The organism is Lacihabitans sp. LS3-19, from assembly GCF_024343575.1.
In the GTDB taxonomy this organism is placed as follows: Bacteria; Bacteroidota; Bacteroidia; order Cytophagales; family Spirosomataceae; genus Leadbetterella.
On the sequence record NZ_RJUA01000112.1, the window covers coordinates 115343 to 200712 of the forward strand.

Genomic DNA, 85370 nt, shown 5'->3' on the forward strand with positions numbered 1-85370 from the left:
AACTTTTATTAGAAATACTTGAAAAAGTATTGTCTAAAAACGTGCCAAATTTAAAATTCAAAGACAATGAACAATCGTAAATTACTGATTTACTTGTTATTATTATTGCTATTCCATTCATGCAAAAAAACAGAAATCGAGAAGTCACTAGGCGATATGGTAGCCGGTGAATACAAAGGAACCTCGATAATATTGGGAGGTACAGAAATCCCACTTCCGCTTGAAAGTGGAACAAATTATCTCAATCTTGATTTTACAGTTACAAAATCCACTGAGTTAACAGCCAATCTTCAATTGATATTTACAGAAAAGTCAAACGGGGTTTTGTCTACCGAAACCGAGGATCATCCAAACTTAAAATTGATCAGAAAAGAAGATTCTGGCATTGGTCTAATGGAAAACGGGGAAGAACTTGCAGTAGTGTTTGGACAAAATATTGAAATGACTGTAGTGATAGAAGAACTCACTACTACATTTAAAGGGCTAAAAAAATAGCTCAGCTTTGTACCAAAATGTTTGAAGTCACCATTTGACTCAGTACTATTTCAAAAGTATCATTTACTGAAACTTTCATGGACTTGTCATATTCTTGAATATCCAAAACTTGAATATTGTCGCCCAATTTGAGGTTGAGTTTATCTATAAGTTTCAAAAAACTATCTTGAGAAGAATCAACGGCCTTAAAAACCACTTTCTGATTGAGTATACATTGTTCTAGTTTCACATAGTTTTGGTGTAAAACGGCCCCAAACTTATCTGGAATTGGCGAGCCGTGCGGGTCGACTTTTGGAAAATCCAAAAGTTCATCAATTCTATCAAAAAAGATTTGAGATTTTATGTGCTCTACTTGCTCGGCTATTTCGTGCACTTGATCCCAAGCAAAACCCATCTTTTGTACCAAAAACATTTCTACGAGTCTATGTTTTCGGATGATTAAACCAGCAGCTTTTTTTCCTTCTTTTGTAAGCGTTAGCGGTTTATATTTTTCATAAATCACCAAACCTTTTGCTGCAAGCTTTTTAGCCATACTGTTTACAGTCGGCATTTTTATGGATAAATTTTTACTTAAATCTAGTACCGAAACCTCTACACTTTCAGCACTTAAGTGAAACATAGCTTTTAGGTAATTTTCCTCGGTAAGTGTCATCATTTACAAATTTATCTCATTTTTATTTGAGAATATAAAATAGAATCTATTATTTTTGTTAGACTAATCTAACTTTTTAGTTTTATCCATAAAATAATTGACATGAAAAAATATATATTTGCCTTTTTGATGCCATTGAGCTGCATTGCCCAATTTGAATTAAGCGGAAAAATCAAAAACAAAAATCAAGTTTTACCTGGTGCGATTATAAAAATAGAAAAATCAGATTTCTTAAAAATGTCAGATGAAGAAGGCTATTTTAGTTTTAAAACAGTACCCAAAGGAAAAATTGAACTGACAGTGTCTTATATTTCAATGAAAACAAAGAAACTTAAATTAGAAATTATAGGAAACAAGTACATAGAAATAGATTTAGAAGAAGACAATCAAACGCTAGACGAAGTTGTAATCAGTGGAAACTTGAAAGAAATGAGCAAATCAGAGAGTCCGATTGCGATAGAAATTTACAAACCTGCCTTTTTTGCAAAAAATCCGAGTGCCAATATTTTCGAAGCCCTTCAAGGCGTAAATGGTCTCCGCCCACAAGTAAACTGTAATATTTGTAATACGGGCGATATCCATATCAACGGAATGGAAGGGCCTTACACTTTGATATTGATAGATGGCATGCCGATAGTGTCGTCTTTGAGCTCAGTGTATGGCCTGATGGGCATCCCAAATAGCCTCATAGAAAGAGTTGAAGTTGTAAAAGGCCCTGCCTCTACACTTTATGGCTCAGAGGCCGTAGGTGGACTCATTAATATTATCACAAAAACCCCATTAAAAAGTCCAAAACTGAGTTTTGATGCTTTCACAACGTCTTGGGGTGAGATAAACAATGATTGGGGATTTCGATACAAAATAGGAAAATTTTCAGCTTTGGTAGGGATAAATATGTTTAATTACCAAAACATTAAAGACAAAAACACAGATGGTTTTACGGATTTGAGTTTACAGAAAAGGCTTTCCGTTTTTAATAAATTCCAATATTCTTCAGGATCTGTATTTCTAAGATTTTCGGGTGAAAACAGATGGGGAGGTGAAACCAATTGGGACAAAAAATACAGAGGAACAGACCAAGTTTATGGCGAAAGTATCATAACAAAAAGAGCAGAATTGATTGGAAATCAAAAACTAGCTGAACATCTTTCAATCGGATACTCATTGGTTTACCATTTACAAGATTCTTACTATGGAGAAACGCCACTTTTGGGAAAACAAACCACAGCTTTCTCACAGTTAATTTATTCGAAAAAGAAAAACAAGCAGGATTGGTTAGTGGGCTTACCATTTAAGTACAATTATTATGACGACAATACGATTTTAACCAAAACGGCACCAATCTCTCAGTTTACGCCAGGTTTGTTTGTGCAAAATGAGGCGGCAATTACCACAAAACTAAAAACTTCTATGGGTGCTCGTTTGGATATTCAAAAAAACCATGGTATGATTTTCACGCCAAGACTGGCTATAAAATGGGATAATTCTTTACGGCTCAACATTGGCAAAGGATATAGAATAGTAAACGTTTTTGCGGAAGAACATGCCGCCATGACAGGGGCTAAAGAAATAATAATAGAGGAAAATCTAAAACCCGAAGAAAGCTGGAATGCGAACTTAAATTGGAATGAAAAAATTGCTTTAAAAAATGGATTTATTGGTATAGAAGTATCTGGTTTCTATACGTATTTTTCTAACAAAATACTCCCAAACTATGACCGGCATCCCGACAAAATATATTATAATAATCTAGATGGCTATTTAACCTCAAAAGGCTTAAGTCTAAGTCTGGATTTAAATTTGGAAAATAGCCTAAAAGTTCAGGTTTCGGGGACCTTACTGGATGTAAAAAAATATGAAAATAAGCAGACCGCCAGACCTTATTTTACCGAGAAATATTCGGCAAAAATCTCTGCTAGTTATGATATTCCAGAATTAAATACCACGATAGACTTTACAAGCAATATAACTGGCCCATTGCTTTTGCCATTGCAAAATGAACTAGACCCGAGGCCGGGCAGTTCGCCTTGGACTTTGATTCACAATGTGCAGTTTTCGAAGAAAATACTAAAAAACGCTAAACTATACGGAGGAGTAAAAAATCTCGGTAATTTCTTGCCGTACAAAAACTTGCCTTTCATAATAGCAGGAGCCAAAGACCCATTTGACAAAAATGTAACTTACGACAATTCAGGGCTACCTATCAGCACCGAAAGCAACCCTTATGCCTTAAATTTTGACCCCACTTATGTTTATACTTCATTGCAAGGCCGAAGGGCATATTTAGGCTTAAAGTTTGAGATAAAATAGCATTTTTAACCTAATAATGTATCTAGAATTTATAATTGGCATATTTTATGAAAGACTATTTTCTGTAAATTTACAATTTAACCCTAATTTAGATGTTCAACAACAAGAAGGTAGTAGTTGTTTTTCCGGCATATAATGCTTCGGCCACCATCAAAAAAACATACGATGAGATTCCGTTTGACATTGTAGACGAGGTGGTGTTAGTAGATGATGCTTCAGTAGATAGCACGATAGAAACTGCCAAAAAAATAGGCATTAAACACATAGTAGCTCATCAAAGCAACAAAGGTTATGGCGGAAATCAGAAAAGCTGTTATAACAAAGCTTTAGATTTAAATGCCGACATAATTATCATGCTACACCCTGATTACCAATACACTCCACTTCTTATTAGGTCTATGGTGAGCATAATATCTGAAGGACTTTATCCTGTGGTGATAGCTTCGAGAATATTAGGAAAAGGTGCCTTGAAAGGCGGAATGCCTATGTATAAATATATTTCAAACCGTTTTTTGACTTTCGCTCAAAATCTTATTATTGGCCAAAAACTTTCTGAATACCATACTGGCTACAGGGCTTTTTCGGCAGATGTAGTGAAAGACATCAACTTTATGGCCAACTCTGACGACTTCGTGTTTGACAACCAAATGCTCTGCCAGATATTTAACAAGAACTACGAAATAGCCGAAATAACTTGCCCAACAAAATACTTTGAGGAAGCTTCTTCCATAAATTTTTCGAGAAGTTTGAAATACGGCATAGGTTGCTTACAAACTTCTATGCAATATTGGTTGCACAGAAAAGGTATTGTAAAAAATGTAATTTTTGAATAAAAAAACTCCCTAAAATTTCTATTAGGGAGCTAAATATCAATCTTTTATTGGTGGCGGTGGTGGCGAAACACTTTTCACTTTAACTTTTGGTGCTTTGGGTACCTTCGGTGCTTTTGGGGGCGGCGGAGGCATATTTCCATTTCTATATACTTTTACTGGCTTTGGGGGTTTCGGTGGCTTTGGTGCTTTAGGTCTATCAATTATGATTTTAGACTTAATATCACCAGGGAGCATTTCGATAATTTCATTTATATTTTTATCTAAGTCCTCCGACATGGCGTCCATCGGTGCTGAGAGTTCATCCATTTTTGCCGACAATGCTTCCATAGGTGCCGAATGTTCTTCTAAATGAGCTGAAAGTTCATCCATTTGCTTACCATATTGGTCCATTTCAGCATCGTATTCAGCCATTTGTTTTTCAAACTTCTTTTCGATAGCTTCAATTTGTTTTTCTGTCAAATCCTTTCCTTTGTAGGCTTCTTCGTACTTTTTGGCAGCCATTTCCATTTTCTTACCTACTTCCTCCATCTTTTTGCCAACTTCCTCCATAGGTTTTGAATTCATCCCCATACGCTTACCAATTTCTTCCATTTTCTTGCCTTCAGCTTCCATCAGCTTACTTTGGCTTTCAAGTTTCTGCTGGTTTATTTCTATGGCCTTAAGTCTTTGATCAACTTTCACTTTTACTTCAGGACTAAGCTGAACTTCTTCGCCATCAAAAAGGATTTTGTTGTCCGTAATTCTGAAATCGTGCTTGTTATTTTGAATAGTGATATTGTTGCTATTTTTTGACTTTGGAGCTATCGTCGTGTCTGTTTTAACTACTCCAACAGCCTCTGTTTTTTCTATTTTTACATTCGTAGCTTTATCTTCTGTCTTTTGAGCAAAAGCAAAAAATGTCACAAAAAGTCCAAATACAATCCAGATACTTTCTTTGCTGAAATTCTGATTTTGTTTAATGCCAACTATCCTTTGCACCCGCTCAAGCAAAGTATAGCGTTTTTTTCCAAAAGCCATCGCAAGACTAGGAGCGTAAGCTTTCTCCTGAAGTTGCACCAAAGTCTTAGCCAAAAGCAGCTTATCGCCACTTATTTTTAGGGCCATATCATCACAGCAGTTTTCTCTTTCTTTTCTGATAAGGGCAGAAATAAGCCACATGGCCGGATGAAAAAAGTAGATTACATCCAAGACCGACTGCAAAGCATTAAAAAGGAAATCTTGGCGTTGAAGATGGGCAAGTTCGTGTGCCAGAATCGTCTCCAATTGTTCCTTCGAAAATCCGGTAACTACCTGCATGGGAAGCAAAATAACAGGTTTGAAAAAACCCATAATCATAGGCAGTGAAACCATTTCTGAGGTTTTTATTACCACCGTTTTATTGATGCCCATCTTGTGCTGCATCTTTAGCAAAACCGCCGTAAGTTTTTCGTCAAAATGGTTTTGAGGATGGTTTTTTAATTTATTTACCCATACATAGCCTAAAACCAATTTTGCAAACAAAATCACACAGCCAAGCATCCAAACACCTACCAAAAGCGAGAGGTTATTTTGCAGAAAAACCAATAAAGTTTGGAAACTACTCAAAGCTTTCGGCATCATATTCAGACTTTCAAAGGTCTTTTGTGTAGAATTTTGAAACTGAATATAAAAGAAAGTAAAAACACTCGCGGCAAATTGTATCGTCAACAAACCCATACCTGACCAATATCTAATACTTGCTTTTTTGGTAGACAGTACCACTACAAAATACACCAAAGTAATGACCAAAATCTGCCAAAGAGCGTGCACCAATGTCCAGCCAAGCGACTTGGCGAGCGGACTGGCAAAAAATTCTGTTACGTTTTCCATAAGATCTTTTTTTAATTTTTTAAAATAGCTTTTTCATAAATTGTTTTCGATTCTTTTCCCAATTGAAATGAATCATTTTTTTAGTTTCCCAAATCATCCCCTTTTGTGGGAGCTTGGTTCTCTAAAGTTGCAATCAGTTGCTTGAGTTGACTCAACTCCTCCTCAGATGTGTGATGATTGCCGAGAGCCTGCATCACCAAGCTCATGGCATTGCCCTGAAAAGTAGAATCAATAAAACGATTCAATAACGATTTCTGTGTATCTTCCTCCCCTACTTTTGCCTCAAAAATATGCTGTTTGCCTTCGGCGTTTCTAGCCACCAAACCTTTTTCAAACATTATCTGCATGATTTTCAGCGTGGTAGTATACCCAGCTTCTTTGGTTTTGTTGATTTCCTCATTTACCTGTTTCACTGTGGCACGGCCCATTTGCCACAATATTTTGAGGATTTCAAGTTCTGACTCTGTTGGTTTTTGGAAGGTCTCCATCTATCTACGAATTGTTTCGTACAAATGTAATACGAAAAGATTCGTACTTCCAAATTTTATTTACGAATTTTTTCGTAGATGGGAGAAATTAAGATATCTTAAGACTTTGTTTTGGATGACATTTCCAGAAAGAAGATAAAATAAACTAGGAAAACATTCATAAAAAATCGCCTACAAACCTAGTGAGGCTCTGATTTCCAAGAGTTTACTTTCATAAGATGAACCAACGGGGATTTCAATTCCCAAAAGCCAAACAGAATTTCTACTTATTTTTTCGATTTTACTCTTTGAAATAATATAAGAACGATGAATCCGAATAAAAGCGTCGGTAGGTAATACTCCTAATACGTCAGAGATACTTTGGCGGGAAAGCAGTTTTTTATTGCTTAGGTAAAAAGTCATGTAATTTCCATCGGCTTCTATATAATGGATGTCGTTTAAGTCTACCTTTTCTTCTTCATATCCAGTTTTAATAAATACATGACTAGGAGCTTCTTCCGCTTGATTTTTTTTGATTTCCAAGGCTTTTTGACAAGCTTTCGTAAACCTCGCCAAAGAAAAAGGCTTCAATAAATAATCTACCGCATCCAACTCAAATCCCTTCACGGCATATTCAGAATAGGCTGTAGTAAATACAATCGGAATATTTTTTGGCAAAATATTCACCAACTCTATCCCCGAAATATCCGGCATGTTGATATCCAAAAACAAAAGATCGATTTTATGATTTTGCAAATAAGCCAATGCCTCAAGCGAATTGGTAAACATAGCATCTAAGCTCAAAAAAGGGACTTTTTCAGCAAGCATTTTTACTACTTCCAGAGCATGTGGCTCGTCGTCTATCGCTATGGCTTTTAAGTTCATTGGTGTATTTTTTGAGAAAGAGTTGGTTCAGGAGTATTACCCATATCTAAAATGACATCAAACTAGGTATTGAATAGGCATAGAAACAAGGCAATTTACCTTAAAAGACATTTCAAGAAAGCAATACCTCTGCTGGAATACCCAATCTTTTATGAAACATCTTAGCTATTTTTAATGTCAGAGGTTTTTTATTATTCAATATAGCAGAAACATACGCCTTACTTCCAATGGCCTCCACAAAGTCTTTATGCTTCAATCCTTCATCTTTCATTTTATTTTTGATGGCTTCTATCGGATCTGGAAAGGGAACACTGTAATTTTTATCTTCGTAGTCTTTTATCAGTAAAAGAGCCATTTCTAAAGTATCGCCTTCAGCTGTATTAGGTAATACAGCAGCATCAAACTGACTATCTACCCAGTCGAGCATCTCTTCATACTCACTTTCAGTTTTTATTGGCTTTAAGTTTTTCATTTCTTCTTCATTTTTACAGTACTTACATCTATTTTATCATATTCGGCATGCGTACCAAACCATTTGATTTGTATGGTTTTATATAAAAAAACAACCCGAACCACCAATCTATACTTGTTGCCAAAAACATTAAATACCACACGGTCATCACCTACTAAACTTACATTTCCGTAGGTATTTTTCAAATCTTGAAAGGAAGAAAAATCACTTTTCAAAAGTTCATGATACCATTCTAATAGGGCGTTTTTTGCCCTAGGATATTCATCACAATAAGCCAAAAGCGTTTTTCTATTTATAATATTAAACATTTTGTTTACTCATAGTGAACAAAAATAAAAACTAATTGATTCTTTTCCAAAGCAAATACTCTTTTTTTTAAGATTTTATGATAAGCAAATCACCCAAGATACACTAATATTTTCTTAATATCCATCGACTCTCCCCCTCCATCAATACACCCCCAAAACCAGGCTAACAAAAAAATCATGCTCGGTTTCTTGTATCTCCAGCTTGTGGCGATTGGGATAGATCATTTCTAAGCGTTTTTTTACGTTTTCAAGGCCTATGCCGTGGCTTGGCTGGCCAAGTTCTTGCTTGGTATGAATGCTATTGTGCACCTTAAAATACAGATGTTGAGCGTCGTGCGTAAGCGTAATAAAAATCCAAGACGGCGACCTAAAACTTATGCCGTGTTTGAAGGCATTCTCCACAAAAGGCACCAACAACATGGGAGCTACAAAAACCTCCTTATCTGTCTTTTGGATATTAATCTCCAGCTTAATGTCTTGGTTTTCGTCAACCCGCATTCGCTGAATAGCAATGAAATTCTCCAAATATTCAATCTCCTTCGACAGCAAAATCCTATCCTGATGATTCTCCTCCAGCATAAACCGCATCATATCCCCCAGTTTTTGAATTCCCTCGCTCGTCATATTGGCGTTTTCTTTCAGCGACACCGAGTAGAGCGTATTCAGAGCATTAAACAAAAAGTGCGGGTTTATTTGCGACCGCAAATTGCCCAACTCCGCCGTTTTGTTAGATATTTCAGTCCTTAGTGCCCTCTTTTCTTTCGAAAAAACCCTCCTCAGAAAGGCCATCGCCAACGACATCACCAACAACACCGTAAAAATCATCAGCAAATAAGGTGGCGAAATCCTAAAATACGACCTGCTGTAAATAGCCCATATAGTAACCTGAAACAAATGAATCAAAAAGCTGCCGGCCAACAGAATAAACAAATATCCCTTAAAACCCACCGAAAAGGCTTTGGATTTAATATCAGAAACATAGGGCATACATTTCCGATAAAAATAGTCCTGAGCCAAAAAACCGACTATGCCACTGAGTCCCAAAAGAGCCAATTCTCTGATAGGTCCTATCCAATAGTCTTTCTGCGGAAGATGCCCAACAAATGCCAAAACCAAGAGAAAAACACAAACGCCACCTTCCAAAACATACCCAATAAAAACGTTGTTATCCTCTTCTCTCAGCTTCGCCTGAACATAATAAAACGCCTGAGCAGCAGCCTCATACAAAACCAAAATCAGCAGTACTGCCACAGCATCATTAAGCCAAAAAATCTTCCGGAATTTAGAATAAACCACCGCACCGTTTATTTTATCAAATGCCTCGCCCGAATTCCCCACCGCATGTACCAATACTTCGCGGTAATACAGCTTAAAGTAATTGTGCACAAAGACACTCGAAAACACCAAAACCAAGGTAAACACACCTAAAACCAAGGTACTGGCAGTAAACTCCTTGGCCTTAAGTTTTGGAAAAAGCCAAATATGAAAAACATACCAAGCTGCAAAAAACAAGGCACCACCAGCCACTATTGGCAGCATGGTATTCGCAAAATGGGAGTAATCAACCAAGCCCCGCCACACCGCAGCCATATCTCTTTGCTCAGGCGGCAAATTGTACATATCGAAAATAAATCTATCAAACGCTCGAGCCTCCTCAAACAACCGCTTGACCACATAAATGGCCACACAGACCAAAACAAAAACCACCTCAAACTTCCGACCTTTCATCATATTCTGCATAGCTTTTTCATAATTATGCCCCAAAACTAACCGCCGCCACCAAGCCAAATGAAAAAATGTTTTGAAAGCACCCAAAAAAGTGACCAATTTCCTGAAACCTCAATATCAGGGCAGCCACGCCGCCTACGTCAGGCGTGCCGGGCTATCTACTACTACTCCTCGCGGCTACGCCAGCTGTGGGGTATCCGTTACTATCCCTGCTGCGGGAAAACCCAAAATGTCATTTAAGAATATCGAAAATAATTAATGAGTGATTTTATGATTATTTTTTATCTCAATTTTTGAGATGTATTTACATTATTTTTTTACTTTTGAAGACCAATATTATTTTGGCTATGAATAGAATTAAAGAAGTGCTAGACAAAAAAGGAATTAAGCAAACATGGTTAGCTGAACAATTAGGAAAAAGCTATAACATGGTAAATAGTTATGTGCAAAACAGACAACAACCAAGGCTTGAGGTATTGAATGATATAGCAAAAATTCTAGATGTAGATATTATTGAATTAATTACTTCAAATAAGAAAAAATGAGAAAAGAAAATACCTAAAATAAATTCATTGACCATTCTACTGGTATCTAAGGGATTTCATTAAGCAAAGTATTCGGCAATTGGAAAATGTGTATTTGCTAATAAATTGGATAAATATACAAGAATTTCACGAGAAGCAACTTTATGAAAATAAGTTTACAATTTAAAATAAATTTAAACAATGATTAACAATATAAATGATCTGATTAAAGCTTCTGAAAGATTTTCAATGCCAGATGATAAAATTGAATTGAAAGAAAAAGGAAGACTTGAATTTATTTCTAAATTTCCGTTGGCTTCAATTCAGAACTTTAAAATTAATGACTATTGTCTTGGCACCTCAGAAAAAAGCTTCTCGTACTGGCTAGAATTTAAAGGTATTCTATTCGGGATTGGTGGTGGTAATGCATCTAAGTTTGGAATCTATAAATCAAAAGATGGAAATTATTATGAAGGTTATGGCACAAAAAAAACATCGTTACAAGCAAATATTCTTGATGCAAAGTTCTTAGAGCTTAAAAAAGCTATTATTAAAGGACTAGATTTCGTTAGAAAAAATGAAATTGAAAAAATTACCACTATCCAAACATCCATTTGGAATATAGTATTGCTAAAAATATTTTGTCTCTATTATCCAGAAAAATTTTTAACAATAGGTGATCCCGATGTAATAATAGAATGTGCTAAAAATATAGGCATTAAAGGAGTTGAATTAAAAAATGAAAATTCAATTTTTATTAATTACTTGTGTAGAAAAAAACTTAACGAAACAAAGGAGTTTTCAAATTGGCATTATGAAAAGGTTGGCACTTTAATATGGCAAACTTTTAAAGAAACTGCGAAAAGAGACTATTATTTAATTGGGTCCAAATATGGTAAAAATGCGGATAAAGATGTATTCCCGGAAATGTTAAAAAAATCAGTTGTTGCGACTGGATTTGCTTCAAAAATTGATTTAACAGAACTCTATAATGAAAGCCATTCTGAGATTAAAGAATTTTTACAATTACATAACGAAGAAAGTAATTCTATAAATGCCATTAAACATTTTCTTACATTAAGGCCTGGAGATTTAGTTGCTATCAAAGGAGATGGCAGTCCCAAAGGTACCGAAGGCTATCTTTCAATAGTAGGTATAGCAGAGGTGATTGAAAAGAACGGAAAAGTATATGAATATGATCCAAAAGGACTAGGACATATTATTAATGTTAAATTCATCAATGCACCAATATTTAAAGAATTATCACTTGGTGGCTATGGCAGAACTATTCACAAGCTTTCCAATGAAGAACACATCAAATTAATATTTAAATCTAATAATGAAATGAGATATTTTGAAGAATTAAACAAATTTCTCGGCCAAGCAAAAACAGATGACCTTGGAACAATTAGAAATAATTACCTACAAAAATATCGTGGCTTAGAAATTAAAATCAGCTTTGGACAAGGTGGAGCTGCAAAAATACCTTGGATTTCCTTTCTTTGTAAAGGTCAGACTACTAGTAATGGAATTTATCCTGTATATCTTTACTTCAAAGCTGAAAATCTTTTAATACTAGCATATGGAGTGAGTGTTACAAACATCCCAAATAAAAAATGGGAATTAAAAGATCCAAAAACGATTTCTGAATATTTCATAGAGAATAATCTAGGCTCTCCTTTTAACTATGGCAATTCCTTCATTTTTAAAACATATAGCATTAATGACCTGCCTACTTCATCAACGATTGATAACGATCTTAATGAAATATTAAATTATTATATTTCACTTAATTTAATGGAAGATGCTATTCCAAAAATTAGCAAAATGAATCTTGATTATAGAACTTTCCTAGAAAAATCAAAAGAAGCGGGCTTGATCTTCTCTCCTCAACTTATTCAACGCTTAATAGCTTCTTTGTGCACCAAACCATTTGTAATTTGCAGTGGTCTTTCAGGTTCTGGTAAAACAAAATTAGCACAAGCTTTTGCTCAATGGATTACATCTGATGAATCTCAATATGTAATTGTTCCTGTTGGTGCAGATTGGACTAACCGTGAACCTCTTTTAGGTTATCCAAATGCATTAAATAAAGAAGAATATGTAAGCCCTGAAAATGGCGTTTTAGATTTAATGATTAGAGCAAAGCTAAATATTGAAAATACCGAAGAGCCGACAAAACCTTATTTCTTGATTTTAGATGAAATGAATTTGAGTCATGTAGAACGTTATTTTGCTGATTTTTTAAGTACAATGGAATCTGGTGATAAAATTCCGCTACATAGAATTATACCTGAACAAGGTAAAGACCCAATATATATTCCACAATCAATAAATCTTCCTAAAAATTTATTCATAATTGGAACTGTAAATATTGATGAAACTACTTACATGTTTAGTCCTAAGGTTTTAGATAGAGCTAATACCATAGAATTTAGATTGACTGAAAATGATTTAGCAGACTTTATAAAGAGTGATGTCAAACTCGACATGAATTTATTAAAGACTCAGGGTTCTAATATGTCGGAAAGCTTTATACAAATGGTTATTCCTAAAAAAGAGGAAGATGATGTAAAATTGAAAGAAGAAAAAGACATCTTAAAGTCTTCCGAAGCAGATTTGATACTATTCTTTTTAGAATTAAAAAAATCGGGTGCCGAGTTTGGTTTTAGAACTGTAAGTGAAATTGGAAGGTTATTGTATATGCTAAAAGAACTTGGCGAATCGGGTGACAACTTACTAGATATAGCCATAATGCAGAAATTACTACCAAAATTACATGGTTCACGAAACAAGTTGTCTAAGGTACTTCCCATTTTAGGTGGTTTTTGTTTGACAGACAATTCAAAAATTAAAGAAGATTATTTGGATAAATTCTTAAGCAATAGTTTAACCGAAGTTGAACTTAAAGATGACACAAATATCAAATACAAAATATCATTCGAAAAAATTTGCAGAATGTATAAAAATGCAGTTGAAAACGGTTTTGCAAGTTATGCTGAAGCCTAAAATAACATGAATAACGAAATTCAACATAAGACGAGTTCGTTTATAGAACACATAAAGAGGATCATAAAAGAAGCACAGATAGGTGTGGTTCGTTCTGTGAATTCAATTATGGTGCAAACCTATTTTGAATTGGGTAAAAGAATTGTAGAACATGAACAAGAGGGCAGCGATTATTCTAACTATGGAGACTATATATTAGAAAGACTTTCAAGTGAATTATCAAATGAATTTGGCAAAGGGTATTCTAAACGAAATCTTGAGCTTATTCGTAAATTTTATATAACCTATAAGATTGCGAAATCACCGATTTCGCAAAGTATAAGTTGGACCCACTACCTTCATTTAATGCGAATTGAAAATGAAGACGAACGTAGTTTTTATGAAATAGAAACAGAAAAAAACAATTGGAGTGTAAGGGAGCTTGATAGGCAAATTAATACATCATTGTATCAAAGATTATCACTTAGTAAAGATAAAAAAGGTATACTTAAACTTGCAGAAAAAGGTCAAATAATTGAAAAAGCATCCGATTTAATTAAAGATCCTTACATATTGGATTTTTTAAATTTGGAAGAAAGTAGTACCTACAGCGAAACCGAATTAGAACAAGAATTAATCAATAAATTAGAACATTTCTTATTAGAATTGGGTAAGGGTTTCACATTTGTGGGTCGTCAAGTTCGCTTCACTTTTGACGAAGAACATTTTAGAGTTGATTTGGTATTTTACAATAGACTTCTCAAATGTTTCGTGCTAATTGATTTAAAGATTGGTAAGCTCAAGCATCAAGACCTTGGACAAATGCAGATGTATGTGAACTATTACGATAGATATGTAAAACTTGAAGAGGAGAATAAAACTATCGGCATTATACTTTGTAAAGACAAAAAAGACACGTTAGTTGAAATAACCTTACCTGAAAACAACAATCAAATATTTGCAAGCAAATATGAATTAATCCTCCCGAGCAAAAATGAATTGAAGCAACTAATTGAAAATAAAACCATTTAGAAGCATATGAATTCATTACCTACTGTAACCATTCATTTAGATTTTATTGAGAAAGACTTAACATTAATAATAGATGCTAAGAAACCCGATTCTTTGTTTGATTTTAATAATGCAGAAGAAGAAGGTGAATGTCGTTATCAATTAAAAGAAGGCTATTTTTATGATTATGAATTTTCGAAACCAAATTATGTATTTAAAAATACTGATTACATTCAGCCACATAGCAGAAATAAGCACATCGGTGTCATATCGCCCAATATTTATGTAGGAGCTTTAAGCTTTGAAATTTTCCATGCTGATAAACCAGAGCAATTTTATAAAATTAAATTAGAAGTACAATCGGTTAAGAGTGATTACAGAACAGATTATCGTTATATGCTGGAGAGCATTACCGAAAAATGTACGGATTTAATCATGCAGATCGACTCTCCTATTTCACAGCACTTTGAAACAAACTTTGATACCGATAGTCAAACATTATATCAACGCTTTTCATTTGTAAAATCATTAATTGATTCACTAGAATTTGAAGAAGCCATTCAAAAGATTTTTTCCAACCCTACTACCAAATGGGAAGAGGAACATGAGGAAAAAGACATTCGAAGCATACGAAGATTTAATCAAAAAAATATAAAACAGCTAGTTACCAAAAGTAACCGCATTGAACTAAATTGTGATCATTTTTTGAATAAGTCTTATGGGCTAAGCTCGATTCCAACAAAAATTGATAGTACTAGGAAAGCAGAATCAATAGACACAGCCGAAAATCGATTTATTAAACATGCCTTAGAAGAATTTCTTTTTTTCTGTGAAAATTGCGAATTAAAATTTGAAAAATATTCGACCGCAAAATTTGAATCAGGATTGCTAGCAACAAAAATATCTACTTTATTAAATCAATCATTTTTCAAGCAAATATCACGTCCTGTCTCTCTAAAACTAAACAGCCCTGTACTTCAAAGGAAAAGCGGGTATAGAGAAGTTTTAAATGCTTGGCTAAAATTTGACTTAGCAGCCAAATTGATTTGGCACGGTGGCGACAAAGTTTATGATGCTGGCAAAAAAGATATTGCTACGCTGTACGAGTATTGGTTATTTTTTACACTACTCGACTTGTTAAAAGAAGTATTTGAGATTGAGCCTAAGAGTATCGCAGAATTAATTCAATATGATAAAGGGCAATTGTCGCTTAACTTGAAGCAAGGAAAGGCCATTGCTATGAAAGGAGTATATAAATCTCCTTCAAGGAATTTGAATATTCAATTCTCCTATAATCGTTCTTTTGGTGGCGGCAAAACCTTCCCGAATTCAGGCAGTTACACAACCACACTTCGTCCTGATTACACTTTATCTATTTGGCCTGAAGAAATTAAAGAACCAAAGGATGCAGAAAGAACAGAATTGATTACTCACATTCACTTTGATGCTAAATACAAAGTTAACAACTTCTATGAATTAGTTTCGAAATCGAAAAACGAAGAATTATCTGAAGAAGAAAATAACAAGTTAATAGAAGAAGAATTAGACGAAAGTAAGAAAGGAACTTTCAAAAATCAGGACTTACTTAAAATGCATGCTTATAAAGACGCAATTAGAAGAACTGGAGGTGCTTATGTTTTATATCCAGGAAAAGGCCAAAATGAGCCATTTAGAGGCTTTCACGAATTAATCCCAGGTCTTGGTGCCTTTGTAATCAAACCCAATGAAGACGATAAAGATAAAGAGCATTTAAAGAACTTCATTAAAAAGGTTATTGCTAATTTCATTGATAGAGCATCTCAAAGAGAACATACAGCTGTTAAAATTTACGATATTCACAAAGACGAAAAAGACGATACAAATGTTCTAAATGAGCCAATGCCTGAATATTTGGACATAGCTAAAAAAGAAAAATTAATTCCTGATGAAACTTATATATTAGTTGGGTATTGTAAAAACAAACAAAACATTGAAGATTTTTACAAAAAACATGGTTTGTACAATTTCAGAATGGATGATGACAAGGGTTCTTTAAGTTTAGAAAACGAAGTAGTTAATGCGAAATACTTACTTTTAAGAGAATCTGGAAAAGAAACTGCAAAGAAAATTTTCAAAATAAAAAGCAAAGGCCCTAAAGTTTACAAGGGAACGAGCTTGGTTGGCTACAAAACTAGTCATCTTAAAGACTATTATTTAGTAATTGAAATAGAAAAAGAAGAGAGTTCGGACTTTAACGGGGCAAGTTTTAACTTCAAAGATTTAGAAAAATACAAAGAAATCAAATCGAATAATAATCCTAGAAAGGCTGCAGGGATTCCCTTTGCAGTATCCTTAAAAGAATTAATGAAAGAAAAAACCAAGTAATAATTGATTAAGGTAGGTATAAACAGTAAACACTCAATAAACCATTAAATTTCATAAATCAAAAATATAAAAACACCCCCCCACCCACCCAAAATCTCCCTTATAATAAAAATCAAAAAATTAATATAGAAAAATAATTATTTAGTAGTAATTTGGTTTTCAATCTATTATGAATATGAAAACTACTATTAAACTACTCTTAACCTTAGGCTTACTGTCTCTCGGCCAAGCATTTGCTCAAAACTATGTGTCTGTTCAAACCCAAACAGTTGTTCCTGCCGTTGCGGATTTTAAAGAGCAGGTGAGCAAAGAAATACTTTCGCCGCCCGAGTTAAAAATTCACAATAAACGGCCAAAAGATAAAATGATATTGCCCGAGTATGATGCCCCAAAAGACAATGTGAGGCTGTTTCAAGGCCAGCCCAAGGTGTCACTTCCACAAATAGCCGTGGCTCCTCCAGCTCCATCGGTGGGTTTTGTGGGTTTGATTGACAACAACACAAGCATACCACCAGACGTAAACGGTGCAGTTGGGCCAAATCATGTGATGACCACCCTCAACACCGAAATAAAAATTCAAAACAAAACTGGAGGTGCTGTGAGTAGTCTTTCGAATGAAGGTTTTTGGACAGTAGAAGAAACTTTCGATATATATGACCCAAAAATACTTTTTGACCCATTTACACAAAGATATTATTTTGTAGACCTAGATGGTGCCTATTCAGCCACTTCGAACATTCTGTTGGCAGTGTCGGCCACAAGCGATCCCACTGGGGCATGGCACCAATACAAAATAAAAACCAACACTGGTGAATTAGGTATTTGGTTTGATTTTCCGAGCATGGGCTACAACAAAGACTGGTTAGTGGTTTCAGGAAATATGTTTACCATGGCTGGGAGTTTTAGTAAAGTAAAGCTTTTCGTTATAAAAAAGAGCGATATTTTAGCGGGATTAAGCACCACTCCCACTGAGATTTCAGTAACTTCTGGTTTTACGATATCGCCGGCTGTAGTTGCAGACAATACAACCAATACCGTTCCTTTAATTTGTACTTGGAGTAGCTCTTCTGGTCTATATAAAGTTTTTAAAATATCCGGCGTGCCACCTGCAGTACCAACGCTTTCTGATGTGGGACTGCCAAGTGTTGGCTCTGGCAATAGTTGGTCAGGATATACGCCTAATTATAATCAAGCACCACAATTAGGCATGACATCCGCAACCAATGGTATGGATGATGGTGACCATAGAATGTCAAACGCAGTGCTGAAAGGAGGGAAATTATGGGCTGTACATAATACTTGGAGTATTAGTTCAGGTGTATATAGAGGAGTTGTGCGTTGGTTATCAATAAACCCCACCACAGCAGCCATAAATGAATGGGGAAAAATAGAAGACACTGGCATAACAAATATGGGCTCTTACAGTGTTCCTACTAATAGCTACTCTTACCCGAGCATTGCGGTAAATAATAATCAAGATGTAATGATAGGCTTCGGGCACCATTCGCCTACTATTTATGGTACGGCTTCTTATGTTTTACGTAAAAATGGAGATGCCAATTTTAGCTCAGTTTATCAGTACAAAAACGGAACTAATAAATATTTTAAAACCTATAGTGGCTCGGCAAATAGATGGGGAGACTACACCATGACCATGGTAGACCCCAGCAATGGCACGGATTTTTGGGTGATTGGCGAATACGCCGATGCTCCTGGCGGAGGATATGACAAATGGGGTACTTATTGGGCGAAAATCCAGCCTAATCCTGTGGTTGCCTCGATAGTTTTAGGCACTTTGCCGTCTTCTACGCTATGTGCAAACAAAGGCTATGCTGTGCCGTTTTCAATAACAGGCACTTTTAATGCTGGAAACCAGTTTAAAACCCAAATCTCTAACGCGAGCGGTTCATTTAGTAGTCCGCTTCAAATAGGTAGTTTGACATCTGTAAGTGCAGGTAATATTGCTAGTACGGTACCCAATTCGGTCACTCCTGGAGGTACCGGGTACAAATTAAGAATAGTTTCTACAAATCCGGTTGTTACGAGTACAAGTACTGCCAATGTAACGATAATACCGCAAAACAGGGCAATAGGCAGTGGCACTACTACGCCTTATGAAGCCACCGAAAAAATCACCAATAGCGGTACATTAAACCTAACTGGCACGAGGGAATTTAAAGCAGGTAAGTCTATTACACTTACACCAACACCTGGGGCGGCTATTACCATACCAAATACCTCGGTATTCACTGCGAGGATAGTCGGCTGCGTATATTAAAATTAATGGATTGCAACCATTTTGTGAAATTTAGGGTCTTAAATATATAAATGGAGAACATCATGAAAAACATAATTGGTTTATTGTTGGTAATGGGTTTTATTTCGTGTGGTACTGTAGAACCTGAAGTATTGAAAGGATCTCTAATCGTAAATGTGACCATCGGTCCTTTGTGCCCAGTTGAGCCGTGCAAAAAAACAGATGCTGAGTTAAAGCAAATATATGAAGCCTATAGTTTGGTGTTCACAAACGTCTCTACAGGCACAATTGCTTTAGAAAAAGCTTTATCGTATAATGGCACCTTGGGGATTTTAAACCAAACGGAGTTACCTGTAGGCGATTATAAAATAGATGTAAAACCTGCCAATATGTTCAGTGGTTTGCCTAAAGACGTAAAAATCGAAAATGGGAAAACCACAACGATGGATTTGAAAATAGACACTGGTATTAGATAAATTGGTTTTGTTTTAATTTTAAAAAATATCCTTGGGGCTACTTCAAGGATATTTTTTTGTGGGCTATGTTAGGCGTATGCCCAAGAATGATATTATTTTCACTTAGAGATTGAATAGTTTTTAAGTTTAGTCTTTAAAAACGTATCGTCAGAAAATTGAAAAATTACAATATTTAATGCTTATCCCAGAAAAATACTTGCAGAAAAACATAAAAAACTTGAATGCTGCAATCATAAAATCGATATGCATTTTGTTTTAAATTGCAACACAAAACAAATCTTATTTCTAAAAAAATGAACCATCTCAAAAATTCAGTATACAATAAAGTTTAGTCAACAGAAAAAAATCAAAATTTTCAGTGGTACGAATAAATCGTACATCTACAAAACCACAAAATTTCAGTTGCTTACAAACTGTAACCAACAAAAAAACCAATAAATTGCAACAAATTCAATAAGCAAAAATGCCCAACCTAGAAAAATACCTCCAAAACATCCTTGACAATATCATAGCCTATACGCCAAAGCTGGCTGGTGCTATTGCTATTTTACTTATTGGTTTTTGGGTAGCCAATAAACTCGAGCGTGTGGTGGTCGAGAGGCTGAAAAGGTCTCAGCTGTCACCCGAGATTACGTCTTTTATAGGCTCTATGTTTGGCATTACGCTCAAAATCGCCGTTTTGTTGGTGGCGGCGGGCATTGCGGGTTTTGATACTTCGGCTTTGGTGGGCATGTTGGCCGCGGCAGGTTTTGCTGTTGGATTGGCTCTACAAGGTGGCTTGGCAAACTTCGCATCGGGTATTTTGATATTGATTTTTAAGCCATACAAAGTATCAGACTGGATTGACTTAGACGGCAAGTTTGGCAAAGTGGAGGAAATCCAGATTTTCAATACCATACTGACTACTCCCGGCCTGAAAACGCTGATAATCCCCAACGGTCAAGTGACATCAAACATCGTAACCAATTACTCCAAAAAAGGAATTCTACGTCTAGAACTAATGATAAACATGCCTTATGAGGAGAGTTTTCCTAAAGTAAAAGCCATTATAGAAAAAGCCATAGAGCAGTCGGTTTATATTAAAAAACAATATGAACCTTTGGTCGGCATCGAAGTTTTTGATGCCCATTATATTCAAATAGGCGTGAAACCTTACGTAAATCCGGACGAATATTGGGAGGCTTTCTACGAAATAAACGCCCTACTCAAAAAAGCTTTCAGCGAAAACAATATCCAAGTAGCCTACCCAGATACGGTGATGATTGGCAAAATTGGAGATTAATAATGTATCCAAAAATTCAGCTACACGCTAACAAATTAAAACTTGAATTAACGAAGTTTGGTTTTTTCTACTTCGTATGGGGTATGAAAGTCAAGATTACTTTAGGGATACTTTTAAGTTATAATTGAGAATTCCTAAATTATTTAGCAAGCAGAATACTAATCTGATTATATATTCACATTAAAATCACACCAAAAAACAATAAATGAAAGACTTAAAACTATTCGAAAGCAAAAAAATACGCTCTAGCTGGGATGCTGAGCAAGAAAAATGGTATTTTTCTATTGTAGATGTTGTAGATACTTTAACGGATTCTCCCAATCCTAGAAATTATTGGAAAGTATTGAAGCACAGACTTCTCAAAGAAGGAAGTCAGTTGGTTACAGATTGTAACCAACTGAAAATGCAATCGGCAGATGGAAAGTATTATCTTACCGACGTAGCCGATACGGAGCAGCTTTTACGTTTGATTCAGTCCATCCCTTCACCCAAAGCGGAGCCTTTTAAGCAATGGCTGGCCAAAGTGGGCTATGAAAGAATTGAAGAAAGCCAAGATCCTGAAAAAAGTATAGATAGAGCTATGGAGAATTATCAAAAGCTAGGTTATAGCACTGCTTTGATAAACCAAAGGCTAAAAAGTATTGAAGTCAGAAAAGACCTTACTGACGAATGGGAGAACCGAGGTGTAAAACAAGGGCAAGAATTTGCTACTTTGACTGACATCATTACCCAAGCTTGGAGTGGAAAGACGGTTAAACAATACAAGGATTTTAAAAACCTTAAAAAAGAGAACCTGAGAGACAACATGACTAATCTGGAATTAGTTTTGAATATGTTAGCAGAAGCAACAACTACCGAAATAAGTAAAGAAACCAACCCTGAAACTTTTTCTGACAATATGAAAATTGCCAAAAAAGGTGGCCAGATAGCAGGAAACACTAGAAAAGAAATTGAAGAACAAACTGGTAAAAAAATAGTGAGCAAAGTCAATGCGAAAATATTGAAGGAAACCAAAAAAATAACTTAAACCTTAATTCCCATTTGTCATTAATACTTTTGTTTGCCAAAAGTAAAACCAATTAAAAAAAAGGTTTGTAAATTTATATTAACAAGCTAAGCAATTCCTCAAAAAAACTTTCAGCGAAAACAATATCCATTTGCTTACCCAGATACGGTGATGATTGGCAAAACTGGAGATTAAGCTTTTGCGAAGCGGCTTTTGAGGTTTTTATAAGTTATGAGGTTTCGAAACCTGAAATAGAGAAACAATGCCGAAACCGTCAAACCACATAAAAGTCCGAGCCAAATGCCGATGGATTTTAGGCCAAAAACAAAACCTAAAACATAGCCCAGCGGCAAGGCCACTACCCAATACGCCACAAAAGTGATGATGGTAGGAATTTTGATATCAGCCAGTCCACGCAATACACCCAAACCAACCACCTGTATACCGTCAGACAACTGAAAAATGGCCGCAATGCCCAATAGCGGAAGAGCGAGGTTGATCACTTCTGCATCGTTGATATAGAGTTCTAGAAGGAATCTATCAAAAAGGACAATTACGAAACTACAGATACTCATAAAACCGAAGACCAAAAAATAAGCAGCAAAACCCGCAACTCTTATGCCTTTCGGGCTGCGGTTGCCCCAAGCTTCGCCCACTCTTATACCTCCCGCAAACGAAAACCCCGTGGCCATCATAAACGTAAGCGAGGCTATATTGATAGCGATTTGGTGAGCTGCTAAAGCAGTTTCTGATATCCAACCCATCATGATGATGGCCATAGAGAAAGCGGCTATTTCAAAAAACACCTGAAAACCACCCGGAATGCTCCTTTCTAATATCAAAAGAATGAGCTTTTTGTTGGGTTTATAGCTAAGGTTTTTGAAGTATTCGGTAAACTGACGATTGTATATCAAATAAAAATAAAGCATCATAAGCATCAAAACACGGGTAATAAATGTGGCAATGGCTGCTCCTTGAAGACCCATTTCTGGCACAAAACCTAGGCCGTTTATCAAAGTATAATTCCCGATGATGTTGGCAAAAAGACCAATTACTGTGATGGTCATCACTACCTGGGGCTTGGAGAGGCCGTCGGCAAACTGTTTCAAAGCAAAAAACAAAAACAGGGGAATGTTAGATGCCAAAATAATCAAAAGAAATGCAGGTGCTTTTTGGTTAATGATAGCACTTTGCTGGAAAAGCTCAAAGTTTATATACGTAAAATACCCGATTGCACTTAAAACCACACAAAAAAGAATGGATACAATGACCGTATTTACAAACAACTCTTGTAGACCCAGCCAGTTTTTCTCCGCTGCACGTTTAGACACCATAGGTGCCACCACCGACATACCTCCTACCGCCAATGAGGCTATCAAAAAAGCGATAGAATTGGCTATACCAGATGCCCCGAGGTCTATTTTTCCGAGAAATCTACCCACCATAATATTATCTGTAACAGCCATCATGACCACGCCCAACTGTCCGATTATGATAGGAACTGCCAGATTAAAAGATAGTTTGAGTTCTTTCTTGAATTTTTCTTGTAACATTCTTTTGAATTATGCCGTAATTTAGGATTTTTACTTTTACTTTAATTCCCTAATAAAAAAATTATGTTGCCTAGGATTCTAATACTATTTGCGGTTTTGCTGATTAGTTGCAACAAACAACCCAAACTCGCCGACTACGAAGGCACATGGGTAGCTGCAAGCGATATTTCTGAAAACAAAATCGATATTCAGAAAGACAAAAACTATTCTCCCGAAATCACGGCCTTTGTTTTTGAAACCAATATTGTAGATAGCGTAAAGTTATATTTTAATGATGGACGGAATATGACGGCAGTCGTGGCATTTAGGTATGATGCCTACTATCTCAACCTAAAAGAGAAAGAATACCTGATGGTTTATGATTACAAAAACGAGGATATTATACTTTCGAAAGTAAAAGAAAATGTGAGCCAAAGATTTAAGAAAATAAACGAAAACCCTCAGATGATGAAGGTTTTAGATGATATTTATAAATAAATCAGGCTCTTTGTAGTTCGAAAATAGTGATTTCTGGCAAAATACCTACTCTACCAGGATATCCCAAAAATCCATAGCCGCGGTTTACGTAGAGTTGTTGCTCATTTTCTTTGTATAATCCCGCCCATTCTTTGTATCTGTATTGCACCGGACTCCATTTGAAGTCTCCTATTTCTACCCCAAACTGCATACCATGGGTATGTCCTGCAAAGGCGGCGTCAATATTAGTTTTGCCCAAAACCTGCTCTCTCCAATGGCTAGGGTCATGCGATAGCAGAAGTTTATTGGTAAAGTGATCCGTATTTTCTAAAGCTTTTTTGAGGTCTCCATTTTTCTTAAACCCACCCAATCCCCAGTTTTCTATGCCAATTATGCCCAGTTCTTCGCCACCAAGTTTGATGCTGCGGTTTTCGTTCATCAATATATCCCAACCCATCATTTTGTGGCCTTGGATTAGTGTCTCCAAGTTCTTTTGTTTCAACTCAGGCGAATCCCATTGGATATAATCGCCGTAATCGTGGTTTCCTAGTGTGGAAAATACACCCAAAGGAGCCTTAACTTTTTTGAATATATCGAAATAATCGTTCAATTCTTTGGACTCATTGTTTACCAAGTCACCCGTAAAAAACACCACGTCGGGTTTTTGGGCCAATAGCATATCTACGCCTCCTTGTACAGCAGTTTTGTTATAAAAACTCCCTGAGTGTATGTCAGACAATTGGGCAATGGTCATGCCTTCAAACTGTTTCGGCAGGTTTTTTAGGAGCAATTTTACTTTTCTTACACGATAATCATAGGCCCCTGATATAATTCCATAAGCCAAAAGTCCCAATTGTGTACCACCAACTGCCAATGCTGTTTTAGCAATAAAATCAGATCTCGTGATAGTCACGTTTTTAGTTCCTTCTGGGTCCATTGCTTTTTTGCCTGCCCAACGGATACCATTTACGATATCGCCAACCAACAAAAATATAGAACCGATGACTTTGGAGATATAAACCAAGAAAACAGCAGTGCCAACAAATGTTCTAGCTTTAGCACTCAAATAACCGGGAAAAAACACAAAAGTACCTAAAATGGCCACAAGAGAAACCACAGGAACTACCCAGTAGATGATTTTTATCCAGCGTTGATTATCTACCGAAAATGAGCGAATTGCTCCTTTAAGTGCTTGAAAGAAATATAAATCTATTAGAAGAAAAAATACTATCGTTATACCTAAGCCAATACTCCTGTTCATTTAATGCAATTGATTTTAATTAAAACTTGAATATGGATTAAATGGTTCGAATACAAAAAAACGAGGCTTAATAAGGCTCGTTTTTTTGGAAAATATGTAAAATACGCTTACGCTAATGCTGCTTTTACGTTGTCGAAGTTTGGAATATCTCCTGCACTTTCTAATACTTCTGCATAGGCTATTTTACCTTCTTCGTCTATTACAAATGCTGACCTTTTCGCAACTCCTTTCATACCTAAAACAAACTCATCGTATTGTGCACCATAAGCACCACAAACCTCTTTGTTGAAATCTGAAAGCAAAGGAAAAGGTAGCTTTTGCTCTTCTTTGAATTTTCCTAAAGCAAAAGGAGAATCTACAGAAATGGCCAAAATTTGTGCATCGATAGAACTATAAGAAGCGATATCATCTCTTAAAGCACACAATTCTGTTGTACAAACGCCTGTAAAAGCCAAAGGAAAAAACAAAACGACAACTTTTTTGCCTTTATAGTTTGATAGTATATATTCCTCTTTTTCAGAAGAAAAAAGTTTGAAATCTGGTGCTACGTCTCCAATCTTTAGTGTCATAAATGTATTTGTTTATATTGTTTTTAAAACTTAAAATTTATTAGAAAGGTTTGGTTTGGTAGTGTTTTTTTTGAAAAAAAAGAATTAGGTCAGCATCAAATTACAACCTCTAATATCTGAATTATCGAATCTGCCAACAACCTTAAAGCCCTCGTAATCATCAGTAAACATTCCTAAGTCTTTGGTTTCTATGAAAGAGCAGGAGTCTATATTGGCCAAATCTATCACGTTAATTCCGCCCGTTCTTCCTCTGTATTTTACTTTTTGATCGGGCTCACCTAAGGCAAAACTTGGCAAATAAGTAAATGGATCGTTTATCTCTCTTAGAAGAATCTTCATGCTGTTGGGCAAATTAAAAACGCCCTCTCCTGAAGAATATCCTTGCGACAACAATTCGGTCATACCATACTCAGAATGAATGGATTCTACACCAAAAGCTTTGCATAAAACACTGTGCAATTCTTCGCGTACCATTTCTTTTCTTCGGCCTTTCATGCCGCCTGTTTCCATTATTATTAGTTTGTCAGAAATGCCTTTTAGTTTCTCAGCAAAAGGCTTGTTTTCTGCCAAATCGAGCAAACCAAAAGTTACGCCAATCAACAATATTTTTCTATTGTCTTGAGTCGCTTCCTTCATATTTTGAAGCATTTCGGTGTAATTATCGAGATAAAAACCGCCAAATTGGCTAAACGAATGAAATATAAAATTCTGCACCATATACACCAGCGAGGAATTATTACGTTCGATATAAGAAGGTAAAAGTGCAAAAACGTGGTAGTCTGTCAGCGGACCATAAAACTGCTCGAAAGTCTTGCGGCTGAGGAGTTCATAATAGGGTAAGTCAGAAACAAAATGTCGGCTAGTGTTTAATGATGTAGTTCCGCTGCTTTCGAACACCATTTGTGGTTCTACCTCGCCAGAAACGATCTGATGATTTTTAAAAAACTCGATAGGCAAAAAAGGAATTTTCTCTATTCGGTCGATTTTTTTTATATCTTTATACAGAAAGTTTACGTATGTTCTATAAAGCGGATTTTGGGCATATTGGAATCGGAAAACTTCCAGTGCAAGCTTTTCGAAATTATAAGGATTGTGGTCAAGCGTGACCAGTGCCGCTTTTAGTTCGTCTCTGATGGTCATTTTTTAGAAATGTCCTTTGTTTTTATTAATTTTACAAAAATAAGTTTTCTCAAATGAGTAAGCACCATTTTAAAGTTTTATTATTTTTTGTTCTGTTAGCTTTTGTGTCAACTTCATGCTACAAAGAGCCAAATTTTTCTCTCACTCCCGAGATAGAATTCAACACTATCACGAAAGATATTCGCTTGGATCAGTTCACTGGAGCCAAGAAAGACTCCATAATAGTAACGGTGGATTTTAAAGATGGAGATGGAGATTTAGGTTTTAACTCGGAAGAAATTGGTGGAGTTGTTGACCAAACCGATTATAACTATGTAGTAAAACCAATGAGGAAAATCAAAGGCGTTTTCACACCTTTTGAAACCTTCGAAACTTATTCAGGTTTCTATCCACGCCTCAAAACTGAGGATAAAATTGGTCCAATTCAAGGAAAACTCAGCTACAGAATAGAGGTTTTGACGGCTTTTTGGCCAGTAAAAAAAGACACTGTCAAGTTTGAGATCTATATCAAAGACCGAGCTGGAAACAAAAGCAACACTATTGAAACGGATCCTATTATTTTGAATCAATTGTAGGATTTCAGATCAAAACCTCTGTTTTTGTTACAAATAGGAACACGTTTTTGGTAAAACAAATCCACATTTTCTGTTTTCGAATTTCTTTTAAAAATATATCAAATTCTATTTTCGGCGAGATTTTACTTTATATTTGGATTCAAATATACAAGCGAATTTCATGAAGATAGTTTTCCTCGACGCCTACACCCTACATCCTGAGCAGATAGATTTGAGTATTTTTGAAAGTCTTGGCGAGTTCATCACTTACGACCGCACAAAGCCTGAAGAACTTATTGAAAGAGCAAAAGATGCTGAGATAATCCTGACCAACAAGACGGTTTTGAACAAAACTACGATTGATAGTTTACCCAATCTAAAATATATAGGCGTAACCGCTACTGGATATAATGTTGTAGATGTAGAAGCTGCACGAAGCAAAGGAATAGTGGTTACCAACGCCCGAAACTACAGTTCCAATTCGGTGGCACAGCAGGTATTTGCCATGATTCTAGCTTTTGCAAATCGCCTTTCAGAACACGCTGATTTTAATCGTTGGGCATCGCAGCCAGATTTTTGCTATTTTGACAATAACCTTACGGAACTTTCAGGTAAAACAATCGGCTTGATTGGTTTTGGAAATATTGCCCAAAAAGTAGCTCAGATAGCTCTGGCATTCGACATGAAAGTATTGGTAAACAAAGTGAGTCCATTGGCGGAACCTATAAAAGGAATAGAAATAGCGGATTTGGATAAAGTTTTGAGCAATTCAGATTACTTAAGCCTCCACTGCCCACTGACGACTGAAAATGAGCAATTTATGAATACTGAAGCCTTTTCAAAAATGAAACCTTCAGCTATACTCATTAATACTGCCAGAGGTGGTTTGATAAATGAAAGTGATCTGAAAGTTGCATTGGAAACCGATAAAATAGCTGGAGCTTATCTTGATGTACTGGCTGTAGAACCACCGAGCGAAAACCATATTTTAAGAAATGTAAAAAACCTAAAAATAAGTCCACATATAGCTTGGGCGAGTTTTGAGGCCAGACAAAAACTCGTGGAGATTGTTTTTCAAAATCTAAAGGCGTTTTTGGAAGGTAGGGCTGAGAATGTTTTATAAAAAAAGGCTTTCCGTTTGGAAAGCCTTAATATCGAAAAATGTTTTTTCTTACCAAGTCAAAGGGATTCTTACAACTGTATTGTCCCATTCTATGCTTATTTGAGCATCCGTGGCAGTTATGATCAATTTTTCCATTGTTCCTTCACCATTCATTGGCCTCACTTTAATAGTAGCAATGTTTTTATCTTTAATTTTATCATACCCATAAGCTCCCCATTGTTTCAGCTCAGAGTTTAAGATAACTGACCATTCGTTTTGGTTAGGTATTGTAAACAAAGTGTAAGTTCCTGCTTTTACTTTAGCTCCTCCAAAATTCACGTCTTTCTTGAAAGTCACTTCAGTTGCAGCATTTGCACCTGTTCTCCAAATCTCATTATAAGGCACCAATTTGCCAAATATTTCTCTATCTCTTTTAGAAGGTTGACCATAAGTTACTTTAACATTATCGCTTTCAGTCGTCATTGCTGGACTTTGTGCAGGTTTTTGAGCGAAAGCAAATGTGCTAATTAAAGTAAATAATAGGAATAGGTTTTTTTTCATTTCGTATAAAAATTATTGTTTGTAAAAATCATTTCAAAACTATAAACGAAGTAAAGCATTAATTAGTTTTCTCAGCTAATTTTTTTGCCATTTCCAAAGGATTCGTTGGGTTTGGATTGTGTAAATCTGACTCAATCAAACCATCTCGCAACCTGATGACTCTGTGGGCATAGTTGGCGATGTCTTCTTCGTGCGTTACCATTATTATGGTATTGCCTTTTTCATGTATTTCATGGAAAAGTTGCATAATCTCGTAGGAAGTTTTGGTATCTAAGTTCCCTGTAGGTTCGTCAGCGAGCAATATCGATGGATCATTCACCAACGCTCTTGCCACGGCCACTCTTTGCCTCTGCCCACCCGAAAGCTCATTGGGTTTGTGCATAGATCTTTCTCCTAGACCCACACTTGCCAACACCGCCTTAGCTTTTTCTGTTCTGGCAGTTTTGCCATAGCCAGCATATATTAGAGGTAAAGCAACATTCTCTAGTGAAGACTGACGAGGCAATAAGTTGAAAGTTTGGAATACAAAGCCAATCTCCTTGTTTCTTACTTCTGCCAATTCATTCTCCGACATGCCACTTACGTCTTTGTTGTTCAGGATATAGGTACCCGAAGTTGGGGAGTCTAAACAACCTATGATATTCATCAACGTAGATTTACCAGAGCCAGAGGGTCCCATAAATGCCACATATTCGCCTTTTTTAATTGTAATAGTTACGTCCTTAAGAGCGTCTATTATTTCTGATCCCATCACATAGCGTTTGGCTATGTTTTTAGTTTCGATAATAACCATACTATCGGTTTTAGTTTTAGTATTGAAAGCAACAAAGTTAAATTTTATTTTCTGCTAACATCTAATTTTTCTATCAGCGTAATATTTGGAGGATGGGTGGTAAGGAAAGCAGAAAGCAAAAAAAAATTATTATTTCCTCTGAGTCAAAATACTTTTTTTAAATCTACTTCCTCTTTTAAAATGCAATACTGCAATTATTTTTAATTCCAATTCTTTTTTGTTTACTAAATAATATACCCCAAAAGGATATTTAGACATTAAACATCTCCTGATTTTATTTTTAAATTTTGGTTTTGAAAAAGGAAAATTACAAATAGAAGAAATTGTTGAATTGAAAGCCATAATAAATTCCATTCCTAATTCCTTTTTTTGACTTTCGTACCAACTCCAAACATTGTCCAAATCTTGTTCGGCTTCAGAAGAAATTAAAACAGTATACATCTATGAAACATATTTGTTTTTTAAATCTTCCCAATTTTTAAAAGTAGTTTTATCTAATGCGATTCGTTCTAAACGTTCATTTAAAATCAATTCATGATCTACTGGCATTTTAATCAAATTTTGATTTTCTGCAACGTCCTCCCATAAGAATTGGGCCATCTCAAGCTTTTCCTCTAACGTTAATTCTTTTAAAGAATTAATCAAATCGTTCCTCATAAAATTATATACTTTGAAAATTAGAAGTATTCTTTACAAATATAAAATATCTATTTGAACTAAATACTGTTTATTTGAAATTTTCAGCCTAATCAAATCCCATATAAATTCACCAAAGTGGCATTCTCTCCAAAAGCTATTTGTTTTTCAAGTACAAAACCCAATTTTACCAAAAGGCTATTAGATGCTTCATTTTCAGGATTTACTATGGCAGCAATCTTTTCAAAACCCAAGACATCTTTACCAAATTTTATGCAGGCATTTGCGGCTTCATAACCGTAGCCTTTTCCGATATATTCTGGCAAAAAAGCAAAGCCAAGGTCTAGGTTTTCGAGCTCATCTCGCTTTATAAAACCACACATGCCAATAGGTGATTTAGTAGTCTTTTCTTCGACCAAATATAACCCAAAGCCTTTTTCTTCATAGCTTTTAAGTGAGCCGTTTTTTAGATAATTTTCGGCCTCCTGAATAGTTTTCACGCCCTTGTCTCCAATAAACTTTAGCCAAAGAGGTGTATTGAGCAGTTCCAAAATAAAAACGGCATCGTTTAGATTGAATTTTCTGAGGGTTAGCCTATCGGTTTCTATTATGGTCATTATTGGTTAAATGATAATTTTAGATTTCCAAAAATACCTATTTTTTCAAATCAAAACTTCGAGGACTCCGTTTTTCAAGGCCTTTTTGTGTATTTTTGTGATATGGAAAAGTTCGACGTAGTAATAATAGGAGGAGGCCCGATTGGCTTGGCTTGTGCCATTGAATGCCAAAATGCAGGTTTAGATTATGTGATTCTTGAAAAAGGTTGCTTGGTAAATTCGCTCTATAATTATCCTACTACAATGACTTTTTTTAGCACTTCAGAAAGACTCGAGATAGGCGGTGTGCCTTTTGTGTCAATTTCTGCAAAACCTACCCGTTCGGAGGCTTTGGAGTATTACAGAAGAGTAGTACAATCTAAAAAACTCAATATCAGGCTATTTGAAGAAGTTTTGAGTGTTGAAAATAAAGATGGTGTTTACCTAACGAATTCATCCAAAACCGTTTATACGTCTAAATATCTAATACTTTCCACTGGTTTTTACGATTTACCTAATAAATTGAGGGTTGAAGGTGAAGAATTACAAAAGGTGACACATTATTACAAAGACCCACATTTTTATGCTTTTCAGAAAGTTTTGGTTGTAGGCTCTAACAATTCGGCTGTTGATGTGGCCTTAGAAACATGGCGAAAAGGTGCAGAAGTAACGATGGTAATCCGAGAGCCAGAAATTGGCAAAAGTGTTAAATATTGGGTAAGACCTGACATAGAAAATAGGATTATAGAAGGCTCGATAAAGGCGTATTTTAAATCAGAAATTTCGAAAATTACCGAAAAAAGTGTTTTTGTAAACACCCCAAACGGTGAAGTAGAAATAGAAAACGATTGGGTTTTGGCCATGACGGGCTACCAGCCAAATTTACCTTTTTTACAGAAACTGGGTATACAACTTTCTGATGATGCACAAAAAAAGCCAGAATTTGATGAAGAAACGATGGAAACAAACCTTCCGAATGTGTTTATAGCTGGAGTAATATGTGGTGGAATGGATACACGAAGTCTATTTATTGAAAACTCTCGCGTCCATGCAGAAAAAATTGTTAAACGAATTTTGATGAATGAAATTTGAAATTTAGATTTTCCTTAAAATTTATCTTTTCTTTTCTTTAATATCGAAATTGTACTCTTCCAATTAATTATTTGACAATCAATAGTTTACTTTAAATTAATATTTGATATAATATTAATTTGAAATAATCTTCGTACCTTTGCGGACTTTTTAGGGTTTATAGCTCTAATAAAATCAATCTAAAAATCCTTTTTGAAAGGGAATCAAAATGCAAGAAATAAGAAATATCGCCATCATTGCTCACGTTGACCACGGTAAAACTACCCTTGTTGACAAAATCATCCATGCCTCTAAAATCTTTAGAGAAAACCAAGAGTTTGGAGATTTGATACTTGACAACAACGACTTAGAGCGTGAGAGAGGTATCACCATCGTTTCGAAAAACGTATCTGTAAGATATAAAGGTGTTAAAATAAATATCATTGACACGCCAGGTCACGCCGACTTTGGTGGTGAGGTGGAGCGTGTATTGAAGCTTGCCGACGGCGTTTTACTTTTAGTAGATGCTTTTGAAGGTCCAATGCCACAAACAAGATTTGTATTGGGCAAAGCGATTGATTTAGGTTTGAAGCCTATTGTGATAGTAAATAAAGTTGATAAAGAAAACTGTCGTCCTGATGAGGTGCACGAGCATGTATTTGATTTGATGTTTAACTTGAACGCTACTGAAGATCAGTTAGACTTCCCTTGTCTATACGGTTCTTCAAAACAAGGCTGGATGTCAACAGACTGGAAAGTTCCAACTGACAATATCACTCCTTTGTTGGATTCGATTATCGAAAACATTCCAGCTTCACCAGTGAACGAAGGAACAATCCAAATGCAAATTACTTCATTGGACTACAATTCTTTCGTAGGTAGAATTGCCATTGGAAGAGTAGCAAGAGGAACTTTGAAAGAAGGCATGGCGGTTTCGCTTTGTAAGGCAGATGGTTCGATAAAGAAGATGAGAATCAAAGAATTGCAGGTTTTTGAAGGACTTGGGCGAGTGAAAGTAGAAACGGTAGGTTGTGGAGAAATATGTGCCATTACTGGTCTTGAAAACTTCGAAATTGGCGATACTGTAGCAGATGCTGAAAATCCAGAGCCATTGACAAGGATTTCGATTGATGAGCCTACTATGAACATGTTGTTTACCATCAACAACTCTCCGTTCTTTGGTAAAGAAGGAAAATTTGTTACTTCTCGTCACGTACGTGATCGTTTGATGAAAGAGACAGAAAAAAACCTCGCATTGAGAGTAAAACAAGGTGAGTCTGAAGATAAATTTATAGTTTTTGGTAGAGGTATACTTCACTTATCGGTTTTGATAGAAACTATGCGTCGTGAAGGATATGAATTCCAGGTAGGTCAACCACAAGTATTATATATGGATGGGCCAAATGGAGAGAGAATGGAGCCAATAGAGACTTTGGTAGTAGATGTACCTGAGGAAACTGCTGGTAAAGTGATAGAATTAGCCACTCAAAGAAAAGGAGAACTTTTGATCATGGAACCAAAAGGTGATTTGCAACACTTAGAGTTCAATATTCCTTCGAGAGGTTTGATAGGTTTACGTTCAAATGTACTTACAGCCACCCAAGGTGAGGCAATCATGAACCACAGATTCAAGTCTTATGAGCCCTACAAAGGAGTTATACCTGGTCGTACAAATGGATCGATGATTTCAATGGCTAATGGCCCTGCTGTGCCTTATGCTATTGACAAATTACAAGACAGAGGCGTGTTCTTTATCGATCCAGGTGAGGATATCTACATGGGTATGGTTGTAGGTGAGCATAACCGTCAGAATGACATTGTGGTTAACCTTCAAACATCTAAAAAATTGACTAACATGCGTGCATCAGGATCTGATGACAACGTAAAAATAGCTCCAAAATTGAATTTCTCTTTGGAAGAATGTATGGAATACATACAAAAAGATGAGTACTTGGAAGTAACACCTAAGTCATTGAGAATGAGAAAAATATACTTAGACGAAAACGAGCGTAAACGTTCGGAGCGTATGTCTGAAACAAATGCTGCATTGGTATAAAAATCAGCGTTTTTAAATCTTTTTAAAAGCCCAAATGGATATCTGTTTGGGCTTTTTTATTCACATCCGTTTATCTGGGCTGTAAATACTCCAGGATTTTCATTTCCAGGATTGAATTCAAAATTGGGCTCTAATAAAATTGATTTTAATGCCTTGAAATCAATTTTACTATTTTCAATTAATGCTGATGATTTTAAGAAAAACGAATTAAAAGTAGCATTCATTTTAGTTAATATTCCTTTGATTAACAATTCTGGACAATCAATCTTTGTGGCTTTAAATGTATGGGCTTTCACAATTTGTGAGAAAGCTGAACATCCATTCTCATTGCATGCTTTAATCCTATAAAAATATTTTTTATTTGAAAGTTTATTAATATCCTGCTCAGAAAACTGATAGCTGGGAATTTGGGTAAAAAGTGAAAAATTCAAACTATCTTCTGATATTTCTATTAAATAATTTTCATCATCTGAGGAGTTTGAATTCCAAGAAATATTTATTTGATTTTGAGAAATACCATTAGCCGCAAAATTCAAAGGAGTATTAGGTATTAAATTCTCCATAGGTTTCGCATTAAGAATTGGCATGCAGTAAAATGACAAAGCCCTTTGGCCCTTACCATTTGATATATGAGGCCCATTATAGGTAACACTATGAAAATCTGAAAAGCTAGCTGGCAAATATGTAATATAAAGGTCAGTTTGAGGTTGAGCAAAATTTAAAGTAACAGTGTTTTCAAATGCCGTACCATTTATTACTGGTGTATTATATTGGTTATAATTGACATTTGTATTGTCAGAAGTTAGGTAAATAAAATCTCGCATACTTCTAGTATAGTCTCCATAATTTATATCGGCAGGGTAAATAACATTTTGATTTTCTTGAAAAACCAATGTTATCTGGGTTTTGGTTTGATTATAGTACGCATATTTGACTTTCGGATTTTCAATTTCATTTATGTTTAAAGAACCATAAAGATCCCTCAAAATAAGCCTTGAAAGATCTAAAGCTAATTTTTGATATGCAACATCCGAAAAATGGACACCATCATAAGGAATAGTGCCAACTGTAGCTAAAGTGGTGATTTTGTCAGGGTAAATCTCTTCCGTCTTTCTCTGAAAATCTCTTAAATAACCCGCTCTTTCTACATAATTGCTGCCATCGCCTACCTTCATTATATTAATCTGAAATTCATAAAACTTTTTTAAAGAGGGAATGTCGTCAAATACATTTGCTATGAAATTATTAAAATATCCAGGATATTCATTACAGCTTAAATACCAATTGCCTGCCTCTGCTTCACCCTGCAGAAAAGCCATATATTTCACTTTATCTAACAAACCACTTAGATATAATCTATTGAGTAATTTGCCATAATAAAAAGTGGGATCCTTTGGGTTGCTATCATTTCTCTGAGATAGTATGTCAATTCCAGTACCACCAACAGAACCATTAATTACACAAAATGGAATTTTAAGTGAATCGATAAAATTAAGCATAAGGTAATTGCCAATAGTTCCTACCCCCCAGTATGGAGATTTGGCTGGATACCAATTTTCGGCAATTATCTGATTATTAGACCCGTAAACAATGTCAAAGTTTCGCATAAATTTATCCGATTTTGTGGCATTAAATTCATCAACTCCATTTCCAGCAACCATATTAGATTGTCCATATAACACTATCACATCACCACATAAAATTTTATTCGCTTGTTTTAAAAGAGTCAAATTATTGCCCTTTGAATAATAAAGTTTAAAAGAATACTCCGAAAGCTCTGCATTAATAAAAATATTGAAATCAAAATTCTCATTTGGCCCATCGATAGTGTATTTTAATGAATCATTTCTAAAAATTTGTAGTACTACTTTTTCAGCTTCTGAATTTATATAACTCCCAAGTATTGAAACCTTTGCTGTATTATTTTCCTCTCTTGGATAAAGTTGATTGTCTTTTGGAAATGAAATGAGACTTAACTGCGATTTTGTTGTAATAGAAATTAAGGCAAATATTATTATAAGATAATATTTCATGATATATATTTTTAAATACAAAGTAGCCTTTAAAACCTAAACGCAGGCAAAAAATCACTTTAATTTATTATCTGGCAAATAATCTTAGTGTTCTTTTTTAAGAATCATAAATTTCTATTCCTAACTTTGATTCAAAAATGAATAAGAATCATGCACCAATATCTCTTAGTTGCTCATGATGGCGACGCCCCAAATGCACTCGAAAAAAGAATGGAAGTTCGACCTAGACATTTTGAATATGCCCGAAAAATGTTCGCAGAAGGTAAAATACTTGTAGGTGGAGCTCAACTTACAGATAAGGGAAAAATGAAAGGTTCCGCGGTAATTTTACAGTTTGATGACGAATCAGGATTGGAAGAATATCTTAAGAATGAACCTTATATTTTGGAAAATGTTTGGGAAAGTTATACGATCACACCTATTAGAGTAGCAGATCTGTCTTAATGGAATTTACAGAAAAGGATAATATATATATGGAGCGAGCCTTGCAATTGGCTGCTTTAGGCTGCGAATGGGTAAGTCCAAACCCCATGGTTGGTTGCGTAATTGTCCACGATGGCTTGATAATAGGGGAAGGTTTTCATCAAAAATATGGCGAAGCACACGCTGAAGTTAATGCCATAAATTCTGTTTCAGACAAATCTCTTTTGCGAAATGCTACTGTGTATGTCACACTTGAGCCGTGCTCTCACTTTGGTAAGACGCCTCCTTGTGCCGATTTATTGATTCAACATCAGGTCAATGAAGTAATTATTTGCAACAAAGATCCGTTTCCAGAAGTAGCAGGAAAAGGTATAGAAAAACTAAAAGCCGCGGGAATTAAAGTAAAACAGGGCTTATTAGAATCGGAAGGATTGTTTCTAAACCGAAGGTTTTTCAAAGCTCATACCGTGGGTTTGCCTTACATTACCATAAAATGGGCGGAAACTGCAGATGGCTTTGTGGCTTTGCCAGAAGGAAAACCTTTGGCTATCTCAAATTCCACAACCAATATAAACGTACATAGATGGCGAGCAGAGGAAGACGGAATAATGGTGGGAACAAAAACTGTAAAGACAGACAACCCAAAATTAAACGTTCGTCTTTGGCCAGAGGGCAGAAATCCTGTTAGAATAATCATTGACAAAGATTTAAAATTAGACAGAAACGTTAACGTATTCGACCAATCTCAGAAAACGTTGGTTTATAATTTCCACAAAAACGAAAAACTAGAAAATCTAGAATTTATTAAAATATCACCGGAAGATTTTCTGATAAATATTTTGAAAGACTTAAAGTCAAAAGGTGTAAATAGCATTTTGGTAGAAGGTGGCCCACAACTAATCCAATCTTTTTTTGAAGAAAATCTCTTTGACGAAATTCGAAAAATTAAAAGTGACTTGGTGTTAAAAGATGGAATTAATGCTCCAAAAGTCTCAAGTGGAATACCGCTCACTGAAACCAAAAGAATATTAAACGACCAGATATTTATTTTTAGGAGATAATTCCAACCATTTTTTCGTTATTTGAGTCTATGTCTTACCCTTTGAATACTTTTATGGGTATTCTGCCTTTTTTACAATATGTCAAAAGATAAACAATTAGTAGAAGCTTGTATCCGAGAGGAGCGAGTTGCTCAGCGAGAGCTGTATGAGCAGTTCGCAGCTAGGCTATTTGCTATTGCTTGTCGATATATGAAAGACAAAGATGAGGCCCAGGATGTTTTGCAAGATTCTTTTGTGAAAATATTCAAAAACCTCGAATCTTTTAGGTTTGATTGTCCACTTGAAGCTTGGATGAAACGAATTGTGATAAATACTGCATTGAAAGCTATTCAGAAAAAAGGCCAAATGCCAAGCATTGATATCGACGAATACCATGGAGAATTTGAACATAATTCTGGTAATATGGGCCTTGAAAACCTTAAAATGGAAACTTTGATGGGCATGGTACAAGAATTGCCAGAAGGGTGTAGAATGGTGTTTAATTTGTATGCTTTAGAAGGTTATAAACACCATGAAATTGCCGATATGTTGAATATTACTGACGGAACATCAAAATCGCAGTTTTCAAGGGCTAAGTCATTATTAGTTGAAAAAATAGAAAAAGAAAATATAAGGCTGGCAAAAGCCAATTAAGATATATGGAATCAGAATTTAAATCATTCGAACAACAGTGGGAGGCTGCCTTACAGAAGGCCGCCATACCTCCTCCTGATATAGTTTGGGACAATATTGAAAAAGAACTCGACAAAGAGAAAAAGAAAAGAGGAGTTTTCTTTTGGTGGAAAAACCCAGCCGTTCTTTCGGGAATTGCAGCGGCTTTGGTATTGGGTCTAACTTATATTTTTGTTTCAAAAACCGAAAAAACAAACTCAATTTCTGAAAATAAAGAAATTGAAAAGCCTGTTTTAAAAACAGACAAATCGATTATAAAAGGTGAAACTTCTCAGAAAACAAATTCATCCGAAATCGAAGAAAAAAATGACAATTCTACCTTGGGAAATATGGAAATCTCAAAGACCATTTCTCCTAAATTAAATAATCCATCTTTGGCTTTTTCTGGTAATAAAACAATTAGAAATATTGGAATTAAAAACACAAATCAATACCTAGCACAAGAATTAAAAAGCACCAACGAATATATAAGTAACTTATATACAGAACCTTCAGAAACACATGTCGTTAAAGTTGAAAAAGTTGATTTAGAACCGAGCCTAATATCGATAGATTTATTAGAAGGTAAAAAAGCTAAATATTATGCCAATAGATTCAAACCGTTAAAACCTTACATAGTGGTCGACATTGAAGATATTGTTGCCGAAACGAAATCATCAAAAAACAAGTTGTGGTTTGGGTTAAATTCAGGCTTGGCACCTTTCGACCCTAACTATAACAATTCAGGTTTTACAGGCGATGCTTTAGCTTCTGCCAGAAACGATGCGGCGTTTTCTTCGAAAAATTCTCAAACAGATATGTTTTTCCCAACAAACGAAGTAGCTAAATCACCTGCTGGTTTGACCACTAGTATACCCGAAAGCAGCTTTAAAAATGGCCGTGCTTTAAATTTTGGGTTTTCATTTGGAAAGAAATTTAAAAAACGATTAGGAATAGAAAGCGGTTTCAGATTTACTCAGGCAAGTTCGTCTTTCAACTCAAATGTATATAGTATCAATGAATCATCGGGAAAAGTGAATTCTTTCTTTCAGGCAAATTATCTAAACACAAATGCAGATAATGCAAAAACACAAACGGTGATTTCGGTGAATGCGATAAATAAGCAGCTCTATAATTATCTAAACATTCCGCTCTTGCTAAACTATAGTATTCCGGTTTACAAGAACCTTGGAGTAGAGGCGATAAGCGGGGTAAGTGGCGATATGTTTGTGTTTGGAAATTTTGATTCGGCAAATGCTGAAAGCTCAAATTTAAACGCAGGGAATTCAAGTTTCAACTTGTTTAATATCAGCGGAATGGGTGGACTGAGGGTAAGTTATAATTTCAATCAAACATGGGAAGCAAATATAGGTTCCACCTATCAGCAAGCTTTGCTTTCAGGGATTTCTAGCGAGCAAAACCTTAGTTTTAAACCTAAGACTTTTGGGGTAAACTACGGTATCAAATATAAAATGAGATAACAAAAGTTTAAAATCATTAAACAAAAAGAGAAGGCCGAAGCCTTCTCTTTTTTTGTAAAATTATATTTGCAAATAGATCAATCTATATAAATAGTACCCGAAACTGCTGTGATTTTCACTTCAGTGCCTCCTCCATTTACTTGACCTTTAACAACTCCAGAGTTTAGATTTCTAGATACTTTCGAAAGTTTGTCACTTTTGATTTTATTCCCTCTGATATCCAAATCCATACCTTCAGAAAAAGGAAGATTTGCATGAATATTGCCAGCACTTGTACTCAAGGTCAACACTTCGCCCAATTTAACAATATCAGCATTTATGCCACCTCCTGATGTTTTTGCCGTAAGATTTCCACTGATATTATCAAGATTGATACTTCCGCCAGAGGTAGCAGCATCCAAGCTTCCTTTAATATTAGAAGAGTTAATACTTCCGCCACTTGTGTGGGCCTTTATTGTGCCTTTTAGTTGATCTATGTCTATTCCACCACCTGATGTAGCTAAATAAATATTTCCTTTAGCATTGTTGGCCTTAATACCTCCACCACTGGTTTTCATGGTTATCATTCCATCACAGTCTGTCAGTTTTATTCCGCCGCCCGAGGTTTTACCATTTACTTTACCTTTAAGATTAGAAACTGTCAAACCACCACCACTTGTTTTAAAATCCAAATTACCCTCCAAGTTTTGAAGATTTATTCCCCCGCCAGAAGTGACCAGATTTACATCAACATTTTTAGGACAATCCACTTCAAAGCTTATGGACAATTTATTGTTTTTGCCATTCGGATCTTTCGGTTTAGCTAAACATACTATACTTCCATTCTCATAATTCATCTCCAAAACATACTTTTCCAATTCTTTCTCTAATTCTGCCTTTGAAGCATCACCTTTCCAATTGTTCATTTTTACGTACACTCTGACTTCTGCGTTGCTTTGGCTATTTCCAGCCACTTTTATTCCCCCACCAGAGGTATTTACTTTAACATTCTTGATGCTAACTCCAGAGAATTTTTTTGTCTGAAACGGCTCTTTTGTTTGTGCCATACAAAAACTTATGGCCAAACTCAATAAAATAATAATGTGATACTTTTTCATATAATTTTAGTTTTTAGTTTATAGATGCTTTTTATGGCTTTTAGTTGCATAAAGCTGATTCATTTTAGATTTTTCGTACTTCAATAAACACAAAATTTTGTACGTTTGCTAAATATTTCATCATCAAAACTTACCCAAACCATGAACAATGGTATCGAACTTGAAAATATTTATTCGGCTGCTTCAAGACTTAAAAATGTAGCCTTAAAAACGCCTTTGATGTTAAACCAGAACTTATCAGAGAAGTTTCAGGCTAATATTTATTTAAAAAGAGAGGACCTTCAAGTGGTAAGATCTTATAAAATCAGAGGTGCGTATAATAAAATGGCGTCTTTGTCACCTGAGGAATTACAAAACGGGGTAGTTTGTGCAAGTGCGGGAAATCACGCCCAAGGTGTAGCTTATGCTTGCCGAAAAATGGGTGTAAAAGGGATAATATTTATGCCAACTACCACGCCGGCCCAAAAAATTAAACAAGTCAAAATGTTTGGAAAAGAGTGGATTGAAGTTCGTTTGACAGGCGATACTTACGACGATTCGTTTGATGCAGCACAGATATATGTAAAGGAAAATGCTGGGGTATTTGTACATCCATTTGATGATATTCAAGTGATGGAAGGGCAAGGAACTGTGGGTTTAGAAATTTTCAAAGATGCCGATTTTAAAATAGATTACCTTTTATTTGCAATTGGAGGCGGAGGTCTGGCGGCTGGCGTAAGCACAGTTTTTAAAAATCTTAGTCCAAAGTCCAAATTAATTGGCGTAGAACCATTGGGTTCTCCAACCATGAAAGTGTCTATTGAAAACAAAAAAGTGACGCCTCTTGAGCACATAGATAAGTTTGTAGATGGAGCCGCCGTAAAAAAAGCTGGAACTCTTACGTATGAAATAGTGAAGGATAAATTAGACGATATATTGCTTGTTCCCGAAGGGAAAGTTTGCACAACAATCCTTCAATTATACAACGAAGAAGCCATAGTAGCCGAACCCGCAGGAGCCTTAAGTGTTGCTGCTTTGGATGCTATTAAAGACAAAATTAAAGGCAAAAATGTGGTTTGTATCATTGGAGGAGGCAACAATGATATCACACGGACAGAAGAGATAAAAGAACGTTCTATGCTTTTCGAAGGTCTCAAACATTATTTTATTATACGATTTTTACAACGTTCGGGAGCATTCAAAGAGTTTTTGGAGGAAGTTTTAGGACCAACTGTTGATATCGTGTTTTTCGAATATTCGAAGAAAACTTCACGTGAGCGTGGCCCTGCTTTGGTAGGAATCGAGCTTTCGAAAAAAGAAGAATTCCCGGAATTAATAAAGCGAATGGAAAAAGCCAATGTTCAGTTTACCTATATCAATGACAAACCAGATTTGTTTGAGTTTTTGATTTGAACTTGATTTTTCATTAAATTTGTTTCGATAACATTTAGAATTATGGTAATTACAAGTTTCGACCAACTAGATTTAGCCAAAAAATATTCTTATTCAGATTACCTACTTTGGAAATTTGAGGAGCAAGTTGAGCTAATAAAAGGGAAAATATTTAAAATGTCTCCTGCTCCAGCGAGGAAGCATCAAAATATTTCTTGGAATCTAACTTTGATTCTGGGTAATTTTTTTCAAAACTACCCTTGTAAGGCTTTTCATGGACCATTTGATGTAAGATTACCCTCAAAATCCGAAAACAAAATATATACTGTAGTCCAACCGGATATTTGTGTGATTTGTGATTTAAATAAACTCGATGACAAGGGTTGTTTAGGTGCACCAGATTTAGTTATTGAAATCCTATCGCCAGGTAATAGTGATAGAGAAATGAAAGATAAGTTTGACCTATATGAAGAGTCTGGCGTAAAGGAATATTGGATAGTACAGCCTGAAGGGAAATGGGTGAATATTTATGTTTTAGAAAATGGCAGATTTATTACGCATAGGCCATTTATAGCATCCGATACTATTAAAAGCCAAGTTTTCAAAGATTTGGAATTTCCTGCCGAAAAAATATTCGCTGATTGATTACTCCAAAAGCGATAGAATATCCTTTTCTGAGAGAGATTTCATAAATCCTTCCTCTGCTGTTATGAGGTCATTAAACAATTGTTTCTTTTTGTTTTGTAGGTCAAGGATTTTTTCCTCCACCGTGTTTTTTGTAATGAACTTATAACTAAAAACCGTATTGGTTTGGCCGATTCTGTGTGCACGGTCCACAGCTTGAGCTTCTATTGCTGGATTCCACCATGGGTCGAGCATAAAAACATATTCGGCAGCTGTAAGGTTGAGTCCTACGCCACCTGCTTTTAGCGATATTAAAAACACCTTTTCAGTGTCTTCGTTTTGGAACTTATCCACCAATTCCATCCTGTTTTTAGTAGAACCATCGAGATATAAATACGGAATCCCAGCAGCATCCAGCTTTTTAGCAATCAAACCCAAATGTTTTACAAACTGACTAAATACCAGTGTTTTATAGCCTTCATTCACAACGTCTATTAGTTTATGCATTACGTCGCGGTCTTTGCCAGAATCGCCAATATAGTCTTCATTGACCATCAAAGGATTATTGGCCAATTGACGAAGTTTTGTTAAACCTTGTAAAACCAAAATACTTGAGCGTTTTAGTCCTCCCGATCCTACTTCAGACATGAGCTGGTTTCTTACAAAGGCCTTGGTTTCTTCGTAAAGCTTTTCCTGTTCTTCGGTCATATTGCAGTATTGAACAGACTCAATTTTCTCAGGTAAATCTTTGGCCACCTGCTTCTTATGTCTTCGCAACATAAAAGGTTTTATCTTTGAAAATAATCTTTGAAGAGCGGTTTCATCTTTTTGTTTTTCTATTAAATTCTGAAAATTTTCTTTGAAATAAGACATTGAACCCAATAAGCCTGGGTTTATAAAACTCATTTGAGCCCAGAGATCCATTGTGCTGTTTTCCAGAGGCGTACCAGTTAGTATCAGCCTATTTTCAGTATTAAGTTGTACTACAGATTTGAAAATCAAAGAACCTGGGTTTTTAATAGCCTGAGATTCGTCTAAAATAGCGTAATAGAATCTAAAGTTTTTAATAAAATCTAGATCAAGTCTGAGTACCCCATAAGAGCAAATCACTAAATCGTAAAATTTAAATGCTGAGGCATCTTTGTGTCTATGTGAGCCAAAATGAATCAAAATCTTCATCTTTGGCGTAAACTTATGGGCTTCTTTTTGCCAGTTATAAATCAATGAAGTCGGCATAACCAACAAACTTGGATGGTCAGGATTTTCTTCTTTTATTTTTTGCAAAAAAGCCAAAGTGATTACCGTTTTACCCAATCCCATATCATCAGCTAGACAACCGCCGAAGTTAAAACTCCTCAAAAAATTCAGCCAATCGTAGCCTGCCTTTTGGTAGGGACGAAGCTGCCCTTTGAAGTTTTTGGGCATTTCTATTTCTTCAATCTCTTCAAAATTCCTTAAGCCTTCCAGTTTTCGGCTCATTACGGTTACTGCCAAGCCATCTTGCTCCAAATAATTAATTATACCAATATGGTGTTTTTTTATTTTGCCAGCCTCTTCATCATCAATCTCCACATTTTCAAATAGTTCTGAGTATTTATTGAACCATGCTGGAGGAATCAAAGCCATCTGACCGTTGGGCAGCTCAAACTCTTTGATGTTGTTTAAGATATAATTTCGCAGCCTAACGAAGGGTATTTTGTATTCGCCAAACTGCACCAAAGCTTTTATGTCAAACCAATCTCTGTTCTCTTCTATTTGAATTTCGAGATTAGAATATCCTATGAAATATTTAACAGAATTCTCCTTATTTTGGATTATTTCTATCTCTTTTTCTGCTAGTATCTCTGATTTTTCTTGTAACCAATGTATGGCCTCGCTTTTTGGTTTCGCTATTCTTCCACTTTTTAGATCGAGGCCATTTTCTCTTATATAAAGCAAAACATCTCTTTCCTTTTCAAGATTTTTTTTGATCTTATGAAAAACCCAAGAATCATCTTTTTTTTCTAAAAAGACATAAGATGGAGCACTAAAATTATCATATTTAAAATTATACTTTCCATACTGAAACGATAGCTCAAGGAACAATTTACTTTCCTCTTCACTCAGATTATTCACAGTTTTATCAAACAAACTCAGGCCAGTTTTTTGAGCTTTTACTTCTGTTATAAGTAGCTGAGGAAGAACATTTTGTTTTTCTTGTATAATCTCAAATCCATTAGCAAAAACATTAAAATTGGCGACCAAAGGCACAATAAAGTTCTGATAATAGGTTTCTTCCAGCTTTTTAGGGATAATTATGTTTGGCTTATTTAGAAAAGGCTTAATTTTTCTGCCATCAGCAAACTTGTCAAAAAGATACAATTTAGTATCTACCAACAGACTTGCAGGAATATCATTAATAATAAAAGTATTCTTCTTAAACTGGAACTTTACCTTCTCGTCTCCACATTTGATAATCGGATAATACACTGTTTGGTCTTCTTGACGGTCGAAATGAAAATAGGCTTTAGCTGGCTCTTTCATCACCTCGATTTCCTTCCAAGTAGCCACACCATCTGTACCCATTATAAAAAGATGCTTGTTTTTTATACGGCTGAAAATCTCCTTTTTATAATTTTCTAAGTATGATAAAATGCTTTCTTTCAAAAGCTTATCACCTTTTTCAGCATCAAATACTTTTCTGAAAAATTCCTCTGCCGATAATTTTTTCGTGTTGAATTTTTTTAAAATAACATCCTGCTGGATACTATCTGTGAGTTTTACAATCTCAAAATCATCTGGCTCAAGCCCTGTTGCAAAATCAGAGATGTTTTTAGAAGAAATATTCTGGGTCTGAAAAGTCACCTCTCCACGGGCATTAAGTTGCACCACATAAGATTCCAACAGAAATCCGAGGAACTCGTGCTGGTAAAGGCTGTAAATTATTTTAAATGGCTCTGATGGCGATACAATCATTAATCTTTTTGAAAAAAGGGAATCAAATGTAATTGATTGACCTAGGAAGACAAAAAAAAAGAGCATAAACATATCCACAATAAAGCTTATTTGGCCTTAGAATGAAAATTAGTAAGCAAATCAAAAAAATATCTTAATTTTGTAGCTTAATATATTTAAATAAATCGAAATAGCATTATGGCATACGGATTACTAAAAGGTAAGAAAGGTATCATATCAGGAGCTTTAGATGAGAACTCTATAGCTTGGAAAGTTGCGTTGAAAGCGAAAGAAGAAGGGGCAATATTTACATTGACCAATGCTCCAATAGCCATGAGAATGGGCGAAATAAACAAATTGGCTGATGCATGTGAAGCCGAGATTATTCCTGCCGATGCTACTAGCATAACAGACATCGAAAACCTTTACAGCAAATCTATGGACGTGCTTGGTGGCAAGGTTGATTTTGTGCTCCACTCTATCGGTATGTCACCAAATGTAAGAAAAGGTAAAGCTTATGGTGATTTGAACTATGATTTTTACAAACAAAGTATTGATATTTCGGCGATGTCTTTTCATAGATTTTTACAAACTGCCGAAAAAATGGACGCCATAAACGAATGGGGATCTGTGGTAGCTCTGACTTATATGGCTGCACAGAGAACTTTCTCTTTCTACAGCGACATGGCTGATGCCAAAGCTATGTTGGAGTCTATCGCTAGAAGTTACGGTTTCCGTTATGGAAAACTAAAAAATGTGAGAGTAAATACTGTTTCGCAGTCGCCAACCAAAACACGTGCGGGTGGTGGTATAGCAGGGTTTGAATCATTTTTCGAATTTGCAGAAAAAATGGCTCCATTGGGCAATGCATCCGCAGAACAATGTGCAGACTATGTGTTGACATTATTCTCAGACCTTACAAAAATGGTGACTATGCAAAACCTTTTCCATGATGGTGGTTACTCAATGACGGGTGTATCACAGGAGTTGTTGGAAATGATTAAGCCTGCTGAGTAAGATTAATTTAAATTTAAGATTTATAAAAAAACACCTAGAAACGCTAGGTGTTTTTTGTTTGGTATCATCGAAATATTGAATTTCTCATTTTCCTGCATAAGCCAAAACTTTCTCCCAAACTCTAAAAATATTACCCGAACATAATTTTTCAATGTCGGATTCAGAATAGCCTCTTTTTAGCAATTCCGTGATTAAGTTTGGATAATCTGCCACGTCTTTAAGGCCAGTAGGAAGGCTATTACCAACACCGTCAAAGTCTGAACCTAGGCCAACATGATCTATTCCTGCTAACTTTACGATATTATCCACATGGTCAGCTACTTTTTTAACATCTGCAAATGCCAGAGGGTGATTGGCGAAAAAATCATCCATTACTGCTTCGGCAGAAGGGTCTTTACGATCAATTCCTTTTTTCTCAAATAATGCTTTTATTTCATTTTGAAGGCTTTTTCTATATTCTACTACCTCGTTTGAAAGAAAAGTCGAACCGAAATTCACCATAATTACTCCGCCATTTTTGCCTAATTTGGTAATCATATCGTCAGACATATTTCTCTGAAAATCAGGGGTAAACTTGCGAGAAGAAGAATGGGAGGCAATTATTGGCACTGGAGCAATGTCTATTACCTGATAAAAAGTATCGTCAGACACATGTGAAATATCAATCAAAACACCTTCATTTGCCATAACCTTCACAACATCTTTGCCAAACGGACTCAAGCCTTTCCATGTTTTTGTGGTATCGTAGCTAGAGTCGCATATCCGGTTGTCTTTGGCATGTGTAAGCGTGATATAACTGATGCCTTTTGCTCTATATTTGGCTACATCAGACAACTCACCTATGGGCGAACCGTTCTCCATTCCCATTGGCAGGGCTATTTTTCCTTTGGCAAATATGGCTTTAATTTCGGCTGGAGATTTCGCCGTTTCAAAATAATCACTTTTTTCTTTGGCTATGAAATTCACCATATTTATCAATGAATCCGCCAACAATTGAGCACCTTTGGTGTCATAAGTTGAAGGTATATAAATAGACATAAAAGGGGCGTCTAATCCACCTTTTCGGGCACGTTTAAAGTCAAAATCGCCTTCTTTAGTTTCTAATGGTATGCCCGTAAATTCCTTTGACATTTGGAAGTTTTTGACTTTTAGTCGATATGGCAAATCTACATGACCGTCAACCATAATATACTTATGAGCATATTCGTCAGCTTTTTTTGCGTAATCATCGGTCGTTTTTTGGCTTACTTTACAAGAAGCCATTGAAAGAATAATTAGAAATAAGGATAGTTTTTTCATGAAGTTTTTTTAGGTAATGTTAAATAAATATAGGTAAGAAAAAACCAAAATCAAAAGAATTACAAAAATGAAAGATACACTACTCGAGAATTATTCAGTTTTTCAAAATTTTGTAATATTTCAAAATGATTTTATCCAAAAAAATAAATTCAAAAATAATCCCTTGAATATTCTAAGTATAAAAAGACAGCTTTTTTAACTATTTTTGAAAATAATTCAACCTTACATTATTGAAATTCAAATTCTTCTTATTCTATAAAAAATAACGTCCAAATGACCATATCAAGCTTGAAGAGAATTAAGAATCTTCAAATATTTACCATTTTTTTGAGATATTTGATAGGAGCGGCTTTCGTGTTTGCGAGTATTGTAAAAATTCATGGCATGAGATTTACTTCAGACTCAGGTGCAGATAGTCCAATAAACTCTGCTTGGCATTTTTTCGAAACTATGTACGCCTCTGGACTATATTGGAAATTCTTAGGTTGGGGGCAATTAATTGCTGGTTTTGTTCTAATGACCCAAAGATGGAGTACAATCGGAGCGATCCTTTTCTTGCCAATCATAGCCAATGTTTTTGTGATTACCATTTCCTACGAATTTGCTGGAACGCCAGTAATTACATTTTTGATGCTCTTAGCTAATATTTATTTGTTAATATGGGATTGGAACAAGCTCAAATTATTATTTTCAAACCATAACTTCGATTATAGAGATGACAACCCACCATTTTCAAAATTAAACACTTGGGCATTTCTGGGTCTATTCTATTTTCTTTTGATTTTATTTATGCGTATCGGATTTGAATATTTAGGAAAAACTGGCGGATTCAATCCGTTTTATTTTTTGCTAATTTCTTTTGGTCTGGCTGTTCTAATTGGTTTAATACTTATCGTTTTTGAGTTAAGAAGAACTAAAACCTACCAATAAAACCGAAGTATTTACTTTTTTAATTTGTGTTATCTGAGCCATTTAAATTACTTTTGAAAAATATTCAACGCATAAAAAATGAAAACAAAATTCTTGCTATTAGTATTAATTTCTCAAAACCTTTTTGCACAACAAGCCCCTCTAAAACTTTGGTACAAGCAACCTGCAGAGCATTTTGAAGAAGCCATGGTGGTAGGAAATGGCAGCCAAGGTGCAACAATTTTCGGAGGGCCAAAATCTGACAAAATCTATCTCAACGATATTACGCTATGGTCTGGTGAACCAGTTGACCCTAACATGAATCCTGATGCCCATAAATATTTGCCTTTGGTAAGAGAGGCATTGAAAAACGAGGACTACAAAAAAGCGGACTCTTTAATGCATTTTATGCAAGGCAAATTTTCAGAATCTTATGCTCCCCTCGGCACTATGTATATAGACTTTGGAGACGAGAAATACTCAAAATATTATAGAGATTTGTCATTAAATGATGCAACCGCAAAGGTTTCTTATCAAAATCAAAATACTACTATCTCGAAAGAATATTTTTATTCATTTCCTGACAAAGCCTTTATAATAAAACTTACAAGTTCTGCGTCTGGCAAGCTAAATTTTACAATTAGGTTTGATTCTCAGCTTAAACATTCCGTAAATATTGCTTCAAACCAAGTTCAGTTTTCAGGTAGGGCACCAATAAAAGCTGACCCAAGCTATGTAAGAAACGACATTGACCCAGTGGTTTATTTAGATGAAAAAGGAACGAGATTCTATGGAACCATTTTTATAAAAAAAATGAGCGGAAAACTCTCTAAAACTGACTCCACAATTAGTGTAAAAGGAGGAACTGAGGTGGTTTTGGCTGTTTGTATGGCTACGAGTTTTAATGGTTTCGATAAAGACCCAGAAAGAGAGAGTAAAAATGAAAAAGCCATCGTAAATGAAAGAATTCCCCTTTTGATGCAAAAAACATATAACAATCTCAAAAATAGACACATAGAAGACTATCAAAAGTATTTTAATAGAGTTACATTAGACTTAAAATCAGACATGTCTGCCAACATCCCGACTGACGAAAGACTTAGAAAATACGCAACTGGAACAGACGACAAATACTTAGAAACGCTTTATTTCCAATACGGTAGATATTTGTTGGTAAGTAGCTCAAGAACTGAAGGCGTACCAGCAAATTTGCAAGGTCTTTGGAATCCGCACATTAGGCCGCCTTGGAGCAGCAACTATACCATGAACATCAATGCAGAAGAGAATTATTGGCTAGCCGAAAACACCAATTTATCAGAAATGCACCAGCCTTTTTTGGGTTTTATAGAAAATCTAGAAAAGACAGGAAGAATAACAGCAAAAACTTTTTACAATGCCCACGGCTGGGTTTGTCATCACAATTCTGATATCTGGGCCATGACCAATCCAGTGGGAAATTTCGGTAAGGGCGATCCCGTTTGGGCAAACTGGGCCATGGGAGCTACTTGGTCTTCAACGCATCTCTGGGAGCATTATCTCTATACCAAAGACAAAGAGTTTTTAAAAAATAAGGCTTATCCACTCATGCGTGGAGCGGCTGAGTTTTGTTTAGATATGTTGGTAAAAGATAAAAACGACCAATACGTTACTTCGCCTGGCACTTCGCCAGAGAATATTTTTATAACAGACAAAGGCTACAAAGGAGCCACTTTATATGGTGCAACGGCTGATTTAGCAATGATTAGGGAGCTTTTCATAGATTTGATAGAGGCTACAAATATTTTGGAAGGCGACTATGACTTCAAAATCAAATTGGAAGAGGTATTGGCCAATATGCATCCTTATCAAATTGGCAAAAAAGGAAACCTGCAAGAGTGGTATTACGACTGGGAAGATGCCGAGCCTCAACATCGCCATCAGTCGCATCTATATGGATTGTATCCAGGTACGCATATCAATATGACGGAAACACCAGGTTTGGCCAATGCAGCCAAAACCACATTGGAAATAAAGGGCGACGAAACAACAGGTTGGTCTAAAGGCTGGAGAATAAACCTTTGGGCGAGACTTTGGGATGGTAATCGTGCTTACAAAATGTACCGAGAATTACTCAGATATGTTGAGCCAGATGGTATCCGTCCTAACTATCAAAATGGTGGCGGTACTTATCCAAATCTTTTTGATGCTCATCCGCCTTTCCAAATCGATGGAAACTTTGGTGGGGCAGCCGCAGTGGCAGAAATGCTAATGCAAAGCACGCCAGACAAAATCTATTTATTACCGGCTTTACCTGATGCTTGGGGAAGTGGATCAATAAAAGGTCTAAAAGCCCGAGGTGGATTTGAAATGGACATAGAATGGGAAAATGGCAAACTAAAATCAGCAAAAATTCAAGGCAAACCTGGAGGTGAAACCGAGCTAATCTACAAAGGCGATTCGAAAAAAGTGAGGGTGGAGAATGGAGAAATTTTTGAATGGAAACTTTGAGATAGGGATTAAAGTTTTGATAAAAAGCAAGCAAAAGAGGCGATTTTCATAAAAATCGCCTCTTTTGTGCATATCAGGTTAATAACAAAACTTACTTTTTTCAAATATCTTCCAAAGCCCTTGAAGATAATAATACCGAATGCATTTGTAAAGCCCCTTGATTTTTCATGGAACATACAGACCTCCAAATGGTGCTGTAGTTTTGGGTTTCTACCAATTGTATTAGCATCGAGTTTCTAAGCGTTCTTACAGTAAATATTTTATTTTTAGTATCCGAACTTAGCATATTCATTTTGACAGGCTTTTCAAAAAGTTGAACCAATACCACGTATTCGGCATTTTGAGGATCATAAAAATAATGATGCTTTTTCATTTCGGCATGAATTTGTGTCTTCGTTTTTTCAGCATCTTTTATGTTCTTATCTATTATTAAATTATACCCTTTCCATTCAGTTGAAATGGTCAAAGCATCAGATTTTACCATTTGATATGGACGCATTTGGCATGAAGCTAGAATGAAAGTTGTGGCAATTAATATTAATATATTTTTCATTAGTACTATTTTTTATTTGAATAGTACAAATTTAATCTAATATTATCAAAATGTTATTATTTTATTATTTTTTTGTAAAAATTTAATATTAGATTTTTTTATTGATTAAGGAATGAATACTAAAATCTCTTTAAAACAATAGTAGATATAGATTTTTCTGAAAGAACAATGCGTTTATTATCAATATTTTGCAGAGTCAAATTATAATTTTTTGAAGTTAAATACATTTCTGTTTTTTGATTTTTCCAAATTACTGGTAAGTCTAAAGTTTGGGTTTTATCTTCGTTAATAATTACAACAACGACCTCTTTTTTTGATTTATAAGCTGAAATCAAACAATTATCTAAATTCAAAGACACCTCAGTTCTTTGCATTCCAGGTCTCACAAAACGAGAAAAATTACCTAAAGTCCACAGAAGTTTTGAGTCTAAAACCTCGCCATCATATTTATTTTGGTCGTTTTCTCCCATTTGCCCATTGTTCGAAATGTAAATCAAACCATCTTTATAGTCGTTGGCACTTACCGAAAGCCACCAATACCAGGCTGAGGCATTGGCCAAAGTCAAATCCGCATGAATAACTTTAGCAACATAAAGGGCAGTTTCCATACCCAAGTCCATTTTGCTACCGTTTATTTCACCACTATTATCTCCCAAAACACAATATTCAGATTGCCAATAATCGATATTGTTTTGCATTACTTTTTCGCCTAATTCTCTCCTTTTATTATCCAATTGGCTTTTTGGAGATGTCGTAAAATAGCTATGACCTGAAATTGCCTTTTGCAATGTCTTTAAATCTCCCAAATAGTCTTTGCTATTTTTATCAAAAAAAGCTTCAATTTGATTGTCTTGATGAGTTTCAGAACGGTTGGTTTTTGAGCTATACAAATAGTCAATTTGGGCAGTCTCAGCTATGTTAATTTTAGTTTTAAGATTCATTTGAGAAAACTTCTCGTCTATTTTTCTTGTAGCCCAAGCCAAATCGGCATTGTCAATTGGCGTACCTTCTTGAGACCCAAACCCAGTTTTGCTTTTTGGTCCCCAGTCCCATTGTGGTTCGTTGAAAGGACTTAGATAATCGAGTTCTAATTTTGAAGAAACTGCCGCAAGAAAATCTGTAAAAGCATTTATTTTTGATTTATCAAAATTCCAGTCCCCAAGTTTTCCGCTGGCTATGGATAAGCCATTTTTGGTCATTGAAACTGGGGCAGAATTTAAAAAACCTAGCTTATAATCAACACCATAACGTTTGGCGGCATCCAAAAACCATTGTTGGCCCGCTTGCTTTTTCCAATCATATTTTCCATTTTCAAGAAAACATTCTGCCCTCCGCCATTCATTGCTAATCATGCTTTTCTCCCCTTGTTCAGTACTCCCTGCTCCGATATTAAATCGCCACATTGACAGCCCAATTCCTTTTGGATTCCCAGACTTGTCGACTTCTTTACTAAACAAAAGTTCTGCTATTTTTTCTCTTTTATTTTCTGGATAAAACTTACCCACCATCTGCATAGACCAACAGTCAGAAGCACCAAAACTGTGGATAGTTTGGTAAGAAATACTTGTGTCAATTTTTAGTGTTTGGGCAAAAGTGAGATTTGTTAAAAATAAAATAAGAGCTAAACTTTTTTTCATTTTTTTACAGTTTAAAAAACGCAAGATTATTTTGATCTAATATGTCAAATTTTCTAAATTGATATTGAAACAATCAAATCAATTTATACTTCGAAAATACAAATTTCATGGCGATGGTCAACACAATATCTACCAAAATACCTATAACGAAAGCCATGGCGATGCCGTAAATGGGCATAAGAACAGCCTGCAAAAATAAGAAAAATGCAAAACCCAAAGAACCCGTAAAGAGCCCCATGTAGATTTTCCGAACTTGGTATATGCCTTGGGTATAATGGGTGAAAATAGCCAAAACGGTGGTCATAACAGGAAAAGGTGTTAGGATTCCGCTCCAAGTAGGCCCCAAGCGTTCGGCAAGAAAGGTGATGGTAATTACAAAAAGTGTAATAATAATCATCCTTAGTGGAATCTCGAATCGAAGAATTCTAATAGAAAAGGCTTTGTGTTCCTGAACTTTAGGAAAAAACACCAAACCCAAGAAAAGCACAAGCAAACTTAAAGCAAACCATATATAAACATTCAAATACGCTACAAAAGGATTTAATGCGAAACCCACAGTTGCATAAGCCACATACCCAGCCAACACACTTATAAGAGCATTGTTTTTGCGACCCACAAGCACGTAGGCAATACAAAAAAATGACCAGCCAATAATACCGACCATTACTCCAGGTATAGAATTGACGGCAAAATCAACACCTTGTTCGATCGCTATAAACAATATTATTGGCCCAGCTACCCAAGGCAAACCCGCCAAAATTCCGCCAATGCTATTTCCCCATTTTTTGCTAACCATTGTAACAAATGCCACAACGGTGGGCATAATGAGAAGTTTTATGTAAAATGAATTCATGGGTAGTGCGATTTTTCAAATCGCTCGAAGAAATATATGTAATTTTAATGACTGCGATTTGAAAAATCGAAGTACGCTTGACTTAATGAATTGAAAATTCTAGCTTCCTATTGAAACCTTGTTCGATAATTCTATAGAGCGTAGATAACTGAATATCAGCACGTCCATTCTCAATTCGGGAGATATAACTTTTCTTCGTTCCTGTTCTTTCAGCTAACTGAGCTTGCGTCATTTTGGCCTTTGCACGTTCATCCTTGAGCAATTCGGCCAAAACGAAAGTATGAGCCTTAACCTCAAACTCAGTCCTACTTGGAGTTCCTACTTCACCATACTTTTGATCTAAATGAGCATCCCAAGATTTTATTTCATTGTTAGACCTTACCTCTTTTTCCATTTTCAATATCAATTTTTTTATCAATAAAGTACTGTCTTTTTAGTTTTTCAGCTAATTCAATTTCTTGTTTTGGTGTTTTCTGACTTTTCTTCTGAAATCCATTCATCAAAATCACCAAATAACCTTCATCAAAAAAACAAAATATCCTATAAATATTACTTTCAAACTCGATCCGTATTTCAAAAATTCCATCCGTACCTTCTAAATACTTAAAAAACCTTTTGGGAATTAAATCTAAGCTTTTTACCAACTCAAAAACGTAATCAATCTTAGTCTGAACTTTCTTATCCAATCCAGAATAGAATTCAATAAAATAGTTACCATAAGTTGTGAGTTTCCTATTCATTTATCAAAGGTAACGAATTCGTTAACAACATCAAATAAACAAAACGATTTTTCAAATCGCTCAAAGAAATATTTGTAATTTTTATAACCACGATTTGAAAAATCGTGTTAAGTTTTAATATCCAAAAAATGATCCAATAATTCTGTGCAAATCAGTTGAATCCGTGCCATCAGTGTTCCAATAAACCCCTACCTCCGCTTAGTCCTCTTCCCATCAGCTCTACCACCCGAAGATCGATTGGATTTTCTGGATTTTGGAAAAGGAATAGTATTTGAAGAATCTTTAATTTTAAAACTGCTGCCCTCTACCGAAATTAACTCTAAATCCATTGAGCGTTTTTCGAGGTCTGTGGCTTTTATTTTTACTCTTACGGTATTTCCAAAACCTATAATTTTGCCTTTTCGGCGGCCTACCACTCTGAAATTATCCGCATCGTATTCGTAGAAATCGTCTGTAAGGTCAGCCAAACGCACCATGCCTTCGCATCCTGTGTTTTCTATTACCACAAATATGCCAAAATCAGCCACGCCTGTCACCACGCCATTGAAAATATCAGAGCGAGATTGGTAGCTCATATACTCTACCTGTTTGTATTTGATAGAAGCACGTTCGGCCTCTGCTGCCAATTTTTCTTGATCTGACGAATGCTTACATTTTACTTCATAATCATCAGCGGGCAGAGATTTGCCGCCGTCAAGATAGTGCTGCAACATACGGTGGGCCATCACGTCTGGATATCTCCGAATAGGCGACGTAAAGTGACTGTAATGGTCAAACGCCAAACCAAAGTGTCCCAGATTTTGGGTAGAATAGCGTGCCTTGCTCATGGTCCTCACAGCCAACGATTCTAACACATTTTGTACTGGGGAGCCTTCTATTTCAGACATTAAGCCATTTAGCGATTTTGAAAGTTGAGCTGTCGAACCTGTCTTTACAGTAAAACCTAGCTTCCCCGCAAACTTGGCAAATGTCTCCATTTTAGTTGGATTAGGTGGCTCGTGCACACGGTAAACCATTGTATAAGCCTCGGCGTCTTTATCAATTTTCTTAGCAATATTATATACAAACTGAGCCACGTGTTTGTTGGCCAAAAGCATAAATTCCTCAATCAGTTTGTGTGCGTCTTTTCTTACTTTTTGGTAAACACTTACGGGTCTTCCTTTTTCGTCCAAATTAAACTTGGTCTCGTTGGTTTCGAAATTAAAAGCTCCTTTGTTAAAGCGTTCTTTCCTCAAAATCAAAGCCATACGGTTCAGGTTTTTCAGAATCGGATCATAAACAGGTTCTTTGCCTTCGGTGTCTTCTATTATGTCTTGGGCGTCTTCATAAGCAAATCTTCGGTCAGAATGTATCACTGCTCTGCCAAACCATTCACCCACCACCTGTGCGGCATGATTCATCTCAAAAACAGCCGAAAACACCAATTTATCCTCATTTGGTCGGAGAGAACAAAGGTTGTTTGAAAGTTTTTCGGGCAACATTGGGATGGTTCTATCCACCAAATACACAGAAGTTGCTCTTCTAAACGCCTCTTCTTCGAGTTTGGTATTGGGTTGCAGATAGTGCGAAACATCGGCTATGTGCACGCCTATTTCGTAGTTGCCGTTTTCTAAAACTTTATAACTGATGGCGTCGTCAAAATCTTTGGCGTCAGCAGGGTCTATCGTGAAAGTCAGCGTTTGGCGAAAATCCCTACGTTTTTTGATTTCAGCTTCGGTAATTACCTCAGATATTTTTTCTGATTCGTCATGTACATCATCTGGGAATTTTATAGGCAAACCAAACTCCGCCATTATAGCGTGCATTTCGGCATCATTATCGCCGGCTTGACCTAAAATATCAATGACTTTTCCTGCGGCTTGAATATAGTTCTCAGGAAATTTCAAGATTTTTACAATTACCAAATCATTCGTTTCGGCACCATTTATATTTTCTTTGGAAACAAATACATTTTCATGAAACCCTTTGTTGTCTGGACTTACCAAGGCGTAGTTTGGAAAAACCTTTATTTTCCCAACCACTTCGTCTCTTCCTCTTGACAAGACTTCTATTACTCTTCCTTCGGGATTTTTTCCGTTTTTTCTTTGACCTATTATTTTTACCGAAACTGTATCTCCATCCAAAGCTCCATTGAGATCTTCGGCATTTACAAAAATATCAGACTCGTTTTCGTCAAAACGGATAAAGGCAAATTTCGGATTTACGAAATCTACTTTTCCTGTTATATGTTTTTTTGCAGGACCTTCATTTATCACATATCTGCTACCACCAACTTTGCTAATTTTGCCTTCGTCTAGCAGGTCTTCCAACATTAGTTTTACAAACACTTTTTCGTCGCTATCGTACACGTCGAGATAATTATACAAGTCGTTCTTTGTATAATTTCTGTCCGTATTTTCTTTAAAAAACGTGTGAATCTGCTCTTTTTGGGCTAAAATCGTCGACTTTTTCTTTCTTTTTGCCATTTATCATTAATCTATTTCTCATAAAAACATAAATCTACCATATTTGTAATAATATTCATTGTTCAAACCCATAAATTGTGCTGCATGTATAAACGTTTATTTTTATTTTTCAGCCTTATACTTTTCTTAAGTCCATTGGCATCTGCACAAAATCCGGAGAAAGAAATCCACATCAAAAAAGCAAAAACACCCATAAATTTAGATGGTAAATTGGATGAGGAAGCATGGCAATTGGCGGATGTTTCCGGAGATTTTTTCTTAAATACACCTTTCGATACCGCATTTGCAAAAGAACAAACTGAGGTAAGATTGACCTTTGACGATAAGTTTTTATATGTGGCCATGAAGGCCTATCAACCTAAAAGTTCTTATACCGTTAGCTCTTATAAAAGAGATTTTGCCAGTGGTTCGAGCGACGTTTTTTCTGTCTATATAGATACTTTCAAAGACAAACTCAATGGCATGCAGTTTTCCATTTCGCCTCTTAATGTCCAGCGAGAAGGTTTGATATCTTTGGGTGCTACAGCAGATTTTTCTTGGGACAATAAATGGTACTCACAAGTAAAAAACTATGACGAATATTGGACAGTAGAATACGCAATTCCTTTTACAACTTTGAGGTATAAGGTTTCGGCAGATCAAAATTCGTGGAGGATAAACTTCGGTAGGTTTTGTATGAAAACCAACGAATCGGCCACTTGGTCGCCTGTTCCAAGAAACTTTAAACCATCAAATCTCGCTTTTACTGGCGTGTTAATTTGGGACGATGCACCACCAAAGCCAGGTGCTAATATCTCATTGATTCCCTATTTGTCAACCAATTACACCAAAGATTTTCTTCGAAATGAAAACCTTGAAGCCTTAAAACCAGATGCAAATACAAAATTGGGAGCTGGTATGGATGCAAAAATAGCCATTACCCCTTCTCTAAATCTAGACCTGACGATAAACCCAGACTTCTCTCAGGTAGAAGTTGACGCTCAGCAGACTAACTTGAGCAGGTTTGAGTTGTTTTTTCCAGAAAAACGCCAATTTTTTATAGAAAACTCAGACCTCTTTGGGACTTTTGGATTTCCCGGCTCCAGGCCGTTTTTTTCGAGAAGAATAGGGCTTACCAAAAACAATTTCACGGGATTGGTGGAGCAAGTGCCAATATTGGGTGGAGCCAGACTCAGTGGCAAACTCAACGAAAACTGGCGAATTGGCTTGATGAATTTGCAAACTGGCAAAGTAAATCATGCTGATAATCAATTCCTTCCGGCAACAAATTTCTCTGTTGGGGTGGTTCAGCGGAAAGTATTTGAGAGGTCATACATAGGAGCAATTTTTGTAAACAAAGAAAATAGTTTCAAAAATTTACCAGAAGCAAGCACGGCTGGAATTGATAAATATAATCGAATGGCGGGTCTGGAGTTTAATTATTATTCGCCCGACAATAGACTTGAAACCGAAACTTATTATCACCAATCCTTTAGCCCAGGAGCTGGAAAAGATGCCAGCTGTGTAAACCAATACATTGGTTATCATCATCCTCACATTGACGTAAACTTGGGCGTAGCAAGAATTGGGAAAGATTATAATACCGAAGTGGGTTATACACCACGAACAGGCATTTACACTGTTTACAGACCTATCAATTTGATTTTTAACCCAAAAAATGAAAAGATAGCTAAAAAAATAAACAGGTACGGAATTGGAATGGATGGTAGCGATGTATTTGATTTGCAAGGTAAAAGATTAGATACTGAGTCGCCAGTTTTTTTCTTCATAAATACGCCTGCAGATGGTGAATTTTCGACGGGGTATTATATGGCTTACACCAGATTGCAGTATCCATTTGACATTACAAACGCCTCCGTAAATCCCAATCCTGATTTTTATAAAGACGTGGTGGAGTTACCAGTTGATATTTATAAAACTAGAAACTTTTTTGTAAACGTTAAAACCACGCGTAGAAAGAGTTTTTATGGAGAAATGCTGGTTTATGGAGGCAATAATTTTAGAAGTAAAACGATAGACCAAGGTAAAACACTGGGAATAGAATCAAGTTTTACCTACAGAATTCAACCTATTGGTACTGTAGCCGTAGATGTTTATTATACAGACATTAGAATGCAAAAACCTTATAATTCTGTTAAATATTGGCTTATTGGGCCAAAAGCGGAACTTTCATTTTCTAAATCGGTGTATTTAAGTACCTATTTTCAATACAATACACAGTCTAACAACACCAATATTAACAGTCGATTGCAGTGGAGATTCAAACCAGTTAGTGATCTGTTTTTGGTATATACAGATAATTATTTTGCCCAACAAATACCGAGATTTGGGATAAATCCTTGGGCTCCTAAAAACCGAGCTTTAGTATTGAAAATGACGTATTGGCTGAATGTTTAAAATCCTAAATATATAATATGAAAACCTTAAAGTTTTATTTGTTCTTAATCCTTTTTTCGGGAAGTTTATTCGCCCAAGAAATACCTTCTGATGTTCTCAAATTATCAGAAAACATAGATACAAACCGAATAAAAGCACACGTAACTTATTTGGCGAGCGATGCACTCTTAGGTAGAAAACCAGGAAAGCCCGGCTACCAAATGGCCGTGGATTATGTGGTGAAAGAATACAAAAGCATGGGGATTTTACCAGCAGGAGAAAACCGCGAATATACTCAAAAAGTAGTTTTAAGAAATTCCAAATTGATAAAAGAAAATACCAGTCTTAGTTTTGTTGAAGCTGATGGCAGTAAAAAGGCCTTGGTACTAGGCGAAGATTATTTAATAGCCCCAAATCCTGAAAATCCTTCAGTTATTTTTAAGTCACCTTTGGTTTTTGTTGGTTCAGGTATCGATGCTCCCGAATTGGGTTTTAATGACTACAAAGGCATAGATGTAAAAGGCAAAATATGCGTGGTTTTGCAAAAATCCCCTGACAATGTACCAGCAAACGTAAAATTACACCTTAGATATCCAAGCACTTATCAAGACTATGCCATGAAACATGGAGCGATTGGCGTTTTGCTATGTAATTATGAAAACAACACAGCTAGATTTAAAGTAGGGGCAAACCTTTCAATACAAGGAGGAAACAATGTATCTATAAAACCAAATGGCAAAATAGTGCCTTCGGCCTCGCTTCAAGGAGGCAAAATACAGGTAGCTGGCAATATAACTGTTGATGTTTTGAAAGACCTTATGATAGCCAATAACTTAAATTTGGAGGAAATCTGGAAAAGCCTTGAAAAAGGAAGTTTTGTAAGCCAAAATCTAAAAACAATGGCTGTTGGAGCTTATGAGTCTACATATAAAGATATTGAAAGTTATAACGTAATCGGTAAAATTGAAGGTTCAGACAAAAAATTAAAAAAAGAATACGTCATTCATTCTGCACATCTTGACCACTTAGGTGTAGGAAAACCAATAGATGGAGACTCAATATATAATGGTGCTCACGACAATGCCTCTGGCGTGGCAGCGGCACTTGAAATTGCCAGAACGTACAGCCAATTGCCCGTAAAACCAAAAAGAAGTATGTTGTTTTTAATGTGCACAGCTGAAGAAATGGGCCTTTTGGGTTCAGCTTATTTTGCAAATAATCCTACTGTTCATAAAAAGGATATTGTAGTGGATGTAAACACAGATATGCCAACATTTTTGGCACAGTTAGAATCAATTGCACCTCTTGGAGCCGAGCATAGCACTTTAATGAATATTGCCGAAAAAGCAGCAAAAACTTTAAACCTAAGTGTTGAATCCGACCCAGAACCTACAGAAGGCCGATTTGTGAGAAGCGACCAATATAGTTTTGTAAAGGCTGGGATTCCGGCTTTGCACGTAAAGTTTGGACATATAAACTCCAACAAAAACTTGGCTGAAGATGTGAAAAAATGGCGAGCAACACATTACCACAAACCTTCAGACCAAATCGAAAATGGGTTTGTGTGGTCAGCTAGCAGAAAATATGCTCAGGTGAATTTCCTCATCAGTTACATGGCTGCTCAAGACAAAAACCGTGTGGCTTGGAAAAAAGACGATTTCTTTTATTTGAGATTGAAGAAGTGAGTTTGGCTGTGTTGAAATAGAACACTGATGACACTGATAAGACAGATATTCACTGATTAATAAATATACATTGGTTTCCATATTTTTAAAAACGGGAATTATTAAAGAATAATCCGCCGTAATGAGGTCGTATTGTGCTTAAAATCATTTTGATTCATATATTTCGACAGCTCAGGGTCGTTCTTTTATCTTCTAATTTAATCTGACCCCGACGGGGTCATTTTTCCCTTTTTCTGAATATTCTTTGCTAATATAATCTGACCCCGATGGGGTCATTTTTCCCTTTTTCTGAATTTTCCTTGCTAATATACTTTGACCCCGATTGGGTCATTTTCCCCTTTTTTAATGTCCATTTCTTAAAAAAATTTGACCCCGCTGAAGTCATTTTAAAGGACACCACAATCACTTAAACATTATTTTAATACTGGCAAGGCTACATTCTTAATTTTGACCTCTGAGAGGTCAGATTATGTTAACCAAAGAAAAAATATCTGCTTTTTGACCTCAGAGAGGTCAGATTATGTCAACAGATATCTTCAAAAAAAGAAAATGATTGCAGAGTTGTTTAATTATTAAGTGTTGGTTTAATGTTGCTAATCCTAGTTTAAAACTAGAATTCCAAAAGCACCCAACTTCACTTTTTGCCCATCTAATTTTGAATCATTATTAGAGAAAATAACACCTCCAACCTTTTCCTTCACCAAAACCTCCACATTTTCATTCGTAATATTCTGAATTACAAGTACATTGCCGTCTTGATGCGGACGAATAAAAGAAACAATTTTCTTGTTAGAAATGCCAGATTTTTGAAGGTTTGGTGGACTTATTTGGGCCAGAGCTGGAATGGATTTCCTCAATGCTATCAATTTTTTATAATGATTAAAAAGCGAGTTTTCGTCTTCTCTTTGTTGTCTTAAAGGCGTAGTTTTGGAGTCGGAATTGAAATGTGGTTTTCGCCAGTTTGTTCGCTCTTTGTCCTCATGTCTTTTGTCCCATTGAAACGCTTCCCTTATGTTTTCGTCGGGTTTTGTTCCTTTCATGCCCAACTCTTCCCCATAATATATAAAAGGATTACCAGGAAATGTAAAAAGTAGATTTGCAGCCATTTTGAGTTTCTGCAAATCGCCCTCGGCTATACTTCCAATACGGTTTTGGTCGTGGTTAGTGAGCATGGTAGCATCTATAAAGTTGGGATTTTCTTTCGAAAAAAGCTTATAGTTATTTATCAATTTAGAAACAATATCTACGGAATCCTTTCCTGATTTCACAATATCTTGAATTGCAAAACTCAAATCAAAATCAAAGTTGGCTTTCAAACCTCTAAAAAAAGGTGCGACTTTTTCGGCGGACGTCCACACTTCTCCCACTATGTAGACATCGGATTTGATTGCTTCCATTTTTTGGCGAAACTCTAGCCAAAAATCATGACATTTGTTGGCTTCCCAATCGGGATAAATATGCTTGGCAGCATCCATTCTGAAGCCATCGATGCCTTTTTCTAACCAAAAACGGCCAATTTTATATATTTCCTCCCTGACTTTGGGGTTGTCCATATTTAAATCTGGCATACCACTCCAAAACATCCCGTAGTATTTTTCCTCTTCTCCTTTTGCTGCCCAATGCCATGGCTGAGTCTCAGTGCTATCGGCTGTTTTTTCTCTTTCAGCTATTCCTTTGGCCTTGATTTGGGCGGGAGTTAACCAATTATAATAGTTTCTATACGGGTTTTCCTTGCCTTTTTTAGCCTCTTTAAACCAATGATGTTCGCTGCTGGTGTGGTTTATTACAAAGTCAAAAAGCACTTGAATGTTTCGCTTATGTGCCTCCGCTATTAGTCGCTCCAAATCCTCCATAGTGCCATACTCAGGATCAACGCATTTATAATCAACCACATCGTATTTGTGATAAGAGCTTGATTTACAAAAAGGTGTAAGCCAAATACCTTCCACACCGAGGTCTTGCAGGTAATCTAGTTTGGAAGTTATTCCATTTATATCTCCCTTGCCATCTCTATTAGAATCACAAAAAGAGCGAACAAAAATTTCGTAAAAAACAGCAGGTATTTTTGCTTTATTAATATTATCCAAAAAGTAGAAATGTTTAAGTTTTATATCATAGGTGCCGTAAAATTACCATTTATTTAAATAGCCTAGGTTATATTTTTCAGAAAGAAGAAAATCACCAAAATTCAAAAAAAAAAGCTGGCTCAGAAAGCCAGCTTTTTAAACATCTATTAAACTCTAAAACTATTTCTTTTTTATAAAAAACACATTGACAGCCGTATATATCAACCACAACCAAGGTGCACCATGCATAAGCAGGTCACCCCAATCCATCAAAGCCATGCCATTTGCTCCTCCCATCACCCATTTTATTTTACCCCAAACGTGTGGCTCTGGAAAAAACGGTGCCAAGCCAAGTGTTAATGAGGCCATCAAAGGGGTTAGCAGCGATTTATATTTTTCTTCCATTATTTCATGCCTTTTTGAGCTAAACCACTATATCCAGCTCCAGTTAGATTATAAACTTGTTTAAAACCAGCCTGTTGCAACATACTTGAAGCTCTTGCACTTCTTCCGCCAACTGCACAATACACAAACACAGGCTTGTTTTTGTCTAATTTAGAAGCTTGTTGAATAAAATTTGGGTCAGCTATACTAATCAGATTAGAGGAGCCAATTTTACCTTGTGCCCATTCGCCAGGGGTCCTCACATCAATTAACTGAGCTTTTGGAGTGGAATTAATTTTTGAAACAAATCCATCCAAATTAAGATTATTTACCTGCGAATTGGCATCAGAACAACTAATAATTGCCAAACCGAAAAACAATCCAAAAACTACTTGCTTTAATTTATTCATCTTTTTTTTATTAAATTATGTACCAAATCGAAAATCAAATATCCCATTACTGCACCATATATAGTGGAATTAACTGGTTTTGAGGTAATCATGCATGTGCCTGAGCTACAGCCCACTTCCTGCCAATATAAATACCCCGCCACGCTGCCAAAAATTACACCCAAAACTGGTACTAAATACTTTTGCATTATTTTTCAGATTTGATTTCTTCAAACTCAATGTTTTCAGTATCTGTTTGCGTAATGTTTTTGTTAGGAACGTTTGCACATGCCGCACAGCCTGTATTTGTAATTGCCTGAAAAATAAACAAACCTCCAATGACCGCAAACATATAGTTTTTGTCGGAAAAACTATTGAAAACGATATATGTTCCCATAATCAACCTCAACCACCTCATAAACGTCCAACCATTCATTATTGTCTCCTTCATCTTTAGAAAGTATTATAAAATTGATATCCAAATATATGAACATATAATCATATAATCAATTTCGAAGCTCAAAAAGTTCAATTCTCTAGAAATATTTTAGGTATTCCAACCAAATTCTTTCGAATGGAGTCTATTTTGTTGTAAAGGGTTTAAGGGTAATAATTGTTTTGAAGGCGGGCTTTGATGAGTCCGCCATTCAATTTAAAATCAAAATGAAATATTTAATAATCATACTTTTCGCAGTTTCTACCATTTCATGCAAAAAAGATGCTGATATGGCACCCAATGGGGCTACACCAAGTTTTACCTACCAAAGTCCCTTGTTTAGCAAATGGATTTTGAATAGCAATGAAAGTAAAGCCAAGATAAATTATGAAATAGTTTTGGATTTGAAAAACGAAAAAAACGAAAAGGGAAATTTTATTCTGAATGGTAAAAGTTCCATAAATTTTTATTCGGCTGAATTTGTGGTGAATGATAAAAAAATTACGATTTCTAATATCCTATCTACCGAAATAGCAGGCGACTCAAAGGCCACAAGTTTTGAAAACGATTATATAAAAAGGCTCTCCGAAGTCGAATCCTTTAGCATTGACCAAGGAATGCTCACACTAAATGGAAAAAATCAAAAAATGATATTCAAAGTCTCTAATTAATTATGAAAAAGCTAATATTAAGTTTCACTTTAGTATTTATAACATTGACAATGAGCAACTGTGACAAAACGGTTCCAGAAGTACAATCAGTTAATATTTCCTCCAATTTTGCAGCTAAAACCTCCAACTTTGCTTTTGATTTTTGGAAAAAACTCGAAGCAAACGAATCGCCAGAAAAAAACTATTTTGTGTCGCCGCTAAGTCTCCACATTGCACTGGGCATGCTTTTAAATGGTGCAGATACAGAAACTAAGACCGAGATACAGAAAGTTTTGGGGTTAGAAAACCAAAGCATGGTAGAAATAAATGCCACATATAAAGAACTTATTGATAACCTACCACTGGTTGACGCCAAAGTTGTAAATAAAATAGCAAATTCGGTCTGGCAGGAAAAAACCTTCATCAGTGAAAAAGAATTCACGGATAATCTAACCAAAAATTTTAATGCTCGATTATACAGTGAAGACTTCGCAGACCCAAATACAGTGAATAAAATAAACCAATGGGCAAGTGATAATACCAATGCAAAAATCAAGCAAATATTGGATCAAATCGAGCCGAGTCAGGTTATGTTTTTGATAAATGCTTTGTATTTTAAAGGCGATTGGACCAAACAATTTAAAAAAGAAAATACACAAAAAGAAGAATTTATTGGCTCAAAAACTACAAAAACTGTAGACATGATGAACCAAACAGAGACTTTTGAATATGCCGACTTGGAAAACTACAAAATACTAAAACTTCCGTATGGCAACGAGAAATACAGTATGAGCGTGCTATTGCCCAAAGACCAATCTATAGAAAGTGTCATTAAAAATATAAATACAGATACATGGCAAACTGCTCAAAATGCTCTTAATAAAACAAAAGTGGTTGTAGGATTGCCGAAATTTGAGATGGAATATTCGAAAAAACTAAATACGATACTCAATCAAATGGGTATGGTGAGAGCTTTTGAAGACAATGCGGACCTTTCAAAAATAGCCAAACCAGCGGACAAACTAAAAGTAGGTTTTGTAAAACAAGATACTTTTATATCGGTTGACGAAAAAGGCACCGAGGCTGCCGCAGTGACTTCTATTGGTATAGAAGTAACATCTGTACCAATTTATCCTGAAGTCATTTGCAACAAACCATTTGCTTTTGTGATTTCTGAAAAAACCTCAAATACGATATTATTTATTGGAAAAATATCTAATCTATGAAAAAGCTTTTAATATTATTTTCAACTGTATTTTTAAACTGGAGCTGCACAGATGACTGCACCCAAACCAGAACTTACAGAACCACAATTCCTATATCGATAGGTCAAGAGCAATTGAAAAACAGCATAACAACCAAAGAGCCACAAGACTTGGTAAATCCTTCGAAAATATATGCTTATGAAAACTACTTGATCATTTGTGAAACTAAAAAAGGATTGCACATTATCGATAATTCGAATCCTTCGAGTCCGCTTAAACTCTCGTTTCTAAATATTCCCGGTGTAATAGATATGGCTGTAAAAGACAACATTCTATATGTTGATAATTATACAGATTTGGTAGCCTTAGACATTAGCAATCCAAAAAGTATAACTGAGGTAGGAAGGCTAAAAAACATGTTTAACAATGGCATGGTTGATGGCATAAGCTGGTATTTTGACCCTTATTCTAAAATTATCACTGATTATGAGTTAAAAACAGTAACTGAAACTGTAAAAACCAATTGTGGACAAAATGGAACTGTTTGGCCAGTATTCAGAGGTGGGATGCTTGAAGACAGAGCATATAATTCATCTTCAGGCCCAACAGGAACAACAGGAACTAGTGGCAAAGGAGGTTCTATGGCGAGATTTACCATACATGAAGATTACTTATATGCTGTGACTCAGAGTGATTTAATGGTTTTTAATATTAAAGTTGGTCAAAAACCAGATTCGGTAAATACAGTAAAAATGGGTTGGGGAATCGAAACTATTTTCCCTTACAAAGACAAACTTTTTGTAGGCTCTAATACTGGTATGTATATTTTTGATAATAGCAATCCTGCCTCACCCGAAAGGTTGTCGATTTTTCAACATGCAAGAGCGTGTGACCCAGTGGTGGTAGAAAATGACAAGGCCTATGTTACGCTCAGATCGGGTTGGTGTGGTGCTTCTCCAAATCAAATGGATATCATAGATGTAAATAACCTCTCCTCCCCTTTTCTCATAAAATCTTACCAAATGCAAAACCCTCACGGTTTGTCGGTTTTGAATAGCAAACTAACCCTTTGCGAAGGTGAGTTTGGCCTGAAGACCTATGATGTAAAAGACGCCATGGATATAAAGCTACAACAACATATAAAAGACATCAATGCCTTCGATGTAATACAGCTTGATGCTAGCCATTTGCTAATGATTGGCAAAGATGGACTATATCAATACGATAATTCAGACCCTAAAAATTTGAAACTTTTAAGCAAAATCGAAGTAAAAAGATGAAAAAGATTATACCAATATTACTAATTTTGAGCATTTTTTCATTTCAAAAAACTGAGGCTCAGACCAAAAAATTATTTAAGTATCCTTTTGTAAATCAGACAGAATTTGGGGTATTATTTGGCCGAAATAAGGAGACCTATTATTACTATCCATATTATTCTAGCGTATACTATCCGCCTAGTTCAAACGGTTTTAATATCCAAAACGTGGCAAGTTTGAGTTTGCAGACTTTCAATGGTTTTCAAGTTAGAAAAAAAACGAGTATTGGAATTACAACAGGATTAGATGCCTATAATTCAGTATTAATTGTTCCGATTGCAGCAGGGTTTAGACATGTTTTATTTGAAAAAAACGAGAAAGGAGCCAAACTACAAACTGGGCTAGACGCAGGCTTTGGAATAGCAAATAATGCAAACAGCAATGAAAATGCTAAAGGCGGAATATTGCTCAACCCTGCCGTCGGGTTTAAGTTTCCAACAAAAAACGGTTCTTCATGGCTGGTTAACTTTGGATACAAATATCAGTTTATTGAAATTACTCAAAACTATTCGGATGACTACAATATTTCAACTGTAGAAACTCGTAATCTTAAGCGTTTTTCGGTAAAAGTTGGGTTTGAGTTTTAATATTAACATATAAAAATATTTATACAAAATTTGACTTTTTGAAGATATTTTCCTCGAAAAACACAATTTGATTTTCTTGTCATTATTTTTGTGAAGGCACAATTTAAAACACAATTTGATGCCACTAAAAATAAATTTTTAAAATAAAAAACACAAGAAAATGTTCAAAAAAATCTCAATTGCTTTTTTAGCACTTCCACTTATTTTCACATCATGTTCAAAAGACGATTCAGTTAATCCAGACAGTTTTGTAGGTACTTATGAATTCCAAAAAGTTGAGTTAAATGTAGATGGTAACAAAATTGAATTACCAGCTGACCTTAGCACCAAAGACCTAGTTTTCAACGAAGACGGTTCTTTCTCTACACCTGATGATTTAGACTTTTTTGCTGGAGCTTACACTTACGATGGAGCAGCTAAAACTATCACATTTAAGGATACTTATGACGGTGTTGAATACACAGATGTTTTGAATGTAGAATCAAGTAACGGAGTATTTACATTAAAAACAAAATCTTCTACATTCGATGACAATTTTGATTTTGAAAATGCAACGATTGCCGAAGAATTAATTTTCTTCTCACTTTTCGCACTTGATGAAGAATCCGCTGCAGTTAAAGCATTTTCAGAGAAAATAGGTGAAAACCCGAAAGATTTTAGCTTAGAATTTACGATTAAAAAGAAATAAACTTTCTTCTTAATAATTAAAAAAAAGAGTCAGAAATGGCTCTTTTTTTTGTCAAAGAAAAGGAATATTAAGGATTGAGAGGCTCACTCTACACTAAAAAACCATAAAAGCAGCTTCAAAAGACTCCTTAAATCAGTCTTAAGATAAGCTTACCTTCTCAACTATCTCCTTTGTCTCTTTATTTTTCAGGATTACTTTTTTATCACCATTGGGCAAAATTTCATCTTTGATAAACCAATGTTCAGCATCGTATTCGGTATAAACGGAAGGTTTGGTCAAGCCAGTTTGTCCACGCCATTCAGGCAATTCAACAGGTTCCCAAAGTTTTGTTTTAGCTGATTTGTAGGCTGCATCTATAATGGCATTAACTACATATCCATCATAAAATGTCTCCAAAGGCTCACGTTTTTGCTCTATGGCATCAAACATATCGTTGAACATTGTAGGATAGCCAAGTTCATGTGCTTCGTCGCCCACAGGAAACTGCCAACCGCTTGAAGACTCTGCTTTTTCGGCAACATATCCACCTTCACCGGCACCCGTTGTGAACATCTCAAAGCCAGTTCTTAGAAAAGAATTCACCCAAATTGTGCCTTCAGTTCCCATCACTTCATCTCGTAAATCCATACCTCCTCTGAATGTCCAAGAAACTTCAAATTGACCAATGGCTCCATTCTCATATTTTACCAATCCAATAGCGTGATCCTCAGCGTCGATGGGTTTTACCTGCGTATCTGCCCAGCACATAACCTCCACCGGCTTTATGTCTTTTCCAATAAAATTCCTTGCGATTTCGATACAATGGCAGCCCAAATCTAGGACAGCACCACCGCCTGCTTTTTCTATATCCCAAAACCAATCTGAATGTGGACCAGGGTGTGTCTCACGAGATTTTGCCCAAAGTATACGTCCTATTGCACCACTTTTTACGCTTTTTAAAGATTTCAAAAACTTTGGGGTATAGCATAAATCCTCCAAATATCCTGCAAAAACGCCAGCTTCTTCACAAGCTTTCGTCATTCTGAGAGCCTCTTCTGCGTTTCTTCCCAAAGGCTTGGTACATAATACTGATTTTTTATGTTTTACACAGAGATTTACCGCCTCTTCATGGATATTGTTGGGTAAACCAATCACCACCACTTCCGTTTCAGGATGTGCAATAGCGGCTTCCATATCTGTAAAATAATAGGGAACATTATAATCTTTCGAAAACCTAAGAGCGGTTTCTTCTCTTCTTGCATACACCACCTTCACTTCGTCTTTACCACGACGGCCAATAAGCGATTCGGCATAAAAACGACCAATAAATCCGCCTCCTAAAATGCAAACTTTTAACATAATCTAAGGTTGTAATAATAGTTTAAATGTATTTTGTACTTCTTTTAAATCCATTTTATGAGCTGCCACTGCATTCATAGTATTGGGTGACCCTTTTTCTAAACATTGCTCTATTACCAAATGTGGCTTCACTTTTTTATTTAGCAATTCTCTCACCACTTGGTTATAATTAATATCAGCATCTGGACTAAATATTTCCTGCCAAACGTAACCTCTTGATTGACGTATGTGAAGTTCAACTATTCTATTACCATACATTTTTATTACATCAAACACGGCCAATTGTGAATTTTGCGAACCTCGATAAATCCAATGAACATCCATACAGAAAAACAGATTTTCGGGAGAAGTATTCTGTAACATATGATGAAATTCTCTCGCACCAGCTTTGAGTTCGACATCGTGGGTGTGGTAAGCAAGTTTGATTCCGTCAAGTTTTAGCGATTTTCCTATTTTATCCAGTGTTTTAGCTTGGAGGATAAGTTGCTCATCTGATTTTAACTTGTCGCTACCCCAGTTTATGGGATTAGGATTTGTTACAATTATTTTAGTTCCGTATCTTTTTACTACTTCAGCTATTTCTTGAATGTTTTTAACAGATTTTTGAATCTCTTTTTCTTCATGCAGCACACTCCCTATATACACAGAAGGCATTTTGATTTTAAACTTTTTCAAAACTTCAATAAGCTTTCTGGCTTCATTTGCATTGCTTAGACTAGGTTCATAAGCCTGAAGACCTGTTTTGGCATATTCAGCCATATCTGCTTCCAAGTTAGCTCCCCAGTTTTTGCCTTCTCTATCATAAAAAGTTCCCCAATTGTAGGAATTGCTACTAATAGGAAATGGGATTTTAGAGCCTTCAAATTTTTGTAATAAAGAAAAGGCCGGAAGCCCAGCAAGGAAATTTCTTCTTTTCATTTTTAAAAACCCTTTAGATTTAATTCTTGATTGGATTTACTTCAAATCCTTGACCAAGTTCCAAAATTTTGTGAGGAGTTCCTATTTTTTTACAAGCATTTTCAAAGTTTTTAGGGTCTTCGGTATTAAACTCAAACAAATGATAGTGATGAGGAACCACACATTTTATTTGGGCTATTTTTCCCAATTCGGCTGCTTCCTGAAAACTTAAATTTCCTGCAACTTTTCGTTCTGGTCTATTTCCATTTATAGGCAAAAAAGCTAAATCTAGATTGAAGCTTTTAAGTCTTTCTTCCAAACCATCATACCAAAGTGTATCACCAGAATGATAAACCACAAAATCTCCGAATTTCACAACAAAACTCATGAATTTGCATTGACCTGATACGTCTTTATCTAAACTATTATGAGCAGCTGGAAGGCCAATTATTTCAAAATTTCCAATTTTAATATTTTTCCCATCATCCATTCCGATAGGATAGTCTACGGCACATTTTAATCGATCAACTACAAAAGCACGATTGGCCTCAGGAATAATAAATTTTATATCAGAATTATTTTCAAAAATAGGATTTAAAGTGTCTGCGTCTAAATGGTCAGTATGGTTATGGCTGGAGGTTACAATATTTATGTTTTCCAAAAAAATCGGCCCAATAACTAACTCACTCATTCTTACATGTGGCTTATCTGTATTTTGATATTTTACTGATAATGAATCCGATAAATAAGGATCAAACAAAATAGTTTCACCTTTAAATTTCAGCAAAAATCCACTTTGACCCAACCACCAAACTTTAAAACCTTCGCTTGATTCAAAGTTTTTAATATCTTCTATTAAAGCCCGTCCTTTTTGAAATGCCTTTATCATTTTAATAATTCTTCTATAATGCCTATAAAACCTCTTAAATTATTTCAATCTTTTTCTCATCTCATCTGCTGCTTGGCACATGCTAGCAATCTTCAATTTTGAAGCCCATCTGGCTGTTTGAGATAATCCACAATCAGGTGCAATGGCGAGTTTTTCGGCAGATACATGTTTCAAACATTTTTGAATCCGTTCCTTTACGTCCTCCACCGTTTCGATATAATAGCTTTTCACATCAATTACACCCACAGCCACATCCATTTTCTCTGCAAAACGTTCTAAAAGATGGACTTCGGCAAAATTCAAAACGCACATTTCTGTGTGTAATTCGTCTACAGTCATATCCAGAAAATCTGGCAACATAGGTGCTATGGATTTCTTTCCTATCGAACGACCTTTGAAATTCCCAAAACACAAATGGGTACCAATTCTGGTTTTGCCAACGATTCCTTTAACTGTTCGATTAAAAATATCTACAAAGCGTTTGGTGTCTTCTTTGTAAGCATAACATGACATCGATGGCTCGTCAATACAAATTTCTTGTACCCCAGCTTCTACCAATTTTTCCAGTTCCAAGGCCACCAAAGGCATCAAAGCCTCCGTAATTTCCCAACGGTCTTTGTAAATTTCACCTGGCAACATTCTTCCTGATAATGTATATGGGCCAGGAATAGAAGCTTTTAAAATTTTACTTTCGGGAGCCAAACGTTTCAAACGATTGTACTCTTCCACCACACCAAGCCCTTTTGGAGCAGTAAGTTTTTCGACTACCGTATGTTTACCCCTTTGGTCATGTGCAGGTGGACCATATTTACGCGTTTCTTCGTGATTGGCCTGTAAGCCTTTTATGAAACCATAAAACGAAAGATTAAAGTCTAATCGGGTTTGTTCACCGTCTGTGATTACGTCTAATCCGCCAGTCACTTGGTCATGAATGGCGTTTACCACTGCATCCTCAATCATTTCATTGACATCTGCCGGGCCAAATTTATCAAGACTTTGAGAGGCAAATTCTAGCCAACTTGGGAATGGCCAAGAGCCTACAACAGTGGTTTTTATTGGAATTTGTTGCATATTATTTTATTGATTTTCAGACACATAAGATTCGACGCCAACTGATTTGTACATTTTTGAAATCCGGTGAGCATGCTCATCATAAGCACTTTGGAACAATCCTGCGGCTTTTTCAGCACCCACCACTGCTCCTGCTGTCAATACTTTTGGTGGTCGGCCAGCCTGAGTTAACAGATTAGCTACTTCGGCTTTGACGGAATTGATCAACATACAAGAACCAACAGTAGAACCGGGTGCCACTGGCGTTTCTAAGTTCTCGATTTTTATCATGGCATCACCGAGAGGTGCTCCTGAATCCAATACTATATCACAAAAATCTTGCAGCTTTTTACCATCTTTTCGTTTTGAAGTACTTGCCTCGGAGTGTAACTTGGTGTTTAATCCAACCACTTTTAAGCCTTTGGATTTGAAAATCTCTGCCATTTCTATAGGTACCACATTACACCCAGATGACGAAATAATCAAAGCACTATCTTTTTCTGAAACATCAAAATTCCTAATTATTTGCTCCGCCAATCCGGAAACATTTTCAAGAAACATGGCCTGACGTTGGCCGTTGGCACCTACAACCAAATTATGAAAAGTTAGCGAAAGTTCGACTATTGGATTGAATCCTGGAAAAGAACCGTACCTCGGCCACATTTCTTCCACCATAATGCGGCTATGCCCACTTCCAAACACATGCACCATTCTACCCGCCAATATAGATTCAGCAAAGATTTTCGCTACTGCCAAAATTTGGTTTTCTTGAGCCGCAACTGTGTCTATCATTTGCTGGCATTTTTCTAAATACTGTTTTGTATAAGTCATTGTTAATTAGATTAAATATTTAAGCTTTGCTTAAGGCAAAAGCCGCGGCACCTATCGCTCCTGAAAGATCATCAAAATGTGCCTTTTCTATTTTAGTTTTTTTGCCTTTAGGTCGAAATTCGTATAGGTCAATAAAAGTTTGTAAAGGCTCAAAAAGCAAATTACCAGCTAAAGTAATTCCTCCACTCAAAACGATGATTTCAGGCGAAAAAACATTGATTAAGGAAGCCATCGTAATGGCCAATTTACGGACAGCATCCAGCCAAAGCCATCTTGCAAAACTGTCGTTTTCACCATAGGCTTTTAACAATTCATGGGTAGATTTAAATTTCCCCATGGAACGTTTTTCAATAGAATAATTACCCAGAGCATATTCTAAACTACCAGGAATACCCAAAATACTTCGCTCATCATCTAAGGTATTGATAGATATATGTCCCAAATGCCCCGCCATCTGACTTAAGCCTTGGTACAATTCTCCATTTATCAAAATTCCACCACCAACACCAGTGCCCAAAGTAAGCAAAATCGCATTTTTATATTCCTTTACAGCACCAAATTTTGCTTCGGCCATCAATGCGGCATGAGCGTCGTTTAATACCAAAGTTTGGGTTCCGAAATAATCTGCCCACACAAAATTCTCTAATCCAGACAGGCGATTGGGCAAATGAGCGATGCACGAATTCTCAGCATCTGCCAAGCCCGGAGCTGACAGACCAATGATCTCGATTGGATTTTGGCTTTTCTCTTTAAGGTATTTTACCATTTCCAATACATTCACTTTCCACTTTTCGTCACCCTCGTCACTGGTAGGGATATAATGTTTCTGAAGTATTTCGCCATTTTCATCTAGCAAAACCCCTTTCACATTTGTCCCGCCTAAGTCTACACCAATTGCTGCTTTCATTTTTTACCTCCTCGAAACGTCGGGCTCACCTTACCCTTCTCCATAGAAGATGGGAAAATTATTTATAATATTATTTACAACACAAAATTCATTAACAAATTATTAATTAGCCAATTAACAAATTAATACTGTCCTTCCGAAACCTCCCAACCGCCGTCAACGTACAAGGTTTGTCCTGTTGAAAACTTGGATGCATCAGACATAAAATATACCGCTGCACCATCCAAGTCTTCTGGCTTTCCATTTCTTCCGCCATCCAATGGTTGTTTCGTTTTTATGAAATTCATGATTTTTTCATTCGTGCTGGCTCTGGCTGACATAGGTGTTTCTACCAAGGCTGGAGCTAAAATATTGATTCGGATATTGTTTTTTGCATAATATGCTGCCAATGATTTCGTAAAACCTATAACCGCCGACTTCGCCGCAGCATAGGCATGTGTCACGAAATACTCAGGCGAAGGTGAAAAACCTAAAACCGAACTCATGTTGAGAATTGTGCCTGGCGTTTCCAATTCTAAAAACTTTCTAACTGCAGCTTGGTTTGAAAGCATCAAACTGGTTAGATTAAGATCGAAAGTCTTTTGCCATCCTTCTAAAGTGAGTTCGTGTAAAGGACCATCACCATATTTCCTTCCGCTACCACCAGCCACATGGTAAAGACCATCGAATCCCCCAAACTCTGTCAAGCACGTTTCAATTGCATCGGAAGCAGTTTTCGGATCAGTTGCATCTCCATTTATGGCTCTAACTGACTCACCTAAAGCCAATTCTGCCGAAAGGCAACTTTCTGGGTTTCTACCAACTACAATTACCTTGGCACCGTTTTTCACAAATGCTTTAGCAGCAGAAAAGCCCAAGCCAGTAGTTCCGCCTATTATTACTATCTTTTTATCATTCAGCATTAGCAAAAAAATATTACTTTTATTGAAAAAGTATTTATTTGTATTAAAATTATTCAAAACTATTAAGCTTTTTTACCAAAAACCACCATTATTTTAAATCAGTACGATACTATATTGACTATTTAATGAAACCTTTACTCCAAAGACTTCCCAATAGTAAAGATTCGTCGTTTGTTTACGAGCGATACGTTTCTCCATATTTCGAAACCCCGTGGCACTATCATGAAGAATACGAAATAGTGCTTTGCGATGGGGGATTTGGCAAAAAAGTAGTGGGAAACCATACCTCAGAATATCAAGAAAATGACCTTATGCTGTTAGGAAGCAATCTTCCGCATTGGTTTAGAGCCGATGATATTCATTACTCAATAGATTCAAATCCTAAACCAGCCTCTATAGTTTTACAATTCCGCTTAGATAGTTTTGGTGAACTTTTTTTTGAATTAACAGAATTTGCAAGCATCAAAAAGGTTTTAGAAAAAGCTAGATTTGGTTTGGCATTTTATGGAAAAACAAGAGACATTCTCAATGAACGCATAAGAAAGAACCTTGAAAAAAGTGCATTAGAAAAATTTTTAGGCTTATTTGAGATTCTTAGGATAATGGCCGATGCAGATGAGATAAAAACACTTTCAGACATCGGAATGGAGGGAATAAGCTCAAAAGACTCCGAGCGAATGAGCATAGTTTTTGATCAGATTATTCAAAATTTCAAAGAAGACATATCTATTGAAAAAATAGCAGACGAAGTCAATTTATCCAAAGCTGCATTTTGCAGGTATTTTAAGGCTCGAACTCAAAAGACTTTTGTAGAATACCTTATTGGCGTTCGGCTAAATCATGCCTGTAAACTCTTGCGAGAGACCGACAAAAGTGTGATTGAAATATGCTATGAATCAGGCTATAAAAACCTTTCAAATTTCAACCGGCAGTTTAGAATACACTTTAATATTAGTCCAAAACAATATAGAAAGCTGAAATAGACACGGATAATTAGTTCAAATTTTAAAGAATTTAATGCAATCCCTTATCTTTGAGAAAGTTTTACAAAAAATAAAAAAATGCCCAAGATTCCTTTAAGCGTAATCGTATTAACCTACAACGAAGAAAAAAACATTGAGACTTGCTTAGGAAGCTTAAAAGATTGGGCATCAGAAATAATCGTTGTAGATTCAGGGTCGACAGATAACACTGTAAATCTTGCTAAAAAATTTACTGAAAACATTTACAATCATCCTTTCGAAAACTACTCTGCTCAACGCAACTGGGCTTTGCAAAACATAGCCATCAGCAATGATTGGATCATGAACATCGACGCTGATCATGAGGTTAGTCAGACCTTGAAAGATGAAGTTGTGGCACATTTTGCAAAAGGATTTTCTGACAATATCAAAGGTTTTATGGCCTCAAGAAAAACTATGTTTTTGGGGAAATGGGTTAAACGTGGTGGCCATTACCCAATTTACCATGGCGTGATTTTCAAAAAAGGCTTTGGGTATTGCGAAGACAAACTCTATGACCAACATTTTGTAATAGAAGGCGAAAGCATCATCCTAAAAGGCGACATAATAGACACAATAACAGATACTCTAACGAATTTTACAGAAAGGCACAACAAATGGTCAACTTTGGAAGCCATAGATGCCATCAATCTAACAGCACAGCAAGATGGCACAAATACCATAAAGCCTGACAAAAACGGCAATCCCATGGAGCAACGCCGCTACATGCGTTTGAAATATTATAGCATGCCTATCTTCTGGCGTTCAATTTCTTACTTTTTATACCGTTATTTCTTCAAACTAGGTTTTTTAGATGGAAAACAAGGCCTCATATTTCATTTCTTGCAAGGTTTTTGGTTTAGATTTTTGGTTGATGCTAAGATTTTTGAGGAGAATTTAAAAAAGGGCAAGAAAGATTGAATTAATTTTTAGTAGTTTTCATTTTAAAATTGAATTTTAAAAAAGCTTGTTTGATCTCCTTCAAATTTCAATCTTGCTTAAATCTAACTTATCATCGTATTCCCTTTGTAATTTCTGTAAGTCTATAAACAAACTTTTAACCTTTTCTTTATACTTAAGGTTTTCTGCTAAATTTCTCATTTCATTAGGGTCATTTTTCATATCAAACAACAAAATCTTGTTAGCCCTTGGATAAAGAATAAGTTTGTAACCATCTTTTCTAATCATCCTTTGCAAGTTTAAATATGCACCGTAAACACCTTTTTCTAAATTCCCCCTTTTAGATTTTTGATTTATCAAAGGCAGCAAACTATTAAATTCCACGAAATTCGGTTTTTTCACACCAGCCAAATCCAATGCTGTTGCCATAATATCTTGCATAAAAACATCTTCCTCAACTTTTTGCCCTTTAGTAATCCCAGGGCCTGAAAGTATTAATGGAACTCGCATACTATGATCATACATATTTTGTTTTCCCATCAATCCATGGCTACCTATTGCCAAACCATGGTCTGAAGTTAGAATAATCATTGTATTTTCTCGAAGACCTTTCTTTTCTAATTCTTTCAAAATCAATCCAATTTGTTCATCCATGTGTGAAATTATGGCATAATATTCCTGCAAATGGGTCTTAATGGCTAATTCAGTTCTTGGAAAAGGTGCCAAAGCTTCGTCTCTAAGGGTTGGACCTAAGCCAATTTCAGAATGGAGGGTATAATCTTCTTGAAAATTTTCAGGCAATTTAATATCTTTTAAAGGATACATATCCACATATTTTTGAGGAGATTGCCTTGGATCATGGGCAGCATTATAGGCCAAATAAATAAAAAAAGGCTTATTTTTTTGCGAAGCGGATTCAATAAAACCAAGAGCATCATCTTTTAAAACTTCACTCCAATGCTTACCGCCTTCCCAATATCCACCTTTACCTGTATCATAAGGCGACCAAGATTCATCATTTTCAGTGAGCGGCCTATTGTATCCATTGGGCATAGTTTTGGCTAAAAAATCAACGTCAATTATAACTCCCTTTTTATAATATGCTTCTAATTTATTCTGACTCCAAGCATCTTTAGGCATGCCATTTCGAATATGCTCAGTATGCATAAAAACATTATCAGCAGGAATATCAACATGCCATTTACCACTCATATATGTTTCATATCCAGCACTTTCCATAAGTTTAGGCCAAGTATTCTTCCTCGCAACTGAATCGTTTTTCAACCAACTTTTGCGATGTTCATTCGCCCGCCAGACGCTCAAACCTGAAATAAGCATTGATCTTGAAGCCGTACAAACTGCCCCACTCCACGAACCCATATTATAGGCATGTGTTAAGGTAGTTCCTTCTGCTATTAGCTGGTCAATATTTGGAGTTCTCACAACCTTATTTCCCAAAGCATGGACAGCCTTATAGGTATAATCATCAGTAAAAATGAATAGGATATTGGGTTTATCTAATTTTTCTTTTGAAGCTTTGAAAGAAAAATTCAATAGCAATAAAGACAATAACAAAACCCTAATTCTTTTCATTCTTACGTATTTTAAAATAGAAGATTAATTTACGAATATAATAAAACTACCAAAAAGATTTTAAGAAGAAATTTTTATTCGATTTGTGTTCAAAAAGTTGGTTTAAATTTTTTTTAAGAAAAAAAATGAATCGATTATTTGAAAACTAACCATAAGATTTAGCAAAGGCAATCCTTTTTGGAATACAAAGAAACTTAAAATATAGAAAACTCAAACCTCTGAATAAAAATGCAGTAGTAAATTTGTATTAGGTTGAGTTTGAATCTATCTTCATATTAATAAATAATAGCCCAATGAAAAAAACAATTTACCTTCTACCCTTTTTATGTCTTTTTTATTTTGCGAATGCCCAAGAAGCAAATATTTCAACAATTGGCCGAGAAGTAAAAATCAACCTTTCAGATTTTACAAATAAACTTAAAACAGCCAATTCTACAAATTTGGAATTGCTTCCAATTCTCAGTTTTCCTGTTAATAATGGAAATACAATGGATTTTCGAGTAAAAGAATCTCCCATTATGGAAAATCAACCTGTTGATGTGAAAACATATAGTGGAGAAACGTTTGACAAAAGGGGTCAAGTAAGGTTTACAATTACTTCCACAAGATTTACAGCAATTATTCATCTTGACAATGCCTATTATTTTATCGAACCTATTGATGCCAAAGCAGGCATTTATCGCATTTATAATATGGTAGAAGGCGGGCAAGGCAAGTGTAATGTAGATGGACAAGCATCAACACAACCCACAAAAAATGGACGAGTTTTGAGTATTGCTCCATTTCCAAATGGAACCCAACTTCGTACTTACCGCATGGCAGCGGCAGCTACAACCAACATGACAAATGCATTAGGTGGGCAAATACAAGCTCGTGATAAAATTATAGAGATTGTAAATGCCAATAATTTAATTTATGAGCTGGAGGTTTCAGTAAGGTTTTCGTTAATTACACAAACCTCAACTTCTATGTCGCTTATATTTACAGGTGCTTCTAACCCTGCCGACCCTTTTGTGATTGATCCAAATTTCGCCAATGCAGGTAATGCACAAGCTGGATTTAATGTTTTAAATGCCAATAGCGGCTTGCCAAATGGGCTGGCTTATAATCTTTATGATGTTGGGCATACCTTTAATACGCTTGGAGGTGCGGGGTTTGGTGCAAGTGGACAAGCAGGGGGGTCTCCTTGCGTTAATGCAAACAAAGCCACTGGTTGGACTGAGTTCACTACTGGTGCCTCTTTGGGTCTAATTGTTGGTATATATGCCCATGAGGTGGGTCATCAATTTAATGCTTGGCATACTTTTAATGCAGTTGGAGGAAATCCAGGAAATGCAACTTTTTGTACTGGCGGTTGGGATGCAAACACAGCCATCGAACCTGGTAGCGGCTCAACTTTAATGGGTTATGGAGGTAATTGCTCCACACCAAGCAATTATGTTTTGGCTTCACCAAACAGTGAAACTTATTTTCATACCAAAAGTATAGAGCAGATTTTTATTAAAATAAATACAGTAAGCAATTGTTTCACCTCAACTGCCACGGGAAATACGCCGCCTGTAGCTACTGCAGGAGTAGCTTTTACCATTCCGAAAGGCACACCATTTTCACTGACAGGAACAGCAACCGACCCAAATACTGCTGATGTTTTGAGCTATTCTTGGGACGAATACGATGTTGCCACTGCTAATGATAAGGGGGCTTTTGGTGCAACTGTAAATGGTGTTGGTGGCTATACAGCAGTCAATAGTACAGCCTCGGCACCATTATTTCGTAGTAGAATTTCGGCTAGTCCAACTCGTATGTTTCCAGATTTGGCTTATATTTTGAACAATGCAAATGCTCCTGCTGCCAATGCCGGCGAAGCATTGCCACAAGTAAATCGCACCATGAATTTTAGGTTTACTGTTAGAGATAACCGAATGGGCGGCGGAGGTGTAGATTCAGATAGTAGGATTATAAATGTTAATGCTACAAAAGGACCATTTTTAGTAACTTCTCCAAATGGTGGCGGAACAATCGCCGCAGGAAGCAGCCAAACTATTACTTGGTCTGTTAATGGTACGAATACTTTGAGTGCAAATATCAATATTTTGCTTTCAATTGATGGAGGAAATACATTTAATTATACCTTGGCCACAAATACAGCCAATGACGGCTCTGCAACTTTGACTATCCCTGCGAATGTGGTAGGTTCAACAACATGCAGAATAAAAATAGCAAGTACAAGTAATTCCACTGCTGAGTTTTTTGATATTTCTGACGGAAATTTTACCATAACTTCTTCTTGTTTGGCAGCTACGACCCTTATTTGCCCAACAACTACAGTTACGAATGAATCTGGAAATGCGGTATTTAATTTAGGCTTAGGCTTTATTACCGCAAGTAAAGTTGTTGGCAATAGCAAAACTTTTAGCACAAGTGGTGCAGGCACATTTCCAGTAATCAACAATACCAATGATACTTATTCTACTTGTCAAGTGTCTGGTTGGGGGAATTCGGCAGCAGTTTTAGTGCCTTTTAGGGTTTCACAAACAGGAAGTTATACAATTTCAAGTACGGGAATTGGTGGCAATGCCGTTTATAGTATTTTTTCAGCACAAACGTACAATTGTAATAATTTTGTAGGAGGGAATTCTTATGAGGCAATTGGTTGGTTTTCTTCACGAGCTATTACCTTAAATGAGTGTACAACTTATTACGCTTTGTTATACAATTTGAATAATAGTAATACAAGTATCACGTTTAGTGTTCAAGGTACAGGCGATATGCTTGAAATTTTGACAAACCCCGTAGGTTTTAGTTATACTTATGTTGCAGTAAATCAAGCTACAAGTAAAATTAGTGCAGTTTCGGCAACGTCTAATTTTACTTCTTTGGCTTCGGGAACTTATACCGTTTATGGGCTACAATATGCCAATGCTATAAACCCAGCAACATTTATGAACCAAACACTTAATCAAGCATATAATACAGGCGGTTGCATTTTGTTTAGTGCAAATACAAAAACACTAAAGATTTTATTGGGTTCCTGCCCACAATCACTTACGTTTGTTTCACCTGTAAATAACATAACCACGGGAACGTCTACACAAAAAGCAAATCTATCAATAACAGCACAAAATGCAATAACAGGGGGAAATACAACTTATCAAGCAGGAAATTTTATTCTTATGAACCCTGGATTTGTGGTTTCGGGTAATGCCGTTTATTTAACAAAAATAATGGCTGGGTGTAATTGATGGATCTTTTATATGCCTTTGCACTTATGAGAGAATAGCTTCTTGGTATTTATAATTAGGGATACAATACATATTTATTAGAAATGATATAAATCAAAAGCTACCTGAAAACCAAAGGCTTCTCTGAATTTTTAGATATGAGTTTTAAATTATTTTATAGCTCTCTAGAAAATTATGGGGATAAGAATTGAAAATATGATCATGCTCATCCAAAGTATAGCAATAATCTCAGTGGTTCGACTGAGATATCTTCGTGATTTACCCTTTTTAAGCAATCATAAAACTAAACGTAGCTAATTCATAGATAAAGTTTAATAGCCCTCACGATATTTTTTACCCAAAGTTTCTAATCAAATCAAACATCAAGTGGCACAGGTTATACTGGAATATACAGTGAATCATTTTAAGCCGGAATATCCGCATTAGAATATGCAGGTTACTTTAAGTCAAAGTTTTTATTCAGAACACTAAAAATATTTTTCCAAAAATTGTGACGAAATTGTGACGGATTAAGAGAAAAAGCTAACCAACGAAACGAAAAGCCTAAAACAAAAAAAGATCGTAATTTACTTAAAATTAACAACTTATACTCTCTTTTATTTCGTTTGGTTCGCTCTTTTTAGCCTTCTCAGTACCGGGAAAGGGACAGGGACGACTGCCGCAGGAAGGCCAGCCCATCGCCCCCATACGAGGGATAGGACTCAGCAAAAAAACAAAAAAGGCCTTAAAACCGAAGCTTTAAGACCTAATTGTACCGGGGATGGGACAGGGACGCCTGCCGCAGGGTGGCCTGCCCATCTCCCCGCACAAGCGATAAGACTCAATAAAAAACAAAAAAGGCCTTAGAAATTAATCTAAGACCTTCCTGGTACCGGGGACCTGACATGGACGCCTGCCGCAGGGTGGCCTGCCCATCTCGGATCAAGCAAAAAAGTTGGGGGGTGATTAAGCATAGATTTTTTGTAATCTAAATAAGAAAAAACTTACATCTCTAACTCCTCTAAATTGGCTCCTTAGTGCTTTTACTTTTGCGTTAAATGATTCTGCTGATGCATTTGTGCTTCTGTTATCAAAATAATTTAAGATGTTCTCGTAGTTATTCTGGATTGTTTTTGAGATTGTTGTAAAGGATTTCAGCTCTAAATTTTCTACTTTATTGTACCAAAGTGCTAGTTTTTTAAATGCTATTAATCGACTTTTTGATTGACTAAAAATATTTGAAAGATCCATACTTAATTTATACGCCTCTTCTAAATCTGGATATAGTTTAAATAATATTTCTGCTCTGTGCACCTGTGATGGAGACCACTTGACCTCTCTTTTATATAATAAATACCTACTTCTTACTAATAATTGTTTCAAAGTGTCTCCATTTTCCAGTATTTCTGGGATAAACTTCTTCTTTTCATTCTTGGCTAATTCTATTTCTTTATTCTCTTGTTCTATTGCTTTCCACCTGTGATTTATCCTTATTTCCTGTACGGCATCACTTGCTAATCTTTGAACATGGAACCTATCTGATACTCGTTTAGCTTTGGGAAAACTACGCTTTGCTATTCTCTCCATTGTTGGAGCCAAGTCTAGTGTCACTTCTTTTACTTTTTTCCTTTTTGCTTCTGGAATTTTATTTAAAATTTCTATTACTGTATCACTAACTGTTCCTTTTATCATTGCTACCAAAGCCCCTTTTTGGCCTTTCGCAGCTTTGTTGGTTAATATAGTGTACAGGTCGCCATTAGATAGGCAGGTTTCGTCCAATGATAGGTATTCTCCTATGTTTTCAGGAAATAAAATCCATTTTTCTGCATGATCCAATTGACTCCAATTCGTATATCCACTAAGATGACTTGCATATTGTTCTTGAAAACGTTTTCCATCTAAATGAAAAATCTCCCCAAGTGTTTTACAGCTAATTGGTGTATTATCTAAAAGCTCCTTTTAAAAAAGTCGCGAATTCCGTTGTCATTCGCGTTCCATTTGCTACAATTTCCCAATTCCTATAAACTATTTTCCCAGAGTTGTGATTTAACCATTTACGTCTCTTGATTTTCAAGAAACAGGGCTTCCCTCGAAGTGGAAAATCCCGAACAGTTTCTTCGTCAAAAAAACCTTTGGATTCTAATTTATCTCCTTCATATTCTGAAGG

General features: G+C 35.8%; 75 protein-coding genes and 1 pseudogene. 35 read left to right on the forward strand and 41 right to left on the reverse strand.

All coding sequences use genetic code 11. From position 1 onward, the window contains the following. Window positions 1–66: 66 nt before the first annotated feature. Window positions 67–495: a hypothetical protein gene (locus tag EGI22_RS16570; RefSeq protein WP_255069538.1), complete on the forward strand. Its 429-nt coding sequence runs from the start codon at window positions 67–69 to the stop codon at window positions 493–495. Between the two features lies 1 nt (window position 496). Here EGI22_RS16570 and EGI22_RS16575 read toward each other — a convergent pair whose 3' ends face one another. Then, the gene (locus EGI22_RS16575; RefSeq protein ID WP_255069539.1) at window positions 497–1150 is read right to left on the reverse strand and encodes a metal-dependent transcriptional regulator; all 654 of its coding nucleotides are present in this window, start codon (window positions 1148–1150) and stop codon (window positions 497–499) included. A gap of 99 nt (window positions 1151–1249) precedes the next feature. Between EGI22_RS16575 and EGI22_RS16580 the strand changes: the two genes are divergently transcribed. Both EGI22_RS16580 and EGI22_RS16585 read left to right on the forward strand, forming a co-directional pair. Further along, entirely contained in the window at window positions 1250–3457 is a 2208-nt protein-coding gene (locus tag EGI22_RS16580; RefSeq protein WP_310588176.1) for a TonB-dependent receptor, read from the forward strand. A gap of 92 nt (window positions 3458–3549) precedes the next feature. After that, the gene (locus EGI22_RS16585; protein ID WP_255069540.1) at window positions 3550–4290 is read left to right on the forward strand and encodes a glycosyltransferase family 2 protein; all 741 of its coding nucleotides are present in this window, start codon (window positions 3550–3552) and stop codon (window positions 4288–4290) included. Between the two features lie 36 nt (window positions 4291–4326). On the opposite strand, the gene EGI22_RS16590 is transcribed toward EGI22_RS16585, so the two are convergent. From EGI22_RS16590 to EGI22_RS16615, 6 genes are all read right to left on the reverse strand, one after another. Then, window positions 4327–6138 (reverse strand): M56 family metallopeptidase, encoded by a 1812-nt coding sequence (locus tag EGI22_RS16590; protein WP_255069541.1) that lies wholly within the window; start codon window positions 6136–6138, stop codon window positions 4327–4329. Between the two features lie 80 nt (window positions 6139–6218). Then, window positions 6219–6626 carry a BlaI/MecI/CopY family transcriptional regulator gene (locus EGI22_RS16595; RefSeq protein ID WP_255069542.1) on the reverse strand — a complete coding sequence of 136 codons (408 nt, stop codon included), beginning with the start codon at window positions 6624–6626 and terminating at the stop codon, window positions 6219–6221. Between the two features lie 171 nt (window positions 6627–6797). Beyond that, the gene (locus EGI22_RS16600) at window positions 6798–7490 is read right to left on the reverse strand and encodes a LytTR family DNA-binding domain-containing protein (RefSeq protein WP_255069543.1); all 693 of its coding nucleotides are present in this window, start codon (window positions 7488–7490) and stop codon (window positions 6798–6800) included. Window positions 7491–7602: 112 nt separating this feature from the next. Continuing rightward, window positions 7603–7962: a type II toxin-antitoxin system HigA family antitoxin gene (locus EGI22_RS16605; RefSeq protein ID WP_255069544.1), complete on the reverse strand. Its 360-nt coding sequence runs from the start codon at window positions 7960–7962 to the stop codon at window positions 7603–7605. Next, a complete protein-coding gene (locus EGI22_RS16610) occupies window positions 7959–8270 on the reverse strand; it encodes a type II toxin-antitoxin system HigB family toxin (RefSeq protein WP_255069545.1) in 312 nt (103 codons plus the stop codon). The genes EGI22_RS16605 and EGI22_RS16610 overlap by 4 nt, the downstream gene beginning before the upstream one ends. Before the next feature lie 141 nt (window positions 8271–8411). Then, a complete protein-coding gene (locus EGI22_RS16615) occupies window positions 8412–10097 on the reverse strand; it encodes a sensor histidine kinase (RefSeq protein ID WP_255069546.1) in 1686 nt (561 codons plus the stop codon). 248 nt (window positions 10098–10345) lie between these two features. Here EGI22_RS16615 and EGI22_RS16620 point away from each other — a divergent pair, with 248 nt between their 5' ends. The 8 genes from EGI22_RS16620 to EGI22_RS16655 all read left to right on the forward strand — a co-directional run bounded on the left by EGI22_RS16620 (window position 10346) and on the right by EGI22_RS16655 (window position 21927). Further along, window positions 10346–10543, forward strand: a complete 198-nt coding sequence (locus EGI22_RS16620) for a helix-turn-helix domain-containing protein (RefSeq protein ID WP_255069548.1) — start codon at window positions 10346–10348, stop codon at window positions 10541–10543. Window positions 10544–10723: 180 nt separating this feature from the next. After that, window positions 10724–13531 (forward strand): DUF3578 domain-containing protein, encoded by a 2808-nt coding sequence (locus tag EGI22_RS16625; RefSeq protein ID WP_255069549.1) that lies wholly within the window; start codon window positions 10724–10726, stop codon window positions 13529–13531. Between the two features lie 6 nt (window positions 13532–13537). Continuing rightward, window positions 13538–14542: a YhcG family protein gene (locus EGI22_RS16630; RefSeq protein ID WP_255069550.1), complete on the forward strand. Its 1005-nt coding sequence runs from the start codon at window positions 13538–13540 to the stop codon at window positions 14540–14542. A gap of 93 nt (window positions 14543–14635) precedes the next feature. Further along, window positions 14636–16885, forward strand: coding sequence for a DUF2357 domain-containing protein (locus EGI22_RS16635; RefSeq protein ID WP_255069552.1), 2250 nt, complete (start codon window positions 14636–14638; stop codon window positions 16883–16885). Between the two features lie 175 nt (window positions 16886–17060). Next, window positions 17061–19163, forward strand: coding sequence for a hypothetical protein (locus EGI22_RS16640; RefSeq protein ID WP_255069553.1), 2103 nt, complete (start codon window positions 17061–17063; stop codon window positions 19161–19163). Window positions 19164–19225: 62 nt separating this feature from the next. Further along, window positions 19226–19618 (forward strand): hypothetical protein, encoded by a 393-nt coding sequence (locus tag EGI22_RS16645; protein ID WP_255069554.1) that lies wholly within the window; start codon window positions 19226–19228, stop codon window positions 19616–19618. Window positions 19619–20081: 463 nt separating this feature from the next. Next, on the forward strand, window positions 20082–20900 hold the full coding sequence (locus EGI22_RS16650) for a mechanosensitive ion channel family protein (protein ID WP_255069555.1): 819 nt from the start codon (window positions 20082–20084) through the stop codon (window positions 20898–20900). A gap of 205 nt (window positions 20901–21105) precedes the next feature. Next, the gene (locus EGI22_RS16655; RefSeq protein WP_255069556.1) at window positions 21106–21927 is read left to right on the forward strand and encodes a Bro-N domain-containing protein; all 822 of its coding nucleotides are present in this window, start codon (window positions 21106–21108) and stop codon (window positions 21925–21927) included. Between the two features lie 170 nt (window positions 21928–22097). On the opposite strand, the gene EGI22_RS16660 is transcribed toward EGI22_RS16655, so the two are convergent. Further along, window positions 22098–23459, reverse strand: coding sequence for an MATE family efflux transporter (locus EGI22_RS16660; protein ID WP_255069557.1), 1362 nt, complete (start codon window positions 23457–23459; stop codon window positions 22098–22100). A gap of 63 nt (window positions 23460–23522) precedes the next feature. Between EGI22_RS16660 and EGI22_RS16665 the strand changes: the two genes are divergently transcribed. Further along, the gene (locus EGI22_RS16665) at window positions 23523–23936 is read left to right on the forward strand and encodes a hypothetical protein (RefSeq protein WP_255069558.1); all 414 of its coding nucleotides are present in this window, start codon (window positions 23523–23525) and stop codon (window positions 23934–23936) included. Window position 23937: 1 nt separating this feature from the next. Here EGI22_RS16665 and EGI22_RS16670 read toward each other — a convergent pair whose 3' ends face one another. The 3 genes from EGI22_RS16670 to EGI22_RS16680 all read right to left on the reverse strand — a co-directional run bounded on the left by EGI22_RS16670 (window position 23938) and on the right by EGI22_RS16680 (window position 26885). Continuing rightward, on the reverse strand, window positions 23938–25176 hold the full coding sequence (locus tag EGI22_RS16670; RefSeq protein WP_255069560.1) for a metallophosphoesterase: 1239 nt from the start codon (window positions 25174–25176) through the stop codon (window positions 23938–23940). Window positions 25177–25283: 107 nt separating this feature from the next. Further along, on the reverse strand, window positions 25284–25745 hold the full coding sequence (locus EGI22_RS16675) for a redoxin domain-containing protein (protein WP_255069561.1): 462 nt from the start codon (window positions 25743–25745) through the stop codon (window positions 25284–25286). Between the two features lie 84 nt (window positions 25746–25829). Next, window positions 25830–26885 carry an acyl transferase gene (locus EGI22_RS16680; protein ID WP_255069562.1) on the reverse strand — a complete coding sequence of 352 codons (1056 nt, stop codon included), beginning with the start codon at window positions 26883–26885 and terminating at the stop codon, window positions 25830–25832. A 53-nt stretch (window positions 26886–26938) separates the two neighbouring features. Between EGI22_RS16680 and EGI22_RS16685 the strand changes: the two genes are divergently transcribed. Together EGI22_RS16685 and EGI22_RS16690 are read left to right on the forward strand one after the other, a co-directional pair. Beyond that, entirely contained in the window at window positions 26939–27460 is a 522-nt protein-coding gene (locus EGI22_RS16685; RefSeq protein ID WP_255069563.1) for a hypothetical protein, read from the forward strand. A gap of 160 nt (window positions 27461–27620) precedes the next feature. Next, window positions 27621–28562 (forward strand): D-2-hydroxyacid dehydrogenase, encoded by a 942-nt coding sequence (locus tag EGI22_RS16690; protein WP_255069564.1) that lies wholly within the window; start codon window positions 27621–27623, stop codon window positions 28560–28562. A 48-nt stretch (window positions 28563–28610) separates the two neighbouring features. Here the strand turns inward: EGI22_RS16690 and EGI22_RS16695 are convergent, their stop codons facing one another. The 5 genes from EGI22_RS16695 to EGI22_RS16715 form a co-directional block, all read right to left on the reverse strand. Further along, window positions 28611–29102, reverse strand: coding sequence for a DUF2911 domain-containing protein (locus EGI22_RS16695; protein ID WP_255069565.1), 492 nt, complete (start codon window positions 29100–29102; stop codon window positions 28611–28613). 58 nt (window positions 29103–29160) lie between these two features. Beyond that, the gene (locus EGI22_RS16700; RefSeq protein ID WP_255069566.1) at window positions 29161–29895 is read right to left on the reverse strand and encodes an ABC transporter ATP-binding protein; all 735 of its coding nucleotides are present in this window, start codon (window positions 29893–29895) and stop codon (window positions 29161–29163) included. Between the two features lie 129 nt (window positions 29896–30024). Continuing rightward, on the reverse strand, window positions 30025–30336 hold the full coding sequence (locus EGI22_RS16705; RefSeq protein WP_255069567.1) for a type II toxin-antitoxin system RelE/ParE family toxin: 312 nt from the start codon (window positions 30334–30336) through the stop codon (window positions 30025–30027). Next, a complete protein-coding gene (locus EGI22_RS16710) occupies window positions 30337–30552 on the reverse strand; it encodes an addiction module protein (protein ID WP_255069568.1) in 216 nt (71 codons plus the stop codon). It abuts the gene before it with no gap. A gap of 92 nt (window positions 30553–30644) precedes the next feature. Then, entirely contained in the window at window positions 30645–31148 is a 504-nt protein-coding gene (locus EGI22_RS16715; RefSeq protein WP_255069569.1) for a GNAT family N-acetyltransferase, read from the reverse strand. A gap of 102 nt (window positions 31149–31250) precedes the next feature. Here EGI22_RS16715 and EGI22_RS16720 point away from each other — a divergent pair, with 102 nt between their 5' ends. Together EGI22_RS16720 and typA are read left to right on the forward strand one after the other, a co-directional pair. Continuing rightward, entirely contained in the window at window positions 31251–32219 is a 969-nt protein-coding gene (locus tag EGI22_RS16720) for a YpdA family putative bacillithiol disulfide reductase (RefSeq protein ID WP_255069570.1), read from the forward strand. Window positions 32220–32427: 208 nt separating this feature from the next. Beyond that, window positions 32428–34254, forward strand: a complete 1827-nt coding sequence (typA, locus tag EGI22_RS16725; RefSeq protein WP_255069571.1) for a translational GTPase TypA — start codon at window positions 32428–32430, stop codon at window positions 34252–34254. A gap of 56 nt (window positions 34255–34310) precedes the next feature. On the opposite strand, the gene EGI22_RS16730 is transcribed toward typA, so the two are convergent. Further along, the gene (locus EGI22_RS16730; RefSeq protein ID WP_255069572.1) at window positions 34311–36287 is read right to left on the reverse strand and encodes a fibronectin type III domain-containing protein; all 1977 of its coding nucleotides are present in this window, start codon (window positions 36285–36287) and stop codon (window positions 34311–34313) included. A gap of 150 nt (window positions 36288–36437) precedes the next feature. Here EGI22_RS16730 and EGI22_RS16735 point away from each other — a divergent pair, with 150 nt between their 5' ends. From EGI22_RS16735 to EGI22_RS16750, 4 genes are all read left to right on the forward strand, one after another. Then, window positions 36438–36731 carry a YciI family protein gene (locus tag EGI22_RS16735; RefSeq protein WP_255069573.1) on the forward strand — a complete coding sequence of 98 codons (294 nt, stop codon included), beginning with the start codon at window positions 36438–36440 and terminating at the stop codon, window positions 36729–36731. Continuing rightward, window positions 36731–37771, forward strand: a complete 1041-nt coding sequence (gene ribD, locus EGI22_RS16740; protein ID WP_255069574.1) for a bifunctional diaminohydroxyphosphoribosylaminopyrimidine deaminase/5-amino-6-(5-phosphoribosylamino)uracil reductase RibD — start codon at window positions 36731–36733, stop codon at window positions 37769–37771. Before EGI22_RS16735 ends, ribD begins: the two co-directional genes overlap by 1 nt. 78 nt (window positions 37772–37849) lie before the next feature. Next, window positions 37850–38404 carry an RNA polymerase sigma factor gene (locus EGI22_RS16745; RefSeq protein ID WP_255069575.1) on the forward strand — a complete coding sequence of 185 codons (555 nt, stop codon included), beginning with the start codon at window positions 37850–37852 and terminating at the stop codon, window positions 38402–38404. Window positions 38405–38409: 5 nt separating this feature from the next. Beyond that, window positions 38410–39903 carry a hypothetical protein gene (locus EGI22_RS16750; protein WP_255069576.1) on the forward strand — a complete coding sequence of 498 codons (1494 nt, stop codon included), beginning with the start codon at window positions 38410–38412 and terminating at the stop codon, window positions 39901–39903. 77 nt (window positions 39904–39980) lie between these two features. Here EGI22_RS16750 and EGI22_RS16755 read toward each other — a convergent pair whose 3' ends face one another. Continuing rightward, on the reverse strand, window positions 39981–41000 hold the full coding sequence (locus tag EGI22_RS16755; RefSeq protein ID WP_255069577.1) for a DUF4097 family beta strand repeat-containing protein: 1020 nt from the start codon (window positions 40998–41000) through the stop codon (window positions 39981–39983). Between the two features lie 141 nt (window positions 41001–41141). Here EGI22_RS16755 and ilvA point away from each other — a divergent pair, with 141 nt between their 5' ends. Next, on the forward strand, window positions 41142–42392 hold the full coding sequence (ilvA, locus tag EGI22_RS16760; protein WP_255069616.1) for a threonine ammonia-lyase IlvA: 1251 nt from the start codon (window positions 41142–41144) through the stop codon (window positions 42390–42392). 42 nt (window positions 42393–42434) lie between these two features. Beyond that, a complete protein-coding gene (locus tag EGI22_RS16765; RefSeq protein WP_255069578.1) occupies window positions 42435–43016 on the forward strand; it encodes a Uma2 family endonuclease in 582 nt (193 codons plus the stop codon). Here the strand turns inward: EGI22_RS16765 and EGI22_RS16770 are convergent, their stop codons facing one another. Beyond that, complete coding sequence (locus EGI22_RS16770; RefSeq protein WP_255069579.1) at window positions 43017–45950, reverse strand: DEAD/DEAH box helicase; 2934 nt, start codon at window positions 45948–45950, stop codon at window positions 43017–43019. It abuts the gene before it with no gap. Window positions 45951–46127: 177 nt separating this feature from the next. On the opposite strand from EGI22_RS16770, the gene EGI22_RS16775 reads away from it, so the two are divergent. Beyond that, a complete protein-coding gene (locus EGI22_RS16775; protein WP_255069580.1) occupies window positions 46128–46946 on the forward strand; it encodes an enoyl-ACP reductase in 819 nt (272 codons plus the stop codon). An 84-nt stretch (window positions 46947–47030) separates the two neighbouring features. Here EGI22_RS16775 and EGI22_RS16780 read toward each other — a convergent pair whose 3' ends face one another. Further along, on the reverse strand, window positions 47031–48245 hold the full coding sequence (locus EGI22_RS16780; protein ID WP_255069581.1) for a dipeptidase: 1215 nt from the start codon (window positions 48243–48245) through the stop codon (window positions 47031–47033). A 273-nt stretch (window positions 48246–48518) separates the two neighbouring features. On the opposite strand from EGI22_RS16780, the gene EGI22_RS16785 reads away from it, so the two are divergent. Together EGI22_RS16785 and EGI22_RS16790 are read left to right on the forward strand one after the other, a co-directional pair. After that, the gene (locus EGI22_RS16785; protein WP_255069582.1) at window positions 48519–49175 is read left to right on the forward strand and encodes a hypothetical protein; all 657 of its coding nucleotides are present in this window, start codon (window positions 48519–48521) and stop codon (window positions 49173–49175) included. Window positions 49176–49253: 78 nt separating this feature from the next. Continuing rightward, entirely contained in the window at window positions 49254–51641 is a 2388-nt protein-coding gene (locus EGI22_RS16790; protein WP_255069583.1) for a glycoside hydrolase N-terminal domain-containing protein, read from the forward strand. A 100-nt stretch (window positions 51642–51741) separates the two neighbouring features. Here the strand turns inward: EGI22_RS16790 and EGI22_RS16795 are convergent, their stop codons facing one another. The 6 genes from EGI22_RS16795 to rnr form a co-directional block, all read right to left on the reverse strand. After that, window positions 51742–52194, reverse strand: coding sequence for a hypothetical protein (locus EGI22_RS16795; protein WP_255069584.1), 453 nt, complete (start codon window positions 52192–52194; stop codon window positions 51742–51744). A 119-nt stretch (window positions 52195–52313) separates the two neighbouring features. Continuing rightward, on the reverse strand, window positions 52314–53831 hold the full coding sequence (locus tag EGI22_RS16800) for a glycoside hydrolase (protein WP_255069585.1): 1518 nt from the start codon (window positions 53829–53831) through the stop codon (window positions 52314–52316). A gap of 73 nt (window positions 53832–53904) precedes the next feature. Then, complete coding sequence (locus EGI22_RS16805) at window positions 53905–54684, reverse strand: hypothetical protein (RefSeq protein ID WP_255069586.1); 780 nt, start codon at window positions 54682–54684, stop codon at window positions 53905–53907. A gap of 82 nt (window positions 54685–54766) precedes the next feature. Next, window positions 54767–55078, reverse strand: a complete 312-nt coding sequence (locus tag EGI22_RS16810) for a helix-turn-helix domain-containing protein (protein ID WP_255069587.1) — start codon at window positions 55076–55078, stop codon at window positions 54767–54769. Beyond that, window positions 55056–55424: a type II toxin-antitoxin system RelE/ParE family toxin gene (locus EGI22_RS16815; protein ID WP_255069588.1), complete on the reverse strand. Its 369-nt coding sequence runs from the start codon at window positions 55422–55424 to the stop codon at window positions 55056–55058. The genes EGI22_RS16810 and EGI22_RS16815 overlap by 23 nt, the downstream gene beginning before the upstream one ends. Window positions 55425–55612: 188 nt before the next feature. Next, the gene (gene rnr / locus EGI22_RS16820; RefSeq protein ID WP_255069589.1) at window positions 55613–57889 is read right to left on the reverse strand and encodes a ribonuclease R; all 2277 of its coding nucleotides are present in this window, start codon (window positions 57887–57889) and stop codon (window positions 55613–55615) included. 84 nt (window positions 57890–57973) lie between these two features. Here rnr and EGI22_RS16825 point away from each other — a divergent pair, with 84 nt between their 5' ends. Next, entirely contained in the window at window positions 57974–60286 is a 2313-nt protein-coding gene (locus EGI22_RS16825) for a DUF5916 domain-containing protein (protein ID WP_255069590.1), read from the forward strand. A 17-nt stretch (window positions 60287–60303) separates the two neighbouring features. After that, on the forward strand, window positions 60304–61950 hold the full coding sequence (locus EGI22_RS16830; RefSeq protein ID WP_255069591.1) for a M20/M25/M40 family metallo-hydrolase: 1647 nt from the start codon (window positions 60304–60306) through the stop codon (window positions 61948–61950). A gap of 599 nt (window positions 61951–62549) precedes the next feature. On the opposite strand, the gene EGI22_RS16835 is transcribed toward EGI22_RS16830, so the two are convergent. The 5 genes from EGI22_RS16835 to EGI22_RS16855 form a co-directional block, all read right to left on the reverse strand. Beyond that, on the reverse strand, window positions 62550–64037 hold the full coding sequence (locus tag EGI22_RS16835; protein WP_255069592.1) for an alpha-amylase family glycosyl hydrolase: 1488 nt from the start codon (window positions 64035–64037) through the stop codon (window positions 62550–62552). A 159-nt stretch (window positions 64038–64196) separates the two neighbouring features. Continuing rightward, window positions 64197–64421, reverse strand: a complete 225-nt coding sequence (locus EGI22_RS16840; RefSeq protein ID WP_255069593.1) for a hypothetical protein — start codon at window positions 64419–64421, stop codon at window positions 64197–64199. After that, on the reverse strand, window positions 64421–64810 hold the full coding sequence (locus tag EGI22_RS16845; RefSeq protein WP_255069594.1) for a rhodanese-like domain-containing protein: 390 nt from the start codon (window positions 64808–64810) through the stop codon (window positions 64421–64423). The genes EGI22_RS16840 and EGI22_RS16845 overlap by 1 nt, the downstream gene beginning before the upstream one ends. Then, window positions 64807–64998 (reverse strand): DUF6132 family protein, encoded by a 192-nt coding sequence (locus EGI22_RS16850; RefSeq protein ID WP_255069595.1) that lies wholly within the window; start codon window positions 64996–64998, stop codon window positions 64807–64809. Before EGI22_RS16850 ends, EGI22_RS16845 begins: the two co-directional genes overlap by 4 nt. Beyond that, complete coding sequence (locus EGI22_RS16855) at window positions 64998–65240, reverse strand: hypothetical protein (protein ID WP_255069596.1); 243 nt, start codon at window positions 65238–65240, stop codon at window positions 64998–65000. The genes EGI22_RS16850 and EGI22_RS16855 overlap by 1 nt, the downstream gene beginning before the upstream one ends. A gap of 212 nt (window positions 65241–65452) precedes the next feature. Here EGI22_RS16855 and EGI22_RS16860 point away from each other — a divergent pair, with 212 nt between their 5' ends. From EGI22_RS16860 to EGI22_RS16880, 5 genes are all read left to right on the forward strand, one after another. Beyond that, on the forward strand, window positions 65453–65896 hold the full coding sequence (locus EGI22_RS16860) for an META domain-containing protein (RefSeq protein WP_255069597.1): 444 nt from the start codon (window positions 65453–65455) through the stop codon (window positions 65894–65896). Between the two features lie 2 nt (window positions 65897–65898). Continuing rightward, window positions 65899–67101: a serpin family protein gene (locus EGI22_RS16865; protein ID WP_255069598.1), complete on the forward strand. Its 1203-nt coding sequence runs from the start codon at window positions 65899–65901 to the stop codon at window positions 67099–67101. Further along, window positions 67098–68360: an LVIVD repeat-containing protein gene (locus EGI22_RS16870; protein ID WP_255069599.1), complete on the forward strand. Its 1263-nt coding sequence runs from the start codon at window positions 67098–67100 to the stop codon at window positions 68358–68360. The genes EGI22_RS16865 and EGI22_RS16870 overlap by 4 nt, the downstream gene beginning before the upstream one ends. Continuing rightward, entirely contained in the window at window positions 68357–68986 is a 630-nt protein-coding gene (locus EGI22_RS16875; RefSeq protein ID WP_255069600.1) for a hypothetical protein, read from the forward strand. The genes EGI22_RS16870 and EGI22_RS16875 overlap by 4 nt, the downstream gene beginning before the upstream one ends. A 160-nt stretch (window positions 68987–69146) precedes the next feature. Then, window positions 69147–69674, forward strand: coding sequence for a hypothetical protein (locus tag EGI22_RS16880; protein WP_255069601.1), 528 nt, complete (start codon window positions 69147–69149; stop codon window positions 69672–69674). A 138-nt stretch (window positions 69675–69812) separates the two neighbouring features. On the opposite strand, the gene EGI22_RS16885 is transcribed toward EGI22_RS16880, so the two are convergent. From EGI22_RS16885 to EGI22_RS16915, 7 genes are all read right to left on the reverse strand, one after another. After that, window positions 69813–71012 carry a Gfo/Idh/MocA family protein gene (locus EGI22_RS16885; RefSeq protein WP_255069602.1) on the reverse strand — a complete coding sequence of 400 codons (1200 nt, stop codon included), beginning with the start codon at window positions 71010–71012 and terminating at the stop codon, window positions 69813–69815. Window positions 71013–71015: 3 nt separating this feature from the next. Then, entirely contained in the window at window positions 71016–71930 is a 915-nt protein-coding gene (locus tag EGI22_RS16890) for a sugar phosphate isomerase/epimerase (protein ID WP_255069603.1), read from the reverse strand. 19 nt (window positions 71931–71949) lie between these two features. Beyond that, on the reverse strand, window positions 71950–72798 hold the full coding sequence (locus tag EGI22_RS16895; RefSeq protein ID WP_255069604.1) for an MBL fold metallo-hydrolase: 849 nt from the start codon (window positions 72796–72798) through the stop codon (window positions 71950–71952). A 39-nt stretch (window positions 72799–72837) separates the two neighbouring features. Beyond that, window positions 72838–73869 (reverse strand): methionine synthase, encoded by a 1032-nt coding sequence (locus EGI22_RS16900; RefSeq protein ID WP_255069605.1) that lies wholly within the window; start codon window positions 73867–73869, stop codon window positions 72838–72840. A gap of 6 nt (window positions 73870–73875) precedes the next feature. Continuing rightward, on the reverse strand, window positions 73876–74679 hold the full coding sequence (locus tag EGI22_RS16905; RefSeq protein ID WP_255069606.1) for a sugar isomerase domain-containing protein: 804 nt from the start codon (window positions 74677–74679) through the stop codon (window positions 73876–73878). 19 nt (window positions 74680–74698) lie between these two features. Then, window positions 74699–75586 (reverse strand): ROK family protein, encoded by an 888-nt coding sequence (locus EGI22_RS16910; RefSeq protein WP_255069607.1) that lies wholly within the window; start codon window positions 75584–75586, stop codon window positions 74699–74701. Window positions 75587–75708: 122 nt separating this feature from the next. Beyond that, window positions 75709–76488 (reverse strand): SDR family NAD(P)-dependent oxidoreductase, encoded by a 780-nt coding sequence (locus tag EGI22_RS16915; protein WP_255069608.1) that lies wholly within the window; start codon window positions 76486–76488, stop codon window positions 75709–75711. A 125-nt stretch (window positions 76489–76613) separates the two neighbouring features. Here EGI22_RS16915 and EGI22_RS16920 point away from each other — a divergent pair, with 125 nt between their 5' ends. Then, window positions 76614–77471: an AraC family transcriptional regulator gene (locus EGI22_RS16920; RefSeq protein WP_255069610.1), complete on the forward strand. Its 858-nt coding sequence runs from the start codon at window positions 76614–76616 to the stop codon at window positions 77469–77471. A gap of 78 nt (window positions 77472–77549) precedes the next feature. Next, complete coding sequence (locus EGI22_RS16925; protein ID WP_255069611.1) at window positions 77550–78410, forward strand: glycosyltransferase family 2 protein; 861 nt, start codon at window positions 77550–77552, stop codon at window positions 78408–78410. A gap of 60 nt (window positions 78411–78470) precedes the next feature. On the opposite strand, the gene EGI22_RS16930 is transcribed toward EGI22_RS16925, so the two are convergent. Continuing rightward, a complete protein-coding gene (locus EGI22_RS16930; RefSeq protein ID WP_255069612.1) occupies window positions 78471–79982 on the reverse strand; it encodes a sulfatase-like hydrolase/transferase in 1512 nt (503 codons plus the stop codon). Between the two features lie 293 nt (window positions 79983–80275). Here EGI22_RS16930 and EGI22_RS16935 point away from each other — a divergent pair, with 293 nt between their 5' ends. Continuing rightward, window positions 80276–83224, forward strand: coding sequence for a reprolysin-like metallopeptidase (locus EGI22_RS16935; protein WP_255069613.1), 2949 nt, complete (start codon window positions 80276–80278; stop codon window positions 83222–83224). A 945-nt stretch (window positions 83225–84169) separates the two neighbouring features. Here the strand turns inward: EGI22_RS16935 and EGI22_RS16940 are convergent. Then, window positions 84170–85039, reverse strand: a complete 870-nt coding sequence (locus EGI22_RS16940) for a transposase (RefSeq protein ID WP_262925449.1) — start codon at window positions 85037–85039, stop codon at window positions 84170–84172. Between the two features lie 106 nt (window positions 85040–85145). Continuing rightward, window positions 85146–85370: pseudogene (locus EGI22_RS16945) on the reverse strand (transposase); the annotation flags it as partial.

Coding starts and splice junctions, on each gene's coding strand:
- EGI22_RS16570 (WP_255069538.1), top strand. CDS start 67: ATGAACAATCGTAAATTACTGATTTACTTGTTATTATTATTGCTATTC.
- EGI22_RS16575 (WP_255069539.1), bottom strand. CDS start 1,150: ATGATGACACTTACCGAGGAAAATTACCTAAAAGCTATGTTTCACTTA.
- EGI22_RS16580 (WP_310588176.1), top strand. CDS start 1,250: ATGAAAAAATATATATTTGCCTTTTTGATGCCATTGAGCTGCATTGCC.
- EGI22_RS16585 (WP_255069540.1), top strand. CDS start 3,550: ATGTTCAACAACAAGAAGGTAGTAGTTGTTTTTCCGGCATATAATGCT.
- EGI22_RS16590 (WP_255069541.1), bottom strand. CDS start 6,138: ATGGAAAACGTAACAGAATTTTTTGCCAGTCCGCTCGCCAAGTCGCTT.
- EGI22_RS16595 (WP_255069542.1), bottom strand. CDS start 6,626: ATGGAGACCTTCCAAAAACCAACAGAGTCAGAACTTGAAATCCTCAAA.
- EGI22_RS16600 (WP_255069543.1), bottom strand. CDS start 7,490: ATGAACTTAAAAGCCATAGCGATAGACGACGAGCCACATGCTCTGGAA.
- EGI22_RS16605 (WP_255069544.1), bottom strand. CDS start 7,962: ATGAAAAACTTAAAGCCAATAAAAACTGAAAGTGAGTATGAAGAGATG.
- EGI22_RS16610 (WP_255069545.1), bottom strand. CDS start 8,270: ATGTTTAATATTATAAATAGAAAAACGCTTTTGGCTTATTGTGATGAA.
- EGI22_RS16620 (WP_255069548.1), top strand. CDS start 10,346: ATGAATAGAATTAAAGAAGTGCTAGACAAAAAAGGAATTAAGCAAACA.
- EGI22_RS16625 (WP_255069549.1), top strand. CDS start 10,724: ATGATTAACAATATAAATGATCTGATTAAAGCTTCTGAAAGATTTTCA.
- EGI22_RS16630 (WP_255069550.1), top strand. CDS start 13,538: ATGAATAACGAAATTCAACATAAGACGAGTTCGTTTATAGAACACATA.
- EGI22_RS16640 (WP_255069553.1), top strand. CDS start 17,061: ATGAAAACTACTATTAAACTACTCTTAACCTTAGGCTTACTGTCTCTC.
- EGI22_RS16645 (WP_255069554.1), top strand. CDS start 19,226: ATGAAAAACATAATTGGTTTATTGTTGGTAATGGGTTTTATTTCGTGT.
- EGI22_RS16650 (WP_255069555.1), top strand. CDS start 20,082: ATGCCCAACCTAGAAAAATACCTCCAAAACATCCTTGACAATATCATA.
- EGI22_RS16655 (WP_255069556.1), top strand. CDS start 21,106: ATGAAAGACTTAAAACTATTCGAAAGCAAAAAAATACGCTCTAGCTGG.
- EGI22_RS16660 (WP_255069557.1), bottom strand. CDS start 23,459: ATGTTACAAGAAAAATTCAAGAAAGAACTCAAACTATCTTTTAATCTG.
- EGI22_RS16665 (WP_255069558.1), top strand. CDS start 23,523: ATGTTGCCTAGGATTCTAATACTATTTGCGGTTTTGCTGATTAGTTGC.
- EGI22_RS16670 (WP_255069560.1), bottom strand. CDS start 25,176: ATGAACAGGAGTATTGGCTTAGGTATAACGATAGTATTTTTTCTTCTA.
- EGI22_RS16675 (WP_255069561.1), bottom strand. CDS start 25,745: ATGACACTAAAGATTGGAGACGTAGCACCAGATTTCAAACTTTTTTCT.
- EGI22_RS16680 (WP_255069562.1), bottom strand. CDS start 26,885: ATGACCATCAGAGACGAACTAAAAGCGGCACTGGTCACGCTTGACCAC.
- EGI22_RS16685 (WP_255069563.1), top strand. CDS start 26,939: ATGAGTAAGCACCATTTTAAAGTTTTATTATTTTTTGTTCTGTTAGCT.
- EGI22_RS16690 (WP_255069564.1), top strand. CDS start 27,621: ATGAAGATAGTTTTCCTCGACGCCTACACCCTACATCCTGAGCAGATA.
- EGI22_RS16695 (WP_255069565.1), bottom strand. CDS start 29,102: ATGAAAAAAAACCTATTCCTATTATTTACTTTAATTAGCACATTTGCT.
- EGI22_RS16700 (WP_255069566.1), bottom strand. CDS start 29,895: ATGGTTATTATCGAAACTAAAAACATAGCCAAACGCTATGTGATGGGA.
- EGI22_RS16705 (WP_255069567.1), bottom strand. CDS start 30,336: ATGTATACTGTTTTAATTTCTTCTGAAGCCGAACAAGATTTGGACAAT.
- EGI22_RS16710 (WP_255069568.1), bottom strand. CDS start 30,552: ATGAGGAACGATTTGATTAATTCTTTAAAAGAATTAACGTTAGAGGAA.
- EGI22_RS16715 (WP_255069569.1), bottom strand. CDS start 31,148: ATGACCATAATAGAAACCGATAGGCTAACCCTCAGAAAATTCAATCTA.
- EGI22_RS16720 (WP_255069570.1), top strand. CDS start 31,251: ATGGAAAAGTTCGACGTAGTAATAATAGGAGGAGGCCCGATTGGCTTG.
- typA (WP_255069571.1), top strand. CDS start 32,428: ATGCAAGAAATAAGAAATATCGCCATCATTGCTCACGTTGACCACGGT.
- EGI22_RS16730 (WP_255069572.1), bottom strand. CDS start 36,287: ATGAAATATTATCTTATAATAATATTTGCCTTAATTTCTATTACAACA.
- EGI22_RS16735 (WP_255069573.1), top strand. CDS start 36,438: ATGCACCAATATCTCTTAGTTGCTCATGATGGCGACGCCCCAAATGCA.
- ribD (WP_255069574.1), top strand. CDS start 36,731: ATGGAATTTACAGAAAAGGATAATATATATATGGAGCGAGCCTTGCAA.
- EGI22_RS16745 (WP_255069575.1), top strand. CDS start 37,850: ATGTCAAAAGATAAACAATTAGTAGAAGCTTGTATCCGAGAGGAGCGA.
- EGI22_RS16750 (WP_255069576.1), top strand. CDS start 38,410: ATGGAATCAGAATTTAAATCATTCGAACAACAGTGGGAGGCTGCCTTA.
- EGI22_RS16755 (WP_255069577.1), bottom strand. CDS start 41,000: ATGAAAAAGTATCACATTATTATTTTATTGAGTTTGGCCATAAGTTTT.
- ilvA (WP_255069616.1), top strand. CDS start 41,142: ATGAACAATGGTATCGAACTTGAAAATATTTATTCGGCTGCTTCAAGA.
- EGI22_RS16765 (WP_255069578.1), top strand. CDS start 42,435: ATGGTAATTACAAGTTTCGACCAACTAGATTTAGCCAAAAAATATTCT.
- EGI22_RS16770 (WP_255069579.1), bottom strand. CDS start 45,950: ATGATTGTATCGCCATCAGAGCCATTTAAAATAATTTACAGCCTTTAC.
- EGI22_RS16775 (WP_255069580.1), top strand. CDS start 46,128: ATGGCATACGGATTACTAAAAGGTAAGAAAGGTATCATATCAGGAGCT.
- EGI22_RS16780 (WP_255069581.1), bottom strand. CDS start 48,245: ATGAAAAAACTATCCTTATTTCTAATTATTCTTTCAATGGCTTCTTGT.
- EGI22_RS16785 (WP_255069582.1), top strand. CDS start 48,519: ATGACCATATCAAGCTTGAAGAGAATTAAGAATCTTCAAATATTTACC.
- EGI22_RS16790 (WP_255069583.1), top strand. CDS start 49,254: ATGAAAACAAAATTCTTGCTATTAGTATTAATTTCTCAAAACCTTTTT.
- EGI22_RS16795 (WP_255069584.1), bottom strand. CDS start 52,194: ATGAAAAATATATTAATATTAATTGCCACAACTTTCATTCTAGCTTCA.
- EGI22_RS16800 (WP_255069585.1), bottom strand. CDS start 53,831: ATGAAAAAAAGTTTAGCTCTTATTTTATTTTTAACAAATCTCACTTTT.
- EGI22_RS16805 (WP_255069586.1), bottom strand. CDS start 54,684: ATGAATTCATTTTACATAAAACTTCTCATTATGCCCACCGTTGTGGCA.
- EGI22_RS16810 (WP_255069587.1), bottom strand. CDS start 55,078: ATGGAAAAAGAGGTAAGGTCTAACAATGAAATAAAATCTTGGGATGCT.
- EGI22_RS16815 (WP_255069588.1), bottom strand. CDS start 55,424: ATGAATAGGAAACTCACAACTTATGGTAACTATTTTATTGAATTCTAT.
- rnr (WP_255069589.1), bottom strand. CDS start 57,889: ATGGCAAAAAGAAAGAAAAAGTCGACGATTTTAGCCCAAAAAGAGCAG.
- EGI22_RS16825 (WP_255069590.1), top strand. CDS start 57,974: ATGTATAAACGTTTATTTTTATTTTTCAGCCTTATACTTTTCTTAAGT.
- EGI22_RS16830 (WP_255069591.1), top strand. CDS start 60,304: ATGAAAACCTTAAAGTTTTATTTGTTCTTAATCCTTTTTTCGGGAAGT.
- EGI22_RS16840 (WP_255069593.1), bottom strand. CDS start 64,421: ATGGAAGAAAAATATAAATCGCTGCTAACCCCTTTGATGGCCTCATTA.
- EGI22_RS16845 (WP_255069594.1), bottom strand. CDS start 64,810: ATGAATAAATTAAAGCAAGTAGTTTTTGGATTGTTTTTCGGTTTGGCA.
- EGI22_RS16850 (WP_255069595.1), bottom strand. CDS start 64,998: ATGCAAAAGTATTTAGTACCAGTTTTGGGTGTAATTTTTGGCAGCGTG.
- EGI22_RS16855 (WP_255069596.1), bottom strand. CDS start 65,240: ATGAAGGAGACAATAATGAATGGTTGGACGTTTATGAGGTGGTTGAGG.
- EGI22_RS16860 (WP_255069597.1), top strand. CDS start 65,453: ATGAAATATTTAATAATCATACTTTTCGCAGTTTCTACCATTTCATGC.
- EGI22_RS16865 (WP_255069598.1), top strand. CDS start 65,899: ATGAAAAAGCTAATATTAAGTTTCACTTTAGTATTTATAACATTGACA.
- EGI22_RS16870 (WP_255069599.1), top strand. CDS start 67,098: ATGAAAAAGCTTTTAATATTATTTTCAACTGTATTTTTAAACTGGAGC.
- EGI22_RS16875 (WP_255069600.1), top strand. CDS start 68,357: ATGAAAAAGATTATACCAATATTACTAATTTTGAGCATTTTTTCATTT.
- EGI22_RS16880 (WP_255069601.1), top strand. CDS start 69,147: ATGTTCAAAAAAATCTCAATTGCTTTTTTAGCACTTCCACTTATTTTC.
- EGI22_RS16885 (WP_255069602.1), bottom strand. CDS start 71,012: ATGTTAAAAGTTTGCATTTTAGGAGGCGGATTTATTGGTCGTTTTTAT.
- EGI22_RS16890 (WP_255069603.1), bottom strand. CDS start 71,930: ATGAAAAGAAGAAATTTCCTTGCTGGGCTTCCGGCCTTTTCTTTATTA.
- EGI22_RS16895 (WP_255069604.1), bottom strand. CDS start 72,798: ATGATAAAGGCATTTCAAAAAGGACGGGCTTTAATAGAAGATATTAAA.
- EGI22_RS16900 (WP_255069605.1), bottom strand. CDS start 73,869: ATGCAACAAATTCCAATAAAAACCACTGTTGTAGGCTCTTGGCCATTC.
- EGI22_RS16905 (WP_255069606.1), bottom strand. CDS start 74,679: ATGACTTATACAAAACAGTATTTAGAAAAATGCCAGCAAATGATAGAC.
- EGI22_RS16910 (WP_255069607.1), bottom strand. CDS start 75,586: ATGAAAGCAGCAATTGGTGTAGACTTAGGCGGGACAAATGTGAAAGGG.
- EGI22_RS16915 (WP_255069608.1), bottom strand. CDS start 76,488: ATGCTGAATGATAAAAAGATAGTAATAATAGGCGGAACTACTGGCTTG.
- EGI22_RS16920 (WP_255069610.1), top strand. CDS start 76,614: ATGAAACCTTTACTCCAAAGACTTCCCAATAGTAAAGATTCGTCGTTT.
- EGI22_RS16925 (WP_255069611.1), top strand. CDS start 77,550: ATGCCCAAGATTCCTTTAAGCGTAATCGTATTAACCTACAACGAAGAA.
- EGI22_RS16930 (WP_255069612.1), bottom strand. CDS start 79,982: ATGAAAAGAATTAGGGTTTTGTTATTGTCTTTATTGCTATTGAATTTT.
- EGI22_RS16935 (WP_255069613.1), top strand. CDS start 80,276: ATGAAAAAAACAATTTACCTTCTACCCTTTTTATGTCTTTTTTATTTT.